The following is a 115343-nucleotide window of genomic DNA, read 5'->3' as shown; positions in this document are numbered from 1 at the left end:
TATTCAAAAGGAATGAAGACTTTATTATATTTACTGTTAACATTTTCGACGGGCGCAAACTATGTAATATTAGATGAACCAACGAACGGTTTAGATCCAGTTGTGAAACGGACAGTTTTACAATTAATCATTGAATATGCAAGTACAAATTCCGTTGGTGTATTAATTTCGTCGCATCATCTTGTAGAGTTGGAAAAAATTATTGATCAATATTTGTTCTTAAAAGAAGGTACGATTGATAATGTTTCGACAATGGAAGAAAGTACAAATAAACATTTTAAATTACAAGTAGCTTTTGAAAATGGATTACCTACTGATATAGAAGAACTAGAGCACGTATCTGTCTTTTCTAAAACAGGCAAAGTTGCAATTTTAATTGTAAGCGGACAAAAAGAAGAATTTTTACAGACATTAGTAAAAAGGAATCCACTTTTACTAGAGGAACTTCCTTTAACATTAGAGGATTTATTTTTCTTAAAAGACGGAGGAGAATTATATGTTTAGTAAAGCATTATGGCTAAAGCATTCTAAACAATCAAGACTAGCACTTATATTATTATATCTGGTTTATGTAGTGATTTTACCGTTTAGTTATTATAACAACACCTTTGAAATGAATAGAGCATTAGATGCTTCCTATACTGATTACCCATCCATTTATATTGCTGAATTTAGTACGCTAGCATTTATATCTCCAATTCTTGTTTTAATATTGAGTATATTGTTAATTGGCATTGAACGTAATACTGGTGGCATTGATTTTCAATTCTCTCTACCATATACACCAAAACAATTATTTTTATCCAAATGGATTTTTGGAGTCGTTCATGTTTTAATTGCAACAATTTTATTAAGTATATTAACTTTAATAATCCATTACTCTACTATTCTTCATCAATATATTAATACAAGTGGATTTTTACCGATTTTTGTTACACTATTTCTATTTTCAGTTGCATTTTTAACAATCGGCTTAGCAATCGGTACACTTACTGGACATTATTTTTCACAAACACTTTTTACAATTTTCACTATTTTTTCACCAGTATTACTATTTTTTAGTGTGTTATCAAATTTAAAAGGACTTTTTAATAAGGATTTTAATGGAATATTAGAAATTGAAAAGAAAATAATCGATTGGTCTATTTCATTCCAATCTGGTCGTTTAAGTATTACGAAAGATTTTGATCAGCAAAGTGTAACGTATCCAACATTTGATGTTCATAACTTATTAGTCATTTCCATTTATATTCTTGTGTTTTTAGTAATTGGTTTAGTTTGTTATAGTCGAAATGCAAATGCTAATAACGGAAAATTATTTGTTTATAAAAAGTTTGGCCAATTCGTAAATATTTTATTTATTTACCTCTCCGCAACTTGTATTGCGGTTTTAACGTCAACGATTGCAAATGGTAGTAATGTCATTGTTTATACGATTGGCTTACTGATTGGATTAATTGTTGGTTTTTATTTCTATAAACGACTTAACAAATTCTTTGAATAAAGAAAAAAGCGCTATTTTCTCTTTTATCTGAGAAATAGCGCTTTTCATTTTAAGAAATAAAGTTTAATGCAAAACGTACAAAAAACAAAGCAGATATTGCTACCATATAAGGTGTGATTTCGGTTTTTTTGCCAGCCGCTAACTTAACTAGCGGATAAGCGATAAAACCAAAAGCAATTCCATCTATAATACTATATGTTAAAGGAATGAATGCTAATATTAAAAAGGCAGGTATTGCCTCAGTAGGATCATCCAATTGTATATCAGTAATGTGTTTAACCATTAATGAACCGATAATGATTAAAATCGGTGCGATTGCAGATGTTGGAATATACGCAATCAATGGCATAAACAGTAAACATCCTAAAAATAAAAGACCTGTAACAACAGAAGTAAGACCAGTTCTACCTCCTGAACTGATACCAGCACTACCTTCTACGGCAACGACAGTAGGACTTGTTCCAAAAATACCAGATAACAAGATCCCCATAGCTGTACCTTGTACGACCTTCTGCTGCTTACTCTCTTGATTCATCATGCTTAATTGCCCATGAATGATACCAATTGATTCAAATAAAATGACCATTGTTAACGAAAATACTGCGATCCAAAAAGAAAAACTCATGATATTCGTAAAGGTCAGTTGTCCGACAACTTGATTTGCGGATTCAAATGTAATTGCAGTTGTTTCGTGTGCTTTTTCAATGCCACCATGTAATAAAAACGAAATAAATGTCCCTAATATAACTGTAATTAAAAAATTAGCTGGAACATTTTTAATAAATAGGTAAATCGCAATCCCAAGTGTAATAACTGTTGCTAAAACATCAGGATTTGAGAAATTTGCAATGGATACAAAAGTATCTTCATTTTTTACGACAATTCCACCTTCTTGAAGGCCAATGAAAGTTAAGAAAAATCCGATTCCTACAGTAATTGCACTTTTTAGTGATAATGGAATCGCAGTTGTCAGTTTTTTAACTAGATTTGTAAACGATAAGATGGACAATATTACACCGCTAATAAATACGACTGCAAGCGCTTCCTGCCAGCTCATGCCCATTTCTCCAACCATTGTGTAAGTGAACAATGCATTAATACCCATTCCTGGTACTAGTACTAAAGGTGAATTGCTCCATAATCCGATCATCACACTTCCTAAAAATGCTGATAGGATTGTTGCAATCATTGCCCCCTGAAACGGTATACCGGCATCATGTAGTATTGTACTGTTTACTGAAAGGATATAGACAAGTGTTAAAAATGAAATAACGCCTGCAATAACCTCCGTTTTAATGTTTGTACCGCTTCCTTCAAGATTAAATTGTTTGTTTAAAAGATTTTTCAAGTGAATTCCTCTCTTATAGTGTCTCCCTCGCCCACCCATGCACTAAGGCACGATAAATATTATACTAGAGATCGTCAAATATGAAAACAAATATTTAATATTTAAAGATGCTGATTTCTTATTTGTGCCGCGATTTTTGTAGTGTTGGTATACCTCTATCAGTAGTACTTGCCTTTATAAGTTCATACTTTACTCAGCATTCATTTTTACAAGTAAAGGACAAAAAAAGCTATTCTCAACTGAATGAGAATAGCTTTTATACATAATCTTAAGCTTCCATAATTAAATCATAAACAAGAGTAGGCTCTTCTACTTTTTCTTTAGAAAGAATGATGTTTTCAAGTAGATCTTTCTCTACTTCGCTAATATCCTCTGTGTTTGAATAAACAGTTACTAAAGATTCACCTTTCTTAACTGCATCTCCAACTTTTTTATTTAACATTAATCCAACTGCTAAATCGATAACAGATTCTTTCGTCGCACGACCAGCGCCTAATTTCATAGCCGCTGTTCCAACCGCATCAGCAACGATTCGAGAAACATAACCGTCTTCTTTTGCAACAACTTCTTGAATGTATTTTGCTTGAGGTAATCTTGAAGGATCATCTACAACAGAACCATCGCCACCTTGAGCAATTAAGAATTTTTTAAATACTTCTAACGCTTTACCATTTTTCATATTCTCAACAAGTTTAGCTCTTGCTTCATCAAGTGTTTCAGCTTTTTTCGCTAAAACAACCATTTGACTTCCTAAAATTAAACATAGTTCTTCTAAATCTTTTGGCCCTTCACCTTTTAACGTGTCAATTGCTTCTTTCACTTCTAAAGCATTACCAATTGCAAGTCCTAGTGGTTGGCTCATATCTGAAATAATCGCTACAGTTTGTCTGCCAACATTATTACCAATCTTAACCATTGCTTTTGCTAGATCACGAGCATCATCAATGTCCTTCATAAATGCTCCAGCGCCAGTTTTAACATCTAATACAATCGCATCTGCGCCAGCTGCTATTTTTTTACTCATGATTGAGCTAGAAATTAATGGAATTGAGTTAACTGTCGCAGTTACGTCACGTAGCGCATATAACTTTTTATCCGCTGGTGTTAAATCACCTGTTTGACCGATTACAGCTACTTTAATATCATTTACTTGTTTGATGAATTCTTCTTCTGTTAATTCTACGTGGAATCCTTCAACAGCTTCTAACTTATCAATTGTTCCGCCAGTATGACCTAAACCTCTTCCGCTCATTTTTGCAACTGGTACATCTAATGAAGCAACTAATGGTCCTAATACTAATGTAGTTGTATCACCAACACCACCAGTAGAATGCTTATCAACTTTGATTCCTTCAATGTTCGAAAGATCGATTGTGTCACCAGAGTGGACCATAGCCATCGTTAAATCACTATATTCTACTTCAGTCATACCTTTTAAAAATACTGCCATTGCAAAAGCACTCATTTGATAATCAGGAACGCTACCATCTGTAAATCCATTAATGATAAAATTGATTTCTTCAGTTGTTAAAGTTTTTCCATCACGTTTTTTTTCAATTAAGTCTACCATTCTCATGTTTGGAATTCTCCTATCTGTTATGTCTCTTCTCTTTTGTATCTAATGTAGAACGAAAAGGGACTTCTACAACATCTGCGCAGAAGTCTTTTCATTTAAGGTACTTATCCTAATTTACGAACTATTTCTTTTACTAATGATAAAAATTGTGATCTTACTCTTTGCGTTGTTTCAATTACCTCTTCATGGTTTAAAGGTTGATCTAAAATACCTGCAGCCATATTTGAGATACATGAAATACCTAGTACTCTTAAGTCAGCGTGACGAGCAACTATTACTTCAGAAACCGTTGACATACCGACAGCATCTGCTCCTAATGTTCTAAACATACGGATTTCAGCTGGGGTTTCATATGAAGGACCAGTAACCGCTAGATATACGCCCTCTTGAAGCTTCACATCCACTTCTTTTGCCGCACTTCTTGCAACATCTCGAAGTTCACGATCATAAGGGTGAGACATATCTACAAATCGTAAACCAAGCTCCGGATTATTAGGTCCAATTAAAGGACTAGTTCCAGTAAAGTTAATATGATCAGTGATTAGCATTAGATTACCTGGTTCGAATGAAGTATTTACTCCACCAGCTGCATTTGTTACAACTAAAATGTCTACACCTATTTCCTTCATCACACGAACAGGAAACGTTACTTTTTCCATGTCATATCCTTCGTAATAATGGATTCTACCTTGCATAGCGACAACGCTTACACCATGAATATCACCAAATACTAATTGTCCTTCATGCCCTTCTACTGTAGAAGTAGGGAATTCAGGAATCGTATGATATGGAATTTTTACTTGATTTTCGATTTCATCTACCAAGACTCCTAAGCCTGAACCAAGGATTAAACCGATTTTTGGTTTATGTTTAATTTTTTCTTTTATAAAAGATCCTGCTTTTTCAATCAATTCTTTATTCATTTTAACTCCACCTTATCTCAATTTTCCTAAAAAACTTGATCCATGTGATGGCAATTTAACATCAAAATTCTCTGCGATTGTCGCTCCAACATCTGCAAAAGTTTTTGGAATTGGTATCTCTTTTCCTTCAGTAAACTTTTTACTATAAACAAGTAAAGGTACATATTCTCTTGTATGATCAGTACCAGCAAAAGTTGGATCATTACCATGGTCTGCAGTAATGATTAATAAATCATCTTCTTTAAGCAGTTCAAATACTTCAGGTAATCTTGCATCGAACTCTTCAAGTGCTTTGCCATATCCTAATGGGTCACGGCGATGGCCATAAACTGCGTCAAAATCAACTAGATTTAAGAAGCTTAGACCAGTAAAGTCCATATTTAATGTATCCACTAATTTATCCATTCCGTCCATATTTGAAACAGTACGTAATGCTTTTGTTATACCTTCACCATCAAAAATATCAGCAATCTTACCGATTGAAATCACATCATAATTCGCATCCTGTAATTCGTTCATCACTGTACGTCCGAAAGGTTTAAGTGCATAATCATGACGGTTTGGTGTACGTTTAAAGTCACCTGGTTCTCCTACAAATGGTCTTGCAATAATTCGACCAATCATATAAGGATCATCTAAAGTTAACTTACGAGCAATTTCGCAATATTTATATAGGTCCTCTAAAGGCACAACTTCTTCATGTGCTGCAATTTGTAAAACCGAGTCAGCAGAAGTGTATACAATTAAATCTCCTGTTTTCACATGTTGCTCGCCTAGCTCTACTAAAATTTCCGTTCCAGAAGCTGGTTTATTACCGATGATTTTACGTCCAAATTGGCTTTCAAGCTCACTTATTAACTCAGCAGGAAATCCATCAGCAAATACTTTAAAAGGCTTGTCAATATGAAGCCCCATCATTTCCCAATGACCTGTCATCGTATCTTTTCCAACTGATGATTCTTCCATTTTCGAATAAAATGCAAGTGGTTTCTCAGCTTTTTTAATTCCTTGTAATTCGCGAATATTACTTAATCCTAGACTTGCCATATTTGGCATATGTAATCCATTCATTTTTTCTGCAATATGTCCAAGTGTATCTGAACCAACATCATTAAATTTTTCTGCATCAGGAGCCTCTCCTATACCTACAGAATCCATAACAACGAGGAACACGCGTTTAAATTCTTTACTCATCTGTTTTCCTCCTAACGATCGCTACAAACTGAAACTAAAGTGTAGAGTCAGATGTCTGACAACTAAAGTATACTTATTGTCCTAATTCTTTTCAACCATTATATTTTCCATTTTGTGTATATTGATACGATTTTCCCCTTTTATTTTAAAAAATTTCACAAATAATTAAGCAGAAAAAAGCCCAACCTATAAATAAGTTGGGCTTCAAACTGTTGAGAAACGCTCGCTTTCTTCGTTGCTTCGCCTGCTTCCGGTGCTCATTACCAATTAGGGTAACTCCGCTCCTCATCAGACTTCGCGCCTTGAAAGACAAGCGTTTTCAATCAGTATGAGTCTCTTAGTTTTTTGTGCTTTGTCTACATAATTAGCCCAACCTATAAATAAGTTGGGCTAATTTTAGTATCATTAAGCTGTTTGATCTTGAGATGAACTCTCGCTGTGTTTTTGAGCTTTTTTCTTTGCTACTAAAGTACCAGCAACTACTACTACTGCAGTTAATACAAGTTTAAAAGCTAAAGCAATTGTTCCATTTTCAAAAACATCTTTAATCATATTATCATGTGTAATCATTCCAGCGGCAGTCCAAGCTAAAATAGCAGAACCGATCGTTGTAATAATTGGATATTTGTTCATCACTTTCATTAAATAAGAACTTCCCCAAACAATAATTGGGATTGAGATTAAAATACCGATTACGATCGCTGATAAGCTTCCGTGTGCTACACCTGCAAGAGCTAATACATTATCAAGACTCATTAAAGCGTCTGCGATGATAATTGTTTTTACTGCTCCCCATAATGTTGCACCACTCTTCACTTCACCATGATTCGCATCATCAACTAATAATTTAAATGCGATCCATAGTAGCATTAAACCACCGATTGCATAAATTAAAGGTATTTTTAATAAGAAAACAATAATCGCTGCAAATACGATGCGAAGTCCGATTGCACCTGCTGTACCTAAAAGTACCGCTTTTTTCTTTTGCTCTTCAGGTAAATTTTTAGCAGCTAGAGCTATTAAGATTGCATTGTCTCCACTTAATAACAGGTCGATAAAGATTACGTTTACTAGTACGCCTAAACTCATTCCAAATATTTCCATGACTCTTCCCCCTCATAATCTACTATTTTATTAAACAACCTGTATCCGTGTCTACAAAAATAAAAAGACCTTTGCCTATAGTTGTAGATCTACGGCAAAGGTCTTGCTGAGCATACGCTAGTTGTATGCCAACAAAGCCGATGAGAATAAATTCTCATGAAATGACGACTTTGTTTCAGGATTTCTCCTGACGCTACTCCCCTTTGGAGTATTCGATTGTTTGTAATATAATATTATGCCAACTCGTCTATTATGTCAATAATTGTTAATGAAATTTTAATTTTTGTTTTTCGTTCATTCATTTTTGCTCTAACAAAACTAATCTTAAATCACCGATCAATTTTTATCAATGTCAATATTTTACTGCATTGTTAATATTTTTGGACCTTCGCTTGTAATCGCTAATGTATGCTCATATTGTGCAGAATTTTTACCATCTCTCGTACGTGCTGTCCATCCATTACTATCCATTGATGAATGCCAAGTTCCAAGATTAATCATTGGTTCAATCGTAATGACCATACCTTCACGAAGTCTCATACCTTTTCCTGCCATACCAAAATGTGGTACAAATGGTTCTTCATGAAGTGTTGGTCCAATTCCATGACCAGTAAAATCACGAACAACTGAATAACCTAATGATTCAGCATATGATTGAATAGCAAATCCAATATCACCAAGTCGATTTCCTGCAATTGCTTGTTCAATACCTTTATATAAACATTCTTTTGTAACTTTTAGTAAATCCTTATTTTCTTTTGTAATATTGCCTACGCCGTATGTCCATGCTGAATCTGCAAGAGCACCATTTAAATTGACAACCATATCAATTGTTACAATGTCCCCTTCCTTTAAAGCCTTTTTACGAGGAAATCCGTGACAGATCTCATCATTAATTGATGCACATGTAGCATATTCATACCCGCGATATCCCTTTTGTTCTGGCTTTGCTCCGTTTTTAGCAAGAAACTTCTCTACAAATTGGTCGATTTCCCACGTTGTAATGCCTGGTTTAATCATTTTTGCAATTTCTTTATGTGTTGCTGCTAATAATTTACCAGCTTCATGCATTAAATTGATTTCCCGTTCAGTTTTAATCGTAATCATATTAATTCATCCTCTCATACGTGATCCACTTAATGATTAATTTAATATATTATGCATTTACTTGGCAACAAATCCTACAATTTAAAAATATCTTTTAGAAAACAGCCAAGAAAAAAGAGCTTAATGTTAAGCTCTTGGGTGAAATTCTTTATACACGTCTTTCAATCTATTTTTTGTTACATGGGTATAGATTTGTGTAGTTGATATGTCAGCATGTCCAAGCATTTCTTGGACTGACCTTAAGTCTGCACCGTTTTCTAATAGATGTGTTGCAAATGAATGTCGTAAAGTATGAGGCGTTAATTCATGCTGAATATTAGCTTTTTCAGCTTGTTTTTTTAAGTTTTTCCAAAAACCTTGCCTCGACATTCGATTACCATGATGGTTTAAAAATAATGCATCGTTTTGTTTTTTTCCTATCAGTTTCATTCGTGACATTTTCAAATACTGCTCTATTGAGTTAATTGCTAATTTCCCTAGTGGAATAATTCGTTCTTTACTCCCTTTTCCTAGGCATCGCACAAACCCCATTGTTAAATTTACATCTGACAGATTTAAAGACAATAACTCAGATACACGCATTCCAGTAGCATATAGTAATTCTAGCATTGCCTTATCCCTTAATCCAAATTCAGAGCTGTCTGGAACCTCTAATAACGCCTCAACTTCTGTAAGTGATAGTACTTTTGGTAGCACTTTTGGCGCTTTTGGAATTTCGATTAAAAGTGAAGGATCGTCCTTCATTCCATCTACTTCTCTGATTAGAAATTGGTGAAACGAACGAATCGTAGCTAATTGACGAGCCATTGTTCTTACCGTTAAATCTCTTTCTTTCAAATATTTTAAATAGCCAATAATATGTATTCTTGTAATAGTAGAAAGCCCTTCAATTCTTTCTACTTGATCCATATACATGCCATAGCTTTCTAAATCATTACCATATGATAGAATTGTATTTTTTGATAAACCTTTTTCTACTTGAATAAAATGGATAAAGTCTTCTGCTGCAAAATCAAATTCTTTTTTAAATGGCGTTTTTTCATTAGTTGTCACTTCTCATTACTCCCCGTTTTGATAAAACCGTACCAATTGATTTAAAGTACCATGATTATGGTCTTTATCAACCTTTAACATTGAACCTTCTGGTCGGTCATATCTATGCATATCCTCATATTCTGAATGTATCCATTGTATAGCAAAATAAAATAAGATTGTACATGTAATAAATAAAATGGCTACTTTTAATACATTCAAAAAAATAACTGCTCTTTTTTTCATATGACCACCACCTATTTGCAAGAAGTAAAGACATCATTACTACATACTATGCAAAATTTGGACAAATCATACTTCAATTCATATAGAAAGAAGATTTCTTTTATATCTAAGAACATGAAAAAGAGCAGACCTATTTTAATGAACTGCTCTACTCGCTTTTTATTTGATCCATATTAGTTTAAATACTCATTTAACACCGATCTTTTATTGTTCTTCAGAATCATGGCAACGATGACAAACACCATGAAACGATAAACGGTGATCTTTAATTTTAAAATTCCAACGTTCTTCAACTGTTTTTTCAATATCACTTAAGAGATTTTCATGAATTTCATCTACTGCTCCACAAATAGTACAAATTAAATGATGATGAAAATGTTGTGCACCTTCATGTCTTAAATCGTATCTTGAAACGCCATCACCAAAATTTATTTTATCAACAATTGTTAACTCAGTTAGTAATTCTAACGTACGGTAAACAGTAGCAAGTCCTATTTCTGGCGATTTTTCTTTCACTAGGAGGTAAACATCTTCTGCACTTAGGTGATCTTCTTCGTTCTCTAATAAAACACGAACTGTAGATTCCCGTTGTGGTGTTAATTTATATCCTGCTAAATGTAGTTGTTTTTTTATTCGTTCAACTCGTTCTTCCATTTTTTTCACTCCCTCGCCACTTGATAATAATTATAACAAAGAAAGAGAAAGTGTCAAAAATTATTTGCTATTTTTTTGAAACTATTATTTCTGAAATTGCTTTTAAAAAGTAGGAAGAACCATAAGCTTCAATTACACTTGCAATACTTAGACAAATTGCAACTACACAAAAAACAATTGAATATGAAACTAATTGCTTCATAATCGCTTCATTATCATTTTTCATAAATTGTTTTCGGATCATTCGAATTGATAATTGAACGGCTAAAACTGTTAATAAAATATAAAGTGGTAATACGATAACATTTTGCGGAAAGACTGATGAAAATGCTAATAATATTCCGTGCCATCCAAGCTGATTGACTAAAAAGCCAACTGTAAAACCAACTACTAAACCTTTCATAAATAATAAGATTAGTATAATTGGCAATCCGATGATTGAGATTCCTAGAATCCAAATTAATGCTAAAAATTTTAAATGAGTCGAATAACTCGACAGAAAAACTTCATTTCCATTTATATAGCCATCATTATTAACTTGTCCAAAAAATTGCGTAATAAATGAAAGTATATCCTGCTTTTGACTAACGTTCATGCTATTTACAATAACTGCCCCGAAAACAACACCAAATAGTAAAATGACACTTACAAAAATATAAATGGGCATATAATCCTTCACATGGTTCTTCATCGTTAATTGGACTGAGCTTCTTGTCATATCATCAACTCCTCGTGTCGTAGACTCTCTTCATTTTATGATTGGACAAGTAATTTATTCTTTGAATTTATAAAAGTTTGAAAATTGATGACAAAATAGTAACGAAGAAATAATTTTTTCCGATAATAAGAGTAGATTTAAATTTTATATGGGCAACGGAGGAATTTATTTATGTTTACATTTAAGAAAAAAACAAATCGTAAAGGTGTAACAACTGTAAAAGCTGATCAAGTTAAGGTAATTGTTGATTTATCTCAAAAACATTTAGAACAATTCCAAATGATTAGTTATACAAGTGAAGATATAGCATTAAAAGGTCAGTTTTATTCGACTTTTATTAAAAAGCATGAAAAAGAAATTACTGAAAATGTAATGGAAAGCCTTGGAAGCAAAATGGATACAGTTTTTCGTATTTTAAGTGATTCAGGTGAACCAATTACATTAGTAAAAAAACAAATTGAGTTACATTTTACAACAGTTTATAACGCTTCATTCGTTGATATGATTAAACGATTAACTGCAGTTTATACAGCTAATAACCCTGAATTTTATATTGGAGCTTTCCAATGTTATTTAACAGAGTATATTAGAGTAGCATTCCTTGAAATTGATGATGCGATCGAACGCACAAAATTTATTACAGCTATTATGAAATCATTAAACTTTGAACAACAATTATTTACTCAGTTCGTGAAAGAAAGTATCTTAGAAGAAAATGAAACACATAGTAAGTCTGAAGAAGAATTAAAAGCACAAATTCAAGAAATTGCTGAAGAGCTTGTTGCACTTACTCAACAAACAAATGCAGCAGTTGAAATGCTTGTAGAACAAAGTCACCAAGTAAAAACACAAGTTCATGACTCAAATTCACAAGTAATCAAAACACAAGAAATTGCTGGTACTGGTAAAAACCAAGTAAAAGAACTAGCTGATAGTATTGGCGTTATTTCTACAAACACACAAAAAGTAACAGAAATGGTTGAGCATTTAAATAGCTCTTATCAAGATATTGCCGATGTTATTAAAATTGTACAAAGTATTGCAGATCAAACGAATCTACTATCTTTAAACTCTGCAATCGAGGCAGCGCGTGCTGGCGAGCATGGTAAAGGATTCGCTGTTGTAGCCTTAGAAGTACGTAAATTAGCTGAGCAAACGAAAAACTCAATCTCAAAAATCGAAGAGATTATTGAAGTTTCCAATACTTACTTACACGATGTAGTGACATCGATTAATGATGTATCTGGTATTGTAAAAGACGGTCGTGTTCATGCTGAATCAACACAAGTTTCATTCGTAACAATCGTTGAAGAAATGGGTAAAAGTATTGCAGGTGTAGAAAAAACTGAAAAAGAAATTAATCAGCTAGCTGAAACAATTAATGAAATTGGACAAGCAACTCACCGTGTAACTTCTTCTGCTGAAACATTAATGAATGTTGCAACAAAAACTTTAGTTACGAATTAATTTTTTTACTAAAAGAGCTGTTCTAGTCGATGACTAAAACAGCTTTTTTCATTCATACTGATTGAGTTACTTTTTGAGTAATTCAATTTGATTTCTAATCAACTGACTTATGTTTTTAGCAGTTTCTTTCGTATTTCCGTAGATAGAAGAATGTGTGTAGCCTTGAATTGTTACTTGACTACCTTTTAATGACGCTCTTGCATATTGCAGATGATAATCCTCTACTCTTTGTAATAGTTCAGCTTGATTCTTTTTACTAAATGATAAACCACTTTGTTTTGAAGCAGTCAAAACGAGCAATGGTATATCAATTTGTTTTTTTAGTGCTTCACCAATTTTTTTATTACTATAATAAAGGTTTTTCCATTCACTCACGACTGTTTTCCAGTGTTTTAAGCTTTTTAATGCCCTTAACATTTCTAATCGTTCCTCTGTATGCTGCTTATAAAAATTACTTACAAATTGACTAGGTAAAAGGTTAGTAATCTTAAATTGATTGGCTCTTTTCATAAATAAAGCATATTGATAAAGTAATTTATCATATAATTTTTGTTCATTTTCCTCTAATAGAGGATGAGTTGGGTCAAGAAGAATCATTGATTGAACTCTATTTGGAAATAAATGATTCAGTTGATATGTAATATATGCTCCTAGCGAATGTCCTACAGCAATCAGTGGACTTGAAATATTTAAACTCATTAATAAATCATAGCATTCATAAGCTTGCTGTTCAGTTGATCGTTCACTTGTCCACTTTCCACTTTTTCCATAGCCAAGTCGATCATATGCAATCACTTTAGCATATTGACTAAGCTCCCTTTGCAGATACTGCCACTGATGAAGTGTATGCATCATACCACATTCTAATAAAACGGTAACCTTTCCCTCTCCCATTATCCTTACATGATACGTTCCAAGTTCTCCTGTTACAAACAAGGTTTTCACCTCAGACATAATATTATTTGGTTTATTGTATTCCATTTTCTTAGTTTCTATTTTAACAAAAACTTCTATTAATGAAGAGTATCAAGTTCCACTTTAGATTGCTCACTTTCTAAATAAAGTGCATTGAGTGATTTAATGCATTGCCTAGGGGCACACTTCTGCCTATACAATTACCCCAAAAAAAGACGCCTAAAAAAGTAACGGATTCTCTCCTAGTACGCTAAATGAGATATTGAAAATTATGTTATTTTTAAATTAAAAAGCTCTGTTCATATTAATGGTTGTTTTTAGCAAGATATAATTAGAAATTAGAGTATGAAAAGAGAATCGTTCATTTGAGAGTGATTGGAATGGAAGGTACGAAGACTCCTATGGGAGATGCGGGAAACTTGAGACCCCGCAGGAGGCCCACGGGATGTGGGTCATGCATGCGTTACGACAGGACGTCGTGGTTTTAGCATGCCTACCTTTTGGAGACGCCCCATGGAAAGCGAAGTACCTGGAATGTAAATAACACATTAATTAGCAGGCACAATGGTTATTGTTTATTGTTAATTAATATGCTAATTTACTGTTATTTTTCGCAATTACGAATACCTTGATTTAACAAAAAAAGACAGACCATTTTTGTTAATCGGTCTGTCTTTAGGATATTTAATTTCTCTTTTTTTCTCCCAAAGGAGAACCCGTTACTAAAAAAGCGTCTTTAATTATTAAATTAATTCACCTTTAGCCTCATATGCTTCTTTTACTTCTTCATAGAATTGTGTAATTGTAGCATAGTAGTAAGGGCCAACATATAAAAATGCAATTCCGAAAGTAATGATACCTAATATAAACCACCCGATAAATGATAAACAAAGTAAAAAGTACTTCCACTTGTATCCATCCATCATTCTTCTGCTTAATGTAATTGCATCTAATGGTTTCATATCAGGATGATCTTTTAGGATATATCCAACCTGAGAATAAGCCATTGCTTTAATAATTCCAGGAATCACTAACAATAAAAACCATAGAACCACAAAAATAGTTACAAGAATAGTTGTAAGTGCTGCTCTTACAAATTGGTGACCGCTTTTAAAATAATAGAATAAATCCGAAAAACCACGGTCTTCATCTCTGATTAGTTTTAGTAAATACACCGAAAACCCATAACCAGTTACTGCAGATAGAATCGATGTTATAAATGAAATAATGGCTGTAGGCCCAGCAGGTATCGTTTCTTCGTAACCTAGAAACAATTGACCTTCGTAATATAAGTTTGCTGGTCCATTAAATATCATATGAATAAGACCTTGTATTACACCAAAGAAAATTAGCGTTAAGATTGTTTTTCCCCAATTCCCTGACAATCGTTCTTTGGCTGTTCTCTTGATAGATGATATTTTCATTTTCTCATCCCTTTCCTTTTTAATCTTTACTATTCTATCATCAATATAACGATATATTGACACTTTTTTAATTTTTCTTTAATAATTGTAAGTATTGAATCGCATAACAAGTCTTTGCATCATGAATCGAGCCCTTGTTTAACTCTTCTACACACTCTTCAACTGAAAGCTCTAGCAATTCAACGAATTCATCTTCATCCAATTGTGCACTGTTTTCTAATTTTTTTAATCCTTTTGCGACGAAAATATGTATGTACTCATCAGCAAAGCCTGGTGAAGTATAAAAAGATTGAATATGTTCCCATTCATTAGCTTCATAGCCAGTTTCCTCTTCTAATTCTCTTTTTGCTGTATTGATCGGTTCTTCCCCTTTTTCTAATTTTCCCGCTGGAATTTCTAGTAGACTTCTTTCTAATGCTTTACGATACTGCTCTACTAATACAATTTTTCCATCTTCTGTAATCGGAATGATGGCAACAGCGCCAGGATGTTTTACGATTTCGCGAGTACTTGATTTACCATTTGGCAATTCAACTTCTTGATGATAAAGAGAAATAACTCTTCCTTCAAATATTTTTTCTTCAGTCAGTGTTTTTTCTTCAAATTTTTTCATTTTTTTCATCACCTGTTCTAATTTGTATAGTTTTCACATACATTTTATCACTAAATTATATAAATTGCGTAAAATTGGGGGAGCAAAATGAAAATGTCTCGAACGAACACATCCGTTATTTTAGTTGGGTCAAAAACAGAAATTTTAAAAACACTTCAAGTCATGAGTCAACAATATGAAACAGTACAAGAGTGGATTAAAAAGTCTGATGGCCGGGCCCTATATGTTGTAAAATAAATTCCGATTCCCTACAATTAGGATTGGAGGGATTATGATGAAAAAAAGAATGCTCGGTTCAACTCAACTAGAAATTAGTGAAATTGGTTTAGGTTGTATGTCATTAGGTACAAATGAAAATGAAGCAATTCAAACTATCCATGCTGCACTTGATGCTGGAATTAATTATTTAGATACTGCAGATTTATATGATTTTGGCCAGAATGAAGAAATAGTTGGGAAAGCATTAAAAGGTCGAAGAGACGAGGTTATATTGGCAACAAAGGTAGGAAACCGATGGACTGATTCACAGGACAAATGGTCATGGGACCCATCAAAGAAATATATTATACAAGCTGTAAAAGAAAGCTTGCGCAGATTAAATACTGATTATATAGATTTGTATCAGCTTCACGGTGGTACAATTGAAGATTCATATGAAGAAACAATTGATGCTTTTGAGGAACTTGTTAAAGATGGTTACATCCGTCATTATGGCATCTCCTCCATTAGACCGAATGTCATAGAACGATTTGTCAATCATTCAGCAATTCAAAGTGTAATGATGCAGTATAATTTACTTGAACGTCGCCCTGAAGAATTTTTCCCATTATTTGAAAAACATAAGATTTCTGTCATCACAAGAGGTTCAGTCGCAAAAGGTCTTTTAAGCAGTAATTGGAAAAATAAGCTAACAAGTAAAGGCTACTTACATTATTCTGAACAAGAATGTAGAGAAATGATTGAACAACTTTTAGAAGTTACACAAGATGAACAATCATTACATAGTTTAGCTCTTCATTATATTTTACAACAAAAATCAGTGACTACATTAGCGATTGGCGCTAGAAATAAAGAACAATTAGTTGAAAATTTAAATGCATATTACTCAAAACCTTTAAGTAGTCAGCAATTAGATCAAATAAATGAAATCTGTTTGATCGGAAAATATGAAGAACATCGATAACTCCTTCCTATTTTGGAAGGAGTATTTATTTCTTCCATATACTTGCTTGTTGATCTATCTTTTCTAGAAATTCATTTCTGCCTTTTTTATATTTATTTTCATCGTTTGAAAATTGATTAGCTAATTCTTTTTTTAATCTACTATATTCTAAAGCTTGTTCTGTATGGGCAATCATAAATTCCCTAAATGCAATCCGACGTTCAATTTCAGGGTTTCCTTGTTCAAAAATGTGAACGTGATACCTACAAGCCTCTTCACACTTCATAAAGATTCGTCGTTCTTCTTCGCATGTTTCACCCATCGGCTCATATCCTATAGTACAAAGTAATTTACTATTTTTATCAAACTCTTTTAAGCTTTGTACAGCAATCATTATATCAATGATCGGAACAGCAAACATATTTGGAATGGACGTACTCCCTATATGATAGATTTCTACTTTTTCAGGCAATAAATTTTGTAATTTTTTATTTTCATTATGAAAGTCTTTTTCCCAAGATGATTTATAAGGAACTACATTGATTCGTTTCACAAAAATTACTCCTTTTATCATGTCTTATTTACTAGTGTTACCGACTTTGTCCTGACTAAATCACATGAAATATTGCATTTTTTTACACTCATATGATTAGATTAACTTTTGGTTAAAATCCTGTATATTCCTTCTTTAATTCAATTTGATGTTTTATAATTATCTTACATTATAGGCTAGTTTACTAGACTAATAGTTGATTGTACTTCTTAAATATTAAGGAGGAAAAATGATGTCAGAAGATCAAATATCAAGAGAAGAATTTATTTCATCACTCGTTATGGAAATGCGGAAATTTCATACTTCAATTGTTCTATTTAATGAAGGGATTGCAACAAAGCTTCATCTAAATGCAACTGATTTACGGTGCCGAGAGTTACTTAGCCATACAGGACCAATCACAGCTGGTCAATTGTCTCTTTTAACTAATTTAACGACTGGAGCGATCACAGGCGTTATTAATCGACTAGAAAAAGAAGAATTAGTAGAGCGCATCGATGATCCACATGACCGAAGAAAAGTAATCATTCAGCCCTTATATCACCGTGATGATGAAATTACATATTTATTTAGACCACTAGCTGACTCTCTAACTGATATTTTTGAAAAGTACAATGATGAGGAATTAATATTATTATCCAAGTTTTGGAATGATATCAACATGTTAATTCCTAAAGAGACAAAAAAATTAACATAATCATAAGGGGGAAACTGAATGGTTTCAAAAGAAAGTAAGGTTGGCCTAGTCGTAACCGGATTACTATTAGGTATGTTAATGGCCGCAATGGATAATACAATTGTTTCGGCTTCTATGCCAACTATTGTAGGAGAACTTGGCGGATTAGATCAATTCGTTTGGGTTACATCAGCTTACTTAGTAGCCACTATGGCGAGTATGCCGATATTTGGAAAATTATCTGATATGTATGGGCGAAAAAGATTTTATTTATTAGGTCTTGCCATTTTCTTAATCGGATCAGTATTATGTGGGACTGCAAATAGCATTGAACAATTAAGTATATATCGTGCAATACAAGGAATCGGCGGAGGTTCATTAATGCCGATTGCGTTTACGATCATATTCGATATCTTTCCACCAGAAAAACGTGGTAAAATGACAGGCTTATTCGGAGCTGTTTTTGGATTATCAAGTGTTTTTGGCCCTCTATTAGGAGCATACATTACCGATCAAATTGACTGGCGTTGGATTTTCTATATTAATTTACCATTAGGCATTATCTCCTTATATTTTATTTCTCAATTTTATAAAGAAACGCTACAGTTAAGAAAACTGAAAATTGATTGGCTAGGAGCTATTACATTAGTTGGATCTGTAGTCAGTTTAATGTTCGGACTTGAGCTTGGTGGCAATGAGTATGCATGGGATTCACCTCAGATTATTGGCCTTTTTGTCATTTTCGCTGTACTTTTCATCTCATTTATTTTCATTGAAAGAAAGGCAGAAGAACCGATCATTTCATTTGGTTTATTTAAAAAACAATTATTTGCCGCAACACAAGGAGTTGCTTTCTTCTATGGAGCTGCATTTATTATTACAACTGTTTTAATTCCTCTATTTGTTCAGGCTGTTTATGGCGGAACTGCAACGAATGCTGGTATTATTTTAATTCCAATGATGGTCGGATCTGTTGTTGGTAGCCAAGTGGCAGGACAATCTGTGAGAAAATTTAGCTACAGAGGAATCATGCTAGTTTCAGTTGTTTTATTTTTCTTTGGCATGGCATTGCTAAGCACGCTTGATATTGAAACTTCACGTAAAACTGTTACATTTTTCATGATTATTGCTGGTCTTGGTATGGGTTGTTCATTCTCATTACTGAGCATGGCAACGCAACATAAAATTGAACCACAAAAACGTGGAATCGCTACATCTACAAATACATTCTTTAGAACATTAGGAATGACAATTGGTGTAACCATTTTCGGTTCTATTCAAAATCATGTGTTTAAAAATAACTTAAGCGATGCACTTGGTAGTATGAAAGGATTTGCTGGAAACATTGATTCTCGTGCATTATTATCAGCTGATGCAAGAGCCCAAATTCCACCAGAAGTTCTTCATAAAATTACCGAAGCAATGGCAAATTCAGTTGCAACTACTTTTAAATGGACATTAGTTCCCATCATATTAGGTTTTATCGCAATTATACTAATGGGTAAAGAACGATTATCTGTAGAGATTGCTGAAAATAGAGCTAAAAAGGCGCAATAATAAATTGGAAGACTGCCTGAAAACGCTTGTCTTTCGAGACGTGAAGGCTGGTGAGGAGCGGAGTTACCTTGGACGGTAATGAGCACCGCAGATAGTCGAAACAACGAAGAAAGCGAGCGTTTGGCAGGCAGTCTGAAATGCCATATCAATTTAGATATGGCATTTTTATTTTTTATTTATCTATTAGATAATTCTGCTTTTGATATTCCACCAACAGACCAATTTTCTTCTTTGTACTCATTTAAAAGAATTCTAACTTGATCAGGTGAAACATTCAATATGCGACACACTACTTCATTCATTTCCTTCATCAAGGTATTTTTAACGTCTGAACTTCTTCCTTCTAACATCTGAACTTGGATAATTGGCATTACAAGTCCCCTCTCACTTTTCAACTCGTAATGTCATATTTTCTAATCCTTCAAAATGTGCTTCTATAACATCCCCTGTTTCAACATGGACTGCCTCTGTAATCCCACCTGTTAATATAATCATACCTGCATCTAATTGGTATCCATTTTTACTAATCATTTTTACAAGTTTAACGACAGATTCAACGGGGTGATTTAATACATCAGAGCTTATCCCACTTTGAACTTTTGTTCCATTTTTATATAATTCAACATTTATTTGTTCCCATGATGTGTATGTAGGAGAATATGTTTTTTCTCCAAGAATGAATTTAGAAGATGAAGCATTATCTGCCACCACATCTGTTAACGTAAAGGAGAAATTCTTGTAACGACTGTCAATTACTTCTAATGCTGGTACAATATACTCTGTTGAATTCCAAACATCCTCGGCTGTAATATCAGAGCCGAATAACGGTTTATTCAGAACAAAGGCAATTTCAGGTTCAACACGTGGATGAATTGTTCCTTCCATATGAAGGACTGAAGTTTGTAATTCCATTGACTGCGTTAATCTTCCGTAGATTGGTTCATCAACATTTACTGATTTTTGTTTTGCAATACTTGTTAAGCCCATCTTCCATCCAATAAGTGGATCACCATTTTTAATGGCATAATCAATACTTACCTTTTGAATTTCATAAGCATTAGTAACATCTAATTCTGGATAATGATTCGTAATTTTATCCATTTCTTCACCATTTTTTTGATGTAAATAGATTTTATTCGCAATTTCCGTGATCATACCTTATTCCCCCTTCAATAAAATCGCTCTTTCATTTGCTATTTTGCTAGCAACATCCTGAATCATATCTTCTTGTCCGCCTACAACTCTTTGTTTTCCTAACTCTACCAATATATCTCTTGCATCCACATTCCACTTCTTTGCAGCTCGGTTCGCATGAAGTAGAAAACTAGAATAGACTCCAGCATAGCCTAAAATTAAACTACCTCTTGTAATCTCTTGAGGTGTATGTAAAATCGGTGCCACGATATCCTCAGCTAAATCCATCATTTTATAAAAATCAATTCCTGTTTTTATGTTTAATCGTTCTAGTACACCAACTAAAACTTCCGTCTGGGTATTACCAGCTCCAGCTCCTAAGCATCTTACGCTTCCGTCAATTCTTGTTGCACCTTCTTCGATCGCCACTAATGTATTGGCCATTGCTAATGATAAATTATTATGCGCATGAAATCCGACTTCAACTGAAAGAGCTTGTCGTAATGCCGCTATACGATGCTTTACCTCATGTGGTAGGAATGCACCAGCTGAATCAACCATATAAACAACATCTGCACCATAACTTTCCATGAGTAATGCCTGTTCAACTAGGTTTTCTAGTGGAACCATATGAGACATCATCAAAAACCCTACTGTTTCAAGACCTAGCTCTTTTGATTTAGAGATGTGTTGTTTTGATACGTCCGCTTCAGTAACATGCGTTGCTATACGTGCCATTTTTACCCCTAAACCAGCAGCAACCTTTAATTCCTTTACAGTCCCAATTCCTGGTAAAAGCAAAACGGCTATTTTTGATTGTTTACAAGTATCAACTGCTGCTTCAATTAGTTCGAATTCATTGGTTGTGGATAATCCGTACTGTAATGATGATCCACCTAATCCATCACCATGTGAAACTTCGATATAAGGAACATTTGCTTCATCAAGTGCTTTTGTAACACTAACAACTTGATCGACTTTATATGAATGTGCGATTGCATGACTTCCATCTCGAAGAGCCACCTCTGTTATGAGGACATCTCTTTCATTCATTCTACATCCCTCTCAATCTATTAAATAAGATTAAACTGTTTTTGCTAAATCATACTGTGCAATTTCTTCTGCAACTTTTACTGCAGAGGCAGTCATAATATCTAAATTACCAGAGTAGCTAGGTAAATAGTCTCCGGCACCTTCTACTTCTAAGTGAACGATGACAGTATTGCCTTCTATCATTGGTTCCATTCTTAACCGATAACCTGGTACATAACCACTGACTTTTTCTATCATCAAATGAATTGAATCTATGATTTCTTCAGGATTAAATGACTCATTTTCTAATACACAATAGACAGTATCTCTCATCATAATTGGCGGCTCTGCAGGGTTTAAAATGATGATTGCTTTCCCTTTTTTAGCACCACCTATTTCTTCTAATCCACGTGCAGTCGTTTCTGTGAATTCATCAATATTGGAACGTGTACCTGGACCTGCACTTTTACTGCTAATAGTAGCAACAATTTCAGCGTAATTTACTTTAGCTACTGTACCAATTGCATGTACAATTGGGATCGTCGCTTGGCCACCACATGTAATTAGATTGACATTACCTTCCGTAATATGGGCTCCAATATTAACAGAAGGTACAACAAAAGGTCCAAGTGCAGCAGGTGTTAAATCTATTACTCTTTTCTCTAAATCACTTAAAATCTTTGCATGTAAAATATGCGAATTTGCAGAAGTAGCATCAAATAACAAATCTGCTAATTCTTTTCGCTCTATAAAACCTTCAATCCCATTTTCGATGACTTCTAATCCAAGTTCTCTAGCACGTCTTAATCCATCAGATTCTGGATCAATCCCGATCATTGTCGTTAATTCAAGAAAATTATGACCTTGGAGCTTCATCATTAAATCTGTTCCAATATTCCCTGACCCGATAATACCAACCTTTAATTTACGCATTATTTACACCTCTTTTATGAAAATGAAATTGAGACATCACCTAATAATGGGAATTTTGCAGTAAAAGTATCACCAGCGCTTGCTTGAATTGCAGCAGATAGTGCACCTGATAAAATAACCTCTCCTGCCTTTAACGAAATACCAAATTCACTCAGTTTATTTGCTAACCAAGCAACACATGTAACCGGATTTCCTAAAACTGCATTTCCTTTACCAGTGTTCATCAACTCACCGTTTCGATACAATTCCATCATGACATTAGGTAAGTCAATTTCATGAATATCAAAACGATGATTGCCAACTACAAATAAACAACTTGAAGCATTATCAGCCACTGTATCTTCTAAACGTATTTTCCAATTTTCAATTCTACTATCAACTACTTCAATTGCAGGGACGATGTAATCAGTTGCATTGATTACATCTTCAATTGTTACATTTGGTCCAACTAAATCCTTTTTCAATACAAATGCAATTTCTGCCTCAACCTTTGGAGCAATCGTTTCATTTATTGAAACTTCGCCACCATTTTCTATCATCATGGTATCTAATAAATGCCCATAATCTGGTTCATCAACACCTAATAACTCCTGCATCGCAAGGGATGTTAAACCAATTTTTTTACCAACAATTTTATGTCCTTGGCTTAATTTACATTCAATATTTGCTAACTGAATTTGATAAGCTTCCTTGATCGTTAAATTTGGATGTTGTTCAGATAGTGGTTTCATACTACTTCTATCTCTTTCTGCATCTAACAAAAGCGTTGAGATTTCATCTATTTTAGTTGTTTTCATATTCATCACCTTTCAAATCTTATAATTTAATTGTGATATTGGATAACTCACTATAAAACTCAAAACTATGAATACCACCTTCACGTCCAATCCCACTTTGCTTCATTCCTCCAAAAGGTGTACGTAAATCCCTTAAATACCATGTATTAACCCAAATAATCCCCGCTTCAATTTGATGTGCAACTCGATGTGCTTTTCGAAGATCATTCGTCCAAATCGTTGCACCTAAACCATAATGAGTATCATTTGCCCGCTCAATGACTTCATCCTCAGAATCAAATGGTAACACTGTCACTACAGGACCAAAAATTTCTTCCTTCACACATCTAGAGTCGTGACTAAGTCCGCTAATAATTGTAGGTGAAATAAAATATCCATTTGAAAGATTCTCAGGTCTGCTACCACCAGTTAAAATTGTTCCTCCATCTTCTTTCGCTAATTGGATATATGATAATACTTTGTCATAGTGCTCTTTTCCAATTACAGCACCAACTTTAGTGCCCTCTTCAAATGGATCACCAATTTTTAATTCTTTTGTTTTCTCTACAAACTTATCAAGAAATTGTTGATAAATTGAGCGTTCAATATAAATTCGTGAACCACATAAACAAACCTCACCTTGATTCATAAACGAAGATTTTAATGTTGTTTCAATTACTTCATCAAGATTAGAATCTGCAAAAATAATATTTGGATTTTTTCCACCTAGCTCAAATGAAAGCTTTTTAAGTGTTGGTGCTGCTGCTTTCATAATCGCAGTTCCTGTTTTCGTTTCCCCTGTAAAGGTGATTGCATCAACATCAGGATGTTCTGTTAAAGCTGACCCTGCTCCATTTGCGCCAAATCCATGGACAATATTGATGACACCATCTGGTACACCTGCTTCTTTACATATTTCTGCTAAAATTGTGGCTGTCATTGGTGTTAACTCTGCTGGTTTCATCACTGTCGTATTTCCCGCTGCTAAGCAAGGTGCTAGCTTCCAAGTTAAAAGCAACAATGGAAGATTCCATGGATTGATCATTCCTACAACACCGACCGGGCGGCGATATGTATAATGCAATGCGGTTTGATTTTGCATATGACTCTCTGTGCCTAATGTTGTAATATAATCTGCAAAAAAATAAAAATTGTATGCTGAACGAGTAATATCTACCTCTAGCGCAAGTTCATATGGCTTACCTGTATCCATTGCTTCTAAAGCTGCAAGCTCTTCCTTTCGTGCAAGTATTCCATCACCAATTTTTCTTAAAACATTTGATCTTTGCTCATTCGTAAAATGTTTCCACTCACCTTTTAACGCTCTTTTAGCAGCTTTTACGGCCAAATCAATTTCTAGTTTTCCGCCTTCTGCAATCGTTCCTAACACTTCTTCTGTCGCTGGATTTATGTTTGCGAATGTATTTTGATTAAAAGAAGGAATATATTGACCTTCTATAAAATGCTTACAATCTATCGGTAATGTTTTATTTTTGTTCAGTTGTACTTGCATAATAGACACACCTACCATTCTTTATAAAATAAAAGGTGACACGAATGTCACCACAGACTATTAGAAACCTATTGCTTCGCTGTTTATGGTAATTCTACTTATTACCGTTCTATGCCCCTTAAACGTCCTCTATTAATCTAATCTTTTAGTTTACTTAGCCTACTTACTCTTCTATTTCTACAATCATCTCAATTTCTATCGCTGTATTATTCGGAAGCTGAGCCATTCCAACTGCTGAACGGGCATGTTTTCCTTGTTCACCAAACACTTCAACGAGTAAATCCGAAGCACCGTTCATTACTTTTGGCTGCTCGGTAAACGAATCTGTACAATTCACAAAGCCTAATATTTTAACAACTTTCTTAATTTTTGAAAGTTCACCAAGTTCATTTTTTAATGCGCTTAATAAATTTAACATCGATTGACGCGATGCTAGGTACCCTTCTTCAATCGTTAAATCGCGCCCAAGCTTACCATGGAATTCATCTACACCTTGACCTGCTGTAAAAATTAGATTTCCCGTACGAACAAGGCTTACATAATTACCAACAGCTGGCCTTGCAGGTTTTAATGTATATCCTAAAGTGTTCATTCTATCTTCTGGAGTCAATACTTTGTTTTCCATATTGTAAGTTTGTCTCCTTTATATTTAAGAATGCTAATGCGTTTTTACTAAAGATTGCTTCTCTAAATTCACTACTGATATCCTGCAATCGATCGATTATTCGACCTGGTGGTACCTCTCTTAATAAAAACGGATAATCCGAACCAACAACAATCTTTTCATAACCAAATTTATCAATTAAAAACTGGATATTTAAAGGATCATAGTGTAGGGAGTCAAAATAAAAATTTTGAACATAATGACTCGGCGGCTTTGACGTTTTTCTAAGATGCGGCCATACTTCCCAACCTTGATCTAATCTCGGTAATATAAATGGAAATGAGCCTCCACCATGTGCAAAGCAAATTTTCAAATTCGGATATTTTTCAATGACTCCACCAAAAGTTAAACTAGCAGCTGCTAAAGCAGTTTCACTCGGCATGCCAACTGTATACATAAAATTGTGGTCTGGCGTACGATCCTTTGCCAAGGTTTCCCAAGGGTGAATAAACAGCGGTACATTCCATTTTTCAGCCATTTCGAAAAATGGTTGAAACTGCTCACTATCTAAATTCACTCCATTCACATTTGTTCCAATTTCTAGCCCATGTAGTCCTAATTCATGGATACAACGGTCCATTTCTTTAATCGCAACTTCTGAATCCTGCATTGGCACTGTGCCTAATCCAAGAAACTTTGTTGGATATTTATTAACCGTTTCTGCAATAAAATCATTTTGAATGATCGCCATTTCTAAAGCTGCATGAGGAGGTGCCCAGTAAGAAAATGTTACTGGGATAGGGGATAAGACTTGCATACTTACCCCTTCTTTAGCCATATCCTCGATCCTTTTTTCAGCGCTCCAAACTTGGTCAGTCACTTCTCTAAAGACTTTACCGCCAACCATTATATTTGCACCGCAGGAACATGTAGGCTGCAAAATTGGCCAACGTTCATGCCCATATTTTTCAAAGAAATTTGGTAATTGTCCCGGAATGATATGTGTATGAAAATCTATACGCATACCCATTCATCCGCTTCCTCTTTCATGACATGGCCGCAATGCTTACATGTTCTTAGCTCTAAACTGCCATTAAATTGTTCGATTGCTTCCTTTACTTGCGTACCTATATCTGTTAATTGAACAGTTGTTTTATGCATTTCTAAATTACATTCATCACAGTGCCATACGAAGCTTTCTAATTCACCAACGGCTCTTTTTCTTTCAATTACAATTCCATACGAATCCTTTACTCGATGTGGTGAATGTGGCACAAATGAAGGTAGCATAAATATTTCACCTTCTCCTACCGTAACCACCTCACGCTTTCCTTCGCCAGTAATACATTCAACATAACAGCTTCCTTTAATTTGATAGAAAAATTCATCAGCCGGATCAACATGGAAATCCCTACGCTTATTTGGGCCACCAATAATCATGGCAATATATTCTGAATCCTCCCAAATAACCTTATTGTTTACAGGTGGTTGTAATAACTCTTTATTGTCCTCTATCAATTTAACAATATTGAAAACTCGACTTTTAAGATTCATTTTTATCCTCCTAGGCTTTGTTTTTTGTAACCGTTTACAATTATGTGTTTATATATCCTAATTGATTTGAGACTAACTTAGCGGTCTTCACTACATCTTGCACCATTCGTCCAATATCTTGACTCATCATATAGGAAACTGGCCCTACCATGTTTAATGCCGCAAAGGTGTGTCCTGCATACGTTTGAATCGGTGCAGCGATCCCAAATAAACCTAAATCATTTTCATTATTACTTATGCTATATCCATTTTCTTTAATAGCTGCTAGTTCCTTTTGTAACGTATCAATACAAGTTATTGTATTTGTTGTATATGCGGTTAATCCTCTTTCAATTGTTGGCTTAATATATTTGGGATTATACGAGAGTAATATTTTCCCTGTGCTCGTACAATAAGCTGGTCTTTTCGCCCCTACAAAAGTAGGTACCGGTATTGAATTTTTTGAAGAAACCTTTAGTACAAATCTTACATTTCCAGCATCAAACATACCGATATGTACAGTTCCATTGTAGTTTTTCAGTAGATTTTCTAGTAAAGGAATAGCCTCACTGTATATGTCTTGTTGATGCATAACATGATTACTCCACTCTAATAACTTCCAACCTAAACGGTATTTCTTTTTACTATCTTGCATTAAAATCCCGAGCGAACACAATGTTCTAACTAAATGGTGTACAGAACTAGCATTCATATTTAATTTTTCAGCTATTTCTAAATTTCCTAAGACTGGTTCATCTTCTGTAAAGCAATCTAATATTCTAGAAATCTTATGAACTGAAGAGATCATGAGATGTTCCCTCCCAACGAAAGCCAAAAAATTTCATAAACACCCAACCTTCTAAAATTAGTCGTTTCATTTTAGAATTCGCTAGATGATTGTATTGTCCTTTTAAATTGGTTCACCTATTAATTTATTCGCACCATTTAATGCATCATCAACCATTGTAAATGTTTTTTTACGCTTCATTTGATTATAGAAGATTGCTCTTTTTCTAATTGGATCACCTGTGTAATATCTCTCGTATTGAAGGGCTCTTTGTCCAAATGCCTCTCCACATAAATCCCATGCCAGCTTAAATAATTGCACTCGCTCAAGAGACGAAACGCCTTCTCTACCTACATAATATTTATCCAGTGAATTTCTTAATTCAGGATGATGAAAGTCTGCTTCAGTAGGTGACATTAATAATCCACCAGCACCTATTGTTTGAATTACTTCGATCGCTCTTGGATACATTGTTGGTAATAATCCTCGAATTGTTTCTAGCGGTTCCATTGCCGGTCTTACTTCCCCTGAAGGTAACGTTTCATATTCATTCTCTGCTGTACGCAATAGTGCTCTGATTGTTTCAACGGATTGAAGAAGCTCTCCTAAATCATTTTGAACATTTAAATAGCAATCTACACCAATTGAATCAGCTAGTTTACAAGCTACTTCTGTAGCAAATGCTAGTTTAATATAGCCTCTAATGCCAGATTGATGGGCAGGTTGCTGGGCAATGCCTGTTTTTGGATATAGGTTATTTGCTGCTTCAACATTATTATGGATAAATACACGATTCCAAGGCACTAATACATCTTCAAAAACTAATACTGCATCCATTTCTTCAAATCTGGAAGCTAAAGGATGATCAAAGAATGATCTCTTTCCATCTTGCATTTGTTCTCTACAAATAATCTTCAAGCCTGGTGTATCAATTGGTAAAGCAAAAGCTAAAGCATATCGCTCATCACCTTCATGGAACCCAGGGAATGAATAAATAATAACTTCATCTGTAATTGGAGCAAGCGTAGCCAGCATCTTTGCTCCTCTAACGACTAAGCCTTCAGCAGTTTCCTCAACTGCTCCTAAATGAGTAAAGAGATCTTTTTGCTCATATGAGGGCTTGCTTCTGTCATTTTGTGGATTGATAATGGCATGGGTTAAAAATAGATCCTGATCTCGGACAAATTTAAAATAATTTTGGACATTTTTAGACCATTCAGGATTGTATTTATCCAAAAACCAAGCATTACTTGCCATAGAAGTCAATACAACATTTAAGAAATCTGGGGTTCTTCCCATTAATCCAAAAGTTGATTTTGCATACGCTTCAAATAATTCACCGCGAGCTTTAATATCTTCAATTGTTTTTGGCACTAAAAATGAATTTGAAATTCTTTCACCAGTTTCACTACAAATATGTGTAATTTTCTCTTGATATTCTGCATCAAATTGCAAATCAAATAATTTCGCAATTTCTAAGATTGGTTGTTTAAAAACTGGATGATTCACAAGATCGTCAACCTTTTCACCGCCAAGCCATACTTCAGGTTTTCTTGACTTTAATCCTTCAATATACGCTGCTCCAGTACGAATTCCCACTAAACTTCCCCCTTATCGCTTTAACATATTTGAATAAAATTGATAACTCTTCAAACAACTAAGATGACTAAGATTGATTAACTTTTGTATTTAAAAACGATCCATTAAAGAACATTAAAGCGCTTTCATTTTCGTATGAAAACTCTTTAACTTCTCCAACAAACAATACATGATCTCCACCGTCATATTCCTTCCAAGGTAAGCATTCGATTGTTGCTAAAGCACCACCAATTTTTGGACCTATCATTGTGTCTTCCCAATTGATGACTAGATCGTCTTGAGGACGACCAGCAAATTGCCAAGCAATATTTTCTTGAGTAGAAGCAAGAATATTCACGATAAATGCTCTATTTTTCAATCCTTGTAAAGCTTTTGCTTTTTTATCAATTGACACTAAAACAAGTGCTGGATCTAATGATACAGATGTAAATGAATTAACCGTAATTCCACTTCTGTTTCCATCATCATCTTTAAACGATACAACAGTCACTCCAGTAGCAAACTTACCAAAGCAATTCCTTAATTCTCTTGTATCCATTTTATAAAGCACCTCCCATCATGTTTTTTAAATCTAAATTCACTATAATTAATTTAAAAATTATGAACAATCAAATAATTTCACATTATGAAATTTAATATATTTCTTAAAAGAAAAATTCTGACTTTTTCTTCAGTAAATAAAAAGTAGTGATTTTTTCAGTTTTCAAAGACTAAAAATGAAAGAGCATGCTGAACGTAAGCATGCTCTTTTATTAAAAAACTAAGGAAAGTAAATCAATAGAGTTTCATAACATATTAATATAGCACTTTTGTTTTCACAAAACTTTTATTGAACTAATTTTTCGTTAAAAATATCTGTGAGATGGACTCCAACTTTGAGATGCACCTTTAACTCTTTTTACTTTACTCCTACACTTTGGACATATGACATAAAAAGATTCAGATTACTACTTATGAACCACTTATATACCATCTATTAACTTTCTCGAATGACATGACATAGTTTTCACCCAATTTACCATTTACTATATAAGCTATCGTTTTCCGATATTTTCATCAATTTATCATAATAACAAATAAATTTTTACAGTCATATCAAAGGCAGTCTCAAACAAATTTCTCTTGCTAATGATTGGATATAAAATGTGGTTTGACTATATTTTCCGTACGCTTTTTCCCTAATAGTTGATTCGTCGAATTAAACCTGCGTTCCCCCTTCTGTTTTTTGTGCATAATTTATCGTATCAATAATGAAAGGAGGGAGAAAAATTCATGGGATTATTTATTAATAAACATGATCATCCAGATGTTTATAAAAATATTGAAAAAATTCAGGCCCAAAATCAAAGTTTAGTTCGACATACTGCCTTAACAGAGCTTATAAAAGAACAACAATTGAGTAATATGAACCTAGCAAATTCAATCGCTGAACTGAAACCCCAATATGAACAGCTAGAAGAGATGCAAACCACTCAGTGGAATCGAATGAAAGAACAAATAAATGATCTAATTGTTAGTAGTCGTAACCGTGAGGATTTAGAAAATATGATGTTAAAAAGGTTACATTCAATAGAAGAAAGTGAAAAGTTATTAAAAGAATCGATTAATAATCAAATGAATAATCTAAATGAAACTTATCAAGAATTGGTAAGTCGAATGGATAAAAATGAATCATCAAATGAACATCTCGCTACACTATTGAATAAACAGCTTGAACTGCAAAAAGAAATATCTGATACTCTGAAAAATCAAGAAGAATTCCAAACAGGGGTACTTAATCGCTTAGACACCCAAGAAGCTTTAACCGAAAAAATCTCCCGCCAGCTCAATCATATCCGTTCCATCATTTTTGAACGAACAGACTATATCGCTACTAAATTGGAAGACAGCTATAAAAAAACATCAGCATATGTATATAAACTAATGAATGGAACAGAAAAGCCAACTTATTCCACGTTGGTCAATAGTAAAAAGAAAAAAAATGAACAAAATACTGACTGATCATACCATTCAATATTTAAAAAAAATCCCTGATTTATAAAATTCAGGGTTTTTTATATGTTTGTTTTATACTTTATTTTTATCATTCAAAATCGATGTCACAATGTGTAGCGAATCCCATTCCCCGCTAGAAAATTTTATAATAGGATACTTTTTTGGAAATAGCTTATTACTGATTTCTTCTGCGGTAACGCCTTCTTTTTGTAAAGTTAACACATCATGTTGAAGTGATAATAAATAGTCTTTCTTTCGTTCAAGTGCGGCGCGACCATCCTCTACGAAACCTACATGACTGCAAAAAACATCATCAAAATCATAAGATAAAACCTGCTCTAAAGAATGAATAATGGTTGGGATATGCTCTTCTGCTAATACAACTTTTGTCCGCTCGGTCACATATAAATCTCCAGTAAATAATTGTCCTGTATCACGATTTAAAAATGCATTATGATCTTTGGCATGCCCTGGTGTCTCAATGACATCCCAAGTCGCATTTCTGGATTGAAACTGTTCAGGCATTTCTTGTGCATTAAATGCCTTTCTTCTTCCCCAAAACAGTTGTCGGTATAAAGGATAATCTGCTCTTCTTTTACATTCATCAATCGATTTTCCACTTAAAAATATAGGTAATTTTTTCAATTTTCCAACATAAGCCGCGTTCCCCGAATGATCCTCATGAGAGTGAGTCATCATAACTTGATCAAAATCTGTTTGCTCAACAAACGATTTAACATATTTATGTAAGGACTGTGCTCCAGTGTCAATTAATACACCATCAACTACATAACAGTAAACATTCAAAGTAACACTTTGAAACTTTACGACACCATTCATGTACTTTACGCCGTTTTTCTCACCTGTATATGATTTTTTCTTTAAAAACAATCTAATCCCCTCCTTACGCTCACTAAAAACGTTACAAAAGCTGACCACGATTTACTAAAGTTCGATCGACTATTTTAGGCATTTAATCATTTAAACTAATTTTAATTCGCAATATTCAGAACAATAATAGTATAATTTGCCGTTATACATTGATTAAACGCTTTTTATTATTCCAATTTAGAATGATGCTCAGATTAGTAATTATTGTTTCGAATCTCCGTTTTTACGAAACATCAAATACGCTATTAGGAACAGAAATAAAGGTACGAGTACAAAAAAGTGACTTAGTTCATTAAACACACAAATCCATATATACAAAAATGAAGCAAAGATTCCACTACTAACAAAGGCTTTGACGGACTTTTTCCAGATTCCCCAAATGATTGTTACTGGAACACCAATGATACTAGCCCAAAGCAAGATACTAACAATAAAAAACAACATACTTACCCCTCCTTTTTATACACTTGGAGAATAATACTACTTCTGTAATTCCTACAGTAGCTACTTACCATTAAGGATCCCATTATTTGTTTTTTCATCCATTATAGACTATAGAACATCTGAATGCGAAGTTATTGAACTAAGCTTTACATGCTTTCGTTCAATAACTATTCATTTCAAAAAATTATAGAAATACCCTTTCATTAATCATTTTTTCCGTTAGTTTGCTTACTGACTTAGCAGAAAAAAGATTGTGAATCTATCTACTACTAGACTCCATCATTCTTTGTTTTTTTACGAATTTAGTAAATAAGTAACGGACAACTGGTCCCATAATGAGAAGCTGTATTGGCAATGCAAAAATAAAATTTTTAGAAGCAATCGTAAAGTAACTTTTAAGTAATGATTCTTCTAGACCATTAGATAAATAGGCAGTAACTAGTCCATAAAGAGACATACACAGAACCATTCCAATTACCATAAAAAATGAAATGGAAAGAATCACAAAAAGCTTTTTAGATTTATCAAATGGTAGAGATAAAGCTAATTTTTGAGCAACCGGGCCAACAATAAATGCCTCCAGTAAGAATGCCACAATAAAGCCCAGCAAAAGTTGTACTAGTATTCCTTTAAAGGGAATTTCTCCGATCAAGTCATTTATGATTAAATTGTAAAATGTCATGACCACGACCATCCCAGTGCACATCATTACTCCAAAATAAATATTTTCTTTCCTCGTTGTTGGCATATCCATCATCCTTTCTTTTAACACCTTCGTTATTATAGCGTTAGAGGAAAGGTCTTCATAAGTGAACATTTTGTGAACTTTTCATTGTATAATGAATCTTTTTTCAAATTAAATGTAGACTTTTTTTAAACTTAAGTACCTCTCCGCAAAATAAATAGGACTATCAAATTAGTCCAAATTTATCTTTTTATATCTTGCTAAATGACAATCTCTTAGTCATGAATAAGTTTCTTTTCTAAATAATATTGCTTAAATCCTTTTGGGTGATTTTCTACCATACCCACTACCTTAAAGCCTAGTTTCTGATAAAAGTCTGGTGCTTGAAAGCTAAAAGTATCTAAAAGGATTAGTCTACAATTATTTTCAATTGCTGTTTTCTCGATTTGAAGTAACAACTTTTCACCGTAGCCTTTTCCTCTTAATGACTCGTCCACCCATAGATAATCTATATGTAAATGAAGCCAGTAAATCTTTCCAGTAATGCCTCCAACAATTTCTCCAGTATCATTTCTAAGTATATGACTAACATGAAAGGATGATTGTTTTACTTCATCTGGAAGCAATGATAGATTGTATTCAATTACTTTATTTCGAATAAAATCACTATCCTCTTTTACCCATTGTTTTGATATGTGCATATTTCCCCTCCATTTTAAACGTAATAATGAAATTATGAACTGTGAGCATTGAAAATCTGTTTTCCTGATATAATTCATTATGTATTTCTATTTCATCTTTTAGCTATCCTGCTTGTCAAAATAAAAAACAGCTATTTTACTAATAAAATAGCTGTTCCTCAAAGTACTATTAAGTTAAAAACATTTCGCTACATTGATCTTTCTTCATTCAAATCATATTTCAATAAACTTCTTCCTTCATAAAACTTTTCATAGATTATACCCAATATATAGTAGAATACGAGACCAAAACAAATATGAATTAGTGTAAACTTAATGCCAAATGACGTAAATTCATAGATTGCTGTGGGGATTTTTGCTGTTGTCCAAACCCCGAGAAAAAACACAATATAACGAATGCTTGCTCCCTTTTGTAAAAAAAGTACTGCCATTGGAAAAGCTACGTACAAAGGGCCTGCTGCGACTACTCCTAAAACTAGAGCGAACAACGTGCCATAAATACCAGATTGTTTCCCCATATATTTTATCAATGTTTCTTTCTCTACCCATTTATCTAGTAAACTAACAAATACTAAGACAGGAGGTAATAGAAATAGCATATTTATTAAGCTGTTTCCTGTTAATTGAAATGCCTTCCATCCTAGCCTTTGATTGATAAAGGTAAGGATCACAAGAGCAATTAGTAAAATGATAAAGAAACGATATCTTTTTAATACATTCATCCCATCACCACCCAAATAATATATGCAAATAGAAGTGACATAACGATTCCTGCAGCATTACGTGTATATGCAAAGCCACGACCAAATAATTTTTGTTCCATAGGTATCGTAATGACTCCGACCGCCATCATACTCGACATTAAAGCAGCAACTTGTGGCAGCCCAGCACCATTTTCGACTAATGTATTCCCTAGTGGAAATACAATAAAACTTGGAATTAGTGCAAACGATCCAATGATTGTTGAATAAACAATACCCATCAATCCTGATTTTTCGCCTAGAATTGATGAAATGAAGGATGGTGTTAGGATCGATAGTGAAAGTCCCACGAAAAGCATAATTGATAAAATATCAGGTAAGATATTACGAAACATCTTCCATGACTGCTTTAAAGCATCTTTTGTCTTATTTCTGTCTTTTATAAATGAAATACTGACAAGAATAATGGCAATAGAGTAAAGTATGATTCCATTAATCATTGTTAGATTCCTTCCATACTTGATATTTTTCTAAGAAAAATGATAAATTCTTAATTTTTCTTTCGATATTTATTTGAAATTCTTCTAATTTTTCTTTTCCAACCTCAGTAATCTTATACATTTTTATCGGCTTATCCTGTTCTGATGTACCTAAATATGACTCTATTGCGCCTTCACTTTCTAATTGTTTTAATGTGCGATATAAAATAGAGCTATCAATTGGATTGATGGGAAGCTCTTCCTCACATTTCTGCCAAAGCTTTCCTCCATAGCTATCTCCTTCTGTTAAAAACAGTAAAAGAAATGCACCAGTATGTCTCCCGGTATGCTTCATAATATCTAACCTCCGAAATGTAATGTAATAAAAATTTATTAACTTTAAATCAAAAGTATATACTGTCAATCACATAATACTGTCATTAACAGTATAGTGTTAATAACAGTATATGCAGGTTTCAAAATAAATTCAACTACAATCCACCAAAAATTATTCCAAAGTGATAACCATTACTTGTAAATCAAAAAAACCGATATCCTCTTTGGGAAATCGGCTAAAAACATTTATTTTAATTTTGCTTACAATCCTAAAAATTAAAATTCCTTCCAGTAGTAAATGACTGTCGCAAGTAAGGATAGTATTGTAAATACTAATGAAACAAGAAAAGCGAAGGACTTTTGAGTTACCGCGAAAGTACCCTCTGCTCCGGTAACTTTCATACCCGTCTGTGATTGAGTGATCACATTAACACTATTTGAAACAAAACCTCCTCTACTCGTGAAAAAACGAATAACAATCGTTACTATTAATCCAACAAAAAAAGCATAGTCAACCATTTTAGCGTTCATTAAATCTGAAACAATCCAAGTTAGACCAAATAAAACTCCTAATGTGATGATTGCAAAAATAAGCTTCTTCAATTTCATCTCCCTTTCGATTGGCAAATACATATGACGAAACGAATATCGTTTATGGAAAAAATATCCATAATATAAGTACTTCTATTTACGTTTGATTATTTCCTTCTTAGTCCTTCCTCTTTTGATCACTGATAGAATCAAAAATAGATAAAAGGTAATGATTACCACCAAATAGAATATTGATATAAATGGAGGGGATTTTATGAAACACTTAGTTTTGGCTATCGGAGTGTGCCTCGTTCTTGTCGCTTGTCAACAGAAGGAGAAAACGATTGTAATGGAAACAATTACAGACACGACAACTCTTGAAAATGTCCCAGTAGTTGATTCAGTTGGTTATTCAGAAATAGAATACTTATACGATGGAATGTATCGAGGGCATCATGAGTATGCAGGTACTTTAGTAGTCGATAAAGATTATTACACCAAAAACAAATTTCAACGTGGTGAAGTTGTATTCTTCAAAACACCAAAAACTGGCCACAAAAATGTTGCTCGAGTCGTTGGACTACCTGGAGAAAAACTTGAAATCATAGATGGTCAGTTATATATTAACGATAAAAAATTAAAAGCTTTCTATGCAAAAGCTATGAATAATGGAATTTCAGACTTTCATACTTATCAAAAAATGATGAAAGCAAATGGGAACGAGATCCAAGGTGAAAAATATTGGAAAGAATATTTTCATAGAAATCTAAAGTCATTGGTCATTCCTAAAAATGAAGTGTTTATACTTGCTGATAATGGTTGGAGAATACAGGACAGCTTTGAACTCGGACCAATATCTCTAGAAGATATTGAAGGAAAAGTTTTGGGTATGGCTGAAGATTATTAATGGAGAATTCTTTTTTAAGTACAGCAACTTAAGGAAACAATAAATGAAGTAGCATAACTTATGGAAATCATTTACAATATAGTCAAGCAGCTTTTGTTGATGAACTCAAAAAAATATTCTAATTTTGAAGGGCGGTAAATGAAATGCAAACATTTGAAAATGTAACAATTCAAGCAACTGTTCAAGCACCTGTTGAAAAAGTATGGCACTATTGGAACGAGCCAACTCATATTAAAAAATGGAATACTGCTTCGGATGACTGGCATACTCCACTTTCAGAGAATGATTTAAGAGTAGGTGGGAAATTCACTTCAAGAATGGAAGCAAAGGATGGAAGTTTTGGTTTCGATTTTGGCGGAATTTATGATGAAGTAAATACAAATGAGTATATTGCTTATACACTAGGTGATGGTAGAAAAGTAACAATCACTTTTAAGGATTTAGGAGACGCTACTGAAATCGTTGAAACGTTTGATGCTGAAACTCAAAATCCAGTTGAGTTTCAACAACAAGGCTGGCAGGCAATTTTAAATAATTTCAAAAAATATGCAGAGGAAACATCTAAATAATAAAGGCTAGAAGTAATTCTAAAAATAGCTTTTTATTAGATAATTACTAAAATATATTAGTGGCATTGACTATGGTTCAAAGACCATGGAAATGCCACTTTTTATTTGATTACACCGATCTTGCCTCCAAATCCTCTAGTATGGAATATTAAATTTTTCTTTCAACTCTCATTTTGTTAGTTATTCTTATTCAACAAATTCAGCACATTCTCATTAGGAGTCCAGCAATCAAATTTATAGGTCGTTTTTGTTTCAAAGCCTAAACGGCTACAATAATATTTCATACTTCTTGATTCTTTCACTGCTTTAAAATGTTTACAAGTAGCACAGCAATGAAAATCTTTCATTAATACAGGCACCCTACTCTTTTTCTATTCCAAATTAGATAGTACATTTGCATTCTCCTATCAATTTATCTTTTAAACATCCCACATCAAAAATCATTAAATAAGACTTTAGAATCAGCCCTCTTCTATCCTCATTTTACCTTTTATATTTGTTAGTTTATCGATGTTTTATCACTAAAATTCAAGCAACAAACCTCTGAATTAGTATACTAATTGAATAAGAGCATGATAAACGCACATTTTTGATAATAGCCTGTCTTTGCTATAACATTACTATCATTTGTACATAAAATATATTGATAGGGGGGATAACCAAATGGATCGCGCTATTCTTTTAATGTTAGCTAGTATTTTAGCAGGTTTTGCTTTATTAAGAATTCCTTTAGAAGGTACTTTCTTAGCAAGTTTAGAACCAGTAACTACTATAATTGGTATTTTAGCTGTTGTAATTTTCTCTCTTGTTCTAATCTATAAAGGGTTTATGTCATTACTGGGTAAATAATTTTTTTAATGCCCAAAGAATCAACATATATATGGACTTATATTTTACTAATACCACCTGTATCTATGGAATCTAAGATACAGGTTATTTTTTATTTGTTACTATATTCTAACGATTTCTAAGCTTTTCGAAAATCGCACTTACATTTGTATAAAAATGAACAATTAGAAAAAATAGTAATAACTCAGTCATCACGCCAATTGGAGGTACGACTACTTTTAAATTCATAATAAATAAGATTGCCAGAATCCCTACTAATAAAGCAATATGTTTTATATTCATTTCCACTCTATTATTCTTACATTTATGGAATACAAAAGAAGTTGATACATAGTAAATACAAACAGAACCAAATACGAAATAAATCATATATGAATAACTCACTTCATTTACATACATTAATTTAATAGATGCTGCGATCATGCTAAGAGACATTAATATAAATAAATGCCCATAAATAATTGTCTGTCCTGCCCTTTTAGCATGTTTGTTCACCTTGCGTTCGATATTATGAAAATAATGCAACCAAATCAAAATGATAAAAATAAACGATATAATTGAAAAGAATATTGCATGCCAACTACCACTTAAAGGTTGAAGTATCGTAATGGTGCTTATGACGGATTCTCCAAATAATATTAAAGTAAATAAAGCAAAGCGTTCAAGCAAATGCGCCGAATTTATTGGTGATTTTACTAAATACTTACGTCCTAAAATTGGCACAATAATATCAACTATTATCCCCGCATACAATACTGCATACCTCATCCATGAGTCAAAAAACAAGGATAAAAATGAAATGAAAATTCCAATCCAAAAACGTGTTCCTAAGTACTTAGCTACCTGTTTTCTATGACCATTCTCAAGCTTCAATACACGGAGATATTGTATCGCTGTGATTGCTCTAATTCCAATATAGCCAATTAAAAACGAAAAATAGTATTGATCAAAATCTACCGATAAGCTCGATACCAAAATGAGTACAAAAAACATTTGAAGAACCATAAAAACCTGCTGATTAATATGATCTTTTCCAAAACGATTTGTAAACATGGTTTGACCAGTCCAAGACCACCATATTGGGATGAACATTAAGACAAATTTAAACAAATATTCTGGATGTACTGATCCATTCTCTACGTGGAGTAGTACATGTGTTGAAGTCGTTACAGCTGAAACAAATAGTAAATCATAAAATAGTTCTAACCATGTTACTTTTTTCTCTTCCACGTTTTTCATTCCTTTCTAGAAACATACATTATTGCTATTTAAGTATGCGTTAGTAAAAGCAAACAATCTTTTTAAAGAGCATTCTTAAGACAAGGCATCAAGTATATACCTAATACCAGTACAATAAGTATCGACCTTAAGAATACTCTTTTTAGCATTTTCCTTTTCACTTTCAATATTACTCTAAGAATATCATTCTTTTATTCAACTGATATGAATTATATAATTCTTGTTTTTTACTTTTATTCCTTTTATAAACAAAAAACGAGTCACCTTAAGCGACTCGTCTGTTTTAAAAATAAATAACCGAAAAAGAATCATTCAGAAACTTACTGCTGTATTTTAAGATTTCCTTAACACTAGCTGCCAAGTAACATTAAAACAATCAGTAACCCAAGTTACCTTACTAAAATCATACATTTCTACTGGCCCCATGAGCACTTGCCCATCACCCTTCAATCCGCTAAAAATTAAATCGAACTCCTCTTCATCTCTGCATTCTATGTAAAATGAAACAGCCCAAGTAAATTTAGGACAAGATTCTTTTTCCATATCCAAAACCATAAAAGTCTGACCTAAAATTTCAATGATACCATTCAGGATTTTCCCCTCTTCACCTCGGTCTTCTTTTGTAATCCTTCGAAGTGAAACGATTTTTGAATTCGGAAAAGTACGAACATAATAATTCATTGCTTCCTCCGCATTGCCGCTAAACGTAAGAAATGGAGTAATCCTTTGTTTTGAAATAGACGGTATAACTTGTTCAGCTGTCATTTGAAGCCCTCCAAACAATTTGTAATTACCTCTCATTATAGAACTTAAATTTTCTTATGTAAAAGAGCATAGAGTTTTTTCTTTTTTAAGCTACTTGATTAACAGAAAAAGGAATTATCAAATATCCAGCAACATGTGGGATTTCTAATTGATATATTACTTTTAGAACACAATGAGTCGTGTATTCAAAAAGTTGTTTAAGATAAAAAAATTGGATAGCCAATGATGGCTATCCAAAAAAAGTGAATAAAGTATTCGTTAATTTTATGCTTCTACTACATTCGGCTGTTGGTATACTTCGTTTTCGAATTCGCCTGTCGCCTTACTTGTTAGAATTCCAGATGTCATTGCTCCACTAACGTTTAATGCAGTACGGCCCATGTCAATTAGAGGTTCAACTGAGATTAAAAGCCCTACGATTGCAATTGGTAGATTCATAACAGATAGTACGATTAGAGCAGCAAAAGTTGCTCCACCGCCGACACCTGCCACACCAAATGAACTAATCGCCACTATTAAAATTAGAGAGATGATAAATGATATACTTGTAGGATCAATATCAGCTGCTGGAGCCACCATTACAGCTAACATCGCTGGATAAACCCCTGCACATCCATTTTGCCCTATTGAAAGACCAAAAGAACCAGCAAAGTTTGCAATTCCTTCAGAAACACCAAAGTCTTTTGTTTGTGTCTTTATTGTCATCGGTAAAGTACCAGCACTTGTACGTGACGTAAAGGCAAACGTTAAAGTTGGTAATCCTTTTTTCACATAATGTAAAGGACTTAGTTTTGCAAATGATAATAACAGTAAATGTACAATAAATACTATAATTAAAGCCACATATGAAGCCACTACAAACTTACCTAATTTAACAATTGCATCATAATCACTAGTTGCTGCAACTTTTGTAATGATTGCTAGAATACCATATGGAGTTAAACGAAGAATTAATGTTACAACTCTCATGGTAATCGCATATATGGTATCAATAATTTTAGCGAAGAATTCAGCGTGCTCTGGATCTTTTCGTTTTACGCCTAGGTAAGCAATACCGACAAAGGCTGCAAATATTACAACTGCAATTGTAGATGTAGCTCGTGCACCTGTTAAATCTAAAAATGGATTACTTGGAAATAATTCAAGAATTTGTTTTGGAATTGTCATATTTTCTACAGCCACAACACGATCCTGCAATTCTACATTTCTAGCATTTTCAGCATCACCTGCAGTTAACTCAATTCCATCAAGTCCAAATCCTAATGCTGTACCAATTCCAACTGCTGCCGAAATAGCAGTCGTACCAAGTAATAATCCGATTACAAGGAAACTAATTTTCCCTATATTTTTAGTTAATTTTAATTTTGTAAATGCTCCAACAATCGAAATGAAAACCAGTGGCATAACAATCATTTGTAATAGTTTTACATAACCACTACCAACAATGCTAAACCAATCAATTGTTCCGACTGTAACCTCATGTTCAGTTCCATAGATTAGATGAATAATATAACCAAAAATAAGACCTAAACCTAATCCTATGAATACGCGTTTTGAAAAAGATACATTCTTTTTTTGCAATAAATATAAACCAAACATAAGTAATAATAATACCGCGACATTCACACTAATATAAAATGTGTTCATTCTTTCCCCTCTTTTCTTTTATTAGTCTATTTTACGAAATTTTAATCCAAGTATTCATATAAATCAAGTAGGAATTTATTTTTTTTATTATTCTTACTTTTATGATGTTTAGAAAGGAGATATGCTTCTAAACATCTTTCTAAGATAAATCTTTTAGACTACACAAAAATAGCGTTACTCCAATGCTCTTAAACAAAAAGTTTTAGGCAAAAAAAGGACCTTCAATTGAAGATCCTCCTACCAATCTTATTTTATTGTAGTATGATTCAGTTTTCTATTTTATATTGTTTACGTATTAAAGAATTTAAAACTACTAGATAACCTTGAAGTTTAATAATCTTGTTTTAGAAACCATTCCAGCACTTTCTAATGTTTGTTTCGAATGGACATTATAATACCAGCAGCCACAGATTGGATTCAAATGATTGTCATAACACCATTCTTTCAAATGATGAATCATCGTTCTACCAATCCCTTTTTTTCTATACTGTTCATTTGTAAACATGCCAATACTTGCATATCTATCTAGTAATTTACTTCTCTCTACTATTCCAATCCCAATTAGTAAGTTTCCTTCCACTAATGTGAATATTTGTTTGTTTTCAATACGATGCTCTAATTCATCAATGAAGTCCTGACATACTTCCTTTATTTTCTTTGCATCGCTCTTGACAGCGACTCTGAAATCTCCGTTCTTATATAATTTCTCTTTCGGAATTTCCACTTTATTATCTTGAAAAAAGTAAGCTTGTTTTTCGATTTTATAATCATGATCTAATACCATGCTTAAAAATAGCTCGTCGCATGTTGGAACCATTATGGATTGAATTGAATGATTCTCAAGAACATGATTAAAGATTTTTTGCGAAACATGATAATAAGGCAACCCTAAATAAAATTGTGTAAGGCACTGATTTTTATGAAAAGCATAATAACCTATGACTTCAGAACTGTTACAAATTGAATAAAAAGTAGATTGAATAATATGGTCCTCTAAAAAAGAATCAATAGGAGAACTAAGTTTATTTACATATTCCGAGATTAAATGTTCAACATCACTTTGACTGCATTCTTTAAAATTAAATTTCATAGCTGACCTCCTATTTATGTTTGTTAAACTTCTAAATTTTTTTAATATAAGATTTTATTAGGACAGGAATCTAAATATATTGATGTATGTCCAATTTTTATAACTTTAATTACAATAGTCCTTTTAACATTTAAAAGCTTTTGAATAGCAAATTAAATACAAAAAACAACATCAATATGATGATAAAAAAAACACCATTTTTATCTGGTTTTTCTTTCTTTTGGCGCATTGTTTTTCTATATTTTGATTGAATTTCTCTTTGTTTATCGCCTATTTTCACGTTTAGTTCTCCTATCTTTAACTTTTAAAAAGAGTCCATTTCTATACATCTGATATGTAAGCTATTAACACTACTATTCTTGATAAAATCTTTCTATCCTTCTTAATCAATTTTCATGTGTTTTTTTACAAAAAATTCAAAGGAAAAAATAAAAACCTCTAATGCAATGCATTAAAGGTCATTTATTTTGATTAGCGAAGACTCTTATTTTCACCAATACAGTTTCTTATTTAAAATCTTTCCAAGATATATTACTCTCATTTAACAACTCTTCGAATGATTTATTCTTTTCTTTTAATCTTTTTTCTTCACGAATTCTAGCTTCTTCTTCTTCTTTTTGTTTTACTTCTTGATCTTGTAATTGTTTTTTTGTGGCTTTTAGTTTTTGAAGTAATTCTTCATTCATTAATGAGCCTAATGTGTTTTTTTCTTTTTGCTCATAAGAGGGCTGCTGCGATTGTTGTGTTTTTCTTTTTTTCGCCATTTTGTTCCACCTACCGTAATCATCAATCATTTTTATTAATTTTATCATGAAATTGGGATTTGTGAAATTCACTTGATTTATGATAAAATTAATTTCCAAAAAATTCTAATTTTTCGTGTTCAAAAAATTTTTGGTAGAGGGGTTTTTGTATGTCTAATGCAGGACAAATGATTAAAGATAAATTTGTATGTTCAAAATGTCAACATACAAATGCTAAAATAAAAGAAGTATCAATGTCCGGGGCTGGTCTAAGTAAGTTGTTTGATATTGACTATAATCATTATTTATTTGTCTCTTGTTTAAATTGTGGTTTTGTAGAGGTTTATAATCCTTCTATTTTAGAAGGAAAAACGCGCGGTGAGCTTTCAACTATATTAGATATTTTATTTGGTTAAAGAAAGAGTGATGTTTTAAGTATGTTGTTTTTTATCGTTTTCCTTTTCATTTTTTTAGTTTACTTTATCGTTGTTGGTTTCTATTTTACAAAGCAAGTTTTGTTTATGAAAACAAATTCTTTAGACTTTATCTATCAGCGTGAATCAGAAAATTTACGATTCGATGAAGGCTGGTATCGTTCAATTGATAAGCAATCCTTTACTGTCCAATCCCGTTATGGATATCAGCTAAAAGGATTTTTATACGATATGTACGACACAAACAATTGGGTTATTATTACGCATGGTGTAACTGTGAATAAAAATAATTCAATAAAATATGTTGAGCTTTTTTTAAAGCTTGGTTTTAATGTATTAACCTATGATCATAGACGTCATGGCGAATCAGGTGGTAACACAACTAGTTATGGTTTTTACGAAAAATATGATTTACAAACCATCATTCATTATTTGAAAGATTTGAAAGGTCATATTGTATTTGGTATTCACGGAGAATCAATGGGAGCAGCTACATTACTCCAGTATGCAGGTTTTGTTGAAGATTCAGCTGACTTTTATATTTCTGATTGTTCATTTTCTACATTTGAGGAACAGCTAGTGTATCGTTTAAAAGTTGAATATAACATTCCTAAATGGTTGATTCTGCCTGTGGCTAGTATTTGGTTAAAACTACGTGAAGGTTTTTGGATAAAAGATATTTCCCCTTTAGATGCTATGTTACATATAAAAAAACCAATTCTTTTTATCCATAGTAAACCAGATTCATATATTCCCTATTCACATTCAATGCAATTATACGATGCAAAAACTCAAGGTAAAAAAGAATTATTCCTTGCAGAAAATGGTGCCCATGCTATGAGTTTAAATGAAAACAAAGAAGAATACTACGCTGTTGTTTCATCCTTTTTAGACGGTATTGTGAAACAAGGAACTGTGAAACAGAAGTCTTTATTTAGATGATAAATTGTACTAACAAATCTACCATAAAAAAATAAGCCATAATTGTGGCTCATAATCTCTAAAAGGCTGTAAGACAGGCTTTTTAGGGATATAAATACGAATGAGTAGTTATACAGAGATACACTAGAATATAAACGGTCAGAAAAATGGTTATTCTGTCCATCGTTCTGACCGTCTAATCTAACTATTTTTCTGTCTGCTGAAATTCAGTTTGAACCTTTTCCAAAAGATTTTTATCAGTAATTAATCGATAGCCCGTTAGAGCCAATGTCTTTGCACCAGTAATTAGAGCCTGATCGCCTTGTAGCGATCCAGCAGCTTCACGGAATTCATTTGTATGAGCAATTAAGTCATCAGATCCAATTTTAATATACGCATGAGAAGTCGGAACAACATGGCTGACATTTCCGGCATCAGTAGATCCAAGCCCACCGCTTTTACTGTCTACATCTTCACCTAATAACGTTAATTCTTCACCTACGATTTCATCCAGTGCACGATTTACAATAAAATCATGGACTTCATTTTGGAATCTGTCAATTTTAACAGTACTACCAGTTGCAAGTGCTGCTCCTTTTGCAATATTACGAATCTTAGTAGATACTTCCTCCGTATGCTTCCATGTGCTTGCGCGGATAAAAAATCTTGCAGAAGCATATTCTGGAATAATATTTGGCGCATCGCCTCCGTGAGTGATAATTCCGTGTATGCGCACATCACTAGAAAGTTGCTGACGAAGGGCATTAATTCCATTAAATAACTGGATTACTGCGTCTAGTGCATTAATTCCATGTTCTGGTGAACCCGCAGCATGAGCTGCTCTACCGTAAAAATGGAAGTCCAAAGGATCCACTGCCAAAGTTGGACCAGATAAACCTGTTTTACCACTTGGGTGAAGCATAAGAGCTGCATCCACTCCTTCTAATAAGCCATTTTTTACAAAACTACCCTTTGCACTTCCATTTGGTCCACCTTCTTCTGCAGGTGTTCCAAAAACGACAACCTCTCCTCCGGTCTCAGAAATGACTTCAGCTAGGGCAATCCCTGCAGCCACACTTGTAGTCCCAATAATGTTATGTCCACATGCATGACCTAGACCAGGCAGTGCATCGTATTCTGCTAAAAAGGCAATAGTTGGGCCTTGCTTAGACGATGTTTTTCTTGCCACAAAGCCTGTTTCATGACCTGCAATATTACGTGTTACGTCAAAACCAGCTTCTGCTAAGATTTTAGTAAGTGTTTCAGATGCAAAAAACTCTTGATTACCAATTTCAGGTTTCTCATGAATTTGGTGGCTAGCTTCAATATAAATTCCCTTCGATTCTTCAATACTTTTTACAATTTGGTCTCTATGTGTTTTTGTTTGGACTGTCATTTAACAAATCTCCCTTCTACTCTTTCATATCAGTTTGCCAACTCTAAAATCATAAGGTACTTATAGATCTTTAATTTTTTCAATTGAAGTGACAACTGGAACTGTCGCACCTTTGTCACGCTTAATAATGTAATCATGTACTTCTTTTGATTGATACGCCTTCACAATCTTTAAAAAATCCTTATCATTTTTATCTTTTGTGCGGGATGCAATAATATTGATATATGGCATAGCTGCTTTATCATTAGGATCTTCTTTGTACAGCGGATCATTAGCAGGATCTAAGCCCGCTTGAACAGCGAATCCATTATTAATAATGGCTGCTGCCACATCATCCAATGATCTAGCTGTTTGACCTGCAGCAACAGGTTTGATTTTTAGATTCTTAGGATTCTCTTTAATTTGTTCAATACTTCCTTTAGGGTCGAAATTATCTACTAAACTAATTAACTTTGAAGATTGTAGTAGTTTAAGTGCGCGACCAGCATTCGTTACATCATTTGGTATTGTAATCGTTGCACCATCTGGGATATCACTTAGCTTTTTAAATTTATGTGAATAAATCCCCATTGGCGCGATAACCGTAGAACCAATTGCAGCAATTTTTAAATTATGATCTGCTTTAAATTGGTTCATATATGTAATCGTTTGAAAAGAATTTAAATCAAGGCTACCGTCATTAAGTGCTGTGTTAGGCTGAACATAATCTGAAAAAGAAACGATTTTTAATTTTATACCATCATTTTTTACTTGGTTTTCTATTATTCTCCAAAGCTCAAAATCATCACCATTAATTCCAATTTTAATCGTTCTCGTCTTTCCATTACCTGCTGTCTCTTTAGAACTACATGCTGTTAATACCGAAACCGCTAATAATACTACTGCAAAAATACTTAAAAACTTTTTCATCCTCTTTTCCTCCTTACATATCTTGACCATGAATTTCCCAAACTTTGAATGATTTGAACAATAACTACTAGTAATACAACCGTAATGACAATGACTAAGGTTTCAAAGCGTTGATAACCATATGTAATCGCTAAATCCCCTAAACCTCCAGCTCCAACAGCACCTGCTGCTGCAGTTGATCCAATCAATCCTATCGTTGCTGTTGTAAATGAAAGAATCAACGATGGGATGGCCTCAGGCAAAATAAACTTCACGATAATTTGAAACTTTGTCGCTCCCATTGCATAGGCTGTTTCCAGTACTCCCTTATCCACTTCTAGCATGGAGTTTTCAATCAATCTCGCTAAATATGGACCTACAAAGATTGATAGGGGGACAATCGCTGCAGCTACGCCAATGGATGTTCCTGTTACTAATCTAGTAAACGGAATAATGGCAACTAGTAGAATAATAAACGGAACAGATCGCACAATATTAATAATGGTATTTAATATCGTAAATACGGGTTTGTTTTCCATTATATGTCCCGGTCTCGTTACAACCAGGATAATCCCTAAAGGCAACCCAATGATTGTGCCAAAAATAAATGACCCCAATACAGTTAAAAATGTTTCTTGGCATGCCTGCAGAAACTGCGGCCAGAAGAATTCCCAATTAAGCTCCATTTAACTCAACCTCCCTTACATCTATTCCTTTTTCTAAAATAAATTTAATTGCTTTTGCACTTTCCTCTTCTGTACCATCTAGTGCAACAAGCAAATTCCCATAAGGTCTTTCTTGTAGCTCTGTAATCGATCCATAAAGAATGTTCAAATGAATATCGAATTTTTTCAGAACCTCAGATAATAGTGGATCGGCTGCTTTTTCACCTAGGAATACTAATTGATAATATTTCCCCTTAGCGAGTGATTTCGATAAATTGGTCGGCACCTCACTTTGTAATACAGTGTTAACGAAGTTCTTTGTAATATTTTTTTGTGGATTCGTAAAAACATCGTAAACATTACCTTCTTCAACAATTTCTCCATTATCAATGACGGCTACTTTATCACATAAATCGCGAATTACACTCATTTCATGAGTAATAAGGAAAATGGTAAGATTATAGGATTTATTTACTTTCCTTAAAAGCTCCAATACATTCTTTGTTGTTTCAGGGTCTAATGCAGATGTTGCTTCATCGCAGAGTAGAAGATCTGGATCTGTCACAAGTGCCCTTGCGATTCCCACTCTTTGCTTTTGTCCTCCCGATAAATGCCCAGGATATACATCTTGTTTCCCTGTCAGTCCGACAAAATCAATTAATTCCATGACCTTTTCCTGAACATCACTTTTCTTCTTTCCTTCAAGGTAAAGCGGCATTGCTATATTATCGAACACCGTTTTAGATGAAAGTAGATTAAAGTGTTGAAATATGACGCCAATTTTTCTACGAGTCTTACGTAATTCCTCCTCATTTAATGCCATCAGGTTTATCCCATCAATCAGAACTGATCCTTCTGTTGGTTCTTCAAGTCTATTTAAACAGCGAATCAAAGTACTTTTTCCTGCTCCTGAAAAGCCAATGATTCCAAAAATCTCCCCTTTCTCAATTTTCATATTAATGTTATTTAGTGCTTTAATTGGTGGCCTTCCAGGATAAACCTTGAAGACATTTTTAATTTCAATCAAATTATTTCCTCCAATGCAAATATTATCAACAAAATAACATAGTATTCCTGTATGTAAACTAGGATTTATATCCGTAATTACCCCATTTTACTCTCACTCACAACATCAAAAAGCCCCCCTTCTTATCCAAAACACAGATAAGAAGAGGGGCTATTAATATATAAGCCGCTCTACTTCTTATCTTTCAAATCGCTTGAACGACTTGCAGGAATTAGCACGGTATTTGTTACGAAACAACAAACCCGTTGCTGAGGTATCATAGGGCCAGTCCCTCCACCTCTCTGGATAAGTAATAGAATTTATTAAATTTTAAAAAATTATTGTTTTAATATTATCTCGCTTTTTATAATACGTCAAGAAATATTTTTGATTTTTTTATGAGAAGTAGTTTTTGAATTCATATTCTTATTCAATCACGCCTCTATGAATAATGGTTGAAGGATTGCAAAGAAGTAACGCACGAAAAGCCTTACCTATATAAAATAGATAAGACTTTTTTGGTAAGCTAATCAAGTAAATACTCTATCCTTCTTCAATTAAAGTGCTGCTTGTAAGATTTTTAAAGCATCCTCTTGATCTAATTTTTTAAAGTATCCAAATGGTCCGTACTTTACTGTTTTAGCTGACATTTCGTGAAGCTGATCTTCTGTAATGCCATATTCACTCAGTTTGCTAGGTGCTCCGATAGAATTCCAGAATGAACGTAATGCTTTGATTCCTTCTAATGCCCATTCTTCTTTTGATTTTGTTCCTTGTTCAATGCCGAACACTCTTTCTGCAAATTGACCAAAACGATCAACATTTTCATTCATTACATACTCCATCCAATGTGGGAATATTATTGCTAACCCACCACCGTGTGGAATATCTGTTACAGCAGAAACAGCGTGCTCGATATTATGAGTAGCCCAGTCTCCTTGTACGCCCATACTTAGAATACCATTTAAAGCCATCGTTCCACTGTAAAGGAGCGTTTCGCGTGCTTCATAATTATCTAAATTCTCGACTGCAATTGGAGCTGTTTCAATGACAGTTTTTAATATCCCTTCACAGAAACGATCTTGAATTTTTGTGTTTGTTCCATGGTGGAAATATGACTCAAGCACATGAGACATAATATCAACTGACCCGTAAACTGTTTGATTACGTGGAACTGTAAATGTATTTTGTGGATCTAAGATTGAAAATGTTGGATAGCTAAATTTACTTCCCCATCCTAATTTTTCATTTGTTTCCCAGTTTGTAATTACTGATCCTGCATTCATTTCAGAACCAGTTGCCGCTAATGTTAAAACTGTTCCGAATTTTAAAGCGTCTGTCGGAACTGCTTTACGAGTAATAACATCCCAAATCTCACCATCAAATTTTGCACCTACAGCAATTGCTTTCGTACAGTCAATAACTGATCCACCACCAACTGCTAAGATGAAATCGATATGCTCATCTTTACAAATTTGAATCCCTTTATGTACCGTAGATAGCCTTGGATTTGGCTCAACTCCACTTAATTCGTGAATTGTTTTATCCGCTTCTTTTAAAATACCTACTATTTGGTCATATAGACCATTTCTTTTAACGCTACCGCCACCATATACTAGTAAAACATTTTTTCCAAAGCTTTGAGCTTTGTCCTTTAGTTTTTGTACACTGTCTTTACCAAAAATTAATTCTGTTGGGTTTGCAAATGTAAAAAAGTTCATACGTTTCCCTCCTATTCTTTTCATCTTAATTTTAACTGAATTAATAGAAAGGATGCATCTGAAACGACTTTAGTTTCGAATATTTCTTTCAATAACTGGAAAAACTAAATAATCGTATGGTTTTCCCATGATTTGTTGAACCTTTTCATATTCAAAACCTACTTTTTCATACAAACGACGCGCAGCTGGTTTATCTTGATCAACATTTAAGGAAACTCTTTCTACACCAATTGTTTTCGCATGCGCCAATAAACCTTTTAACAGCTCTGTACCAATTCCTAATCCTTGATATGCAGGATTTACAGACACTGTATCAATGTAATAATCGCCTTCTTCTGCTTCTTTATCTACTTTGGCATCCATTTTTGTATTTCGGCTGATGATTTCTAGCATTTCTTGGTCAAGCTTTGCTAATTCCGAAACATGGTAAGCAATAATGACACCAACTACTTGTTCTTCATGTACTTTCACAAGACAATTATGATAACTTAAGCGATTGTTCTCAGATTGTACATAATATGTTAATAATGTTTCTGCTTCTTCATAGGTTTTTGTTCCTGTTAGCATAAAAGCAATCTCTTCAATAGCTTGTACGATTAATGGAACTATTTGCTTTGTATCTTTTTTTTGTGCTAAACGAATCATGATTTCACCTTTTATTCTTTATTATTACTTTAATATAACATATTTTCTTGTAACCTTTGTAATGTTCATCACGAACATTGTAAAATTCGTATGATTTCCCTCTTTTTTTTAATGCTTATTTAATGTATAATTAATCTAAATGTGTCTAGGAGGAATATTATGTCTGATGTTCAAATTAAAGTACTAGATAATGGTCCTTTACGAGTTACTGGAACGGTTGAGCTAATTGATGCTGAGGGAAATAAATTCCCACAAAAAGCCGCTTTTTCATTATGTCGTTGCGGATTATCAAGTAACTTTCCATATTGTGATGCTTCACATAAAGGACAGTTCGAATCTGTAGTACGAGCTCCGAAATAATGTAAAGTACAAAGTGAACCGATTCGTTCGTTTTTCGTACAAATCGGTTTTACTTTGGTGTAATACTACATTGCTTTTTTGAATTCATAGTTTGAAAGATTCATAATCTACCTAATGGACTCTCACACATTTCATTTTTTATCTAATAGGATAATACTTTTAGGGGGAAGCAACATGAAGAAAATCGTAGCATCAATCGTTTTATCCGCAGCATTAGTTACACCAGGACTAACTGCTCAAGCAGCACCAGATCAAACTGAGTTAAATGCTTATTTAACAAGCATTAACATGACTCAAGACGAATTAGAAGAGTACTTAAATTCATACTACGGTGAGTCTATTGAAGATTATGATTCTGTAGAAGAATTACAAGAAACATTAGGGGATCCTTTGACTGAAGAAAGCTTAGCAGCGCTTTTAGATGAGTACGGTTACACAGAAGAAGAAGTAAAAGATCTTGCAGTCTTTTATGATGATATGGATGAGGATGCAACTTTATTAGATACTTATTACTTCACATCAGATGTTGAGTATTTAATCTTAATGGAAGAAGAAGATTTTGGTTCTCCTTCTATGGAAGACTTTGCTGATATTTTCGAAATGATGGGTATTACTGAAGATGAAATTAATAATTTAACAGATTATTTAGAAAATGTTGTCTCTGAAGATCCTTCAGTTGAAGCTAAATTAGAGGTTTTAGGAGAGAGAATGACGAATTTATCTGATAAGTACGAAGATATTTTCTCAATGGAAACAACTCCTGAAGAACTTCCAGCAGAATTAACAGCTGAAATGACAAATATCGTTAAAGAACTTCAATCTACATTAAAAATTGATATTAAAGTATCAATTGAACAAAATGGTGTAAAATCACCTCTTACTTTTGCTCAAATGCTGATGATGGACGATTCATTAGAAACTGCTGAAAACATTAAGCTTTATGTAGATATTTTTGATAATGCAGGTAATTTATTATTAGATGCAGTTTTATCTGATGAATTATTCTCTGAAATCGACATCCCAGGATTAGTTGATGATGTAAAAACTGTAGTGAACAAACCAACAATCACTAGAACTGAAAATGGCGGAAAACTACCAAAAACTGCTTCTCACACAACTGAGTGGGCGTTAGCTGGTGCATTCATGATGTTATCTGCACTTGCTTTACGTAAAAAAGCAAACGCTAATCGTTAATCGATGAACCGTAAACGCAAAATTCTTTTATTACTCTCTGCCTTCCTTTTTCTAATTGGCTTATTTTTTGCTACGACAAATGCTTTTACAATGATTAAAACATATGTGCTTTATAAGCAGACTAAAGATGAGTTTAAAGAATCTGTGAATAAAGAAACTGAAAAAAAATTAGCACAGAAAAAAAGGAATGAACCACTTTATAAGACTTATCCAAAATTTGGCGATGAAATGGGAACATTATCGATTCCACGGATCAATGCAAAGATTCCAATATTTCATGGTACAAACGAGGACGAGCTTTCTAAAGGGATTGGCCATTATGCTAAATCGGTTCTACCAGGCGAGAGAGATAATAGTGTACTAGCGGGTCACCGTGATACAGTCTTTCGTCAACTTGGTGATGTGAAACTTGGCGATCAACTAATTGTAACAACTTCGGCTGGTACGTTTACGTATGAAGTGCGTAAAATTCGTATCGTTGATAAAGATGACCGCACAGTTATTATTCCAAAACCAAGACCGACTTTAACTGTAAGTACTTGTTACCCATTCCGCTATATCGGTCCTGCACCACAGCGCTATGTACTTGTTGCTGGTTTAGTCAATTCTGAAGTAAATAAATAATCAAAAGACTCACTACTTGTTAGTGAGTCTTTTTTATATGAGTAATTATTTTTTATAATCTTTCAATTCTGCCCAATACGATTCATTGTTTAAATTTCGAACACTCCATTCATAGTGACCATCACTGCAATTTTCTGAAAAGAAATTTGCTGAATAATAACTATAATAAAGTGCATAAAAGTATAAACTTTCCTTCACTTCCTCACCTAAAGTTTTGATGATCATATTTACATAATGATTTAATTTTACTGCTCCTAGTTCATCAAATAGGTCAAATAAAATCCAACTTAAAGCTACATCAAATAAATAATCACCAGACATTGTCATTAAACCAAAATCAATCACACCGTTAATTTTACCATCATCGTTAACTAATAAATTAGATGGATAGAAATCTCCGTGAATTAAGTCATACTCTCCTTCATATTTCTTTGATAATACGTTTATAAAATATTGATATTTACTTTCGTAATTTTCTACATCCTTCATCAAGTATTTTTCTACTTCTTTATTTTTTTGAATCAGAGATTGTTTTAAAAACTCATTCCAATCTGCTGGCTCATTTAGCATTTCATAATCCCTTAATAATTTATGTCCATCTATTCTATGTTCAAGTTTTATTTCTTTTATGCTTAAAATCGTTGATAAGTACTGTTTAAAAAAGTCATTCAACTGATCGTGATCAAAGTTAGACAAAGCTTTTTGAATATTCCTACCTTCAATTCGTTTCTCGATTGTTATGACCACTTCTTTCTCTCTTATAATTTCATATATTTTTGGCAAATTGAAATCAACAGCATCTGCATTCATCGATTCATAAAACGACTTTAATATTTTTTGTTTTTCAAATGCTGATAATTGATACAGCTTAAATACTCGATCTTGATGATATGAATAAACCTCTGCTTCCTGTCCTTTCCCTAAGAAAGCATTTTCATTAATATTATATTTTTTCAAAATGTATGACCGGACATTTTGTTTTATCATCTCTTATTCTCCATTACATATAATTTCTTGTTTACTATTTTCCAATAAAACTATATTCTCTGTCTATTAATTTTAGAATTTTATAGAATAGATAAATAAAAAAAGCGATTCACCTAAATGAATTCGCAAGTTATTTCATGTCATAAATTGTGTAACCCAAGCAATATACTTCGCCCCAGGTATAAATAGAACTTGAGCAAATATTGTTCCAAATAATCTAGAAGATACCATCATGATTGAAATTCCTTTTAATTTTGCATAGCTGCCTCTATTATTTACAACATCATCTGCTAATACTGAAATTTTTGGATCAATTAAAAGTGCTAATAATATCGTTGCTATTCCATTGATCAAACCTGACGCCATCGTTGTACTTGTTGTTCGGTCTGGTGCTAATACAGAAGCATACAAAGCTGATAACACTCCAATCGTATAAATTGCGGTGACAATTAAATTAATCAAAAATAACTTATAAGGTATGTCTTTCAAATCAATTTCCTTTATGTATGATAATCTAGGCATCCGAAAATGCTTAAAGCTCCGTTTAAACATATCAATCGTAAATGATTTTTTTAGGACTGTTAAAATTGATCCCCGCTCATTACTTAATTCGATAATTGCTCTGGAGAATAAAGCGACAAATGTTGGCATCAGTAGAATACCAATAAACGTTCCAACAGTTGAGGCTCCGATTAATACTCTTATTTGATCGTCTATCAATTCTAATTGATGACTGTTTCTTGCACGATCTACTAACCCTCCAGTAAATGGTTGTTGGATCATGTTTGACATTCGAGAAACAATTACCATCGTATTAAATAATGATAAAGCAGACGCGATTAGTTTAACTCTTGCTCCAGAAAGTCTAACTGAATAAGCAAGTGTTTCGATACTATGTATAATTAAGATAAACAAAGATATCATGATCACATTTCCTGTTATCATTTCCATGAACTTCACTTCTTTTCATCAACTCTTGCAGTTGTATTTTAATGTAAGAAAGGTACTAGTATAAGCAAACAACATGATAGAATCACTAATAAACGTGTAGTTATTTTCGAAAGCTTTTCCATTTTCTTACCACTATACCAACCAGAAAATTGCATTTTATTTCGATACAATACAAATAGTAAAAGAAAAATACTTACACTGATGATCCATCCATTTTGATTGCTGATCGTTACATGTAAATTTGTATAAATTATTTGTAAGAATCCACTAAACAGCGCTCCTAATATAGTGAATATAGCAATTATTCTAAGGATCTCTAAAATAGGCCTCATCTTCTGCACCAACCTGTTGTTTTTATCGTATTTTAGCCATATAAAATTCATCTAAAAATTGTTCTTTTACAAAAAAAGATTTTCGTTTTATTCCTTCTACCTCAAAGCCCATTTTTTTATATAAACGTACTCCTGCTTCATTTTGTGTCACAACTGTCAGCTCTAATCTTACGATGTCATGTACAATCGCCCACTCATCTAATTGTTTAAATAATGCAGTTCCAATTCCTTTCCCTTTATACTGATCCAATACACCGATCACTATATATGCAGTATGTTTTTTCCTTTTTGTTGTACCACCTATTGTTATTAAATACCCGATTAGTTTGCCTTTTTCTTCTGCTAAAAAAATCGTTGCATTCTTCTGTTTTTCAATCATTTCTAGCTGCTTACGTTGTTTATCCACTGTAGTCTTTCTTTCACCGGCTTCAAATAACATATAATCTGCTTTACTTTCAACTTCTACTACTAAATTCAAAAACTTTTCTGCATCATTTGGTCTTGCTTCCCTGATTTGCATGTTCCACACTTCCAATGCTTATGTATATGGAACATTATACCACTATTTTTAAATTATTTTTTTTCGTGTTTTCTGAGGCTGTTTAAGTTTTAATAGAAAGATAGTTTTTTACTCGTCTTTTCTCTTCTATTACATACTCGTTAATAACAAAAAAACACCATGATTGGTGTTTTGACAAAGTACAAAAATTAGATTTCAGACTGCCTGAAAACACTTGTCTATCGAGACCTGCAGCCCTATTGGGGAGCATATTTACCTAAGACGGTAATGTTTATTCTTTTCTCTTAATCTTCTACAATACGCCATGATTTTTGTGCTTTACGAATAAAGATGATTTGTCCAATGTGGTATGTATTATGCGTACAAAGATTGGAAATTGCTTGCCACCAAATTGCATCTTCTGGAAATGTTGGGATATGTTCTTGGAGTTTTGATTCAGTTGTCTCCTCTATTACTTGCTGCCAACTTGCCAATCCTTCATCTAACTTTTTTACAAGCGTTTTCCAACTTTCCTCTGTAACATGATCAATCTCAAAAAATGTATCTGCATTTCGCTCAACAATTTCTGTTGGTATCTCTCCTTTAAATCGCTTTAACCATCTTTCATTATAAAAATGTAAGTGATTAACTATTTCAAGGATTGAATGCATTGCTTCTGATTGTTTCCAAACTATCTCCTCTTTATTTAACCCTTCTAACGCTATACTTAAAGGTTTAATCCAGCTTTCCTCGTTTCTACAGATAGCTAACTGATCTAATAGCAATTCTTTTTTACTCATTCATATCTCCTTTTCCAATCATATTTCCTACAACTATATCTATTTCGTTATATTTTTTTATTACCCTCTTATTATCTTATCTTTTACACAATAAAAAAATGCATTACCTTATAATGTTCAGTAATGCATTTTTGTACTATATTAATGAACCTTAAAAATTGTAAGCGTAGCTCCTGCCCCTGTTGTGAGAGTCGCTGAACCTACAATTCCAAACAATTGAAGCGAAATCGTATCCCCAGGTTCTAATGGCAATATAATTTGATTATTATACTGTGTTCGACTGATGACAGGCGTGATTGTCGTAGCATCTACAGGTCGACGATTGACTAGTAATCTAGTAGATAGTGTAGTTTCTGTAGTAGTATTAACTGAATAAATAATAAAATAATTTCCTGGGTGTTCGATCGTTAACCTATCATTTGTCTCATTGATCGTGATTCCCTCTCCAATATTTTGGAAAGATGAGAATGTAACGTCTGTCCCTTCATTCAATACCGCAATTACTCCACCGCTATTCGTAATATGTGCAAAATTTCTTCCACCTAGACCTGGTAGTGGTGTTGGTCTATGTGGTTTTGGATGTCTTCCAAAATCCATACTATCACCTTTTCATTAGATTAGACATTGACCATTTGAAAATAACTTCCTTAGAGCTTGTCTATATTTCCTATAATCTATTAATATGATTTACTTTCACTTTCGTTACGATTTTCTCATGAATTTAGTTGTTTATTTTCATAAAAAAATAAAAATCCTTAAACCTTCGAAAGGGCTAAGGATTGTATAGGATATTATACTAATCGTGAATCGTACTTCATGCTCTTAATATTAGAAATCGGCTTACGTAGACCTTTCCATGATACTAGCAATTCTTTCTAGTGCTTCTGTTTGTTTTTCTAATTCAACATTCCTTTTTTTCGCTAGACGTTCATATTTCTTATAAAAAAAGTAGACAATAGCTACTGGTATTCCAATATAAAAAATAAGAAAGTATATTGGGAAAAAGCCAATAATTGATTGCATTGATTCCACTCTCCTTTAAATTGGTTTATCACTTCTTATGAATTTTTCAATATCTAATGATTACTTTCTATAACTAGGGAGATTTCCCTTTACTAGTTTTTTAACCAATTGATTTCCTTCCTATTAAAATTCACGATCCCGATGGTAAACAAAATAGAAATCTTTATAAACAAGTATTAGGCCTTCCCCAAAATAGAAAAGTCTTTTTAAATCAAAAAAAACCTTATCCGTTAAAGGATAAGGCTTTTACATTTTATTTAGTTCTGTTTTTGTTTTTGACTTAAAAAATGATAAATCGCATGTGCTACTCCTGCTTCATCATTTGTTTTGGTCACAAACGCACATTGGCGCTGAAGCTCCTCTTTTGCATTCCCCATAGCCACTGAAAAACCTACGCGATTAAACATAGATACATCATTAAAGCTATCTCCAATTGCCATACTCTCTTTTAAATCTACACCTAAAATTGGTGCAAGCTTTAGCAGTGCAGCTCCTTTGCTTACATTTGCTGCATTAATCTCAACATTATTTGAATGCGAAGAAGTGATTAACAAATTCTCTTCTTGCATAAGTCTTAGACGAATCCTATTAATGACTTCTGGATCATTCGAAAGAAATAAAATCTTATATACGTCAAGATTTTTAAAATCCTCTACTGATGTATAATTACGAACCTTTCTTAAAGTAGCCGTTACTTTGTGAACTTTTCCAGTTTCCTTATCCGTAAAAAATTCTTCATATAAAGTATCGCGACATTTAGTAAAAGAACCTTCACTTGTACTGATTATAAATGTCTTATTTTCCTCTTCACAAATTGCCAATGTCTTTGCAAATACTTCTTTATCCATTGAATCATTATGCAAAATATTGGCTTCATTGTCATAAATTTGAGATCCATTTAAACAAACAATCGGACAAGTTAAACCTGCTTCATCTAAAGTTTCTTTTGCACTTTCGTACATTCTACCTGTAGAAATGACAACATGGATTCCTTCCTTTTGTGCAGCTCGAATGCTTTCTACGTTTTCCTTTGGTATTCCATTCTGACCATTTACAAGCGTGCCATCCATATCAATTGCAATCAATGCCATGTCGTTCGCTCCTTTTCTACTATTCTATTACTATCTTAAGCCTAAGTATTCACTAATTGCTAGTAAAAACATATTTATTCGTCCATTCATTCTTATTATAACGCATAAAAAAACCTCCTGCATTGGCAAGGAGGGTTCAGACTGTTGATAAACGCTCGCTTTCTTCGTTACTTCGCCTGCTTGTGGTGCTCATTACCGTCTAGGGTAACTCCGCTCCTCATCCGGCTTGCGCCTCGAAAGACAAACGTTTTCAATCAGTCTGAATCTCTTCGTTATTGTCTACAAACTAAAACCTCCTGCATTGGCAAGGAGGTTTCAGTTTGTCGTGTTGCTTCCATTTTTTACATTTTCATTTCAGCTTGTGAAGCATCTTTTACTTTTTTTGACGTTTCATTTTTTCAGAGCTCAATATCGATGACTTCTTTACCAATTAGACGCGCACTTTGTACTGCTACTACAGTTCCACCGGATGAGGTAAAGACATTATTTGCTACAATTTTATCCATTACTTGCTTGACTAGTGCTGGATTAACCGGAACCGTAGGATTATCGACAGTTAATGTAACAATTTTCTCTTGTTCATTTAAAAATTTTAATTCTAATGTTTGGATCATCTTCCATCTCCCCTTTTCTATATATTGTTTAAAAGCACTCCGTTACTTAATACTTCTAATTCTGCCACAGGTAAATCTTGAAGTGATGCCAGTGCATTACCAACCAGGATTAGCTTCTCTAAATCCACACCGACCTTTACATTTTTGTATACCTTTTTCTTGATGATGTTTTTCCCCTCTGCATCTTTTCCTGCATGTAAATTTACATACAATGTTAGTTGTTGAGTAGCGATTTGCGCCATTTCCAACTCCCCCTTTCGTTGTATATATAAAAATAAGGGAGTTATTTTTCGCTAATGTAAACAATATTTATGCTTTTCATCTTCACGTTCCAATCTTTACATCAACAATATCACTTAGTATTAGCTCCATATAACCTGCTTGTTCCTCGTATATAGAAAGTCTATTTTGGTGTAAATTAATTTTCCCTACTTTTCCACTTACACTATGATGATGGTGATCTTTATAATACGTAATCTGTACACTTTCATCTTCAAAAACAGCTTGCTGAAGATGGCGATTCATCTCTTCTAATAACTGCTCATCTACATCTTTTTGCTGTTCATAGTTTTGTGACACTTTCCAGTCGCGAAGCATCTTTACATGTTCAGGTAACATCATTGACGTCCATTTGATCGTACCTCGGTCACGAATCATTTCAATCTTCTCCTTTTATTTATCATTCTTTGTCGGAGCTGAACAGTCGGCTCCACTTTTCTTCTGTCTAGTTCCGGCAAATTGCCCCTCGAGGTCATAAGTCGAATAACATTGAAAGTAAAGAGCAACTTTCATTGTTCTCCGTCTTATGCTTGTCGGGGCAGAGCTATTTGCCTCCACTTTTCTTGTTACCCTTTATGTCCTCCTACTAGTTTACTTCTAGCAAGTGCCGTGCCGCCTTCTGCGTAGGAGACTGCCCAGAGAAGTGCATTGGAGCCATATTTTTTTCTTACTGCGTCCATCACGTAGCCTAGATTTCGTTTTTGAGGCTTTTTCTGGTCAAATAAATTTAGTTGCATCAATTCATCACTGACAATATTGGAAAGAGTAATGAGTACTTGTCGCACAGTTTTCCCTTCGTAATATTGATCAAAAAGTCTCATACAAACTTCATATAAGTCCGATGTGATATTTGTTGGTTCATCCATTGTAAATGCGTGAGAGAATCCTCCGCCAAACTCCTCGCGACTATATCCGATTCCTAATGTAATTGTTCTGCCTGCCTTTTTGGCATTTCGAGTACGTCGTGCTACTTCTTCACACATTTCACGAATAACAAATTTAATTTCTTCTACTTTTGTATAGTCTCTCATCAATATTTGGCTTTTTCCGAAACTAATTTGCCCATTCATAATTGGCGCACCAAGCTCAGAGAGATCCACTCCCCACGCATGATGATATAGTTGGTTTCCCATCACACCAAACTTCTTTTCAAGCAGGTGAAGTGGGTATTTTGCTAGCTGTCCTACTGTAAAAATCCCCATTGAATTAAGGCTGCGTTCAATTCTTCGACCAATCCCCCACATTTCACTAAGCGGACTAACTTCCCATAGCTTTTTTTCTACATCTTCATATGTCCACTCTGCAATACCTTTCTTTTTCCCTTCTAAATCCAGACAGAGCTTTGACATTAACATGTTAGGACCAATCCCAATTGAACATGGTAATTTAAAACGCGCTAAAATGTCAGCTTGAATTTTTTCAGCAATTTCCCACGCATCGCCCCATAATTTCTTCACGCCATCAACCTTTAAAAAACATTCGTCAACACTATATACATGCAGATCCTCTAATGGCACATATTCATTTAATAACTTCACAATATTTGTTGATATTTCTAAATACTTTGCCATTGATGGATTGACTATTTTAATACGTGGATCTTTTGGAATTTCAAACACTCGTGAACCTGTTTTAATACCAAATTCCTTTTTTAATTGTGGTGAAGCTGCTAATACGATGCTTCCTTCCCTTTCAACATCTCCAACAACTGCTAAGTAACATGTTAATGGATCTAATTCGAGCATGACCGCAGAACAACTTGCATAAAAGCTTTTCATATCGATGCATAATATACGATGATGTGGTAACTCTTCATAACAAACGCTCATACATATCACTCCCAATTCTTCCAAAAAATAGCAGAACTTATGTTCTTATTTTTTATTATAAACATATATTAAACGAATATACGTTCTATTTCAATTTATTTTTTCGCTATGAAGTACTGAAAAATTTGGATATACTTAAACTAACTCGAGAGAGAGGAACGATGTAAGTGGATGGACAGTTTGTAAAGCTAATGATAAAGCGAGCATTAACGCAATATGGGGGAGAACATGAAGAGTGGATTACAATTGATATGCTGGATGAACTGTACACACAAATTTTAGCTGAGCAAGAAAAAAGCGAACGTTCGTTACATGAATTAGTACAAGATATTGTTTACGAATACGTAACAAATTATGCCTAACGTCTGAGTGAGCTTAAAAATAGAAAAACCCGAGATAGAACAATTCGTTCATCTCGGGTTTATTAGTATGTAAATGATACTTCGCTTGTGATTCCTTCATCTTCACTAAAATGAATGATAATTTCCATAGAATGAGAAGAAAATCGATGTACTTCATCAAGAAAAAAACCGATGGCATCTGACATTTGTTGTTCCCCGTAATTGAAGTTACGGTTATACATTTTAACTAGACAACTTACTCCTTCATCTTCATTGAACACAAATTCAATTTGTACTTCTTCAGGACGGACTCGTTCTAAATCGGCAACAAATACACAAATTGCATTGGCCACGTCTTGTTCATTTAGATAGATTTTCATCAGTCACCTCAATTAATAATGATTTCTATTTCCTCTACGGAAGATTTTTTTTACAAACCATATAATGGCAACGATGATTAATATATCAAATAAAAGACTAAAAAATGAAAATCCAAATTGTTGTCCGCCATAATAACCACCAAAAGGATGCAACATCGAACCAAATAATGATCCAATTCCAAAAGCACCCGCATATCCTAAAAAGTTCCTACCTGTACTTCCAGGTGTACGATAATTAGATCTTGGAGCAGTTGGACGATAGCTTCTATTTGAACGATAAGACCTTCTTGCTGCATATTGCATCGATGATTGCTTATTAGATAAACTCGTTTTTGCAGAAACTTTCACAGTTTGATTGTAAAACTGACTACTTGCATTAACTGGAACTGAAAAAGTTAAAATAAGACCCATAATACAAGCAAAAAACCAAAAATTTGTTTTCTTCAAAATATGCCCCTTCTTTCATTATCAACATCCTTTTTAGTATGGATGTTTTCAATAAAAAAATGTAAGCAAGAAGAAACTATAACCACTTAATACTCTGTTTTGTAAACAGTTGGTCAGCTAGAAGATGAGAAAAATACCCGACTGTCCCGGCCAACCATAGGCCATCAATTTGTAGGTCTTTTTGAATTAGAAAACAAATACCACTCCAAATAGCTAAAAAATAAAGAGAATGGGTCGGACCGCGATGCTTTAACCTTGAAGAAATAGCAATAAAGAGCCCAAGTGCGATGATTGACCAATTTCCATAAAAAGCAAACCAACCTATAAATGAAATTAATAAACCAGTCAGCATTAAAATAGTTTTTAAATTCCGTAGCCAGCTAATACAAAATAGAAATAGAACTAATATTCCTATACCATAAATCCATGATCCTGAATAGATCAACTTCCCCGTTTTCATAACAATAAATAAAGAAACTGCTAAAAATAAAAAGCTAAATAGAATCTTAAGCGGTGTAGACACTTTCTTCGTTAACGAACCGTTATGATGATCTAAATCTGGAGCCAAGCTACTGATTGCACCAACAATAAGTGGAACGGTCATTGCATCATTGTTTGTTGCATACATTGTTACTCCTGTTGCGAATAATCCTACAATTACATGACTTTTTCCATCCAATATTACATACCTTCCTTGTCTTAACTAATATAAATGTTCATATAACTCATTATAGTCGGACAAGATTAGAATGCCTATTACTATATAAGAAAAAGTTGGAAATTACTTGATTCTTAAAAGTCCCTTATATTCATTGACGATTGTACTTTTTTCTGACAAAATGAAGGAAACTAAGATGTTATCATAAAATACTTTCACAGTTTGCGTTGGGGGAAAATATGCAAGAAAAAGAAATGAGTGTCATTGATCATTTAGATGAACTTCGAAATCGAATAATAAAAGTAATTGTTTCATTCGTTTTATTTTTAGGAATTGGTCTATATTTTACAAAAGATATTTTTCATTTTCTAGTAAGAGGCCTGAATGAAAAGCTATTGGCATTAGGTCCTAGTGATGTCCTTTGGATTTATTTTATGATTGGTGGCGTATTTGCTATAGCGTGTAGTATTCCAGTCATTGCATATCAATTATGGGCGTTCGTCAAACCTGCATTACATATAAAAGAACAAAAAACAACGATGCTATACATACCTGCACTGTTTATTTTATTTATTTGCGGCATGGCCTTTGGGTATTACTTTATCTTTCCAAACGTTTTAGCATTTTTAACAGAAATAGGTTCTGAACTCGTAACCGTTACTTTTACTGCAGAAAGATATTTTAGCTTTTTATTTAATTTAGTGATTCCATTTGCATTTTTCTTTGATTTACCGGTTATTATTCTTTTTTTAACAAGTATCGGAATCATAACACCAGCATTTTTACGTAAATCACGAAGATTTGCATACTTCATTTTAATTATTATCGGGACAACAATCTCACCTCCTGATTTTGTATCAGACATGATGACAAGCATCCCTTTACTAATCATTTATGAATGTAGTATCATCGTCTCTACTTTTGCATATAGAAGACGTATGAAACGCGAGCAATTAGTACAAGATTAGCAATAAAAAAATGGACAGCATTATGAAGGATGCTTGTCCATTTTTTTTATACTAACATTTTAAAAGATTTGAGACGAATACAAAGTAACAACTAAACCAGAGAAACTATACATTAGCGAAGCTTTTATTGCTAACTTTCTTTTAAAATCTTTATGTAACTCATTTAATTCTAAACCCACAGCACGTAACCACTGATATTGTTGGAAAGGTGTATAACTTTGTTTTTTTGCGCTTCTCCAATAAAGGACGATTGTCGTTGCGAATCCTATCATAATAGCAGAATTACCAGGAGATGAATCCGAAAGAACACTAACAAGGAACGTCAAAATCAGTTGTACAATTAAAATAGCAAATACATAAATGAACTTTTTCAACATGTTAATCCTCCTTTTTAAGCTTATATAAATTATAACAAAGAAGCATTTTTCAGAATAGTGAATTTTTTGTAGAAATCATAGGATATTAGAATCAAAAAAAGGACATTTGTAAGAAAATAGGAATAATTTGCTCATTCACGAAACACCCATTCGTATGTTCGATTTTTTACTTGCATTTACAGAACAATCGTTCTATAATAGAAATAGAAAAAGATTCCCATAAGAATGAGAATCTTTAAAGTACATACTATTTATTATTTTGTTCTAGTTCTTCTTTTGACTTTGGTACGATGATAATTGTTTCTCCTTTTTTAGAGAACATATATTCATCGCGAGCATAATTTGCTATATAGTCAGGGTTATTTAACAGTTTGATCTGTCTATCTAGTGTTCTTTCTGTAACTGCTAATTTTTTTTGTTCTTCTTGAAGCTTATGTAATTCAGTTTGTTTTGCTGAAACGATTTGATGTTGACTAAACCAGTAAATTCCAGCTACTACAAATAAAGACAAGTATAATAGAGCTAATACAAGTCTATGTAGTCGAATTGATTTCCCTTTTTGAACCTGTGGAAATTGATTACGAGAAGGCTTGTTTATTACTTCTCTATGCGGACTATATAAATTTCGTGCTTCTGCCTTCACGTATAACTACCTCACTTTCAAAAATATTATTCTAGTCTAGTGTACCAATTAATAAACTAATAGAAAAGAGAAAAAAGGTAAATTAAGTAAAAAAATGTATATTTATCACTAAAGTACCGTTATTTTGTCGAGTTATTGCACATACATTTAATCGGCATAATTAAGGAATTGTAAAGTCTCTTTTTTATTTTTAGAATATTTTAAAAATTTTAACCAAAGTTATTGACGAGTATTTTTATATCGTGTATATTTAATTTAAATTAACTGAAAATTTAAACAGTTAAATTTTAGTAATCATGTTATACACATCCCCCCAATCCCTATCACCCAATTTGATAGGGATCTTTTTATGTTTCCAAATGTCGAAACCATCTCATTACCATTTTAGGAAGAGTTCGATTATAATACACATTATAGGAGGTATGAACGATGCAAAAATTAGAACTAAGTGCAGTTCAAGATGCACTTCAAAACTTTATAGATCAAACAGTTTATTTACATTTAGAAACAACTAATGGTGCTTATGCCAATCACTTTAACGAAAAAGTAATGACAGTAAATGCATTTATTCGAAATACAAAAGTAAATATCAGTCGTGCTACAGTAACAGGGAAAAATCCTTTTAGAGTTGGATTAAAGCTTGATGAGGGCTGGGTAGTTGCAGAAGGGTTAACTGATTTTGAAATTGATGATGACAACCGCCTCTTACTAGCAGGCCATAATGAAGAAGGTAAACTAGCAATTGCACTACAATTAAGTCACACACCATTTTAAGAGAGGAGCACTACGAATGAAAGAAGAAAAAGTACTAATCGTGTTCCCTCATCCCGATGATGAAGCATTTGGAGCAGCTGGAACAATTTCACAATTTACAAACAAAGGAATTCAAGTTACATATGCATGTCTAACACTGGGAGAAATGGGACGCAACATGGGGAATCCTTTTTTTGCAACAAGAGAAACCCTTCCTAAAATTCGTAAAAAAGAATTAATAGATGCTTGTAATGAAATGGGTATCCAAGATTTAAGAATGCTAGGATTTCATGACAAAACAATTGAATTTGAAGATCCAGAAATAGTTGTTTCTGCAATTAAAGAAGTAATTGATGATGTGCAGCCTACATTAATCATCACTTTTTATCCAGAACATGGTGTTCACCCCGATCATGATGCTACTGCAAGAGCAGCAATTGAGGCAGTTAGCAGAATGGCGTCAGAAGAAAGACCTGTTGTATGGTGTATCGCCATCACAAAAGAGCGATTTGATGTACTAGGAAAACCTGACATTGTGAATGATATTATGGATGTTGCTAGTCAAAAACTTCGAACAATGAAAGCACATCGTTCACAAACAGAAGCAATGTTAAAAGACGTTACAACAATTGAAAAATTTGAAGATATTGCAGACGATCGATTAAAAATGTTTTTTGCAAAAGAATCATTCTACACTTATCACTTTGAATAAGAAGGTTTAGTATAGCTATCTGTAGAAATAGTGAGAGATTTATTAATTATTCTGGAGGTAAACAAATGTTAAAAATGAGATATCTAATTTTATATGTTTCAAATCTAGAACAATCTCTTACTTTCTACTCAGAGGCATTGGGCTTTTCTGTTCGCGGGAATCATGGTACTTATGTAGAATTAGACACCGGGCACACAATTCTAGCATTGATCGAGCGTGACAATGTACAGGAATTAACTGGATTAACTTATAAAAGTACACCTGACTCTTCACAAACGTTTGAAATTGGTTTTGTAACAGAAGATGTTATTGCTACAATAGAAGCACTACGCGACAAAGGCGTAAAAATAATAAAAGAACCAATAACAAAGCCATGGGGTCAAACAGTTGCCTATGTGAGCGATCCAGATGGACACTATATCGAAATTTGCAGTTCAATGGATTGATAATCCATCAAATAAACGCAAAAAGGATAGAAAAGCAGACAAATACTCTGCGATTTCTATCCTTTTTTATGGTTCGCTTTTTACTTTTTCCATTTCGTTTTTGACTTTTATTTTCTTTTGTATTAAAGCAATGATTAACAGAAGCATTGGAATAATCATTTGAAATGGGATATGCATGTAATAAGGGACAATTTCTAAGCCTTCTTTAAAGTGATGTAGAACATTTGGTGCCATCCATAAAGAACAAATTACAACAAGGAAACTAATTGGATAAACAACATCGCTATTTTTCTTTACTTTAAAAAGTTCAGCTGAGCTTGTCACTGCACAATAGTAAAACAGAAAAATTTTAATAAAACCACCGATTACCATCAGAATAACAATAAGAGGATCTAATCTTTGAACAAAATTAGCAATATTGATATAACTAATTGCAGTTAAAAGTGGAAAAGTGGCTCTTTCATAAACAGAAACACCTAAAATCATAATGTTTTTAAGTGTAAAAAATACTAATACCATACCCGAGAAAATCAGTGCAGGAATCCCTACTTTTAATGCCTTATTTGTTTTATTTAAATGAGGCATAATCATTGTAAATACAATAACTTCACCAAAAGGAAATGTCGTAGTTAGTGGGAAAGCTGCTTTAATGACTGGTTTCCAACCATTTTCCAATACAGGTCTTAAATTATTGAGCTGATATATTTTAGAAATACTCTCAAATCCAATAATAATCAAAATAATCATAAAGATAAGAAAAAAAATGAATTCATTTGCGCGTGCAAACGTTTCTAATCCTTTATGAGCTCCGTACATAACAATAAACATCATTAATATACCAATCAAAATTAACGAAGATGCATTAAAAATGGTAATGACTAATAATTCTTCAAAATCACGTAAATCTCTAGCTGCTATATAGATAAAATAGATAAGATAAGCTACGGCTAGTAATTTACCAGCATACTCACCTACTATTTCCTGAATAGCAGTCGTAAACGTTTGTTTAGGAAATAGCTCAAATAATTTTATATACACAAAAAACAATATGCAGCCTAAAAGTGTAGCAATGAGTAAACTAATCCAAGCATCTTGCCTTGCATCACTTGCAAGCCCGTATAATGATGAAGTACCAACTTCAAACAAAAAAATCATACAAAAAAATTGAAAACCACTTATCGTTGTTTTTCGATTCATCTACTTACCTACTTTTGGAACTTAAGTATTATGTTCCATATTATAGTTACCTAAAATTCCCATTTCATGAGTTTAATTTTTGAATTCTAAGCAAAAAAACAAGCTGCCGCAGCAACTCGTAATCTTTAGAAAAGAAATGTATATTCAAAGAACATATCCTTACATATTAATCTGGTTTGAACTTGGAATTTCAGGTTTTGTATTGATCTCCTTAGGTAAACGAGATGGGGCTTTAGGTACTTTTCGAATTTCATAATTTATAACATCTGAAGAGTGAAGCGTAACAACTATACTACCTCCATATTGCTTCGCTCGAATCAAAATAGGTTGATTATATTTATTTTGGAAACGAAAGTCGGGTCCATACCAGCTTACAGTAGCGTCACGTCCGGGTGGAACATATGATACGTGCCGACTATGAGAATACCGCTCTACAATTTGAAGTCCCGCACGATCCACGGCATTGAACAATGTGGATGATACCTGACAAATACCTCCGCCAACACCTTCAGATAATTCCCCTTTAACGATAATGGCAGCACTCAAATACCCTTTATCCCTACTTCTCTTCCCAACAACCTTGTTAAACGAGAAAATTTCATTAGGGAATATAACATAATTATCAATTGCTTTTGCTGCAAGTGAGATATTGTTTAAACGGCTTTTATTGTTTGAATTAAAATAAGTCACGTACTGACCGATCTGTTGAATACGTATATGAGCAAGTAGTTCACTGTCGACTTTCGGATATATATCTAATTCAGGCACTTCAATCTTTGCAGGACCATTCCCATAAAAATAAGAGTGAAACTGCTCTTTAAATTCCTTTTTATAGAGTCTGTACCCAACCTGTCCAGGGACAATTCTCCCTTGTTCGTTAATTTTCGCATTGATTGGTTCCTGATATATTTGTTGATCAAGTTTGTCGATAAATTGATCATATTTATTTTCATCTATCGTTGGAATACCAGGAATAGGCACTGTAAAATTCACACGGTTAACGATGGCAATAGGCTGCCCTTGTTGATTGATCGTTAAACTGTCTGGAAGATGAACAGGTTGTGTTAATAAGAAGAAACTAGCTATCCAAGTACGAATCATAAATGGCATACCTCCCATCATTAGTATGAACAAGAGGATATACTTTCATGTGATTCCCTAAATAAGAAAAGATAAAATACAGTTTTCTAACACTTTAAATTAAATAGGTCACAAGTGCGTTTTTTTCGTGAAGCTAGTAAAGAATAAAAACGACATGAAAAATGGAGGTACTACGATGAAAAAAGATGAATATACAAATGACATGAATCAGCTATTAGAAATCATTAACGCCAAGGGAGATACTGGCGAACTGTTGGAAATTGTAGACAAATATAAACAATCAGAAAATGAAGAATGTGATCATAATCATGACCTATTCTATCAAGAACTGCGAGTGATTGCAGAGGACAGTGCAAGAGAAGATTAAACAATAGTTTAATAAGAAAAAGGCATTAAAAAAGCTTATCGATTAGTCTGATTTCAAGACTTGATCGGCAAGCTTTTTATTTCCAACATTAAAAGTATAATAACTCCACTTTTTCTTTAGCTTCTAAGTTTTCAATCATTTTATACCATGATTCTGGCTTATTTGGTAAAACAGTGTAATAACGTTTTAAAAATTTCACAATTAAGTCAGTAGGTAGCTCGTTCATATCCCCATCCATTGGAAGGAAGCAAAGATCAAGACCTGTTATAGCCTCACCATCATTGTGCCAGGAAGGGTGAACGTATGAGAAATTAAGACGCTTATATCCAAGGTGAGCCAATACTTCACGTCGAACATATGGATCCATTGGCTTAACTCCACCAAACTCATAATGCTCTACTTGATATGGATCATAGATTTCAGCAAACATGCCAGATAATTTCTTACCATTTACAGAAGCTAAGGCATGTAAATCTTGTAATCTTTTTTGTGCTAAAAACGGGCCAACTCCCAATCCAGCTTGGCCAATAATCGTAAAATCAGTCATGGCAACATTAAAATCCTCGTAATAACGATACTCTGTAGCTCCCACTACTCTTCCTTCATGAACAGCAACAAAAACACGAATACCAGGATCCTCCAATGGTTCCTTCCAAAGATCAAATTCTAGAACTTCTTCTGGGGGAAATACATCTTGCATTAATTGATGCATTTGTGAAAATAACGGATCTTTGATATTGACAATTCTATTAAATTCCATAACATGATCTCCCATCTTATATTGAATTGGCAAATGGATTTTTCCATTCCATTAATGTTCCATAATGACACGATTCTTCATCTTCTAAGTAATCTGCTACAACTTTAACTGGTGTACGACCACAACGAAGTAAAAAGGAGATAACTGGATCTTTTACATCTCCTTTTATAACAGCAGCTAAATATTGCTCAGGAGTCAGATCTTTAGCAACTTTATGATATCCCGGCATTCGTCCTCCCCCAAGCAATCTTTCTAAGTGCAAGTGAACGACAATATCATACATTGAAAACATCAGCCACTTCCCGAGCCCTAATTTACGATAGATTGGACTAACTCCAATATCAACAACATACAAAGTATTTCCACTTGGGTTATGATTTCGAATATATCCACTATCTGTAATCTCATCCCAGGAATGATCTGGTTTATTTGAATCAAAGTCTACCAGTAATCCAGTCATTGAACCTGCCATTTTACCATTCACTTCAATACATAAAGCGCCTTGCGGAAAAAGAGTCACGTGGTTACTAAGCTGCTCTTCGTTCCACCAAAGCTCAGATGGAAATGGTGGCGGAAAGCTTTCCTGTTGAATACGAATTAAGTCAGGAAAGTCCTTTTCTACATATTGACGGATTACGACAGGGACAGGTTTGTCTTGGTCGAAAACAAAGAATTCTTTTCGATACATGTTAGAACCCCCATTTACGAAATTAACCTAATTTGTTTCCCAATCTGGGTAAAGATCAATACGTCGATCACGCCAAGTAGTCACAGAACCCTTTTCACGAACTTGATATAAAAGCTCTAAATTTAGATCCGCTGTCACAATCATATCTTGATTAATCTCCCCTTCTACCAAAATACCTTTAGGAGGGAATGGAATATCATTTGGCGTAATGACCACTGCCTGTCCAAAATTAGCACGCATGAAATCAACAGTTGGAAGTGAACCAACTGTACCAGTATTTACAACATAAACTTGATTTTCGATTGCTCTAGCGTGACTTGTGTAACGAACTCGATGAAACCCGTGACGATCATCAGTACATGAAGGACAGAAGATTACATCTGCACCTTTTGCCTTTGCCATTCGAACGATTTCTGGGAATTCAATGTCATAACAAGTTAACATTGCAATTTTTCCTTTTTCAGTCTCGAATACTTCAAACGTTTCACCTGGACTCATGTTCCACTCATTTACTTCAGTTGGTGTAATGTGAAGTTTAGCTTGTTCAGCAACCCGCCCATCTGGATAAAAGAGATGTGCAACATTATATAATCGGTCACCTTTACGAATAACATGAGTACCTGCGACAATGTGCATATTGTATGCTTTAGCAAATTTGATAAATAATGTACGATATTGTTCAGTGTAGTTAGGTAATTCCTGAATCGTTAAAGCTTCACCTTTATCATTGCCAATTGACATAAGCTGAGTTGTAAAAAATTCAGGAAAAACAATAAAATCCGATCCAAATTCTTCTGCTGTTTTTATATAGTGCTCCACTTGATTTGCAAACTCTTCAAAAGAATTGATTGTGTGGAGATGATATTGAACAGCTGAAACTCTTAATTGCATACAATCCCCTCTTCCCAACTTCAATTTTATATATTGTATAAATCTATTATTAGATAAATTAACTAAATGAGCAAAAAAACTCCTATGCTAAACTATCATAGCATACGGAGTTTACGAAAAGATAAATAAATAATTACTATAAGGTAACAAGTTCGATTTACTCTATTTTGAACCTTTGATTTTCAACAATTACCTTTCCATATTCAACTTCTTTATTTTCAAAATAATCATGAGCTACGCTTATATCTTCAAATGTAAAACGCTTAGGATTAATCAGTGGCTTTACTTTTTCATCCTCTACAAGATTAGCTATTTTATATAAAATATCACCATGCTCTTTGCGCCCTTCCTCGATCTTCTGAGTAAGCATAATAAAAATAACATGTAATGATAATGACTTACTATGTAGTGGTGTTAAATCATGGGTAGAACGAGCAGCAATCGCTAAAACCGTTCCCTTTTGTTTGACAGCTTGAAAAGATTTATCCAAATTATCAGTACCCACAGTATCAAAAACAACATCAAAGCCCTTACCATTCGTCAGGCGCTCTACGTATTCTGAGACCGACTCATCTTTATAGTTAATGACATGATCAACTCCAAGTGATTTGACTAATGCTGCTTTTTCATTAGAGGAAACAGTAGTAGAAACCGTGGCACCTAAGGATTTTGCTAATTGAATCGCAACATGCCCAACTCCTCCAGTGCCCCCATGAATTAAAATATGGTCTCCTGCTTTTATATTCCCTCTATCAACCAAAGCTTCCCATGCTGTAATTGAAATTAAAGGTAAGCTAGCAGAATCTTGAATTTGTATATTTTTAGGTGCTTTTGCCAAAATTGACTCATCAACTAATAAATAATCAGATAGTGCTCCACCTGATGCATTAAATCCATATACGAAATCTCCAACTGAAAAACGTGAAACAGTTTCCCCAATTTCTACAATTTCACCAGAAAAATCACTATGGAGAATCATTGGAAAATTAGGTTGAAATGCGTTTTGAACAACACCTTTTCGAATTTTCGTATCAATCGGATTAACACTAGTTGCAGCAATCTTAACAAGAATTTGATTTCCTTTAGGACAAGGATAAGGAACATCTAATTTTTGGAACTCAGAACTATTTCCATATTGATGAATCACCATTGCGTTCATGTAAATTCCTTCTTTCTCATAGTGAATTTTTCTATATTTTAACATATATTTTGTTTATTCAATAAATTAGAAACCTTGAAAATTGGACAAAAAAACCTTTTATTTCTAAAAGGTTCCTTTACTTATTTACGCCTCGATATTCTGCATATATTGTTTCAATACAAATCTAATACTTTCATCTAACGGAATATTAATACCGAAACCGTCATGATCTTCAAGTGAGACAAATCCATGAAGAATACTTCTTAGCCCTCTAACAATATGAATTTGATTCATTGCGTTTAAATTATATGGTTTCAGAACTTCGAAAATCAACTCTAAAATTTGATTTGCAACGAATGTGTATTGATCACCTGCAGTGTGAGTTGATGACAGAGTCGATTGATATAATCCAGGGTGCTTTCGAGCGAAATGTATATAGGCAAACGATAAAGAAAAAATAGCCTCCTTTGACTGCTCGCAAATCGAAGCGTGAAGCTCATCATAAAGCTCCTGAATACCATAAAGAGCAATACTATTTTTCAGTTCATCTAAATTTTTTACGTGATTATAAATTGAAGGAGGCTGAATCGTTAATTTCTTAGCTAAATAACTAATCGTTAACACATCCCATCCTTCTTCGTCGACGATTTGGATAGCAGTCTTCAGTAATTCGTTAAAATTTAAACCAATTCTAGGTGACATTCACGATTCTCCTTTTTTTAACGCATGATCAATTGCTTCTTTTGGATTATTTATCATAGATCCATGACCTACTGCCAATAATGTTGGGTTCAATTGACTGATTTTACGAGCACTTTTGATCGCATCCTCTTTGCTCCATGTAGCCCAAGCAGGAAATGGGAATAAAAGGTTCAATTGACCTGAAATTGTAATACCACCTCTTAATGTAAATGCATCTCCTGCAATCACAGCGTTTGTACGTTGATCCACAAACGACATTGAACCTGGTGTATGGCCAGGTGTTTCAATTGCTAACAATGACCCAATCGTATCACCTTCTTGTAAATACCGATCAGGTGTCGTTTGGATATTTTTAGGTAGTCCACCTTTTATAGGCAAATTGGGTTCATTTGGCTCTAAAGTAACATCTCCCTTTAATAATTTCGCATCTCTTTTGGAAATTGATACAACAACATCGGGTAGCATAGTTTTTAATCGGTCTAGTGAACCAATATGATCACCATGTGCATGTGTGAGTACAATGTTTGTAATTTTTTTACCAAGTTCATTTGAAACAGAGATGATTTTATCAGCACTGAAAGATAAAGCAGTATCAATTAAAGTCAGTTCATTTTCTTCTTCAACTAAAAAACAATTTACAGGGAATAAATTAGGTAAAAAACTGATTTGATAAAGAAAATTAGATTTAGTAACCTTCATCACAATTCCTCCTAAATAAAAACTAATGGTATTAGTTTTATAATACTAATGCCATTAGTTTTTGTAAACACTTATTTCAATTTATTTCCAAATAGCTTAAATTAGAATTCCAAACTAGCTTGATTCCAAACAAAAAACCCCTCCACCAAAGATGGAAGGGTTCCAATTTAGTTTCTGCTTAAATCCATTTCTTTATAAGCAACAACTTTTGTTTTGTTTTTAAATTTATAACCTAACCAAACGATTAGGAATACTGGAATACCAATGTATGAAACAAGTACACCTTGCCAGTCAATTACATGACCAGTGAACGCTTGATAGTTTTGAGCTAATACGATAAATAAACAAGCTAAAAATGCTAAAATCGGACCTAATGGGAACCATTTTGCACGATATGGTAAATCATTTAAATCTTTCCCCTGCGCAACATATGCTTTACGGAAACGATAATGAGAAATCGCAATACCTAACCAAGCAATAAATCCTGATAAACCTGACAAGTTTAATAACCAAGTATATACTTGACCTTCACCAAAGAATGACGTTAAGCATGCTAATGAACCAACAGCAAGTGTTACGTATAAAGCGTTTGTTGGAACACCATTTTTGTTAATCTTAGTTAAGAATTTTGGTGCTTTCCCTTCAATTGCTAATGTATATAACATACGAGTTGAAGCATACGTACCACTATTCCCTGCTGATAAAACAGAAGTTAAAATAACTGCATTCATAACTGATGCTGCAAATGCTACACCTAATTTTTCAAAAACTAATGTAAATGGACTGACTGAAACGTCCCCTCTTAATAAATCTGGGTCAGTATAAGGAATTAATAAACCGATCACAAATATTGCTAATACATAGAATAAAAGGATACGCCAGAAAATTTGTCGAATTGCTTTAGGTACATTTTTCTCTGGATTTTCAGTTTCCCCAGCTGCAACACCAATCAACTCTGTACCTTGGAATGAGAATCCAGCAACGATGAAGATTGATAACACACCTAAAAATCCATTATGGAAAGGTGCTCCACCAGCAGTAAAGTTTTTAAATCCAACACTATCTCCACCTAAAATACCAAAAATCATTGCAATACCAACTATTAAAAATACAATGACAGTTACGACTTTAATTAAAGCAAACCAAAATTCTGATTCACCATAACCTTTAACTGATAATAGATTTAATCCTAAAATAATGACTAAGAAAATAGCACTCCATAATACAGCAGGTGTATTTGGGAACCAATATTTCATTAACATTGCTGAAGCAACTAATTCAAAAGCTAATGTGATTGCCCAGTTATACCAATAGTTCCAACCCATTGCAAATCCAAATGCAGGATCTACATAACGAGATGCATACGTACTAAAAGAACCAGATACAGGAAGATAAGTTGCCATTTCCCCTAAACTTGTCATTAAGAAATAAACCATTAAACCAATTAAACAATATGCTAATAAAGCTCCACCTGGACCAGCTTCACTTATTGAAGCGCCACTCGCTAAAAATAACCCTGTTCCAATAGAACCACCGATTGAAATCATTGTTAAGTGTCTTGCTTTCAGTCCTCTTTTTAAAGAACCTTCATTTTGCGGGAGATTAGATTGTCCCATCTTTGTTGCCTCCTCTTCATTCTTGCAATACTATCTTTACGCAGAATTAGGGGCGCAAAAGTGTTGTTTGCTGTGTATTTTACTCAAGAAATTCCTACATTATGTAATGGTTGGAATGTTCTTAAAAACGCAAAAAAACACGTGAAGAATGTTCACGTGTTTAAGACTCAGTTTATATGCGTCTAACAGCCAACATCTCTTCAATAGCCCTCCACAAGTAAACTTGTGACAGTCCTACGCTTATTCAGCAATAGGCCCAGCAACAAAATTGAATGGCAACTTTGTTACTTCGGCAGTTTCGCCTTTCATTACTTTTCATTGGTTCCATAAACCTCCAAGTAATTACTCATCAAAACCGCGCCTCTATCCATACGAGATAAAGATCATATTTAATTTTTATAAAATCACTATACCAATCTAATAATCTAGTTGTCAATTATTTTCTACAAAATTCTACAAGTTCAACTGAAGAATCCTTTAGAATTCTTTTGACCTTGTTGAAATATAAACTTGTAATAAAAAAAGTAATATCAGGTTGATTTCCACTACAGGTTGCTCGCTTTCCAAGGGGCGAGACCTGAGCCTCCTCGGCGCGCCTCCGGGGTCTCAGCCTTCCCGCATTTCCCACAGGAGTCGATCAGCCTTCCGTTCCAATCAACCTATTCATATAAAAAAGATTTTTCATTAAACATAACTCTAAACTTTAACTTAAAAGAATATTTTATTTACTTTTTAGATCAAATTTAATGAGTATATCGACATTTACAACAACTTAATAATAATTTGAACCCATTTTTCACCAGACCTAGAGCCATTACTAGTCAAGTAATATGATTCTTAGCATAATATTGTTCAATAATTTAAAAGTGTACATATAATTTTCGTATTGACATTTGTATTTTTTAACACTCTTGAAGAGTCCTTTAGAATTGTATATCCCACTTCCTTTATGATTCCTATTTTTCATTCATAACCTGCCTTACTTCCTGTTTTTTACTGTACTTTTTGCTATAATGAAAAATGTATTTGAACAAAGGAGGAATATTGACATGACAGTGTATAAAGCATTAACTCTTGCAGGATCAGATAGTAGTGGTGGCGCAGGTTTACAGGCAGACATAAAAACATTCCAAGAGAGAGATGTTTATGGAATGAGTGCAATCACTACATTAGTTGCAATGGACCCACATAATCATTGGCACCATCAAGTATTTCCGATTGATATCAGTACAATTGCAGCGCAATTAGAAACAATCGTTGTTGGTGTAGGCATTCAGGCTATGAAAACGGGAATGCTTGGATCAGTGGAAGTCATTGAATTAGCAGCTGAAACAATTAAAAAACATAATATAAATCGTGTAGTAGTTGACCCTGTTATGATTTGTAAAGGGAATGATGAGGCTTTACATCCTGAAACAAATGATGCATTAAGAGATGTATTAGTTCCTTTATCAACTGTAGTAACACCAAATTTATTTGAGGCAGCACAATTAGCAAATATGGCTCCGATTAAAACAGTTGAACAAATGGAAGAAGCAGCACGTAAGATTCATGCACTAGGTGCAAAATTCGTACTAGTAAAAGGCGGAAGCAAAATTCAACATGAGAACGCCGTAGATGTTTTATTTGATGGTGAAAAGATTGAGCTTTTAGAGTCAGACCGAATTGAAACAACTTATACACATGGTGCTGGTTGTACATACTCTGCGGCAATTTGTGCAGAATTAGCTAAAGGAGTAGAACCTAGAGAAGCTATTTATACAGCTAAAAAGTATATTACTGAAGCAATTCGCCACTCATTTAAATTAAATGAATATGTAGGTCCAACAAACCATATGGCATATCGTTTACATGGAGAGAAATAAAATACAATAGAAAAGAGCAGGTAAGGAAATTTCCCTTCATCCTGCTCTTTTATTTTACTTGCTCTTAAAACTGATCCCAAGTAAGAACTTCATCTAATGTCAAACGAACTTTTTCAAATCCAGCTTTTATTCCCTTACCAACAGAGATTAACATAACTGGTTTGAAGTTTTCAGGTACATTAAACGCTTCTACAAATTTTGCTTGATCAAAGCCACCCATTGGTACTGTATCTAAACCTTTTGCTTTTGCCGCTAGCATAAGTTGCATTGATACTAATCCACCATCAATCATCGCTACTTTTGTTGCTATATCTTCTGGGAAATTACCATAATTTTTAACAATTGAGCCTACATAAAAGTCTTTAACCTCTTGCGTCATCATACCTTTAGCAACTAATTCATCATAAATTCGATCAGCATTTACATATGCTTTTATATCACCTAAAACTGCAATAACTACTGAAGCATCGACGATTTGTTGTTGATTGTTAGCAATTGGAAGTAATTTTTGTTTCGTTTCTTGTTTATTAATTACTAAAAATCTCCAAGGCTGTAAGTTTGAAGAAGATGGAGCTTGAATTGCGATTTCTAATAGTTCACGTACTTCTTCATCACTTAGTTTGAAATTAGGATCATAATGACGTACTGAGCGTCTTTCTTTTGCTACTGTAAAGAAATCAGAACTATCTAAATCTTTAGGTGCCTCATTTCCAAAATCTATTTCATTCACTTTATTTAAATATTCTTCTCTATCTGATGATACTTTTGTCATTTAAATCTCTCCTTTAAAACTGTATTATTTACAGATACAGTATAAAACTTTAACTGTATAAAAGTCAACTACAGTTTATCAAAAAAAAATAAAACCGAAACAATGTTTCGATTTTATTATCTAATTTCTTTTGGTAGTAAATCAGCGACAGTCTTCCTTGCAAGACCTTCTACAAGCCAACTTTCCATTTCATCTTTTAAATTATATAAAGCTGAACGTGTTGAAGCTGTAAAGCATTCATGGCTATTCACATCTAAAAATCCTTGTGAATATGGATCAGACCTCATTGCATCATAAACATCTTTTAATGAAATTTCACTTGCATCTCTAGCTAAGTAATAACCACCATCTCGCCCTTCTTTTGCTGAAATAATCCCAGCTTTTACTAAATTGGCAAGAATTTTTCTTAAAAAGGTCGACTGTGCTTCAAGTTTTTGAGCCATCATAGAACTTGGACAAATTCCATCATGCTCTGCCAATACAAGTAAAGACTGAAGAGCAAGTCCAAACCATTTCGTACTAGAAACCTTGTCTTTCAAAAGCTTTCACCTCAAATACTAGTCTATACGATTTTTGAAAAAAGACAACCTACTTTCCGAACTCTAAAGGCAAATCAAGCATTCAAATTAAAAGAGTATAAAAAAAGAAGGCCAAAATGGCCTTCTTTCTTATGAAGCATTACTTTGCGGCAATTCTTTATTCGATAATTTTTCATTGCCCATTAAGAAAATAGAGATCATCGCTAAACCAACTGGTATTAAAGTCCACAAGAAAGTATGAGCGATTGAAGTAGCAAACACATCTGAAATTTTAGCTAAAACAGGCGCTGGAATCATTTTACTTGCCTCAGGTGTTAAGGCTTGATTGATATCAATATTTTGAGGTGCACCACTATTTCCAAGTGCACTTGAAATTTTGTCTGAGAATACATTTCTTTGAATTACACCAAACACTGTAATACCCACAGTCATTCCTAATGCACGAAGGAATGAGTTTGTAGAGCTTGCTGAACCACGGTTTTCATTATCAAAATGATGCATTGCTGCCATACCTAAAACTGAGAATGACACACCTACGCCAAGCCCCACAATAATCATATACAATACAATTTGGAATTTCGTTGTATCAGGCGACAATGTACCTAAGCATAGAATTCCTGCTAATAATAGGACGACAGAACCGGCCATTAGATTACGATAGCTAGTTTTATTTGCTAATGCTCCACCAAATGCAGCAGAAATACTTACGCTAACCATCATTGGTAATAATACTAATCCAGAATTTGTTGCCGTACCACCTTGCACGAACTGGATAAAAATCGGAATATAGATCGTTGCAGCAATAAACGCGGCACCATAAAATAACCCAACGAAATTACTTGCTGCAAATAGACGCATTTTGAACATTTCAAACGAAATAATTGGCTCTGGAACTTTTCTTTCAATGAATAAAAAGATGATAAAGAAGATAGCAAAACCACCAAATAAACTTAAAATTTGAATAGAATCCCAAGCGTACTCTTTTCCACCAAGTTCTAGAGCAAACATTAAACTAACAATACTAATGACGAATGTTGTTGCACCCCACCAATCAATTTGCTGTTTTTGATGGTTCGTAGACTCTTTATAATAAAAACTAATTAATCCAAGTGTTAACAAGCCAAACGGAATATTAATATAGAAAATAAATCTCCAATCAATATAATCTGTAATATAGGCACCAATTAACGGACCTAAAACACTAGAAAGACCAAATACTGCACCAAAAATACCGCTCATTTTCCCACGTTTCTCAACAGGAAACACATCCCAAATAATAGAGAAAGCGATTGGCATTAATGCACTACCACCAATCCCTTGAATTGCCCTGTAAATACTAAGTTGAACGATAGACTGAGCAGTACCACAAAGAATCGACCCAAGTAAAAATAAAATAATACCTAACATAAAGAATCGTTTTCTTCCATACATATCTGACAGTTTACCAAAAATAGGCATACCGGCCATTTCCGTTACTAAGTATGCTGAAGTTACCCATACAAACTGATCATAGCCACCAAGATCTTTTAACATTGTCGGCATCGCCGTAGATACAATCGTATTATCTAATGAGGCAAAAAATATACCTAATAATAATGCAATCATAACTGGAACCAATTTCGTTTCCCTTTTTTGCATTTTTCTCTCTCCTTTTAACCGCTCGAACTAAAAAATCAATCTTTATTAATATACAGTATTGCATTGCTTAAAAGACCTAAACCTATTCCAATTCCAAAACCAAGAAATCCACCAGCAATTAAATGTGATGTAAAATAGCCAACTCCTAAGCCAATTGTTAATCCTAATATAACAAATGCAGCGTAAAATATACCGACAGCCTCTTCATGTCTTAACATTTTATCATTCCCTTTCTATATTCAATTAAAAAGCATAGAAATACTTTCATTCATTTCATAGCCTACTTTTAGATAATATAACATTGTTTCGTTACTTACACAATATCCATCTCATAGAAATAACATTAGATTTTTTTAATAATCTATCTTTCACACAAATAAACACATATTTAGTAGTATTACAACTGATAGTATTCTATCTAATTCTCATTAAACTAAATGAAAGAAATCATCATAACAAGTAACAAAACATTGTTGTGTATTACTGTCGTAGAAGATCACTCTTTGGCTATCGTAATGCTTTACGATACAAGTCTCATTCGTTTAGTCTTTCTTATTCCTTACAATAAATGTCACACCAAGACCAAATCCACTGAATAAAAATAGCCATGCTGCTAGATTAAACATTAAGCGAATATCAATTGAATCAAATAATACACCTACTCCAATAATACAAAGTGCCGTAACAAAGGACGTCCAAAATAAATAACTACGATAAAATTCAGATGTTGCATTCATAAACAATCTTTTCTCTGCAAGCTTGAAAAGGGCCGTAAACCCACCGAATAACACCTGCCCAATATACACGAACTTAATATTTTCGATCGTATCCAGTGAAAAAAATAAATAACTACAGAAAAATGCATGAAGCATCATCAATAAATACGGAGAGTAACGTTCGAAAAATCTACCACCAAAGTAGACGACAATACTTAAGCTTAATGAAAAAAGCCCATACAATAAACTAAACACATCATAGCTATCTCCAATATTTCTTAAAAAGAGAACATAATACGGAAATACTAAAGAACTACTAAATCCAATCACACTTAAAATTGAGACTACTATTTTATTCATGTCTTACTCTCCATAATTCTTGTAAAAAGTATTCATAAACACGCCATTTTGATCAAATTCTTTTTTCTTATCAAAAAACTCGTCTGTTCTTGGATAAGCCAGTTTCATTTGCTGCTTTGATTGATATGGATAGTAAGGTAGATAATAAGACCCATTATGCTGAAGCGTAATATCAGTCCATTTTCGAATCACTTCTTTTGCATGTTGAATAGACCTTTGATCTCTTCCATGTTGAATGAGTACAACAAAGGCAAACATGTCATCTTTTGCATAATTCATAACCGTTTCATTATCTTTTTCAACATAACGAATTGTAATATTTAGGACGTTTAAATCTTCAAATTTTAAATACTCTCTTACATCATCGATATAAGAAACAAATTCATCAACAGGCACAAAAAACTCTTGAAGAACTTGCGTATCTTGTCGATCTTCAAACTCCATAAACTTACTTTCAGAACGCATGACATTATTACGAGTTTCAAAGTTTCCATCTAATGCATCAATAAAATAATATTGAATATCCCAAAATATATTTTTACCTTGATTAGATCCTCTAGACATTCCAAGAGCAAGCTTTGGAAAAAATGCCGATTTATCTTCTTTTAATTCTTTATCTGACTCAGTCATTTCACGAGAAGTATCCATATAGTTAATTGAATAGACTTTATCTAAGAAACTATCAGGTGCAACCGATATTCGTCCGATATGCATTTTAGCATTTTTATTGCCTAATACTTCAGTTTTAAAGTAGGAAGGATATTCATCAAATTCCATCGTACTTGTTTCGATTTTATATAGCTCATTGTCAGTAAGCTGAAGCTCTACTTCAAGAATAATACCAAATAAACCATAACCACCTAATACAAATGGAAATAATTCACTATTTTCTGTCCGACTAACTTTCTTGATGTTTCCATCTGCTTGTAATAAGGTAAACCAATTAACTGTACTAGCTAATGAATGATTTCGAAGATCACGACCATGTGCATTCACACTTAATGAGCCTCCAACTGAAAAAATCTCTTGTGACTGCGTTACCTTCAGTGCCAGATTATATGGATTAATTGCTTCTTGAATATCTCCCCAAGTTGCACCACTTTGTACAACAACAGTTTTTTTAATTGGATCAACTTTTTTCACTTTATTAAATGTTTTCATATCGATTACAACACCATCTTCGTAGTAAGTATGCCCCCCTTGACTATGGCGCTCCCCTGCAATTGATACTGTTTTATGTTGACTATTTGCATCAAGAACAATTTTTCTTAATTGCTCTACTTGCTTCCCTTTCACGATTCGATCAATTTTAGTTGGAAGTAAATGAGCTACATCATCAATCATTCCTTCTTCTAGCGAAATTGGTTTATTCCACAATGTATAAAACACGATGACAAAAACTGTTATCAAAGTGAAACCAATTGATATTTTTTTCCACAAAATGACTTTCTCCCCTTAAAGAACATAATAAAATAAAAACGCAGTAAAAAAGACGTGTTACAAAATTGTATGCACGTCTTTTTTAGTACATTAAAATGTTTTAACTAAACCAACCAATCATTCGATTTACATCTTTTTCATCTAAATGTTTAACTTTATATGTACGACCGTATTGACTAGAAAGAATGGTAATATAAATTGACTTTAGCCTTGCACGTTTTTGAAGCAAGCTTTGTTTCCCAATCAATACTTGAATTCTTTCCCGCGGTAAAATTGCTGTTGTTCTAGAAAAAAATCCAGACTGCAATATAACTGTTCGATCCAATAAAGTATAACCAGCATAACGATATCTAATTTCCCCAATAAATACACCAATGAAGACAAGTCCTAGAGCCCAAAATTGAACAAAAGGAAGCAAGACGATTGCCAAAGCTACAATGAGGAAAATAAGAATACTCCATGAATAGTAACTTTTCCTAGCTCTTTTTGGTGCTCGATGAGAAATGGCATCGTATGTAATAGAAGGAATAAAATTTGTTAAAAATTCTGGTACCTGTTTCATCTTAATAAATGGATGTAAAACATGTCTGCCATTTTCCTGGGAATCACCCATTCCAACAGCTTCTACATAAATTGTTGCATAACCAAATAATTGCCTTAAAATGCCTTCCTCAACGACTACACCTTGAATTCTCTTTATAGAAACGTTAAATTCATTTTTCTCAAAAAGACCTCTAGTAATCATTAATTGGTTTTCTTTTCTTTGAACAGTAAAATTAGCAAATTTCAAGACAAATCTTAACGTAGAAAATAACAAAGACAGTAATAAACTACCTAAAAAAAGGATGAAAAACATCATATATGTAAAAGATTGTATTTGATTATAAATTGCCTCATAAACACTGTTTGGAAGCAAGTCCTCTATTTGTGAAAATAAAGAAGCTAAAACCGCAAACGCAATTCCTACCTCGAATGACGTAATCCCTGCCAAAATAAGTTTTTTACTATCAACTTTCGCTGTAAAATCAGCTGATGACTCATCAACCAGTTCACTTTTTTCTGTGGTCTGGACATCATCTATTTTTTTCTTTTTAAATTGTAATATTTCATTCCTGAGTGCAAGTGCCTCATCCTTTGGTATTGCATTCAGTACACCTTCTGCTTTCTTCCCACCAGCAGTTTCAATTCGTACACTAACCACACGAAAAAGCTGTTGAATAAATCCAGCATTAATGGCAACAGACTGAATCCGCTCCTTTTGGATAAAAGTGTTTTCAATTACAAATAATCCAGAACGAATCCTAAATCCATCTTCAGTTACATAATAAGTAAATCTATACCATTTAATAATTGCTGAAACAACAGGAAAAACAACCAAAACAATTGCGAACAAATATTGAAAAATAGACCCCTTATCACCTGAAATGAATAATATAATGAATGGAATAATAATATTTCTAATTTGTTCAATTAAAACTGATAAAATGTATGCTGGATGTTGTCGCTTTGGCTCATACATCATCATCACTGATCCTTGCTAAGTATACGATTTTATCTCTTAGCTTCTCAGCAACATGGTGTTCTAAACCTTCAATTTCATGAGTGGTAGCTGCCGTGGAAATATTTACAGTAGATAATCCATATCTGCGAAGTAAGGGACCTACTTCAGTCGTAACATGTTGAACCCTAACCATTGGAATAATGATGCGTTTAATGATGAACATACCTTTTTGTATTTCTAGCTCATTTTCATAGATTTCATAAGCTGTATATTTCATTTTTAAAGACGGTAAAAATAAAGTTAAAAATAAAATAGCTGCCAATACAAAACCAGTAATAATCATTAAAACAAATGTAGGAAATGAAAAATATTTCATCAGAAAATAATAAATGATTGGTAGCGCCAGTAGAGAAATACTACTTAATAATGAAATAATTCTCCAAACAGACCTCATTTTCGGTGATGGTCTTTGAGATGGATCTGATCTCATTTAATCACCTTTTCTATCTCATTAATATCTCACTTATTATATAATAACATGAGACAAGCTTTTCACAAACCTCCTATTTATCGACAAAACATAATAAAATGTTTAGAAAATTTGTTAAAAAACGCTTAAAAAGATGATTAATTTCTACAACAGGATACTCTCATTATGTGGAGCATAGGGTAAATCTCTTAGGCGATTTACACCTGTTGGATTTACACCTGTTGGATTTCCCCATCAAGAATCTCCTACGTACATTAGTCACTCCCAATTGTGAACAATAATATCTTTATTTACAAAAAGTGGTGCACCTGTCTTATCTATCACATCACGTATTGTGTAAGGTGCCATTACTTCATTAAGCCATAATTCTCTACTATCTTTTTTCACTTCAATGACAGCCATTTCTGTAATAATTAAGTCAACACATTTAGGAGACGTTAGAGGTAGACTACATTTTGAAACAATTTTGGGTTCGCCATTTTTATTTGTATGATTCATTAGAACGATCACTTTTTTCGACTTTTGTGCTAGGTCCATTGCGCCTCCGATGCCTGGTACTCTTTTACCTGGAACAATCCAATTGGCTAAGTCTCCATTTTGGCTGACTTCTAATGCACCTAACACTGTTAAATCTAATAAACCCCTACGAATGATGGCAAAAGCAATACTGCTATCGAAATAACTTGAACCAGGAATTAGTGTGACAGGTAGACCTGCTGCATTGCACAAATTTCCATCTTCCTCCCCCTTCTTAGGAGTCGGTCCCATCCCTAACACACCGTTTTCAGCGTGAAACATAACTGATGCATCTTTTGCTAAATAGTTTGGAATAAGTGAAGGAATACCAATACCAAGATTTACAATCATACCGTTTTTTACTTCTTGTGCTGCTCGTTTGGCCATGACTTCTCGAGCAGTTATTTTTCCCAGACCCACTTCCAATCCACTCCTTCCGATTGAACAATATAATGAACGAATGCGCCTGGAACAATGATTTCCTCTGGGTCTAGTGCACCTAAAGGAACGATTTCATCAACCTCTACAATCGTAATATTCCCAGCCATTGCCACATATGGGTTCGAATTACGGGCACTTTTGTCGAAAACTAAATTACCAAAAGGATCAGCTTTTTTCGCATAAACAATTGAAACATCTGCATTTAAAGGTGTTTCCACTAAATATTCTTTACCTGATACAGTAACTCTTTGTTTATTGATATCTATTACACTATCAATTCCAATATCGACTAGTACACCACCCAATCCTACACCGCCAGCTCTTACCCGTTCGATAAACGTTCCTTGAGGACTAAATTCAATATCTAAAGTACCATCTGTCATTTGTTTACCAGCATTTGGGTTTGATCCAATATGAGTTGTAATCATTTTGCTGACCCTTTTTGCAGTAACTAGCTGCCCAATACCTACATCTGGAAAACCTGTATCATTTCCTATTAATGTTAAATTTTTGACCCCTTTTTCTAAAATGCCTTTTATCAAAGTAGGAGGATTACCAATTCCCCCAAAGCCGCCAAACATAAGTACCATATCATCTTGAAAGAATGACAAAGCTTCCTCAATACGAATTATTTTCCCAAATGTATTGATTTGCATTAAATGACCCCTTTCACATACTGAGATAATTCATGAAATACCTCTTTTAAAACATTCAATAATTCATCAACTTGTTGCTCTGTGATCACAAGTGGTGGCGAAAGTAAAAAACTATTTTCCAATCGTCCATTCGGTCCACTTACAGCTGGATAAAGTAAAAGTCCTTTATCTCTCGCAATCTTAATAACTTGGTTTGTTAAACTATGTTTCTCAAAAACATTTTCATCGAGCTCAATTCCAATTAGTAATCCTTCACCGCGCACATCAAATATGAATGGAAATTGCTTTTTCCATTCTTTTAAAGTATTCATTATTTTCTTACCTTGATTTTTAGCATTTTGGACTAGATTATTCTTCTCAACATACTGTAAAACAGCTAATGCCACACTTGCAGAAAGTGGATTCGCACTAAATGTATGACCACTCATGACAAGTCGGCTACCTTCAATAATTGGCTGCATGACACGATCACTAGCAACCGCAGCAGCAATAGGTGTGTACCCTGCAGCCAAACCTTTTCCTAACACTAAAATATCAGGTACACAATTCCAATGCTGCATACCAAACATTTCTCCTGTTCTACCTATTCCAGTCATTACCTCGTCTGCAATAAACAACACATCATGTTTTGTACATATTTCTCTAATTTTTTCGTAATAGCCTTTTGGCGGAGTTAATGCTGCACCCGCTGCACCAACAATTGGTTCTGCGATAAATGCAGCTACATTTTCTGCTCCTAATTTTTGGATTGTCCGTTCAAGCGAAGTAGCACATAATAGTTCACATTTACCTTTTTCTAAACCGTATGGACAACGTTTACAATACGGCGCTTCAACCATTGGGTAATCCTCAAGTAAACTAGTAAACCGTTTTCTTCTAAGGGGGTGACCTGACATGGATAACGCACCAATTGTAATACCATGGTAACTCATCATTCTTGAAATGATTTTTGTTTTTGTATGCATGCCTCTTTCTTGAAAATGCTGAATGGCCATTTTCATAGCTGTTTCTGTTGCTTCTGTACCACTGTTGACAAAAAAACTCCAGTTTAAATCACCTGGGGTTAGCTCACTTATTTTTTTTGCTAGATTTTCAGCTGCATCACTAGTAAACTGCAATCTATATACAAATGCCACCTTTTTTGCTTGACCAACCATTTCATCAATTACTTCCTTTACACCATGCCCAATACTTGCAGCCACAGCACCTGATGAACCATCAATATATTTTTTTCCTTGCTTGTCCCATAAGTAGATTGATTCACCTCGATCAATTGTTGGATAGATTTCTCCTACAAGCGGTTTGATTAAATATTCTCGCTTTGCCACACTACTCCACCAACTTTCATTTCATGCTTATTACTATATATAGTTGAGCGTGTAAAAAGTTAGACTAGAAAAAGAAAATACGCTCACTTAAAGGAAAGCATAGACAATCATTTTTTAATGGAACAAAAAAATAGCCTAGAGACTAGACTCTAAGCTATTTTTGTTTTATATATTATTTTTTATTTCCAAACTTCATCATGACTCGATGACTTATTTTCGGGAATAGGGAGTAAATCTTTGCACCAATTCCCATCCATGAAGGTAAATCAACATCATGTATATCATGACCAATTAAAGAGATAACCTTTGATGCAACTTTTTCAGGGTCTAGCATCATTTTCCGAACAGATTTTGCATAAGAACCTGATTCGTCGGCGATTTCAAAAAATGGTGTATCCATTGGTCCAGGATTAACATTGGTGATGAAGATCCCATCTTTTTCAACTTCCTGACGTAAAGCATTACTAAACCCAAGAACTGCATGTTTCGAACCAGCATAAGCAGCTGCTTTAGATGTAGCCACTTTACCTGCTAAAGATGCAATATTGATAATATGTCCCTTACCTTTTAGCTTCATTGAAGAAAGGGCCAGCTTAGAGCAGCACATTACGCCAAAGACATTCACTTCAAACATTTGCTTCATATCTTGGAGTGACATCTGTTCAACAGTTTGAAAAAGACCATATCCGGCATTATTTATTAAAACATCAATTCCGTCAAACTGATCTTCAATTTGATGGAATGCATCATATACTAGGTTTTCATCTGTCACATCTACGACAAAATAATGACATTTAACGGGATACATTTCTTCTAGCTTTGTCTTTAAATTTTTCAGTTCTTCTTCTCTTCTTGCAATCAGAACAACATTTGCACCTTCTTTTGCTGCAGAAAATGCTAAGTCTTTACCTAGACCACTAGATGCTCCTGTAATAACGATTGTTTGGTTCCTTAACCTCAAACATTTCCACCTCAATTACTGACTGAATGCTCATTCGCTTTATAAACAAGTATACCATCATTTCTTTCATCTAAACGAATATATCCTAGATTCTCTAAATAATCTAGTTGACCAATCGTTTCAGATAAAGTGAGTGATAGCTGTTTTTCATAAATTTTTGGAAATAACATCTGACATACTTCAAAAGCTGTTAATGGTTGCTTCCTGATCATTTCTAATACTTTTTCTGCTCTAGCTCTTTGTTTTTCTAATCTGATCTCGACTAAACCTTTTACATCAGTAACTGGCTCGCCATGTCCTGTATACAATTTCGTAATCGGTAACTCAGCTATTCTTTGTAAAGAATGATTATACTGAATTAAAGGCTTTGGTCGTTCAAGTTCACCTTCTAATGGTGGTTCAAGTAATGGATTTGATGACACCTTATCGAGTAATAAATCACCACCAAATGCAATCCCATCATCTTCACTAAATAATGCAATATGTGAAGTTGCATGTCCTGGTGTATAAAGTACTTTGACATTAAATAAACTTTCTAGCTGATCGCCTTCACTAATTACATCAGTTAATGAACGTTTGCATGAGTAAGGGATTTTTTTAATCGAACGAGGCATTTTTTTTACAAATAGATCTGGAACACCATATTTTCTTGCGTTATCAATAAAATATTCGTTGTAGTAGTCTAAAAAAGTTTGTTCTTGTGTAAGATATGGTCTATTTCGTTCATGCCCTAAAATCTTTACATCCTCTTTAAATACTTCAAGAAGTCCTGAATGATCTGGATGATGATGTGTTAAGATGACTTGTTCAATATCACTTAAATCGTAACCAATTGACTTTACACCACTTTTTAATGCTTCTAAAGTTTCAGGTGTATTTGTTCCGGTATCAATTAAAGTTAATAAATCACCTTCTACTAAAAAAACATTTACTGTTTTCATCGCATACGGAACCGGAAGGGTAATACTGTGGATTTTATTAGTAGGAATCATGTAATGCCTCCTTATGTGAATCTATATAAATATATTCTAATATACAAAAGATGAATGACAAACTAAGAATTTACCTATTTAACTATTAACTATTAACTATACTCCATTTTAATCAACTTATCTAAAATAATAAATCATCTTTCACAAAATTAATTATATCTTTTCCCTTAAAGGTAAGGTTATTGGAAAATGATATCGATTTTTAATACCTATATACATAACTTTTTATGCGTGAGGAAAGCCAGCATTTAGGGCATATGCATTTGTATGAGTTAGAACGCGTCTCTTTCGTCTCGCCTTTTTAAGTTTTATTAACTTTTTTATAGATTGTTATGTTTCAAAAGTAAACGTCTTTCATTTCAATAAACAAATAGAATAAAGATTTAATTAAATTATCATTAAAAAACATTAACATCGCTTAAAAAACAAATAAAATTAATTTTTTAGACGTTGTCAACAAGGAATATACAAATCATTTCTCTAATATAAATATCTATTACAATATAGGTGAGGTGAAATGTAATGTTTCTTGGAAAAGTTGCGTTTATCGGTGCAGGTAGTATTGCAGAAGCATTAATAGTTGGATTGCTAGATAGTGGCTATCTTGAAAGTGATCAAATTGCCATTACAAATAAAGAGGATCTTGAGCGTCTTGATAGTTTACATACCAAGTATGGCGTATTAGCTACTTCTAACAGACAGCTTGCGATTACAGGTGCAAGCGTTGTGTTTTTAGCTATGAAGCCAAAGGATGTCGGAGCAGCACTTGAACAATGTAAGGATTTAATCAATGAGAAACAACTTATCATTTCATTAGTTGCAGGTGTCTCAATTAATACGATAAGACAATTACTAGGTAAAGAATCGATAAATATTGTAAGAGCCATGCCTACAACATCCTCATTAGTTCGAAAATCAGCTACTGCTATTTCATATAGTGAAGACCTGCCATTTGAAAAAGCGCAAATCGCAAAACGATTATTTGAACGTGTAGGAATTGTAGCAAAAGTTGAGGAAAACGAATTACACGCAATGACAGGATTATTTGGTAGCGGACCTGCCTATATATATTTTGTAGTTGAACAATTTGAAAGAGCAGCGATGTCACTTGGTATCCACCGAGATATTGCAAAACCATTTATTCAGCAAACATTACTTGGTTCAATTTCAATGCTACAAGAAACAAATAAATCGCCACTGACCTTAAGAAAAAAAGTTACTAGTCCAAACGGAACAACTGAAGCAGGTGTCTCTGTATTAGAAGACCGCGAAGTCGCTTCATCATTTTTAAATTGTTTTATTGAAGCAACTGTTCGTTCAAGAGAAATACAAGAGGAATATGAAAAAATATTAAAAATTTAATAAGCTTGTCATGACTCTGCTCTTTAGGTAATAGAATGATACAGGTAACTGTACGTTGTCCTAAGGAGGAGAGTTTAATGATGAAATTAACAAACAACAGGGTATTACGGGCTAGTATTAAACGTATTCTCATCACAATTGCATTAATCGTTACACTTATCATTCTAATAGGGTTTATCACAATTAGTTATGTTGTTGGGAATTCAATGGTAGAACCAAAAACCAACTCTAAAACCTATTCCCAATTTGACACAACTCTCCTGGTCATCAAAAAGGACTTCATTACTAAGTTAGATTCAATTAACCAATCTATTAATGCATTTCTAAATAAGAATGACCACTAGATGTGGTCATTTTGCTTTGTTGAAATATAAACTTTCTATAAAAAGTAATATTAGTTTGATTTCCACTACAGGATGCTCTTTTTTTAGGGGCGAGACCTGAGCCTCCTCAAAAAAAGTAGGCGACGTCCTGTCGTAACGCACTAATAATTGCGTAATATGGTTTCATTTTTAAAATGAACTTTCACTCAATAAAAAATAGTTTTAATCATTAATTAATCAAAAATGAAAGATAAAAAAGCAAGGTAATAAATACCTTGCTCCAAATCATATGTGTTAACTTTTAACGGATACTTCCTCATGAATAATATGAAACTCTTTTTTAAGAATGGCTTCTTTTAACTTTTTGTAGTGTTCTTCACTAATTGTTGGAGGAATTGTTATTAAAATTCTTCTATATACTGAATCACTATCTAAAGTAATACAGCTTTTTACATTTGCATATTTGTTTACAATATTTGCTAATCTAGATAAAGCACCAACATGCTCCATTGTACTAACAGTTAATGAATAACCACCATCTTTTAGTCCCCATGCTTCCTCTAATAGTTCAAATACAGTTTTATGTGTTAAGATACCAACAAACTCGTTTAAATCATTTACTACAGCTAAATATGGAAATCTTTTAATTGTAAAGAATACTTTAAAGAAAGGTGAATCCTCAGAAATCGGATCACATTCTTTTCGCACAAAATCATTTACCGTTTTTCCATGTAAAGAGTCATTTTCTACTAAATACTCAGCTAAATCTACTCTATATAGGTTACCAACATATTGCTTATCATCTTCACTTAGTACTGGAATACAACGATAGTTTGTTTTCTTTAGTAGTTCCCACGCAAATTGTGCCTCTGTTGACACCATACAATGTACTACTTCATGTTTTTTTACGATATTTCCTTTAATTCTCACTTTATCCCTACTTTCGTTCATTTACTTACTCATATTGTTTTATATTTTTTACAAAGAAACTTCTTTAACATTTAAAGAATCTACGATCCTCAAGTCAAATAGAATCCTTGTTTCCTAATACATTCGCTCTTTTTGTCAAAGTACCTCTAACTTCAGATACGAGTTAGCAAATATTTATTAAAATGACATTAGAGTATACACAACATGTTAATTATATTGACTTAATAAGGATTTCATTCCATGAAAATATTACTTATTCTATTTTATCATGTAAATTATTTTCCATTCCTAAGAGAATTGACTTTTTTATGAATTTATTAATATGAGAACTAAAAAAAATCACTTATAAAAAGTGATTTCTCTGTACGGAAATAGTAAAAACTTACACTATTTATATAAAATATCGTCTTTCAATGAGGCAACTTTTGTGATAGCCTGATCAATATCACTTTCACTTACTCCAAAGTGCGCTAATGCATCCTGTAAATGTTTTGCGATTGCATTAAAATGCTCAGGTTGGAGATTCATGCCCTCGTGTGCCTTGGCCATAGATTTCCCCGAATATTGATTAGGGCCACCTAATGCAAAGCTTAAAAACTTCGCTTGATGCTTTCTTTGTTTTTCCATATCAGTATGCTCAAAAAAATGACTTACTGTTTTGTCTTTTAGTACTAATTCAGAGTAAAAGTAATCAACTACTTTCGAAATAGCATCTTCTTCACCAAATTTTTCATATAGTGTCTGTCCCAAAAGAATCATTCCTTACATTTTAAGATAGATTTATTGTCCCCTGATTGTAATTAACTATTCAATGATTCTTATATTCTCAATCAATACTTCCTAGGGTCAAAATTGCTTAGAAAAACAATCTATATGCACAAAAAAGAGAAGAGATTTACTCTCTTCCCTTTTCTATTAAGCTTCTTGTTTAAAAGTATTTTTTAAATCCTTTTTTAATTGTTCAATTTTATAATCAAATGTTTGAAGGTCAAATTCTGAACGAACACGAAGCTCTAAATCACGAATTTGCTTTTCAAAATAGTTGAAATCAATTGATGGCATTTTACTGTTTAGTAAGTGGTGAGTTTCATTGATTTTCTTTGTTGCGTGCGCCATATTTTGACGAGACATTAAATCAAACTTTTTTGTATGAAGCTCTTTTAACTTTTTTTCAATTTGATCAACTTGCTCATGCATAAAGTTAATTTCTTCTTCTGTTTTAGTAATTAGTGCAGCAAATTTTTCTGCTTGCTCTTTATAAAAAGCAAGGTCCTCATTTGCACGCTTCGTTAAGTCTTCTACACCAGCTTCAGTAGCTACTTGTAATTGTTCTTCACGTTTTGTTACCATTTGAAGCGCACTTTCGCGTTCTACCTGGAATTTCGTACGTAGTGAGTAGTGTCTTTCTAGTAAACCTCTTACTTTACTTAATTCGTTTTCTGATTGTTTGATAAAATAATTTAATTGAGAAATTGGATTTTTATGCTCTTTTTCATCTAAAATTCCGTGTAAGTCTGCAGAGATTTGATCTTTAATACGAGTAAATAAGTTTTTCATGTTCAACACTCCTCTTATTTTAATGGTTTAAAGTTTTCATCATAAATGTTAAATTCATCTTCTTTAAAGCTTTTTTGGTTTTTATAATCCTTATATAGGTAATAAAGTAACACAGCCGCTGCTACTCCTATTAATGAAGGAAGACCACTTATTGCAATCGATAATCCGATTAAACCAATAATCGCCCAAACTATTTTCATAAAGATTGAATCTGTTTTCATAAACTTTTTAAAACTGTAATACGTAATCAGTAACCCAAGTCCTAATGCAATTAATCCACCTAAATTCGCTAAAGCAACACTAATTAATATTAGTACGAGGATAAACATTAAAAATTTTTTCATGCCCTCGTTCGCCTCCTTTCAACTTATACTCCTATCTTATACAAGTTTTTGCGTATGAATAATGGCCTGAGGAATGGTTTTATATCAGACTTAAGAAGTAGAAGAGCTGTTTTTTACTTATAAATAGACAATTGTTAGGCTCACTTCTACTCATAATTGTTTTAAATGCCTACGCAAACATCTACCTCTTCCAATTTTTAAAAGTATATTTAAAATCACACAAAAGCTCATGAATCTGAAACTATAATGACAAAAGAAGATTACATCGGAGGGGTCGAGACTCCTGTTGGAAAAGCGGTAAGGCTATAGTCCCCGCAGGGAAAGTAAGGTAGGCATGCTAAAACCACGACTACCTCTTTAAACGCAGGCAAGGTCCACTTTCTATGGACCCGAGTTGTAATCAACTATCGCATACTTAAAATCAACAATAGTTTCAAAATAATAAACAAAAAACCAGTACATTTTAGAATCATCTAAAATGTACTGGTTTTTACATTAAAATTTTGGAAGTTTAACTCCTGCCTTTAATTCCAACAATTGTGATACCGTTACAAATTGATATCCTTGTTTTTGTAAAGCAGGCAAAATTTGCTTTAGGGCGTCAATCGTTTGTGTTCGATCGCCACCATGATCATGAAATAAAACGATATCACCTTTTCTCGTATCTTTTAACACATTCGAAACAATTTTATATACACCTGGATTAGACCAATCAAATGTATCTTGATGCCAAGACCACATTACTGTTAAATAGCCAAGCTCATGTACTGCGTTGATTGAACGTTCACTGTAATATCCAAATGGTGGTCTGAATAAAACAGGTTCCACGTGTGTAGCATTAATGATTGCTTGATGTGTTTTTTCAAGCTGATTTCTAATTTGTTCGTCAGATAAGTATTGAAGCCTGGCATGACTAAATGTGTGATTCGCCACTTCATGTCCTTCTTCAATCTCTCTAAGTGCAACCTCTGGATATCTAGTAACTCTCTCACCAATTAAAAAAAAGGTTGCCTTTGCATTATACTTTTTCAATAAATCTAATACTTGTGGTGTGTATAAATCATTTGGGCCATCATCGAAAGTAATTGCAACCACTTTTTCTTTAACAGGCACTTCCCAAATCGCAGTACCTTGCTTCTCATAATAATATCGATTTTTACTTGCAGCACTTACATTACTTGAAATACTTAGTAAAATTACACAAAATAAAAGGATAACTTTTAACAGTTTCAAAGCCCCGACCTTCCCTTTACACATAATAACTATATCATGTCACTAAAGTGGTCTTTTATGCGTTTTATACAATCATATTTAAACTCGGGTTATATCAAATTCATCAAAATCATTTGCTATAAAAGTGTTTTCAAAAATCGAACGTGCCTCATGTAATAATGTATTTGATAATTCACCTTGGTATCTAGCACTAATATGTGTTAAAAACAAAGTATGAATTTTTTCTTCTTTTGCAACGGTCGCTACTTGTGTGCTTGTACTATGAAAATAGTCGAAAGCATGCTTTGTTTCTTCATCGGCAAATGTAGATTCATGTACAACTACATCCATCCCTCTTGCAAGTAACTGACTTTTTTCTGTCATACGTGTATCACCTGCAATCGCAACTTTTCGTCCTTTTTTAGAAGAACCGATAAAATCATTTCCATTAAGGACTCTACCATCTTCTAGTGATACAGTTCTGCCTTCTTTTAAAAGTTTATAAATCGGACCCGGCTGTATGCCTTGTTTTTTCAATTCAGAAACATTTAATTCTCCTGGTAAATCCTTTTCTATTATCTGATAACCAAATGACTGAACCCCATGCTCAAGTTCAATTGCATTGACTAAAAATGTATCATCCTCAAAAATGATTCCTTCTATTATTTCCTTAAATTGAATTGGATATTTTAAATATGTACCACTTATTCTAAAGCTAGTTTCAACATACTCTTTAATTCCTTTAGGTCCATAAATCGTTAATAAATCTTCTCCACCTAAAAAAGTTCTGCTACTCAATAAACCGGGTAATCCAAAAATATGATCACCATGAAGATGAGTGATGAATATTTTCTCAATTCTTCTTGGGCGAATATTCGTATGTAATATTTGATGCTGAGTCGCTTCACCACAATCAATCAACCACGTAGTTCCTCTTTCTTCAAGTAGCTGTAATGCGATACTCGTTACATTTCGTCCTTTTGATGGCATTCCTGCTCCAGTTCCTAAAAATACAAGCTTCACGCTCATGCCTCCATCTAAATCATTTCTACTAGTTACAGTACCATTTGTTACCTGAAAATGCCAACACTTTAAAGAATGATTTATACATAAATTGGGAAATTTACACAATAGAGTTTTAAATATAAATTCATGGAGGATTCCAATGGAAAAAAAGTTTTTCCAACTAGTTTCATTTACTACGATCGCCAGTCTTATCTTCGTAGGCTGTAGTAATCAAAATAATAATGTTAAAGAGTTGAATAAAAATAAGGATGTAAAGATAGGAATCGTCACAAATAAAACTGGTATAAAAGACCATTCATTGAATCAAGCAGTTTGGGAGGCAATTGAGAAAACGAGTAAAAAACACGGTTGGAAGGAGAATAAGAACTTCAAGAATTTAAATGCAAAGTCAGAGGACGATTATCAAAAGCATTTAAAGAAATTTGCAAAAGAAGATTATGACCTCATATTTGCTGTAGGTTATCCATTTAAAGAACCGCTTAAAAAGGTAATCAGTAAAGATGAAAAAAATGATTATGTATTAATAGATGCAATCGTTGAAAAGCCAAATGTAGTCAGTATTACATTTCATGAGGAACAATCCTCCTTTTTGGCAGGAATCGTTGCAGCGATGTCAACTAAGTCTATGAAAGTTGGATTTATAGGAGGGTCTAAAGGAAAACTGATTGAAAAGTTTGAGTACGGTTTTAAAGCAGGAGTAAAGTCGATTGACCCAAAAATAAAGGTTATTTCAAAATATGCAAAAGCATTTGATCAACCAGAACAAGGGACGAAATTAGCTTCAACAATTTACTCTGCAGGTGCAGATGTTATATATCAAGCAGCTGGCGTGACTGGATTAGGCGTATTTTCAGAAGCGAAAAAGTTGAAGAAAAATGGTCAAAAAGTTTGGGTTATTGGTGTAGATCGTGACCAGTATAAAGAGGGGTTACCAGAAAACGTAACACTTACATCGGCAATAAAGGATGTAGATAAAGCAATTGATGAAGTAATCACAAAAACCCTTAAAGGTAACTTTCAAGGTGGAAGAATTTTAAGATTTAGCATAAAAGATCATAGCGTCCGATTATCAGATGAGGATAAAAATTTAAATAAAGATATAAAAGAGCAAATTTCTTTATATGAAGATAATATAAAATCAGGTAAAATTGTCGTTCCCACTACTAAAGAAGAATTCGACAAATTCTCACCGGTTAAACCGGAAAAAGAAGCAACTAAGAAAAAAATAAAAGTTATTAAATAATAAAATACTTCGATTATTAAAAACTCTTTGTCCAAAAACCTTGTCATTGTGCATATAGTATATTACCAGCAAATAAAGGTAAGGTGTTATACAATGACATTACATGATTTTTTCTTATTACTTTACTGTTTCATTATATTTCTTTCTGTACCAATTGGTTATCGTTATGTGTCTACAAAAACAAGGAAAACCGGTGAATTCTTACCTTATTTAGTTAGTTCGCTAGCATTCGTTTTAGCTGATGGTATAATCTCTATCTTAATTTGGATTGTTTTGACCTCATCAATGGACACTTTTATGTATTTAGGTGGTCTACTGACTGGCATGATTTTTACATCATTATGCGGATTTTTACTATTAATTGTCCTACTTTTAAGACGTAGTGCTTTCCTAGAAGATTACGAAGAGCTTTCAAACAATAAAGAACCAATGAATGAAGATCCCATTGACCATTCAATTATGAAGAAATAGAGTCATTTGCACTCTATTTCTTTTTTGTTTGCTATTTAAGTACATATAAATTGTGATTTTCAAACAATTATGTTTATACTTTCATTAATAGATTTAGGAGGTTTATGATAGTGAAAGTTACCGTTTATTCTGATTATGTATGTCCTTTTTGTTATTTAGGGAAACACCCTTTAGAAGAAGCACTGAAAGAAGTCGAAAATGTTGAGGTAGAATGGAAACCGTTCCAATTACGCCCTGAAGGATCAGAGCCATTAAGTCCTAATAGTTCATATATTCAACAAGGATGGAAGTTTGGCGTTCAACCACTTGCTGAAAAATTAGGAGTCGAAATGATTTTACCAACAATGGATCCACATCCTTCTACTAAAAAAGCTCATCGTGGCTTCCTTTTTGCAAATGAGCGTGGTAAAGGCTCTGAATATGCACAAGCTGTATTAGCTGAATTTTGGACAAAAGGAAAAGAAATCGGCGATGAAAACGTATTAGCTGATATAGCTGAGAATCTTGGACTTAATCGCTCTCTATTTATTGAAGCTGTTTCAAGTACATCTTATGATCAATCAATTCAAAATCCATCATTTATCAATGCTGTACCTTCTTTTATTATCGGGGACACTGTTTTACAAGGTGTGCAAAGTAAAGAAGCATTTATTAAAGCATTAAATAACCAAAAACAAGTTGAACAGTCTTCATTAAGCTGTGATATTGATGGGAACTGCTAGAGGTGTATTTTCTACACCTCTTTTTTATTTTCACTTGAAGCAACTTTGTCTCACTTGATTCCAGTCAATTTCGTATGGATTCCCGCTTATGCACTTTCTCGTCTCACCATTCATCATTTCTTGTTTTTTTAATGATGCTGACAGAAAAAAGAAATAACCATGGCCACTACCGTCATAATAGTAAGGTTTTATTTCCATTGACTCACCTCCAGTACTTTTTCACTATTCTTATTCGCCCTCCTAAAGAACTATCCCTTTTTGTTTTCTGAATTTTCTAATACTTTTGTCACAATAATAAAAAAATCATTCATTTTATTGAATTCAAATCTCACCTTTAATAAATGCATTTTTCTTACTATAATGAAAATAAATCCATTTTTGAAAGGTGTTTTTACTTATGATTAAAGTTGGTATTATTGGTCTTGGAGCAATCGGTCAACGATTAATCCCTTTATTTTTAAACAATCCAGAAATAAAAATCGTTGCGATTTGTGATACGCTTGAAGAAAGATTACAGGAAATTGCTAATCAGCTTGACACAGTTCATAAGTATACGAATCACAAAGAGATGCTTGCAGATTCTGAATTAGATTTAGTTTACGTTACTGTTCCTCCAAAATATCACCATACTGTCGTTTCTGATGTGATTGATAAGGGTATTAACGTTTTATGTGAGAAACCGTTAGCAAACTCTACTGAAGAAGCACTTAGTCTTTATCATCAAGCCAAAGAAAAAGGAATTCTTCATGCAATGAATTTCCCATTAAACTACAGCCCAGGAAGTAAAACATTCGCAGCTCTTATTAAAGATGGATATGTAGGAAAATTAAGAAGAATCGAATTAAAAATGCATTTTCCAAATTGGCCAAGACCTTGGCAACAAAATGAATGGGTAGCAACAAAGGAACAAGGTGGATATGTTCTAGAAGTAGGCGTACATTATATTCAACAAATTCAAAAGATTTTTGGAGATATGAAAGTAATACATAAAAGTATACAGTACCCAGACGATCCTAAAGCATCAGAGATTGGAATAATCGCAAGCTTAGAATTAAGTGACAAAACCCCAATTTTAATGAATGGACTAAGTCAAATTGCAGGAACTGAAGAAATCAAATTTACTGCATATGGAACTGAAGGTACATTATCTTTAGTAAACTGGGCGGATGTTGAAGGTGCTAAAATCGGTGATCCAATTCAAAAGATTGAAATAGATCAATCTTTAAATGATTCATTAATTACGAATCTTGTAAAAGCGCTAAAAGGTGAAGAAGCAGTCATTATTGACTTTGCTAAAGGGTATGAAGCACAAGTTGTATTAGAAGCTTTAAGAGGCTAAAAATGACACAAGTAAATTTTCACGAATTAGATGAAATAGCTGAAAAGGAACTGTCTTTCGCAGTCATAATGGCAAGATTTAATGAGAAATGGATTTTTGTAAAACATAAAAATAGATCTACATGGGAAATCCCTGGAGGAAAACGAGAAAAACATGAATCAATCATTGAAGCAGCCAAAAGAGAATTAAGTGAAGAAACTGGTGCAATAAAGTTTCACATTAAATCCCTTTGTATTTACTCTGTCAGTGTTCATCAAACTCAAACATTTGGACAGTTATTCTTTGCCGAAGTTGATCATATAGGCAAATTGCCTAATTTAGAAATAGCTGAAATTGAATTCTTTGATGAAATTCCAAAGAATCTAACTTATCCCCTTATTCAACCTTTTCTAGCAAAGAAAGTAGAATACTTACTAAAAAATTGAAGGTAATCTAGATAAATAAAAAATAGTGCAGCCCAAATTGGTTGCACTATTTTTAACTTATTTATTTAACTGGAATCCATATTTCAGAATAATAATCTTCACTGAATGGATTGCCTTCTGGATACATTTCAAATTCTGGAATTCCTGCGTGTTCATAGCCACTACCTGGAAACCACTCAGAAAAAATTTGTTTCCATGCCTTCTGCATCGCGTGAGGCATTGCACCGTTTACAGCAAAGACAGCCCATTTAGAAGCTGGAATTTCATGATGCTGGAAACGCTCTGGTGCGTTACCTTCATATTCAGTAGCTACCCAATAATCAAGAAGATTTTTTTCTTTTTGGTTTTGATCCATTGTACAGACACCTAAAACCCCTTTTATCTGACCATTGTTTAACTCATATAATTGGTCACTCGTACCGTTAGCATTCACTTCTACCCATAATTTTGGAATCTCTTGTTGCTGCTGATCATTTAAACATGAAAATTCTTTTTTTACACCAATAATTTGAAAACGCCCTTTTTCTACAATATTAAATTGCACTGGTTCTGCTCCCTTCAAACTCACCTGTATGACTAGGCGGTTATATGATTTTAAATTGCCGATAAATTTTCTTGCTTCGCTTGGTGTAACACCATGTTGTTTGCGAAATGCTTTTGTAAAAGCTTCAGGAGAGTCATAACCATACCTTAAGGCAATATCAATGATTTTATTGTCAGTAGTTGTCAGTTCTTTTGCAGCTAATGTTAATCTTCTTCTTCGTATATATTCTGCAACATTTATATCAGTCAAGATTGAAAATGTCCGTTGAAAATGAAAAACAGACGAATTCGCATGTCTAGATATCTCTTCAATCGATAAATCTTCAAGTAAATGTTCCTCTATAAAATCAATCGCCTTTTGTAATGATTCAACCCAAGCCATGTGACTCACTCCCTTACATACATGCTATCAATTTATTTACATGCCATCCTGTCTTTTTATGCTTTCATTTGACAGGTCTCTCGATTATTCTTTCTATTCTATTAAAAATCTCTTCTTCATTTTTCTTGAATGTAACGTAACAAGTGAAGAGCCTACATCATCCTGCTTTTCTATTCATTCACAAACTATGACAAAGATTCACCTTTATTTTTTGCAACTGATAAAATCACTATCGTAAATATAATGCACAATGATCCGATCCAATCAACTACCCCAAATTCTACCTTGAGCCAAATAACAGATAGAACGGCTGCTGATAATGGTTCAACACTTGCTAGTAAACTAGTTTCTGAAGCAGTGATATATTTTAGGCTTTCTAAATAACAATAAAATGCAATTAAAGTACCAAAAATAACAATAAAAATGACTGCAAAATATGAACTAATTGACCAATGTCCCACAAATTCCCAAGGAGGATTTATGAAGCTAAAACTTATGCCCCCAATTAACATTCCCCAGCCAACAATCATTGTCGATCCCCATTTTTTTAGTAGGTTTTGAGGTTGTAAGGTATAAAATGCTAATGCAAATGCAGAGCCAAGTCCCCAAAATAGTGCCCAACCAGTAATAGACAGTTCATTTATATTTCCATGAGTTACTAAAAGAAATGTACCTACAAGTGCTAAAGCGACTGCAAGTAACTCTTTATATGTAGGGATTTTTTTAAAGCGAATGGCTACATAACAAGTAATCATAACCGGAGCTAAATATTGCAATATAGTAGCAGTAGCTGCATTTGAGCTATTAATTGCAGCAAAGTATGTATATTGTACAGCTAGCATTCCTAATATACTAAATAAAAGTAAACTCGAAATATCATTTTTATTTTTCCAAATATCTAAGATTTTCTTTTTTTCTTTAAATCTAGCAAAGATTAATAAAATGACTCCTGAAATCAGTAACCGAATTACGACCAACCACTCAGGACTAAATCCGTTTCTTTGAAATAAGTATTGTGCAACTGTTCCAGATACTCCCCATAAAACCGCTGCAGTTAGGACAAGAAATATCCCTCTTGATCTTGAATAAGATAATGCTATTTTGTCAGAACTCATATAATCTCCCCTCAAACGAATGGCTAAGTTGAATGTAATAGAAGAATCGTAACACACTTTAAATATTCAGAAAATAAAAATCGTATAAAATGGCATAATGAATTTATCATTTTTTGATTAGAATTTTTCGTAATGGAAAAATTGAACAGTATAAGAAAGTGAAATTCGTATTTAGGAGAAATATAATAATGAAGGAAACTTATGAATGCATCATAATTGGAGGCGGTTTTGCAGGATTACAAGCTTCTATTCAACTTGGACGATATAAACGCAAAACTCTTGTGATTGACTCGAACTATGGACGCTCCACATACTGTAAAAGCTACCGTAATATTTTAGGCTGGCCAAATGGTATTAGTGGATTACAATTAAGAGAACTAGGGAAAAAGCAAGCAACTGAATATGGCATCTCATTTTTAGAAGATAAAGTTATTAACGTGGTTAAAAATAATACAAATTTTGAAATAATGACGGAAAATGGGCTAACCTTCTTTGCAAAGACAATTTTACTAGCAACGGGCCTACTAGATCGAATACCAGATATTAAACATATTTTTGATTGTCTTGGCACCACAATTTATGTTTGCCCTGACTGTGACGGATATGAAATCTCGGATCGGTCTGTATTAGTTTTAGGAGCAGGTATTGCAGGTGCTAACATGGCATTAGAAATAAAATATTGGACGAGTAAAATTACTTATATTAATCATGATGGCGAAGAAATAGATAAAGAAGTCATAAATGAGCTTTCGCAAAAAGGTATTACTTATCAAAAAGAAAAAATTATAGAAGTCGTCAAAGACGAAGATTCAAATTTTAAAGGTATTACTCTACAAAATGGTGAGTTTCTATTAGCAGAACGAGCTTTTATAGGTTTCGGTGGAAACGAAATCAATAATGAACTTGCTAAACAACTCGGTGTAGAGTTGTTAAATAATAAACATGTCATTGTAAATCCTAGAACAAAAGAAACTAATATCTCAAACGTATGGTCAGCTGGTGATCTTGTAGCACATTCCCAACAAGTCACCATTGCCATGGGTGAAGGTACTCAAGCAGCTGTATGGATTCATAAGCGTCTATTAGAATCTAAATGATTCTTTATAAAGTAATTTCTAGTTGAATATCTAAAGGCTCTTTATCATAAATTTTTTGATTTATCTCAAAAGCGTACGTACAACCAACCGACTGATAAAAATGTTGCGATTCAATTGATGGGTGTGCTGCTATATATAATTTCTTAGCACCCATCTGCTTTGCTTTTTCACAGCATAAATGAAACAATTTCTTACCAATTCCATTTTGTCTAAACTCATTAGAAACATGAATATATGGTAATTCTAAGTATTGGTTACTACTACCGAAAAATAGATTTTCAATATTAGCAAAACCTACTACTTCACCTTGATGAATAGCACTGATCACTGCCCCTCCTAATGTTAAACAATTTTGTAGAGACTGAATCACTTGTTCCTTCTTTCCATCAGTCCATTCCTCCACAAAATATTCTTCCTTTATGTTGTATTGTTGGCCATCCTTATACCAAACTTTATTTGTAACTTGATACCGATTAAAAGTCTTTAAAAATTGCAAATCCAATTCGTGTAATGATAGAAAACGATATTGTATTTTGATTTGATTTTCCATCTTCTCTCCTCATTTTGTTATGAAACATTTCCTTTAAATTGATTTTGCCATAATAATATTTGTAATTTCATATCCAATTTTCTCATAGAGCAAACGAGCAATTTTGTTATGACCAAATACATGTAATTCCATTCGATTCATTCCTAATTCTTTTGCTTTGTTATCTATTTCTTGCATTGCCTCTTTCCCATATCCATTACCTTGAAATTCATCAAAAATGACAAAATCATAAATATATCCTTCAGTTTTTCTTTGAAGTGAAGCTTGTCCTAACCAGATTACACCGACTTTCTGGTTATTTTTAAAAATTGAATAAATATAATGATTTTCAGTTTTTTCACCATTAGGCAATAAATACGTGAATTCTTTTTCAGCTCGTTCCAAAGCTTCCTCTTCAGTCCAATTACTTGAAGCAACTTTCTCCTTCGCATAACCAATGATTGCTTGCTTAAAATATTCATCGAAATCGATTTCATTTATTAGGTTTAACGTCAACATTATCCGACCCTCCTCATATTTTAAAGAGCAACTGTTCATATATTCTTTAGTTCAACAAAAAGACACTACTTCCTTTTACAGAAATAGTGCTTTATGAAAGAATTTCATACAATAGTATTTATAAGTGAGGAATTAGCAAAGTTAACATGCTTAAAAAAGACAAAACAAAGGCTAATACTGGAATAATAATTCTAATTGCAACTGAAGGAAAATCAAATCTAAAGTATGTATCAACTACACATAAATAGCTTCCTATATAAATTAGTCCAGCTAAAATACATCTGTAAATTTCATTATTGGTCAATGATTTTAAAGGCTGATGTAACAATTTTTGATCTAAATAGATATGTACTAATTCAAACATTGAAAATAGCAAAAAGTACAAAATAAATGCTTTTAAATATGTGAGCGATTTATTGTTCTCTTGTTCTTGATTAGTATGTCTTTTAAAAAAATGCTTTCTATGTCTTTCTTTTCTCGGAATAAAATGTTCATCCATTGGAGTACTTCCTTAATTAAAAATTTAAATTTATACTTTTATTTTACCTAAAAATACTTCTATTTAAAATATTTCAATATTATTTCCATTATATTTCTAAAATATAGTAAAAGATAAAACCAAATTTAACACCTCCAGCATATTTATTCTTAAAAAGTCTATTTACAGTTTGATCTTATCCAAATTATACCAAAGTTTAATTTTTCAATTGAACTTTTAGTTATAAACAATAAAAAAGGATGTGGCGTACAAAAGTACACCACACCCTTTTTTTATTTTTTTGCTCCAGTGTAAATATGAATTGCATCTCTTAAAAATTCTGCAGTACCAGGCTGGACTTTATCGTAGTAAGCTGTAAATCGTTCATCATCTACATACATTTGAGCAAGTCCTGCATGCGCTTCTTTACTGTATTGATTCCAGTAGAATGATAACCATTTTTTATGCAAATCCACTGCTTTTTGAGCTAAATCCCCTGCCGGATTCCCTGTTTTAAACGCTTCTGCTAATGTTACTTCTAACTCTTTAGAAAGTCTCGTTACTTCTTCATGTTGCTCTTGTGTCATATTTAATATTTTTTCATTTGATTTATTAACAGCTTCGTCTCCGTATTTTTCACGTACCTCTTTACCGTATTTTTTTTCATTTTCATCTATTAAATTTTGTTTAAACCCTTCAAATTTCTCTTGATCTGACATCGTTATTCTCCCTTCGTTGGATGCAATCGATTTTTCTACATTTTCGATTAATGCATCTAATTGTTTTCTCTTGTCAAGAAGTCGTTCACGATGTTCAATAAGCGCTTTGGCACCATCAAATGAAGGTGAACTAACTATTTCTTTTATATTCTCTAAACTAATCCCTAGCTCTCTATAAAACAATATTTGCTGGAGTCGATCAACTTCTGTTTGACCATATATTCGATATCCTGATGAATTAATTCTTGCCGGCTTAAGAATTCCAATTTCATCATAATATCTTAGAGTTCTAGTGCTAATTCCTGCTAATTTTCCAAGCTTTTGAACTGTATATTCCATGTGTTTATACCTCCTGACAACTTAACTTTACACCTTTACGCAACGTTAAAGTCAATTGATTTATCAAACATTTTTTCAAATTTTCATCATATTTTTGCATGCTAATAAAGATTGAACGTCAAAATAAAAGAAAAAATATCAATTGGAGGAATTAATATTCATGAGATATCTCCTCACATGTATCGTTATGATTACACTTTTATATGTTAGCTCATGTACAAAAGATAAACCAAATTCTCATTTACAGAATGAAAGCCAAAACCAAAAAAATCATGATAACCAGTATTCTTCAAACAAGGATATACAAAAGATTGAGAAAATGAATGTATCGAACAAAACGAATGCTGTAAAAACTGTTGCTCAACCAGCCTCCATTAATGTACTAATAAATAAAAAATACTTTTTACCTAAAAACTATGTACCGAAAGATTTGGTTTATCCAAAAGTTTCTTTTATTTTTAAGGAAAAAATTGAAAAACGTAAAATGAGAAAAGAGGCTGCAGTAGCTTTAAGTAAACTTTTTGCAGGAGCAAAAAAAGATAAAATTTATTTAGGCGGTGTTTCTGCCTATCGTTCCTATGTAACACAAAAAGCAGTTTTTAATCGATATGTAAAAGAGGATGGTTATGAAAATGCTAGAAAGTATAGTGCATTACCAGGCTCAAGTGAACATCAAACTGGTTTAGCGATTGATGTTAGTAGTAGTAGCGGTAAATGTGCAGCTCAAAGTTGTTTCGCTAATACGAAAGAAGCAAAGTGGCTTCAATCAAAAAGTACAAATTATGGATTTATCATTCGTTATCCAAAAGGGAAAGAATCCATAACAGGTTATAAATACGAACCTTGGCATATACGTTATGTTGGCGTTTCACTAGCAAAGCAAATGAAAAAACGTAACATTACACTAGAGGAATATTACAATGTTTATCCAGTTTCAAAATAAAAAAAATCCCCAACTGTGGGGATTTTTATTTACCTACAAAAACTTGCATGCCATTGTCTCCATTATATTGTCCGCCTCCTGGGGCAGTCACATAACAAATAATCAATTTAAATGTTTTTTTAGATGGGATATTTTCCTTAAAAGTTAATAGGAACGAATTATTATTTCCTTGTACTTTCGTAATTTTCACTTTATCATCTGTTAATGAATTTTTAGGATATACAGTATCATTTTTACCAATAGATGCAATTCCAGATGGTTTTATATCTCCACTTTGTATCCAATAATTCGAAGCCTTTGTTCCAGCATTCAAATCAGCAGGTCGGTCAAATGTAACTAATAATTGATTTGTTGATACTTGAAATAATTCCGACAACATAGGAACCTGTCTTTTCAATTGGTTGCTTACAATCGTACTTGCTTCTTCACCCTCACTAACAACTTCTGCTTTCACATCGTTTTGAGAAGGAATTTTTATTGAAATCATTAATAATGCAGTTACAATTAAAATTATTAATTTCTTCATCACATACCTCCATCATAAATTCTTTAAACACAGTATAGACTTTGATAAAATGCAAAAATTTATTCATAGAATTTTATGTATGTTCACAAATACAAATAATTAGATACCCCTACGCCTACAGAACGGGAGCATCCTGGAATTGTCATCAACTAACTCATTGTTAAATGTCAGTTTGCTACATTCAAATATTAGATAATAAAATTGCATTCTCAAGCAATTAATGGCAAACTAATGATAAATACTTCAAAGAGAGATGAATAGGTGTAAATAATGATAGAAATCAAAACTTCCACACTAAGCGACGGAGAATTTAACCGTGGCGTCTTTGCTACTCGTGATATTGCTAAAGGTGAATTATTACATGAAGCTCCAGTAATAGCTTATCCGAATGATCAGCACGAACATATTGAGAAAACATTACTTGCAGATTATGCATTCGAATATGGAATGAATCATTCTTGTATTTTATTAGGTTACGGAATGTTATTTAACCATTCCTATGATGCAAATGCAGATTACGAAATCAATTTTGATAATCATACTTTCGAATTTTATGCTTATAAAGATATAAAAAATGGCGAAGAAATATTAATTAATTACAATGGAGATATGGATAACACAGATCCACTATGGTGGGATAAAGATTATAAAGGTGATGATGAAACCAATTAATTCTTAGAATTAATTGGTTTTTTTTATAAAAATTAAGCTTCGGTAATGTACTTTTACGAACTGCTCTTCTACTTTTGATTCAATTTCCTTTTTAATTTAATAAAATAGTTATGTAAACTAAAAAACGAATCAAACTACCTGTCTAAAAGCAATTAACTTATACTAAACATCAATTCTCATAGAAACCTTTTTTTAAACATTCATTTTTAACAAAATAAAAAAAACCAAAATCAATGATTTTGGTCTATAAATTAATCGCACCATATGCTAATGCAGCAAATACAATAATGGCTGGATGTATTTTTAGTTTTTCCATTAACATAAATGTACATAATGCTATAAAGATTACTTGTAAAATTCCAATCTCCTGAATTGATTCTGAAAATGACTCATAAGTGAGTAGGCCAAGTAAAACGACAATTATAGGTTTAACATAAGATGTCATTCTCTTTACTCGAATTGATTTACGATTTTTATAAAGAATGCTCATCAATAAAATCATTAAAAAAAGTGATGGTATCACTGTAGCAGTTATAGACACAACCGTTCCTATTGGCCCTGCAACTTTATAGCCAATATATCCAGCCATTTTGGTTGCAATTGGACCTGGTAAAGAATTCCCCATAGCAAATGCTTCTTGAAATTCTTGTGAAGTAAGCCAGTGATGCCGATTAACAACATCATTTTTAATTAATGGAATCGTAGCTGGCCCACCACCATAACCAAGTAAATTAGTCATAAGAAAAGAAAGAAATAGCTTCCAATAAATAATCATTATGTCTCCCCTTTGTCTGTTTTACTAGTTGAGGAGCTTGTTTTAACTGGTTGAAAAACAGCAAATAATAGTAAACAAGCGATAATGATTCCAGGATGTATATGTAAAAATTGAATAAGAATCAATCCAATAATTAAATGAATAATAATCGTTGGTGTTTTTAGTCCACTTTTTGAACTCTTGTAAAATTGCCATGTTAATACGCCAAGCATGACACCGACAACAGGTACAATTGATTCCTTCATCCCATTTACCCATTTAATATCTTTGAAAGATGTTAAGGTTGTAAGTAGCAAAATCATTAATAAAATCGTAGGTAATATAGTTGCTAGAACTGCGTTAATCATCCCTAAAATACCACCTATTCGATAACCAATATAACCTGATAGTTTCGTATTAATTGGTCCCGGAAGCATGTTTCCAATCGCTAATACATCTGAAAACTCTTCATCCTTCATCCATTTATATGTTTCAACGACTTCTTTATAAATAAGTGGAATAGTTGATGGTCCACCACCATAGCCAAGAATACTACTACGAAAAAAAGCAACAAATATATCTTTTTGTTTCATCTAATCTAGTCCACTTCCTTTTACCAACTTGCAATATTTCCATCAGTTCTAGATTCCGTACCACCCATTAACACGCCAGTTTCGTTGTTTCTCCAAATGATCTGTCCACGTCCAAAACTGCCTGTATCTTTTGCAATTTTAATCTCATGACCTTTTTCTATTAACTGTTTAACAATCTCAGTCGGGAAATTTGGTTCAACTTCTATTGTTTTCCCCTCTATCCATTGCCATCTTGGTGCATCTAATGCCTCTTGTGGATTTAAATGAAAATCAATGCTATTCATAATTACTTGTACATGGCCTTGTGGTTGCATATATCCACCCATTACACCGAATGGTCCGATTGCATTATTATTCTTTGTTAAAAATCCAGGAATAATCGTATGATATGTCTTTTTCCCACCATGAAGTGCATTTGCATCTAGTTCATTTAGACTGAAGTCGTGGCCCCTATTTTGAAGCGCAATACCAGTTCCAGGTACAACAATACCAGATCCAAATCCCATATAATTACTTTGGATAAATGAAACCATATTCCCCTCACCATCAGCAGTGGCTAAATACACCGTACCTCCGCTTGCTGGCTTCCCTGCTGATGGGAGATTTGCAGATTCATTTATTTCAGAATACCGCGCTTTTCCATATTGTTCACTTAACAAATCATCTATTTTTACATTCATAAAATTTAGATCAGTGATATATTCTTTTCCACAAGAGAAAGCTAATTTCATCGCTTCTAATTGTTTATGATATGTAGATATTGATTCCTTTTCGGTAAACTGTTCATTTTTTAATATATTAAGTGCCATTAATGCAACGATTCCTTGTCCACTAGGCGGAATTTCCCACACATCATAACCTCTATATTGAATGCTGATTGGATCCACCCATTTAGGTTTAAATGCCATTAAATCTGACTTCGCTAAAAAACCTCCATACTCTTTACTTGAAGCAACAATTTTATCAGCAATTTCTCCACTATAAAATGAAGCTCCATTTGTATTTGCAATACTTTCTAATGTATCGGCATGATCTTGTGATGACCACATCTCCCCTACTTCAGGAGCACGTCCATTCGGGGCAAATGTTTCAAACCATGCTTCAAATTCTAAAGAGGTACATTCTTTTTTATATATTTCAAAAGCTCTTTTCCAAAACTTTCCTAAAGTTGGAGAAACAGGATAACCATTTCTTGCATATTGAATTGCAGGCTTTAAAACTTCTTTCAAAGATAAATTTCCAAAGCGTTTTGAGAGCTCAGCCCAACCTGCAGGAGCACCAGGCACAGTTACTGGGATCCAACCAAATTTAGGCATTTTATCGTATCCTAATTCCTTTACCTTTTCAATTGATATATCTTTTGGTGCAGGTCCGCTCGAATCTAAACCATACAGCTGGTCCTTCATCCATACTAACGCGAAATTATCTCCACCAATTCCATTTGAAGTTGGCTCTACTACTGTTAAACACGCTGCCGTAGCAATTGCGGCATCAACAGCATTTCCTCCCATTTTTAATATATCTAAACCAGCCTGTGCTGCTAATGGTTGTGAAGTAGCTACCATTCCATTTCTTGCGTAAACAACATTACGATTTGAAGGGTAGATTTGACTCATACTATTTATTTTTGATATCATGCCGTTTCCTCCATGTTACTTGAAATGTATGTATTACTATGTATACTACAAAAAAATGAATTCTTATTTATACATTCGACAATATTTATCAAAACCCTACCCATTACAAAAAAGGATCTTTTAAAAAGATCCTTTTTTAACTATTCCGTTGACTTTAAAATATCCAATATATTATTTCGATCAATTTTCTTCTTTTTTTGCCTTCCAAGCCCAATGACTTGTTCACCATATTTACTTTGTAATTTATGAAGTGTTTCAATTAGCGGCTCCTGTCTTGCATCTTTTTCATAGGAGAAAATATCTAGTTGTTTCGAAATCTCATCAACTGGATTTAATTGTGACATCGTTACCCCGATTAATCGTAAAGGTTCACCATTCCAATTTTTTTTCCAAAGATCCATTGCTTCCTTAAAGATTTCAGATCCATCTTGAATGGGTGAGATTAATTTTTTACTTCTATTAATTGTTTTACGATCTCTGAATCGAAGAGTGATTGTTAAAGTATCTGCTATTAATCCCTTTTTCTTTAATTTCTCACCCACTCTAATTGAAAGACTTTCAAATTTCTCAGCAATCGTTGGTTCTTCTATTATATCAGTTGAAAATGTTGTTGAATGTCCAATTGTTTTAAACGAAAGCATACGACTTGGATCGACTTCACGCTCATCAATTCCATTTGCTTTATTTCTTAAAGAAATTCCATTAATCCCAAGTAACACATGTATTTGCTCTTCATTAGATTTCGCTAAATCTTCTATCGTAAAAATCCCGATTGAATGTAATTTTTCTTCCGTTTTTAATCCAACTCCATGCATTTCTCCTACTTTTTTTGGCCATAAAATAGAAGGTACATCTCTTTTACGAAGAACTGTAATGCCAAGTGGCTTTTTCATATCAGAAGCGGTTTTCGCAAGAAATTTATTTGGAGCAATACCGATACTACAAGGTAGATCCAACTCTTGTAGTAGCATCTTCTGAATTGATTCAGCAATTTGAATCGGATGTCCAAGACTATCCTCACAATCTGTAATATCGATATAGCCTTCATCAATTGAAGCTACTTCTACTTTCGGACTAATTGAACCAAGTTTTTCAAATATTTGTCTTGAAACTTTTCGATATAATTCATGATTTGGGGTTTTCACAATCATTTCAGGGCATTTTTTCCTAGCTTCCCATAATGGCATTGTTGCTCTAATTCCAAAAGCACGTGCCTCATAACTTGCTGTAACGATAATCCCTCTTCGTTCCTTTTCATTACCTGCGACTACAACTGGTTTCCCTTTTAAAGAATGATCATTTGCAATTTCCACAGAGGCAAAAAAAGAGTTCATATCAACATGTAAAATAACCTTTCCACTCTTAGGGGCCCAAGAATTCATTGCTACACCTCCAATACAATATATCTACTCATTATCCTACCACATTAAGGAAAAGAGATTAAATATAGTGAATTCATCACAAACAACTAATATGGTTCAATATCAATTTCTAGAAAAAATGTATTTGTGTATGGCAAGCATGCATACTAAAGTGGAATTTAACATTCTTTTTAATTAGAGAAATTATATAGGATTGTGTTTTTATTATAAGTGGTGATTTATTCCCTAAGAAAAGATTGCTTGTATTTTCAAGAAATATATGGAACGTAAGGATGCTTGACTCCTATGGGAGCTACGTGACAACTGAGACCCCACAGTATGTGGGTCATGCGAGCGTTTCGACAGGACGTCGTGTTTTTAGCATGCCTACCTTTTGGAGGAGGCTCAGCACCCGCCCCATGGAAAGCGAGCATCCTAAAGTGGAATTTCACACTCTTCTTTTATCAGAGGATTTATTTTGTATTATTTAGAAGTTGAATGAACCCTTAGATAAGATTGTTTGTATTCTCAAGAAAATAAATGGAACGTAAGGATGCTTGACTCC

136 protein-coding genes and 2 riboswitches (1 of these 138 running past the window's edge) are annotated in these 115343 nt (G+C 33.3%); of the genes, 33 read left to right on the top strand and 103 right to left on the bottom strand.

What is annotated here, in order from left to right; genetic code table 11:
- Both ACX6U0_RS15730 and ACX6U0_RS15725 read left to right on the top strand, forming a co-directional pair.
- Nucleotides 1-504 carry the 3' portion of an ABC transporter ATP-binding protein gene (locus ACX6U0_RS15730; protein WP_464960831.1) on the top strand. The gene continues 375 nt to the left of window position 1, outside the view, so only the last 504 of its 879 coding nucleotides appear in the window; its start codon lies off the left edge, out of view; the stop codon is at nt 502-504.
- Nucleotides 497-1504 (top strand): ABC transporter permease subunit, encoded by a 1008-nt coding sequence (locus ACX6U0_RS15725; protein WP_464960830.1) that lies wholly within the window; start codon nt 497-499, stop codon nt 1502-1504. The genes ACX6U0_RS15730 and ACX6U0_RS15725 overlap by 8 nt, the downstream gene beginning before the upstream one ends.
- Nucleotides 1505-1553: 49 nt before the next feature.
- On the opposite strand, the gene ACX6U0_RS15720 is transcribed toward ACX6U0_RS15725, so the two are convergent.
- From ACX6U0_RS15720 to spoIIM, 10 genes are all read right to left on the bottom strand, one after another.
- Entirely contained in the window at nt 1554-2852 is a 1299-nt protein-coding gene (locus ACX6U0_RS15720; protein ID WP_464960829.1) for an NCS2 family permease, read from the bottom strand.
- A 268-nt stretch (nt 2853-3120) separates the two neighbouring features.
- Entirely contained in the window at nt 3121-4428 is a 1308-nt protein-coding gene (locus ACX6U0_RS15715) for a pyrimidine-nucleoside phosphorylase (protein ID WP_464960828.1), read from the bottom strand.
- 104 nt (nt 4429-4532) lie between these two features.
- On the bottom strand, nt 4533-5351 hold the full coding sequence (locus ACX6U0_RS15710) for a purine-nucleoside phosphorylase (protein ID WP_464960827.1): 819 nt from the start codon (nt 5349-5351) through the stop codon (nt 4533-4535).
- Nucleotides 5352-5363: 12 nt separating this feature from the next.
- Complete coding sequence (gene deoB / locus ACX6U0_RS15705; RefSeq protein ID WP_464960826.1) at nt 5364-6545, bottom strand: phosphopentomutase; 1182 nt, start codon at nt 6543-6545, stop codon at nt 5364-5366.
- Nucleotides 6546-6950: 405 nt separating this feature from the next.
- The gene (locus ACX6U0_RS15700; RefSeq protein WP_464960825.1) at nt 6951-7649 is read right to left on the bottom strand and encodes a TerC family protein; all 699 of its coding nucleotides are present in this window, start codon (nt 7647-7649) and stop codon (nt 6951-6953) included.
- A gap of 360 nt (nt 7650-8009) precedes the next feature.
- The gene (gene map, locus ACX6U0_RS15695; RefSeq protein ID WP_464960824.1) at nt 8010-8756 is read right to left on the bottom strand and encodes a type I methionyl aminopeptidase; all 747 of its coding nucleotides are present in this window, start codon (nt 8754-8756) and stop codon (nt 8010-8012) included.
- Between the two features lie 126 nt (nt 8757-8882).
- Nucleotides 8883-9809: a site-specific tyrosine recombinase XerD gene (gene xerD, locus ACX6U0_RS15690; protein WP_464960823.1), complete on the bottom strand. Its 927-nt coding sequence runs from the start codon at nt 9807-9809 to the stop codon at nt 8883-8885.
- A gap of 6 nt (nt 9810-9815) precedes the next feature.
- Complete coding sequence (locus tag ACX6U0_RS15685) at nt 9816-10034, bottom strand: YqzK family protein (protein ID WP_087999322.1); 219 nt, start codon at nt 10032-10034, stop codon at nt 9816-9818.
- A gap of 204 nt (nt 10035-10238) precedes the next feature.
- A complete protein-coding gene (fur, locus tag ACX6U0_RS15680) occupies nt 10239-10688 on the bottom strand; it encodes a ferric iron uptake transcriptional regulator (protein WP_087999321.1) in 450 nt (149 codons plus the stop codon).
- 67 nt (nt 10689-10755) lie between these two features.
- Nucleotides 10756-11406, bottom strand: a complete 651-nt coding sequence (spoIIM, locus tag ACX6U0_RS15675; RefSeq protein WP_464960822.1) for a stage II sporulation protein M — start codon at nt 11404-11406, stop codon at nt 10756-10758.
- Between the two features lie 171 nt (nt 11407-11577).
- On the opposite strand from spoIIM, the gene ACX6U0_RS15670 reads away from it, so the two are divergent.
- Nucleotides 11578-12873, top strand: a complete 1296-nt coding sequence (locus tag ACX6U0_RS15670; RefSeq protein ID WP_464960821.1) for a methyl-accepting chemotaxis protein — start codon at nt 11578-11580, stop codon at nt 12871-12873.
- Between the two features lie 66 nt (nt 12874-12939).
- On the opposite strand, the gene ACX6U0_RS15665 is transcribed toward ACX6U0_RS15670, so the two are convergent.
- From ACX6U0_RS15665 to ACX6U0_RS15655, 3 genes are all read right to left on the bottom strand, one after another.
- A complete protein-coding gene (locus ACX6U0_RS15665; RefSeq protein ID WP_464960820.1) occupies nt 12940-13809 on the bottom strand; it encodes an alpha/beta hydrolase in 870 nt (289 codons plus the stop codon).
- 722 nt (nt 13810-14531) lie between these two features.
- Nucleotides 14532-15212, bottom strand: coding sequence for a DUF975 family protein (locus ACX6U0_RS15660; protein ID WP_464960819.1), 681 nt, complete (start codon nt 15210-15212; stop codon nt 14532-14534).
- Nucleotides 15213-15279: 67 nt separating this feature from the next.
- Nucleotides 15280-15825: an NUDIX domain-containing protein gene (locus tag ACX6U0_RS15655; RefSeq protein WP_464960818.1), complete on the bottom strand. Its 546-nt coding sequence runs from the start codon at nt 15823-15825 to the stop codon at nt 15280-15282.
- An 87-nt stretch (nt 15826-15912) separates the two neighbouring features.
- Here ACX6U0_RS15655 and mciZ point away from each other — a divergent pair, with 87 nt between their 5' ends.
- Nucleotides 15913-16062 carry a Z-ring formation inhibitor MciZ gene (mciZ, locus tag ACX6U0_RS15650; RefSeq protein ID WP_087999315.1) on the top strand — a complete coding sequence of 50 codons (150 nt, stop codon included), beginning with the start codon at nt 15913-15915 and terminating at the stop codon, nt 16060-16062.
- A gap of 37 nt (nt 16063-16099) precedes the next feature.
- The gene (locus ACX6U0_RS15645; RefSeq protein ID WP_464960817.1) at nt 16100-17008 is read left to right on the top strand and encodes an aldo/keto reductase; all 909 of its coding nucleotides are present in this window, start codon (nt 16100-16102) and stop codon (nt 17006-17008) included.
- Nucleotides 17009-17033: 25 nt separating this feature from the next.
- Here ACX6U0_RS15645 and ACX6U0_RS15640 read toward each other — a convergent pair whose 3' ends face one another.
- Nucleotides 17034-17540 carry a GrpB family protein gene (locus ACX6U0_RS15640; RefSeq protein WP_464960816.1) on the bottom strand — a complete coding sequence of 169 codons (507 nt, stop codon included), beginning with the start codon at nt 17538-17540 and terminating at the stop codon, nt 17034-17036.
- Nucleotides 17541-17772: 232 nt separating this feature from the next.
- On the opposite strand from ACX6U0_RS15640, the gene ACX6U0_RS15635 reads away from it, so the two are divergent.
- Both ACX6U0_RS15635 and ACX6U0_RS15630 read left to right on the top strand, forming a co-directional pair.
- Nucleotides 17773-18237 (top strand): MarR family winged helix-turn-helix transcriptional regulator, encoded by a 465-nt coding sequence (locus ACX6U0_RS15635; RefSeq protein WP_464960815.1) that lies wholly within the window; start codon nt 17773-17775, stop codon nt 18235-18237.
- Nucleotides 18238-18255: 18 nt separating this feature from the next.
- A complete protein-coding gene (locus tag ACX6U0_RS15630) occupies nt 18256-19773 on the top strand; it encodes an MFS transporter (RefSeq protein WP_464960814.1) in 1518 nt (505 codons plus the stop codon).
- Between the two features lie 176 nt (nt 19774-19949).
- Here ACX6U0_RS15630 and ACX6U0_RS15625 read toward each other — a convergent pair whose 3' ends face one another.
- The 12 genes from ACX6U0_RS15625 to ACX6U0_RS15570 form a co-directional block, all read right to left on the bottom strand.
- Nucleotides 19950-20168 carry a tautomerase family protein gene (locus ACX6U0_RS15625; protein WP_464960813.1) on the bottom strand — a complete coding sequence of 73 codons (219 nt, stop codon included), beginning with the start codon at nt 20166-20168 and terminating at the stop codon, nt 19950-19952.
- Nucleotides 20158-20928: a 2-keto-4-pentenoate hydratase gene (locus ACX6U0_RS15620; protein WP_464960812.1), complete on the bottom strand. Its 771-nt coding sequence runs from the start codon at nt 20926-20928 to the stop codon at nt 20158-20160. The genes ACX6U0_RS15625 and ACX6U0_RS15620 overlap by 11 nt, the downstream gene beginning before the upstream one ends.
- A 3-nt stretch (nt 20929-20931) precedes the next feature.
- A complete protein-coding gene (gene dmpG, locus ACX6U0_RS15615) occupies nt 20932-21960 on the bottom strand; it encodes a 4-hydroxy-2-oxovalerate aldolase (protein ID WP_464960811.1) in 1029 nt (342 codons plus the stop codon).
- Nucleotides 21961-21990: 30 nt separating this feature from the next.
- The gene (locus ACX6U0_RS15610; RefSeq protein ID WP_464960810.1) at nt 21991-22872 is read right to left on the bottom strand and encodes an acetaldehyde dehydrogenase (acetylating); all 882 of its coding nucleotides are present in this window, start codon (nt 22870-22872) and stop codon (nt 21991-21993) included.
- A gap of 14 nt (nt 22873-22886) precedes the next feature.
- Nucleotides 22887-23669, bottom strand: a complete 783-nt coding sequence (locus tag ACX6U0_RS15605) for a 2-keto-4-pentenoate hydratase (protein ID WP_464960809.1) — start codon at nt 23667-23669, stop codon at nt 22887-22889.
- A gap of 19 nt (nt 23670-23688) precedes the next feature.
- Nucleotides 23689-25161 carry an aldehyde dehydrogenase gene (locus tag ACX6U0_RS15600; protein WP_464960808.1) on the bottom strand — a complete coding sequence of 491 codons (1473 nt, stop codon included), beginning with the start codon at nt 25159-25161 and terminating at the stop codon, nt 23689-23691.
- A 163-nt stretch (nt 25162-25324) separates the two neighbouring features.
- Nucleotides 25325-25786, bottom strand: coding sequence for a RidA family protein (locus ACX6U0_RS15595; RefSeq protein ID WP_464960807.1), 462 nt, complete (start codon nt 25784-25786; stop codon nt 25325-25327).
- Nucleotides 25755-26795, bottom strand: coding sequence for an amidohydrolase family protein (locus ACX6U0_RS15590; RefSeq protein ID WP_464960806.1), 1041 nt, complete (start codon nt 26793-26795; stop codon nt 25755-25757). Before ACX6U0_RS15590 ends, ACX6U0_RS15595 begins: the two co-directional genes overlap by 32 nt.
- Complete coding sequence (locus ACX6U0_RS15585; RefSeq protein WP_464960805.1) at nt 26780-27319, bottom strand: 3-hydroxyanthranilate 3,4-dioxygenase; 540 nt, start codon at nt 27317-27319, stop codon at nt 26780-26782. Before ACX6U0_RS15585 ends, ACX6U0_RS15590 begins: the two co-directional genes overlap by 16 nt.
- A gap of 40 nt (nt 27320-27359) precedes the next feature.
- Entirely contained in the window at nt 27360-28106 is a 747-nt protein-coding gene (locus ACX6U0_RS15580; protein WP_464960804.1) for an IclR family transcriptional regulator, read from the bottom strand.
- Nucleotides 28107-28208: 102 nt separating this feature from the next.
- Nucleotides 28209-29684, bottom strand: a complete 1476-nt coding sequence (locus ACX6U0_RS15575; protein ID WP_464960803.1) for a 4-hydroxyphenylacetate 3-hydroxylase family protein — start codon at nt 29682-29684, stop codon at nt 28209-28211.
- A gap of 67 nt (nt 29685-29751) precedes the next feature.
- Nucleotides 29752-30222 carry a flavin reductase family protein gene (locus tag ACX6U0_RS15570; protein WP_464960802.1) on the bottom strand — a complete coding sequence of 157 codons (471 nt, stop codon included), beginning with the start codon at nt 30220-30222 and terminating at the stop codon, nt 29752-29754.
- A gap of 734 nt (nt 30223-30956) precedes the next feature.
- On the opposite strand from ACX6U0_RS15570, the gene ACX6U0_RS15565 reads away from it, so the two are divergent.
- Entirely contained in the window at nt 30957-31685 is a 729-nt protein-coding gene (locus ACX6U0_RS15565) for a hypothetical protein (RefSeq protein WP_464960801.1), read from the top strand.
- Nucleotides 31686-31751: 66 nt separating this feature from the next.
- Here ACX6U0_RS15565 and ACX6U0_RS15560 read toward each other — a convergent pair whose 3' ends face one another.
- From ACX6U0_RS15560 to ACX6U0_RS15525, 8 genes are all read right to left on the bottom strand, one after another.
- A complete protein-coding gene (locus ACX6U0_RS15560; RefSeq protein ID WP_464960800.1) occupies nt 31752-32570 on the bottom strand; it encodes an MBL fold metallo-hydrolase in 819 nt (272 codons plus the stop codon).
- Nucleotides 32571-32771: 201 nt separating this feature from the next.
- Nucleotides 32772-33014, bottom strand: a complete 243-nt coding sequence (locus ACX6U0_RS15555; RefSeq protein ID WP_464960799.1) for a hypothetical protein — start codon at nt 33012-33014, stop codon at nt 32772-32774.
- A 259-nt stretch (nt 33015-33273) separates the two neighbouring features.
- The gene (locus tag ACX6U0_RS15550; protein WP_464960798.1) at nt 33274-33762 is read right to left on the bottom strand and encodes a DUF2798 domain-containing protein; all 489 of its coding nucleotides are present in this window, start codon (nt 33760-33762) and stop codon (nt 33274-33276) included.
- Nucleotides 33763-33974: 212 nt separating this feature from the next.
- A complete protein-coding gene (locus tag ACX6U0_RS15545) occupies nt 33975-34400 on the bottom strand; it encodes a GNAT family N-acetyltransferase (protein ID WP_464960797.1) in 426 nt (141 codons plus the stop codon).
- A gap of 188 nt (nt 34401-34588) precedes the next feature.
- On the bottom strand, nt 34589-35122 hold the full coding sequence (locus ACX6U0_RS15540; protein WP_464960796.1) for a permease: 534 nt from the start codon (nt 35120-35122) through the stop codon (nt 34589-34591).
- On the bottom strand, nt 35119-35601 hold the full coding sequence (locus tag ACX6U0_RS15535; RefSeq protein WP_464960795.1) for a hypothetical protein: 483 nt from the start codon (nt 35599-35601) through the stop codon (nt 35119-35121). The genes ACX6U0_RS15540 and ACX6U0_RS15535 overlap by 4 nt, the downstream gene beginning before the upstream one ends.
- Complete coding sequence (locus ACX6U0_RS15530) at nt 35594-35935, bottom strand: PadR family transcriptional regulator (protein WP_464960794.1); 342 nt, start codon at nt 35933-35935, stop codon at nt 35594-35596. The genes ACX6U0_RS15535 and ACX6U0_RS15530 overlap by 8 nt, the downstream gene beginning before the upstream one ends.
- A gap of 257 nt (nt 35936-36192) precedes the next feature.
- The gene (locus ACX6U0_RS15525; protein WP_464960793.1) at nt 36193-36519 is read right to left on the bottom strand and encodes a hypothetical protein; all 327 of its coding nucleotides are present in this window, start codon (nt 36517-36519) and stop codon (nt 36193-36195) included.
- Nucleotides 36520-36721: 202 nt separating this feature from the next.
- On the opposite strand from ACX6U0_RS15525, the gene lepB reads away from it, so the two are divergent.
- The 3 genes from lepB (at nt 36722) to ACX6U0_RS15510 (ending at nt 38772) form a co-directional block, all read left to right on the top strand.
- Complete coding sequence (lepB, locus tag ACX6U0_RS15520) at nt 36722-37354, top strand: signal peptidase I (protein ID WP_464960792.1); 633 nt, start codon at nt 36722-36724, stop codon at nt 37352-37354.
- 143 nt (nt 37355-37497) lie between these two features.
- Nucleotides 37498-37923 carry an SRPBCC family protein gene (locus tag ACX6U0_RS15515; RefSeq protein WP_464960791.1) on the top strand — a complete coding sequence of 142 codons (426 nt, stop codon included), beginning with the start codon at nt 37498-37500 and terminating at the stop codon, nt 37921-37923.
- Between the two features lie 663 nt (nt 37924-38586).
- Nucleotides 38587-38772 (top strand): hypothetical protein, encoded by a 186-nt coding sequence (locus ACX6U0_RS15510; RefSeq protein WP_087999286.1) that lies wholly within the window; start codon nt 38587-38589, stop codon nt 38770-38772.
- Between the two features lie 108 nt (nt 38773-38880).
- On the opposite strand, the gene ACX6U0_RS15505 is transcribed toward ACX6U0_RS15510, so the two are convergent.
- The 6 genes from ACX6U0_RS15505 to ACX6U0_RS15480 all read right to left on the bottom strand — a co-directional run bounded on the left by ACX6U0_RS15505 (nt 38881) and on the right by ACX6U0_RS15480 (nt 44277).
- On the bottom strand, nt 38881-40002 hold the full coding sequence (locus ACX6U0_RS15505) for a low temperature requirement protein A (RefSeq protein ID WP_464960790.1): 1122 nt from the start codon (nt 40000-40002) through the stop codon (nt 38881-38883).
- Nucleotides 40003-40344: 342 nt separating this feature from the next.
- Nucleotides 40345-40776, bottom strand: coding sequence for a VOC family protein (locus tag ACX6U0_RS15500; RefSeq protein WP_464960789.1), 432 nt, complete (start codon nt 40774-40776; stop codon nt 40345-40347).
- 264 nt (nt 40777-41040) lie between these two features.
- On the bottom strand, nt 41041-42423 hold the full coding sequence (locus ACX6U0_RS15495; RefSeq protein WP_464960788.1) for an L-cystine transporter: 1383 nt from the start codon (nt 42421-42423) through the stop codon (nt 41041-41043).
- Nucleotides 42424-42736: 313 nt separating this feature from the next.
- The gene (locus tag ACX6U0_RS15490) at nt 42737-43513 is read right to left on the bottom strand and encodes a GNAT family N-acetyltransferase (protein WP_464960787.1); all 777 of its coding nucleotides are present in this window, start codon (nt 43511-43513) and stop codon (nt 42737-42739) included.
- 130 nt (nt 43514-43643) lie between these two features.
- Entirely contained in the window at nt 43644-43793 is a 150-nt protein-coding gene (locus tag ACX6U0_RS15485; RefSeq protein ID WP_464960786.1) for a hypothetical protein, read from the bottom strand.
- Between the two features lie 226 nt (nt 43794-44019).
- Entirely contained in the window at nt 44020-44277 is a 258-nt protein-coding gene (locus tag ACX6U0_RS15480) for a YqkE family protein (protein ID WP_464960785.1), read from the bottom strand.
- A 149-nt stretch (nt 44278-44426) separates the two neighbouring features.
- On the opposite strand from ACX6U0_RS15480, the gene ACX6U0_RS15475 reads away from it, so the two are divergent.
- Nucleotides 44427-44672, top strand: coding sequence for a zinc ribbon domain-containing protein (locus ACX6U0_RS15475; RefSeq protein ID WP_464960784.1), 246 nt, complete (start codon nt 44427-44429; stop codon nt 44670-44672).
- Nucleotides 44673-44693: 21 nt separating this feature from the next.
- Nucleotides 44694-45632 (top strand): alpha/beta hydrolase, encoded by a 939-nt coding sequence (locus ACX6U0_RS15470; protein WP_464960783.1) that lies wholly within the window; start codon nt 44694-44696, stop codon nt 45630-45632.
- 184 nt (nt 45633-45816) lie between these two features.
- On the opposite strand, the gene ACX6U0_RS15465 is transcribed toward ACX6U0_RS15470, so the two are convergent.
- The 6 genes from ACX6U0_RS15465 to ACX6U0_RS15440 form a co-directional block, all read right to left on the bottom strand.
- On the bottom strand, nt 45817-47007 hold the full coding sequence (locus ACX6U0_RS15465; protein ID WP_464960782.1) for a M20 family metallopeptidase: 1191 nt from the start codon (nt 47005-47007) through the stop codon (nt 45817-45819).
- A 60-nt stretch (nt 47008-47067) separates the two neighbouring features.
- A complete protein-coding gene (locus ACX6U0_RS15460) occupies nt 47068-47916 on the bottom strand; it encodes a MetQ/NlpA family ABC transporter substrate-binding protein (protein ID WP_464960781.1) in 849 nt (282 codons plus the stop codon).
- Nucleotides 47913-48581, bottom strand: a complete 669-nt coding sequence (locus ACX6U0_RS15455) for a methionine ABC transporter permease (protein WP_464960780.1) — start codon at nt 48579-48581, stop codon at nt 47913-47915. Before ACX6U0_RS15455 ends, ACX6U0_RS15460 begins: the two co-directional genes overlap by 4 nt.
- Nucleotides 48571-49587 carry a methionine ABC transporter ATP-binding protein gene (locus ACX6U0_RS15450; RefSeq protein WP_464960779.1) on the bottom strand — a complete coding sequence of 339 codons (1017 nt, stop codon included), beginning with the start codon at nt 49585-49587 and terminating at the stop codon, nt 48571-48573. Before ACX6U0_RS15450 ends, ACX6U0_RS15455 begins: the two co-directional genes overlap by 11 nt.
- A 174-nt stretch (nt 49588-49761) precedes the next feature.
- Nucleotides 49762-49879: riboswitch (SAM riboswitch) on the bottom strand.
- 244 nt (nt 49880-50123) lie between these two features.
- On the bottom strand, nt 50124-51287 hold the full coding sequence (locus tag ACX6U0_RS15445) for an iron-containing alcohol dehydrogenase (protein WP_464960778.1): 1164 nt from the start codon (nt 51285-51287) through the stop codon (nt 50124-50126).
- A gap of 69 nt (nt 51288-51356) precedes the next feature.
- On the bottom strand, nt 51357-51932 hold the full coding sequence (locus ACX6U0_RS15440; RefSeq protein ID WP_464960777.1) for a GNAT family N-acetyltransferase: 576 nt from the start codon (nt 51930-51932) through the stop codon (nt 51357-51359).
- A gap of 159 nt (nt 51933-52091) precedes the next feature.
- Here ACX6U0_RS15440 and ACX6U0_RS15435 point away from each other — a divergent pair, with 159 nt between their 5' ends.
- The 3 genes from ACX6U0_RS15435 (at nt 52092) to ACX6U0_RS15425 (ending at nt 54110) form a co-directional block, all read left to right on the top strand.
- Nucleotides 52092-52292 (top strand): CDGSH iron-sulfur domain-containing protein, encoded by a 201-nt coding sequence (locus ACX6U0_RS15435; protein WP_464960776.1) that lies wholly within the window; start codon nt 52092-52094, stop codon nt 52290-52292.
- Between the two features lie 174 nt (nt 52293-52466).
- Nucleotides 52467-53486 carry a processed acidic surface protein gene (locus ACX6U0_RS15430; RefSeq protein ID WP_464960775.1) on the top strand — a complete coding sequence of 340 codons (1020 nt, stop codon included), beginning with the start codon at nt 52467-52469 and terminating at the stop codon, nt 53484-53486.
- Nucleotides 53487-53489: 3 nt separating this feature from the next.
- Entirely contained in the window at nt 53490-54110 is a 621-nt protein-coding gene (locus ACX6U0_RS15425) for a class D sortase (protein ID WP_464960774.1), read from the top strand.
- A 45-nt stretch (nt 54111-54155) separates the two neighbouring features.
- On the opposite strand, the gene ACX6U0_RS15420 is transcribed toward ACX6U0_RS15425, so the two are convergent.
- The 12 genes from ACX6U0_RS15420 to ACX6U0_RS15365 form a co-directional block, all read right to left on the bottom strand.
- On the bottom strand, nt 54156-55097 hold the full coding sequence (locus ACX6U0_RS15420; protein WP_464960773.1) for an aminoglycoside phosphotransferase family protein: 942 nt from the start codon (nt 55095-55097) through the stop codon (nt 54156-54158).
- A 135-nt stretch (nt 55098-55232) separates the two neighbouring features.
- Complete coding sequence (locus ACX6U0_RS15415; RefSeq protein WP_464960772.1) at nt 55233-56048, bottom strand: lipid II flippase Amj family protein; 816 nt, start codon at nt 56046-56048, stop codon at nt 55233-55235.
- Nucleotides 56049-56086: 38 nt separating this feature from the next.
- The gene (locus ACX6U0_RS15410) at nt 56087-56380 is read right to left on the bottom strand and encodes a hypothetical protein (protein ID WP_464960771.1); all 294 of its coding nucleotides are present in this window, start codon (nt 56378-56380) and stop codon (nt 56087-56089) included.
- Between the two features lie 22 nt (nt 56381-56402).
- Nucleotides 56403-56900 (bottom strand): N-acetyltransferase family protein, encoded by a 498-nt coding sequence (locus ACX6U0_RS15405; protein WP_464960770.1) that lies wholly within the window; start codon nt 56898-56900, stop codon nt 56403-56405.
- A gap of 284 nt (nt 56901-57184) precedes the next feature.
- Nucleotides 57185-57679, bottom strand: a complete 495-nt coding sequence (locus tag ACX6U0_RS15400) for a DinB family protein (protein ID WP_464960769.1) — start codon at nt 57677-57679, stop codon at nt 57185-57187.
- A 141-nt stretch (nt 57680-57820) separates the two neighbouring features.
- Entirely contained in the window at nt 57821-58276 is a 456-nt protein-coding gene (locus ACX6U0_RS15395; protein ID WP_464960768.1) for a BclA C-terminal domain-containing protein, read from the bottom strand.
- 243 nt (nt 58277-58519) lie between these two features.
- On the bottom strand, nt 58520-58702 hold the full coding sequence (locus ACX6U0_RS15390) for a hypothetical protein (protein ID WP_464960767.1): 183 nt from the start codon (nt 58700-58702) through the stop codon (nt 58520-58522).
- A gap of 257 nt (nt 58703-58959) precedes the next feature.
- Entirely contained in the window at nt 58960-59793 is an 834-nt protein-coding gene (locus ACX6U0_RS15385; protein WP_464960766.1) for a Cof-type HAD-IIB family hydrolase, read from the bottom strand.
- A 398-nt stretch (nt 59794-60191) separates the two neighbouring features.
- Complete coding sequence (locus ACX6U0_RS15380; protein ID WP_464960765.1) at nt 60192-60407, bottom strand: DUF2922 domain-containing protein; 216 nt, start codon at nt 60405-60407, stop codon at nt 60192-60194.
- Between the two features lie 17 nt (nt 60408-60424).
- Nucleotides 60425-60649 (bottom strand): DUF1659 domain-containing protein, encoded by a 225-nt coding sequence (locus tag ACX6U0_RS15375; RefSeq protein WP_464960764.1) that lies wholly within the window; start codon nt 60647-60649, stop codon nt 60425-60427.
- Nucleotides 60650-60731: 82 nt separating this feature from the next.
- Nucleotides 60732-61064 carry a YolD-like family protein gene (locus ACX6U0_RS15370; protein WP_464960763.1) on the bottom strand — a complete coding sequence of 111 codons (333 nt, stop codon included), beginning with the start codon at nt 61062-61064 and terminating at the stop codon, nt 60732-60734.
- Between the two features lie 188 nt (nt 61065-61252).
- Nucleotides 61253-62515 (bottom strand): Y-family DNA polymerase, encoded by a 1263-nt coding sequence (locus tag ACX6U0_RS15365; RefSeq protein WP_464960762.1) that lies wholly within the window; start codon nt 62513-62515, stop codon nt 61253-61255.
- A gap of 167 nt (nt 62516-62682) precedes the next feature.
- Here ACX6U0_RS15365 and ACX6U0_RS15360 point away from each other — a divergent pair, with 167 nt between their 5' ends.
- Nucleotides 62683-62877 (top strand): YqzH family protein, encoded by a 195-nt coding sequence (locus tag ACX6U0_RS15360; RefSeq protein WP_464960761.1) that lies wholly within the window; start codon nt 62683-62685, stop codon nt 62875-62877.
- A gap of 62 nt (nt 62878-62939) precedes the next feature.
- Here the strand turns inward: ACX6U0_RS15360 and ACX6U0_RS15355 are convergent, their stop codons facing one another.
- The 3 genes from ACX6U0_RS15355 to ACX6U0_RS15345 form a co-directional block, all read right to left on the bottom strand.
- On the bottom strand, nt 62940-63236 hold the full coding sequence (locus ACX6U0_RS15355) for a DUF2653 family protein (RefSeq protein ID WP_464960760.1): 297 nt from the start codon (nt 63234-63236) through the stop codon (nt 62940-62942).
- A gap of 12 nt (nt 63237-63248) precedes the next feature.
- A complete protein-coding gene (locus tag ACX6U0_RS15350; RefSeq protein ID WP_464960759.1) occupies nt 63249-63683 on the bottom strand; it encodes a hypothetical protein in 435 nt (144 codons plus the stop codon).
- Between the two features lie 76 nt (nt 63684-63759).
- Nucleotides 63760-64362, bottom strand: a complete 603-nt coding sequence (locus ACX6U0_RS15345) for a metal-dependent hydrolase (RefSeq protein ID WP_464960758.1) — start codon at nt 64360-64362, stop codon at nt 63760-63762.
- A gap of 218 nt (nt 64363-64580) precedes the next feature.
- Between ACX6U0_RS15345 and tatC the strand changes: the two genes are divergently transcribed.
- Entirely contained in the window at nt 64581-65309 is a 729-nt protein-coding gene (gene tatC, locus ACX6U0_RS15340) for a twin-arginine translocase subunit TatC (protein ID WP_464960757.1), read from the top strand.
- A gap of 59 nt (nt 65310-65368) precedes the next feature.
- On the opposite strand, the gene ACX6U0_RS15335 is transcribed toward tatC, so the two are convergent.
- Entirely contained in the window at nt 65369-65686 is a 318-nt protein-coding gene (locus ACX6U0_RS15335) for a hypothetical protein (protein WP_087999255.1), read from the bottom strand.
- A 247-nt stretch (nt 65687-65933) separates the two neighbouring features.
- Nucleotides 65934-66329 (bottom strand): FtsB family cell division protein, encoded by a 396-nt coding sequence (locus ACX6U0_RS15330; protein WP_464960756.1) that lies wholly within the window; start codon nt 66327-66329, stop codon nt 65934-65936.
- Between the two features lie 429 nt (nt 66330-66758).
- Here ACX6U0_RS15330 and ACX6U0_RS15325 point away from each other — a divergent pair, with 429 nt between their 5' ends.
- From ACX6U0_RS15325 to ACX6U0_RS15315, 3 genes are all read left to right on the top strand, one after another.
- A complete protein-coding gene (locus ACX6U0_RS15325) occupies nt 66759-67103 on the top strand; it encodes a YojF family protein (RefSeq protein WP_464960755.1) in 345 nt (114 codons plus the stop codon).
- Between the two features lie 16 nt (nt 67104-67119).
- Nucleotides 67120-67794, top strand: a complete 675-nt coding sequence (bshB2, locus tag ACX6U0_RS15320; RefSeq protein ID WP_464960754.1) for a bacillithiol biosynthesis deacetylase BshB2 — start codon at nt 67120-67122, stop codon at nt 67792-67794.
- A 65-nt stretch (nt 67795-67859) separates the two neighbouring features.
- Nucleotides 67860-68240, top strand: coding sequence for a VOC family protein (locus ACX6U0_RS15315; protein ID WP_464960753.1), 381 nt, complete (start codon nt 67860-67862; stop codon nt 68238-68240).
- A gap of 66 nt (nt 68241-68306) precedes the next feature.
- Here the strand turns inward: ACX6U0_RS15315 and ACX6U0_RS15310 are convergent, their stop codons facing one another.
- Both ACX6U0_RS15310 and ACX6U0_RS15305 read right to left on the bottom strand, forming a co-directional pair.
- A complete protein-coding gene (locus ACX6U0_RS15310; protein WP_464960752.1) occupies nt 68307-69437 on the bottom strand; it encodes a GerAB/ArcD/ProY family transporter in 1131 nt (376 codons plus the stop codon).
- A gap of 159 nt (nt 69438-69596) precedes the next feature.
- A complete protein-coding gene (locus tag ACX6U0_RS15305; RefSeq protein ID WP_464960751.1) occupies nt 69597-70538 on the bottom strand; it encodes a VanW family protein in 942 nt (313 codons plus the stop codon).
- 175 nt (nt 70539-70713) lie between these two features.
- Here ACX6U0_RS15305 and ACX6U0_RS15300 point away from each other — a divergent pair, with 175 nt between their 5' ends.
- Nucleotides 70714-70905, top strand: a complete 192-nt coding sequence (locus tag ACX6U0_RS15300) for a hypothetical protein (RefSeq protein WP_464960750.1) — start codon at nt 70714-70716, stop codon at nt 70903-70905.
- A gap of 88 nt (nt 70906-70993) precedes the next feature.
- On the opposite strand, the gene ACX6U0_RS15295 is transcribed toward ACX6U0_RS15300, so the two are convergent.
- The 7 genes from ACX6U0_RS15295 to ACX6U0_RS15265 all read right to left on the bottom strand — a co-directional run bounded on the left by ACX6U0_RS15295 (nt 70994) and on the right by ACX6U0_RS15265 (nt 77402).
- Nucleotides 70994-71665, bottom strand: a complete 672-nt coding sequence (locus tag ACX6U0_RS15295; protein ID WP_464960749.1) for a GNAT family N-acetyltransferase — start codon at nt 71663-71665, stop codon at nt 70994-70996.
- Between the two features lie 16 nt (nt 71666-71681).
- Nucleotides 71682-72353 (bottom strand): GNAT family N-acetyltransferase, encoded by a 672-nt coding sequence (locus ACX6U0_RS15290; RefSeq protein ID WP_464960748.1) that lies wholly within the window; start codon nt 72351-72353, stop codon nt 71682-71684.
- Nucleotides 72354-72380: 27 nt separating this feature from the next.
- Nucleotides 72381-73244, bottom strand: a complete 864-nt coding sequence (locus ACX6U0_RS15285) for a carbon-nitrogen hydrolase family protein (RefSeq protein ID WP_464960747.1) — start codon at nt 73242-73244, stop codon at nt 72381-72383.
- 157 nt (nt 73245-73401) lie between these two features.
- The gene (locus tag ACX6U0_RS15280) at nt 73402-74403 is read right to left on the bottom strand and encodes a zinc-dependent alcohol dehydrogenase family protein (protein WP_464960746.1); all 1002 of its coding nucleotides are present in this window, start codon (nt 74401-74403) and stop codon (nt 73402-73404) included.
- A gap of 126 nt (nt 74404-74529) precedes the next feature.
- Nucleotides 74530-75087 carry a TetR-like C-terminal domain-containing protein gene (locus ACX6U0_RS15275; protein WP_464960745.1) on the bottom strand — a complete coding sequence of 186 codons (558 nt, stop codon included), beginning with the start codon at nt 75085-75087 and terminating at the stop codon, nt 74530-74532.
- A complete protein-coding gene (locus ACX6U0_RS15270) occupies nt 75088-75786 on the bottom strand; it encodes an MBL fold metallo-hydrolase (RefSeq protein ID WP_464960744.1) in 699 nt (232 codons plus the stop codon).
- A 167-nt stretch (nt 75787-75953) separates the two neighbouring features.
- Nucleotides 75954-77402 carry an amino acid permease gene (locus ACX6U0_RS15265; protein WP_464960743.1) on the bottom strand — a complete coding sequence of 483 codons (1449 nt, stop codon included), beginning with the start codon at nt 77400-77402 and terminating at the stop codon, nt 75954-75956.
- Nucleotides 77403-77598: 196 nt separating this feature from the next.
- Nucleotides 77599-77776: riboswitch (Lysine riboswitch) on the bottom strand.
- Nucleotides 77777-78451: 675 nt separating this feature from the next.
- Here ACX6U0_RS15265 and pdxK point away from each other — a divergent pair.
- Nucleotides 78452-79267: a pyridoxine/pyridoxal/pyridoxamine kinase gene (pdxK, locus tag ACX6U0_RS15260; protein WP_464960742.1), complete on the top strand. Its 816-nt coding sequence runs from the start codon at nt 78452-78454 to the stop codon at nt 79265-79267.
- Nucleotides 79268-79331: 64 nt separating this feature from the next.
- Here pdxK and ACX6U0_RS15255 read toward each other — a convergent pair whose 3' ends face one another.
- The 13 genes from ACX6U0_RS15255 to ACX6U0_RS15195 form a co-directional block, all read right to left on the bottom strand.
- Entirely contained in the window at nt 79332-80039 is a 708-nt protein-coding gene (locus ACX6U0_RS15255) for a nitroreductase family protein (RefSeq protein ID WP_464960741.1), read from the bottom strand.
- Nucleotides 80040-80155: 116 nt separating this feature from the next.
- The gene (locus tag ACX6U0_RS15250) at nt 80156-80578 is read right to left on the bottom strand and encodes an RrF2 family transcriptional regulator (protein ID WP_464960740.1); all 423 of its coding nucleotides are present in this window, start codon (nt 80576-80578) and stop codon (nt 80156-80158) included.
- A 129-nt stretch (nt 80579-80707) separates the two neighbouring features.
- Entirely contained in the window at nt 80708-82216 is a 1509-nt protein-coding gene (locus ACX6U0_RS15245) for an MDR family MFS transporter (RefSeq protein ID WP_464960739.1), read from the bottom strand.
- Between the two features lie 35 nt (nt 82217-82251).
- On the bottom strand, nt 82252-82434 hold the full coding sequence (locus ACX6U0_RS15240) for a hypothetical protein (RefSeq protein ID WP_087999237.1): 183 nt from the start codon (nt 82432-82434) through the stop codon (nt 82252-82254).
- A 324-nt stretch (nt 82435-82758) separates the two neighbouring features.
- Entirely contained in the window at nt 82759-83292 is a 534-nt protein-coding gene (locus ACX6U0_RS15235; protein WP_464960738.1) for a hypothetical protein, read from the bottom strand.
- Nucleotides 83293-83295: 3 nt separating this feature from the next.
- The gene (locus ACX6U0_RS15230) at nt 83296-84732 is read right to left on the bottom strand and encodes an FAD-binding oxidoreductase (protein WP_464960737.1); all 1437 of its coding nucleotides are present in this window, start codon (nt 84730-84732) and stop codon (nt 83296-83298) included.
- A gap of 100 nt (nt 84733-84832) precedes the next feature.
- Nucleotides 84833-86254, bottom strand: a complete 1422-nt coding sequence (locus tag ACX6U0_RS15225; protein ID WP_464960736.1) for a PH domain-containing protein — start codon at nt 86252-86254, stop codon at nt 84833-84835.
- Nucleotides 86244-86723, bottom strand: coding sequence for a PH domain-containing protein (locus ACX6U0_RS15220; RefSeq protein ID WP_464960735.1), 480 nt, complete (start codon nt 86721-86723; stop codon nt 86244-86246). The genes ACX6U0_RS15225 and ACX6U0_RS15220 overlap by 11 nt, the downstream gene beginning before the upstream one ends.
- Nucleotides 86724-86981: 258 nt before the next feature.
- On the bottom strand, nt 86982-87659 hold the full coding sequence (locus ACX6U0_RS15215; RefSeq protein WP_464960734.1) for a 3-oxoacid CoA-transferase subunit B: 678 nt from the start codon (nt 87657-87659) through the stop codon (nt 86982-86984).
- Nucleotides 87641-88270 (bottom strand): CoA transferase subunit A, encoded by a 630-nt coding sequence (locus tag ACX6U0_RS15210; RefSeq protein WP_464960883.1) that lies wholly within the window; start codon nt 88268-88270, stop codon nt 87641-87643. The genes ACX6U0_RS15215 and ACX6U0_RS15210 overlap by 19 nt, the downstream gene beginning before the upstream one ends.
- A gap of 65 nt (nt 88271-88335) precedes the next feature.
- Nucleotides 88336-89664 carry an aspartate aminotransferase family protein gene (locus tag ACX6U0_RS15205; protein WP_464960733.1) on the bottom strand — a complete coding sequence of 443 codons (1329 nt, stop codon included), beginning with the start codon at nt 89662-89664 and terminating at the stop codon, nt 88336-88338.
- 172 nt (nt 89665-89836) lie between these two features.
- The gene (locus ACX6U0_RS15200) at nt 89837-90625 is read right to left on the bottom strand and encodes an SDR family NAD(P)-dependent oxidoreductase (protein WP_464960732.1); all 789 of its coding nucleotides are present in this window, start codon (nt 90623-90625) and stop codon (nt 89837-89839) included.
- Between the two features lie 11 nt (nt 90626-90636).
- Nucleotides 90637-91617, bottom strand: a complete 981-nt coding sequence (locus ACX6U0_RS15195; RefSeq protein ID WP_464960731.1) for an MBL fold metallo-hydrolase — start codon at nt 91615-91617, stop codon at nt 90637-90639.
- Between the two features lie 522 nt (nt 91618-92139).
- On the opposite strand from ACX6U0_RS15195, the gene proC reads away from it, so the two are divergent.
- Both proC and ACX6U0_RS15185 read left to right on the top strand, forming a co-directional pair.
- The gene (gene proC, locus ACX6U0_RS15190; protein ID WP_464960730.1) at nt 92140-92979 is read left to right on the top strand and encodes a pyrroline-5-carboxylate reductase; all 840 of its coding nucleotides are present in this window, start codon (nt 92140-92142) and stop codon (nt 92977-92979) included.
- Nucleotides 92980-93056: 77 nt separating this feature from the next.
- Nucleotides 93057-93323 (top strand): hypothetical protein, encoded by a 267-nt coding sequence (locus ACX6U0_RS15185; protein ID WP_464960729.1) that lies wholly within the window; start codon nt 93057-93059, stop codon nt 93321-93323.
- Between the two features lie 273 nt (nt 93324-93596).
- On the opposite strand, the gene cbpA is transcribed toward ACX6U0_RS15185, so the two are convergent.
- The 6 genes from cbpA to rnz all read right to left on the bottom strand — a co-directional run bounded on the left by cbpA (nt 93597) and on the right by rnz (nt 98368).
- Nucleotides 93597-94253: a cyclic di-AMP binding protein CbpA gene (cbpA, locus tag ACX6U0_RS15180; protein WP_464960728.1), complete on the bottom strand. Its 657-nt coding sequence runs from the start codon at nt 94251-94253 to the stop codon at nt 93597-93599.
- 366 nt (nt 94254-94619) lie between these two features.
- A complete protein-coding gene (locus ACX6U0_RS15175) occupies nt 94620-94991 on the bottom strand; it encodes a group I truncated hemoglobin (RefSeq protein WP_464960727.1) in 372 nt (123 codons plus the stop codon).
- Between the two features lie 156 nt (nt 94992-95147).
- Nucleotides 95148-95789, bottom strand: a complete 642-nt coding sequence (locus ACX6U0_RS15170; protein ID WP_464960726.1) for a PspA/IM30 family protein — start codon at nt 95787-95789, stop codon at nt 95148-95150.
- A 14-nt stretch (nt 95790-95803) separates the two neighbouring features.
- Nucleotides 95804-96133: a lmo0954 family membrane protein gene (locus ACX6U0_RS15165; RefSeq protein ID WP_464960725.1), complete on the bottom strand. Its 330-nt coding sequence runs from the start codon at nt 96131-96133 to the stop codon at nt 95804-95806.
- 495 nt (nt 96134-96628) lie between these two features.
- Entirely contained in the window at nt 96629-97366 is a 738-nt protein-coding gene (locus tag ACX6U0_RS15160; RefSeq protein WP_464960724.1) for a polysaccharide deacetylase family protein, read from the bottom strand.
- 78 nt (nt 97367-97444) lie between these two features.
- Nucleotides 97445-98368 (bottom strand): ribonuclease Z, encoded by a 924-nt coding sequence (rnz, locus tag ACX6U0_RS15155; protein WP_464960723.1) that lies wholly within the window; start codon nt 98366-98368, stop codon nt 97445-97447.
- 142 nt (nt 98369-98510) lie between these two features.
- Here rnz and ACX6U0_RS15150 point away from each other — a divergent pair, with 142 nt between their 5' ends.
- The 3 genes from ACX6U0_RS15150 to ACX6U0_RS15140 all read left to right on the top strand — a co-directional run bounded on the left by ACX6U0_RS15150 (nt 98511) and on the right by ACX6U0_RS15140 (nt 100807).
- The gene (locus ACX6U0_RS15150) at nt 98511-99614 is read left to right on the top strand and encodes a BMP family lipoprotein (protein ID WP_464960722.1); all 1104 of its coding nucleotides are present in this window, start codon (nt 98511-98513) and stop codon (nt 99612-99614) included.
- A gap of 93 nt (nt 99615-99707) precedes the next feature.
- Complete coding sequence (locus ACX6U0_RS15145; RefSeq protein ID WP_464960721.1) at nt 99708-100085, top strand: hypothetical protein; 378 nt, start codon at nt 99708-99710, stop codon at nt 100083-100085.
- 110 nt (nt 100086-100195) lie between these two features.
- Nucleotides 100196-100807, top strand: a complete 612-nt coding sequence (locus ACX6U0_RS15140) for a DsbA family oxidoreductase (RefSeq protein WP_464960720.1) — start codon at nt 100196-100198, stop codon at nt 100805-100807.
- A 30-nt stretch (nt 100808-100837) separates the two neighbouring features.
- Here the strand turns inward: ACX6U0_RS15140 and ACX6U0_RS15135 are convergent, their stop codons facing one another.
- The gene (locus tag ACX6U0_RS15135) at nt 100838-101005 is read right to left on the bottom strand and encodes a hypothetical protein (protein WP_464960719.1); all 168 of its coding nucleotides are present in this window, start codon (nt 101003-101005) and stop codon (nt 100838-100840) included.
- Nucleotides 101006-101204: 199 nt separating this feature from the next.
- Between ACX6U0_RS15135 and ACX6U0_RS15130 the strand changes: the two genes are divergently transcribed.
- Together ACX6U0_RS15130 and ACX6U0_RS15125 are read left to right on the top strand one after the other, a co-directional pair.
- Nucleotides 101205-102146 carry a Gfo/Idh/MocA family protein gene (locus tag ACX6U0_RS15130; protein ID WP_464960718.1) on the top strand — a complete coding sequence of 314 codons (942 nt, stop codon included), beginning with the start codon at nt 101205-101207 and terminating at the stop codon, nt 102144-102146.
- Nucleotides 102147-102148: 2 nt separating this feature from the next.
- Nucleotides 102149-102571 carry an NUDIX hydrolase gene (locus ACX6U0_RS15125; protein WP_464960717.1) on the top strand — a complete coding sequence of 141 codons (423 nt, stop codon included), beginning with the start codon at nt 102149-102151 and terminating at the stop codon, nt 102569-102571.
- A 61-nt stretch (nt 102572-102632) separates the two neighbouring features.
- On the opposite strand, the gene ACX6U0_RS15120 is transcribed toward ACX6U0_RS15125, so the two are convergent.
- Nucleotides 102633-103496, bottom strand: a complete 864-nt coding sequence (locus ACX6U0_RS15120) for an AraC family transcriptional regulator (protein ID WP_464960716.1) — start codon at nt 103494-103496, stop codon at nt 102633-102635.
- A 185-nt stretch (nt 103497-103681) separates the two neighbouring features.
- Nucleotides 103682-104611 carry a DMT family transporter gene (locus tag ACX6U0_RS15115; RefSeq protein ID WP_464960715.1) on the bottom strand — a complete coding sequence of 310 codons (930 nt, stop codon included), beginning with the start codon at nt 104609-104611 and terminating at the stop codon, nt 103682-103684.
- A 188-nt stretch (nt 104612-104799) separates the two neighbouring features.
- Here ACX6U0_RS15115 and ACX6U0_RS15110 point away from each other — a divergent pair, with 188 nt between their 5' ends.
- Nucleotides 104800-105708, top strand: coding sequence for an NAD(P)/FAD-dependent oxidoreductase (locus ACX6U0_RS15110; RefSeq protein WP_464960714.1), 909 nt, complete (start codon nt 104800-104802; stop codon nt 105706-105708).
- Between the two features lie 4 nt (nt 105709-105712).
- On the opposite strand, the gene ACX6U0_RS15105 is transcribed toward ACX6U0_RS15110, so the two are convergent.
- The 4 genes from ACX6U0_RS15105 to ACX6U0_RS15090 all read right to left on the bottom strand — a co-directional run bounded on the left by ACX6U0_RS15105 (nt 105713) and on the right by ACX6U0_RS15090 (nt 108292).
- The gene (locus ACX6U0_RS15105) at nt 105713-106258 is read right to left on the bottom strand and encodes a GNAT family N-acetyltransferase (RefSeq protein ID WP_464960713.1); all 546 of its coding nucleotides are present in this window, start codon (nt 106256-106258) and stop codon (nt 105713-105715) included.
- A 33-nt stretch (nt 106259-106291) separates the two neighbouring features.
- Entirely contained in the window at nt 106292-106756 is a 465-nt protein-coding gene (locus ACX6U0_RS15100) for a GNAT family N-acetyltransferase (protein ID WP_464960712.1), read from the bottom strand.
- A 118-nt stretch (nt 106757-106874) separates the two neighbouring features.
- Entirely contained in the window at nt 106875-107255 is a 381-nt protein-coding gene (locus ACX6U0_RS15095; RefSeq protein ID WP_464960711.1) for a hypothetical protein, read from the bottom strand.
- 272 nt (nt 107256-107527) lie between these two features.
- On the bottom strand, nt 107528-108292 hold the full coding sequence (locus tag ACX6U0_RS15090) for a MerR family transcriptional regulator (protein WP_464960710.1): 765 nt from the start codon (nt 108290-108292) through the stop codon (nt 107528-107530).
- A 160-nt stretch (nt 108293-108452) separates the two neighbouring features.
- On the opposite strand from ACX6U0_RS15090, the gene ACX6U0_RS15085 reads away from it, so the two are divergent.
- Nucleotides 108453-109235 carry a M15 family metallopeptidase gene (locus ACX6U0_RS15085; RefSeq protein ID WP_464960709.1) on the top strand — a complete coding sequence of 261 codons (783 nt, stop codon included), beginning with the start codon at nt 108453-108455 and terminating at the stop codon, nt 109233-109235.
- A 25-nt stretch (nt 109236-109260) separates the two neighbouring features.
- Here ACX6U0_RS15085 and ACX6U0_RS15080 read toward each other — a convergent pair whose 3' ends face one another.
- Complete coding sequence (locus ACX6U0_RS15080) at nt 109261-109761, bottom strand: hypothetical protein (RefSeq protein ID WP_464960708.1); 501 nt, start codon at nt 109759-109761, stop codon at nt 109261-109263.
- Nucleotides 109762-110031: 270 nt separating this feature from the next.
- Here ACX6U0_RS15080 and ACX6U0_RS15075 point away from each other — a divergent pair, with 270 nt between their 5' ends.
- Nucleotides 110032-110433 carry an SET domain-containing protein gene (locus tag ACX6U0_RS15075; RefSeq protein ID WP_464960707.1) on the top strand — a complete coding sequence of 134 codons (402 nt, stop codon included), beginning with the start codon at nt 110032-110034 and terminating at the stop codon, nt 110431-110433.
- A gap of 244 nt (nt 110434-110677) precedes the next feature.
- On the opposite strand, the gene ACX6U0_RS15070 is transcribed toward ACX6U0_RS15075, so the two are convergent.
- The 4 genes from ACX6U0_RS15070 to ACX6U0_RS15055 form a co-directional block, all read right to left on the bottom strand.
- Nucleotides 110678-111205, bottom strand: a complete 528-nt coding sequence (locus ACX6U0_RS15070) for a chromate transporter (RefSeq protein WP_464960882.1) — start codon at nt 111203-111205, stop codon at nt 110678-110680.
- 2 nt (nt 111206-111207) lie between these two features.
- Nucleotides 111208-111780, bottom strand: a complete 573-nt coding sequence (locus ACX6U0_RS15065; RefSeq protein WP_464960706.1) for a chromate transporter — start codon at nt 111778-111780, stop codon at nt 111208-111210.
- A gap of 20 nt (nt 111781-111800) precedes the next feature.
- The gene (gene ggt, locus ACX6U0_RS15060) at nt 111801-113417 is read right to left on the bottom strand and encodes a gamma-glutamyltransferase (RefSeq protein WP_464960705.1); all 1617 of its coding nucleotides are present in this window, start codon (nt 113415-113417) and stop codon (nt 111801-111803) included.
- A gap of 140 nt (nt 113418-113557) precedes the next feature.
- A complete protein-coding gene (locus ACX6U0_RS15055; RefSeq protein WP_464960704.1) occupies nt 113558-114799 on the bottom strand; it encodes a DNA polymerase IV in 1242 nt (413 codons plus the stop codon).
- Between the last annotated feature and the right edge of the window lie 544 nt (nt 114800-115343).

It is taken from the genome of Gottfriedia sp. ABJ_BB2_2, from assembly GCF_055484705.1.
The sequence above is the reverse complement of the archived record's forward strand: the minus strand, read 5'-3'. Positions and strand labels throughout refer to the sequence as shown.

Coding starts and splice junctions, on each gene's coding strand:
- ACX6U0_RS15725 (WP_464960830.1), top strand. CDS start 497: ATGTTTAGTAAAGCATTATGGCTAAAGCATTCTAAACAATCAAGACTA.
- ACX6U0_RS15715 (WP_464960828.1), bottom strand. CDS start 4,428: ATGAGAATGGTAGACTTAATTGAAAAAAAACGTGATGGAAAAACTTTA.
- ACX6U0_RS15710 (WP_464960827.1), bottom strand. CDS start 5,351: ATGAATAAAGAATTGATTGAAAAAGCAGGATCTTTTATAAAAGAAAAA.
- deoB (WP_464960826.1), bottom strand. CDS start 6,545: ATGAGTAAAGAATTTAAACGCGTGTTCCTCGTTGTTATGGATTCTGTA.
- ACX6U0_RS15700 (WP_464960825.1), bottom strand. CDS start 7,649: ATGGAAATATTTGGAATGAGTTTAGGCGTACTAGTAAACGTAATCTTT.
- map (WP_464960824.1), bottom strand. CDS start 8,756: ATGATTACGATTAAAACTGAACGGGAAATCAATTTAATGCATGAAGCT.
- ACX6U0_RS15685 (WP_087999322.1), bottom strand. CDS start 10,034: ATGAAAAAAAGAGCAGTTATTTTTTTGAATGTATTAAAAGTAGCCATT.
- fur (WP_087999321.1), bottom strand. CDS start 10,688: ATGGAAGAACGAGTTGAACGAATAAAAAAACAACTACATTTAGCAGGA.
- spoIIM (WP_464960822.1), bottom strand. CDS start 11,406: ATGACAAGAAGCTCAGTCCAATTAACGATGAAGAACCATGTGAAGGAT.
- ACX6U0_RS15670 (WP_464960821.1), top strand. CDS start 11,578: ATGTTTACATTTAAGAAAAAAACAAATCGTAAAGGTGTAACAACTGTA.
- ACX6U0_RS15660 (WP_464960819.1), bottom strand. CDS start 15,212: ATGAAAATATCATCTATCAAGAGAACAGCCAAAGAACGATTGTCAGGG.
- ACX6U0_RS15655 (WP_464960818.1), bottom strand. CDS start 15,825: ATGAAAAAATTTGAAGAAAAAACACTGACTGAAGAAAAAATATTTGAA.
- mciZ (WP_087999315.1), top strand. CDS start 15,913: ATGAAAATGTCTCGAACGAACACATCCGTTATTTTAGTTGGGTCAAAA.
- ACX6U0_RS15645 (WP_464960817.1), top strand. CDS start 16,100: ATGAAAAAAAGAATGCTCGGTTCAACTCAACTAGAAATTAGTGAAATT.
- ACX6U0_RS15635 (WP_464960815.1), top strand. CDS start 17,773: ATGTCAGAAGATCAAATATCAAGAGAAGAATTTATTTCATCACTCGTT.
- ACX6U0_RS15630 (WP_464960814.1), top strand. CDS start 18,256: ATGGTTTCAAAAGAAAGTAAGGTTGGCCTAGTCGTAACCGGATTACTA.
- ACX6U0_RS15620 (WP_464960812.1), bottom strand. CDS start 20,928: ATGATCACGGAAATTGCGAATAAAATCTATTTACATCAAAAAAATGGT.
- dmpG (WP_464960811.1), bottom strand. CDS start 21,960: ATGAATGAAAGAGATGTCCTCATAACAGAGGTGGCTCTTCGAGATGGA.
- ACX6U0_RS15610 (WP_464960810.1), bottom strand. CDS start 22,872: ATGCGTAAATTAAAGGTTGGTATTATCGGGTCAGGGAATATTGGAACA.
- ACX6U0_RS15605 (WP_464960809.1), bottom strand. CDS start 23,669: ATGAAAACAACTAAAATAGATGAAATCTCAACGCTTTTGTTAGATGCA.
- ACX6U0_RS15600 (WP_464960808.1), bottom strand. CDS start 25,161: ATGCAAGTACAACTGAACAAAAATAAAACATTACCGATAGATTGTAAG.
- ACX6U0_RS15595 (WP_464960807.1), bottom strand. CDS start 25,786: ATGGAAAACAAAGTATTGACTCCAGAAGATAGAATGAACACTTTAGGA.
- ACX6U0_RS15590 (WP_464960806.1), bottom strand. CDS start 26,795: ATGGGTATGCGTATAGATTTTCATACACATATCATTCCGGGACAATTA.
- ACX6U0_RS15585 (WP_464960805.1), bottom strand. CDS start 27,319: ATGAATCTTAAAAGTCGAGTTTTCAATATTGTTAAATTGATAGAGGAC.
- ACX6U0_RS15580 (WP_464960804.1), bottom strand. CDS start 28,106: ATGATCTCTTCAGTTCATAAGATTTCTAGAATATTAGATTGCTTTACA.
- ACX6U0_RS15570 (WP_464960802.1), bottom strand. CDS start 30,222: ATGGATACAAGAGAATTAAGGAATTGCTTTGGTAAGTTTGCTACTGGA.
- ACX6U0_RS15565 (WP_464960801.1), top strand. CDS start 30,957: ATGGGATTATTTATTAATAAACATGATCATCCAGATGTTTATAAAAAT.
- ACX6U0_RS15555 (WP_464960799.1), bottom strand. CDS start 33,014: ATGTTGTTTTTTATTGTTAGTATCTTGCTTTGGGCTAGTATCATTGGT.
- ACX6U0_RS15550 (WP_464960798.1), bottom strand. CDS start 33,762: ATGCCAACAACGAGGAAAGAAAATATTTATTTTGGAGTAATGATGTGC.
- ACX6U0_RS15545 (WP_464960797.1), bottom strand. CDS start 34,400: ATGCACATATCAAAACAATGGGTAAAAGAGGATAGTGATTTTATTCGA.
- ACX6U0_RS15540 (WP_464960796.1), bottom strand. CDS start 35,122: ATGAATGTATTAAAAAGATATCGTTTCTTTATCATTTTACTAATTGCT.
- ACX6U0_RS15535 (WP_464960795.1), bottom strand. CDS start 35,601: ATGATTAATGGAATCATACTTTACTCTATTGCCATTATTCTTGTCAGT.
- ACX6U0_RS15530 (WP_464960794.1), bottom strand. CDS start 35,935: ATGAAGCATACCGGGAGACATACTGGTGCATTTCTTTTACTGTTTTTA.
- lepB (WP_464960792.1), top strand. CDS start 36,722: ATGAAACACTTAGTTTTGGCTATCGGAGTGTGCCTCGTTCTTGTCGCT.
- ACX6U0_RS15515 (WP_464960791.1), top strand. CDS start 37,498: ATGCAAACATTTGAAAATGTAACAATTCAAGCAACTGTTCAAGCACCT.
- ACX6U0_RS15510 (WP_087999286.1), top strand. CDS start 38,587: ATGGATCGCGCTATTCTTTTAATGTTAGCTAGTATTTTAGCAGGTTTT.
- ACX6U0_RS15500 (WP_464960789.1), bottom strand. CDS start 40,776: ATGACAGCTGAACAAGTTATACCGTCTATTTCAAAACAAAGGATTACT.
- ACX6U0_RS15495 (WP_464960788.1), bottom strand. CDS start 42,423: ATGAACACATTTTATATTAGTGTGAATGTCGCGGTATTATTATTACTT.
- ACX6U0_RS15490 (WP_464960787.1), bottom strand. CDS start 43,513: ATGAAATTTAATTTTAAAGAATGCAGTCAAAGTGATGTTGAACATTTA.
- ACX6U0_RS15480 (WP_464960785.1), bottom strand. CDS start 44,277: ATGGCGAAAAAAAGAAAAACACAACAATCGCAGCAGCCCTCTTATGAG.
- ACX6U0_RS15475 (WP_464960784.1), top strand. CDS start 44,427: ATGTCTAATGCAGGACAAATGATTAAAGATAAATTTGTATGTTCAAAA.
- ACX6U0_RS15470 (WP_464960783.1), top strand. CDS start 44,694: ATGTTGTTTTTTATCGTTTTCCTTTTCATTTTTTTAGTTTACTTTATC.
- ACX6U0_RS15465 (WP_464960782.1), bottom strand. CDS start 47,007: ATGACAGTCCAAACAAAAACACATAGAGACCAAATTGTAAAAAGTATT.
- ACX6U0_RS15460 (WP_464960781.1), bottom strand. CDS start 47,916: ATGAAAAAGTTTTTAAGTATTTTTGCAGTAGTATTATTAGCGGTTTCG.
- ACX6U0_RS15455 (WP_464960780.1), bottom strand. CDS start 48,581: ATGGAGCTTAATTGGGAATTCTTCTGGCCGCAGTTTCTGCAGGCATGC.
- ACX6U0_RS15445 (WP_464960778.1), bottom strand. CDS start 51,287: ATGAACTTTTTTACATTTGCAAACCCAACAGAATTAATTTTTGGTAAA.
- ACX6U0_RS15440 (WP_464960777.1), bottom strand. CDS start 51,932: ATGATTCGTTTAGCACAAAAAAAAGATACAAAGCAAATAGTTCCATTA.
- ACX6U0_RS15435 (WP_464960776.1), top strand. CDS start 52,092: ATGTCTGATGTTCAAATTAAAGTACTAGATAATGGTCCTTTACGAGTT.
- ACX6U0_RS15430 (WP_464960775.1), top strand. CDS start 52,467: ATGAAGAAAATCGTAGCATCAATCGTTTTATCCGCAGCATTAGTTACA.
- ACX6U0_RS15425 (WP_464960774.1), top strand. CDS start 53,490: ATGAACCGTAAACGCAAAATTCTTTTATTACTCTCTGCCTTCCTTTTT.
- ACX6U0_RS15420 (WP_464960773.1), bottom strand. CDS start 55,097: ATGATAAAACAAAATGTCCGGTCATACATTTTGAAAAAATATAATATT.
- ACX6U0_RS15415 (WP_464960772.1), bottom strand. CDS start 56,048: ATGGAAATGATAACAGGAAATGTGATCATGATATCTTTGTTTATCTTA.
- ACX6U0_RS15410 (WP_464960771.1), bottom strand. CDS start 56,380: ATGAGGCCTATTTTAGAGATCCTTAGAATAATTGCTATATTCACTATA.
- ACX6U0_RS15405 (WP_464960770.1), bottom strand. CDS start 56,900: ATGCAAATCAGGGAAGCAAGACCAAATGATGCAGAAAAGTTTTTGAAT.
- ACX6U0_RS15400 (WP_464960769.1), bottom strand. CDS start 57,679: ATGAGTAAAAAAGAATTGCTATTAGATCAGTTAGCTATCTGTAGAAAC.
- ACX6U0_RS15395 (WP_464960768.1), bottom strand. CDS start 58,276: ATGGATTTTGGAAGACATCCAAAACCACATAGACCAACACCACTACCA.
- ACX6U0_RS15390 (WP_464960767.1), bottom strand. CDS start 58,702: ATGCAATCAATTATTGGCTTTTTCCCAATATACTTTCTTATTTTTTAT.
- ACX6U0_RS15385 (WP_464960766.1), bottom strand. CDS start 59,793: ATGGCATTGATTGCAATTGATATGGATGGCACGCTTGTAAATGGTCAG.
- ACX6U0_RS15380 (WP_464960765.1), bottom strand. CDS start 60,407: ATGATCCAAACATTAGAATTAAAATTTTTAAATGAACAAGAGAAAATT.
- ACX6U0_RS15375 (WP_464960764.1), bottom strand. CDS start 60,649: ATGGCGCAAATCGCTACTCAACAACTAACATTGTATGTAAATTTACAT.
- ACX6U0_RS15370 (WP_464960763.1), bottom strand. CDS start 61,064: ATGATTCGTGACCGAGGTACGATCAAATGGACGTCAATGATGTTACCT.
- ACX6U0_RS15365 (WP_464960762.1), bottom strand. CDS start 62,515: ATGAGCGTTTGTTATGAAGAGTTACCACATCATCGTATATTATGCATC.
- ACX6U0_RS15355 (WP_464960760.1), bottom strand. CDS start 63,236: ATGAAAATCTATCTAAATGAACAAGACGTGGCCAATGCAATTTGTGTA.
- tatC (WP_464960757.1), top strand. CDS start 64,581: ATGCAAGAAAAAGAAATGAGTGTCATTGATCATTTAGATGAACTTCGA.
- ACX6U0_RS15335 (WP_087999255.1), bottom strand. CDS start 65,686: ATGTTGAAAAAGTTCATTTATGTATTTGCTATTTTAATTGTACAACTG.
- ACX6U0_RS15325 (WP_464960755.1), top strand. CDS start 66,759: ATGCAAAAATTAGAACTAAGTGCAGTTCAAGATGCACTTCAAAACTTT.
- bshB2 (WP_464960754.1), top strand. CDS start 67,120: ATGAAAGAAGAAAAAGTACTAATCGTGTTCCCTCATCCCGATGATGAA.
- ACX6U0_RS15315 (WP_464960753.1), top strand. CDS start 67,860: ATGTTAAAAATGAGATATCTAATTTTATATGTTTCAAATCTAGAACAA.
- ACX6U0_RS15310 (WP_464960752.1), bottom strand. CDS start 69,437: ATGAATCGAAAAACAACGATAAGTGGTTTTCAATTTTTTTGTATGATT.
- ACX6U0_RS15305 (WP_464960751.1), bottom strand. CDS start 70,538: ATGATTCGTACTTGGATAGCTAGTTTCTTCTTATTAACACAACCTGTT.
- ACX6U0_RS15300 (WP_464960750.1), top strand. CDS start 70,714: ATGAAAAAAGATGAATATACAAATGACATGAATCAGCTATTAGAAATC.
- ACX6U0_RS15295 (WP_464960749.1), bottom strand. CDS start 71,665: ATGGAATTTAATAGAATTGTCAATATCAAAGATCCGTTATTTTCACAA.
- ACX6U0_RS15290 (WP_464960748.1), bottom strand. CDS start 72,353: ATGTATCGAAAAGAATTCTTTGTTTTCGACCAAGACAAACCTGTCCCT.
- ACX6U0_RS15285 (WP_464960747.1), bottom strand. CDS start 73,244: ATGCAATTAAGAGTTTCAGCTGTTCAATATCATCTCCACACAATCAAT.
- ACX6U0_RS15280 (WP_464960746.1), bottom strand. CDS start 74,403: ATGAACGCAATGGTGATTCATCAATATGGAAATAGTTCTGAGTTCCAA.
- ACX6U0_RS15275 (WP_464960745.1), bottom strand. CDS start 75,087: ATGTCACCTAGAATTGGTTTAAATTTTAACGAATTACTGAAGACTGCT.
- ACX6U0_RS15270 (WP_464960744.1), bottom strand. CDS start 75,786: ATGAAGGTTACTAAATCTAATTTTCTTTATCAAATCAGTTTTTTACCT.
- ACX6U0_RS15265 (WP_464960743.1), bottom strand. CDS start 77,402: ATGGGACAATCTAATCTCCCGCAAAATGAAGGTTCTTTAAAAAGAGGA.
- pdxK (WP_464960742.1), top strand. CDS start 78,452: ATGACAGTGTATAAAGCATTAACTCTTGCAGGATCAGATAGTAGTGGT.
- ACX6U0_RS15255 (WP_464960741.1), bottom strand. CDS start 80,039: ATGACAAAAGTATCATCAGATAGAGAAGAATATTTAAATAAAGTGAAT.
- ACX6U0_RS15245 (WP_464960739.1), bottom strand. CDS start 82,216: ATGCAAAAAAGGGAAACGAAATTGGTTCCAGTTATGATTGCATTATTA.
- ACX6U0_RS15240 (WP_087999237.1), bottom strand. CDS start 82,434: ATGTTAAGACATGAAGAGGCTGTCGGTATATTTTACGCTGCATTTGTT.
- ACX6U0_RS15235 (WP_464960738.1), bottom strand. CDS start 83,292: ATGAATAAAATAGTAGTCTCAATTTTAAGTGTGATTGGATTTAGTAGT.
- ACX6U0_RS15225 (WP_464960736.1), bottom strand. CDS start 86,254: ATGATGTATGAGCCAAAGCGACAACATCCAGCATACATTTTATCAGTT.
- ACX6U0_RS15220 (WP_464960735.1), bottom strand. CDS start 86,723: ATGAGATCAGATCCATCTCAAAGACCATCACCGAAAATGAGGTCTGTT.
- ACX6U0_RS15210 (WP_464960883.1), bottom strand. CDS start 88,270: ATGGTACTTATGTTTGGCGGCTTTGGGGGAATTGGTAATCCTCCTACT.
- ACX6U0_RS15195 (WP_464960731.1), bottom strand. CDS start 91,617: ATGATTCCTACTAATAAAATCCACAGTATTACCCTTCCGGTTCCGTAT.
- proC (WP_464960730.1), top strand. CDS start 92,140: ATGTTTCTTGGAAAAGTTGCGTTTATCGGTGCAGGTAGTATTGCAGAA.
- ACX6U0_RS15185 (WP_464960729.1), top strand. CDS start 93,057: ATGATGAAATTAACAAACAACAGGGTATTACGGGCTAGTATTAAACGT.
- cbpA (WP_464960728.1), bottom strand. CDS start 94,253: ATGAACGAAAGTAGGGATAAAGTGAGAATTAAAGGAAATATCGTAAAA.
- ACX6U0_RS15175 (WP_464960727.1), bottom strand. CDS start 94,991: ATGATTCTTTTGGGACAGACACTATATGAAAAATTTGGTGAAGAAGAT.
- ACX6U0_RS15170 (WP_464960726.1), bottom strand. CDS start 95,789: ATGAAAAACTTATTTACTCGTATTAAAGATCAAATCTCTGCAGACTTA.
- ACX6U0_RS15165 (WP_464960725.1), bottom strand. CDS start 96,133: ATGAAAAAATTTTTAATGTTTATCCTCGTACTAATATTAATTAGTGTT.
- ACX6U0_RS15150 (WP_464960722.1), top strand. CDS start 98,511: ATGGAAAAAAAGTTTTTCCAACTAGTTTCATTTACTACGATCGCCAGT.
- ACX6U0_RS15145 (WP_464960721.1), top strand. CDS start 99,708: ATGACATTACATGATTTTTTCTTATTACTTTACTGTTTCATTATATTT.
- ACX6U0_RS15135 (WP_464960719.1), bottom strand. CDS start 101,005: ATGGAAATAAAACCTTACTATTATGACGGTAGTGGCCATGGTTATTTC.
- ACX6U0_RS15130 (WP_464960718.1), top strand. CDS start 101,205: ATGATTAAAGTTGGTATTATTGGTCTTGGAGCAATCGGTCAACGATTA.
- ACX6U0_RS15125 (WP_464960717.1), top strand. CDS start 102,149: ATGACACAAGTAAATTTTCACGAATTAGATGAAATAGCTGAAAAGGAA.
- ACX6U0_RS15120 (WP_464960716.1), bottom strand. CDS start 103,496: ATGGCTTGGGTTGAATCATTACAAAAGGCGATTGATTTTATAGAGGAA.
- ACX6U0_RS15115 (WP_464960715.1), bottom strand. CDS start 104,611: ATGAGTTCTGACAAAATAGCATTATCTTATTCAAGATCAAGAGGGATA.
- ACX6U0_RS15110 (WP_464960714.1), top strand. CDS start 104,800: ATGAAGGAAACTTATGAATGCATCATAATTGGAGGCGGTTTTGCAGGA.
- ACX6U0_RS15105 (WP_464960713.1), bottom strand. CDS start 106,258: ATGGAAAATCAAATCAAAATACAATATCGTTTTCTATCATTACACGAA.
- ACX6U0_RS15100 (WP_464960712.1), bottom strand. CDS start 106,756: ATGTTGACGTTAAACCTAATAAATGAAATCGATTTCGATGAATATTTT.
- ACX6U0_RS15095 (WP_464960711.1), bottom strand. CDS start 107,255: ATGGATGAACATTTTATTCCGAGAAAAGAAAGACATAGAAAGCATTTT.
- ACX6U0_RS15090 (WP_464960710.1), bottom strand. CDS start 108,292: ATGGAATATACAGTTCAAAAGCTTGGAAAATTAGCAGGAATTAGCACT.
- ACX6U0_RS15085 (WP_464960709.1), top strand. CDS start 108,453: ATGAGATATCTCCTCACATGTATCGTTATGATTACACTTTTATATGTT.
- ACX6U0_RS15080 (WP_464960708.1), bottom strand. CDS start 109,761: ATGAAGAAATTAATAATTTTAATTGTAACTGCATTATTAATGATTTCA.
- ACX6U0_RS15075 (WP_464960707.1), top strand. CDS start 110,032: ATGATAGAAATCAAAACTTCCACACTAAGCGACGGAGAATTTAACCGT.
- ACX6U0_RS15065 (WP_464960706.1), bottom strand. CDS start 111,780: ATGAAACAAAAAGATATATTTGTTGCTTTTTTTCGTAGTAGTATTCTT.
- ggt (WP_464960705.1), bottom strand. CDS start 113,417: ATGATATCAAAAATAAATAGTATGAGTCAAATCTACCCTTCAAATCGT.
- ACX6U0_RS15055 (WP_464960704.1), bottom strand. CDS start 114,799: ATGAATTCTTGGGCCCCTAAGAGTGGAAAGGTTATTTTACATGTTGAT.